Annotated in this window: 95 protein-coding genes and 2 pseudogenes (2 of these 97 running past the window's edge); 6 read left to right on the top strand and 91 right to left on the bottom strand. The window is 48.2% G+C overall.

Translation table 11 applies throughout. The features are described from left to right. The 7 genes from ACPV3A_RS01210 to uvrB all read right to left on the bottom strand — a co-directional run. Positions 1–1,428 carry the 5' portion of a GTP-binding protein gene (locus ACPV3A_RS01210; protein ID WP_426197933.1) on the bottom strand. 531 nt of this gene lie to the left of the window's left edge, so only the first 1,428 of its 1,959 coding nucleotides appear in the window; its start codon is at positions 1,426–1,428; its stop codon lies beyond the left edge, outside the window. 308 nt (positions 1,429–1,736) lie between these two features. Further along, on the bottom strand, positions 1,737–3,671 hold the full coding sequence (locus ACPV3A_RS01205) for a copper amine oxidase N-terminal domain-containing protein (protein ID WP_426197932.1): 1,935 nt from the start codon (positions 3,669–3,671) through the stop codon (positions 1,737–1,739). Then, positions 3,671–4,747, bottom strand: a complete 1,077-nt coding sequence (locus tag ACPV3A_RS01200) for a S1C family serine protease (RefSeq protein ID WP_220683723.1) — start codon at positions 4,745–4,747, stop codon at positions 3,671–3,673. Before ACPV3A_RS01200 ends, ACPV3A_RS01205 begins: the two co-directional genes overlap by 1 nt. A gap of 250 nt (positions 4,748–4,997) precedes the next feature. Then, positions 4,998–5,207: a hypothetical protein gene (locus ACPV3A_RS01195; protein WP_071219760.1), complete on the bottom strand. Its 210-nt coding sequence runs from the start codon at positions 5,205–5,207 to the stop codon at positions 4,998–5,000. Positions 5,208–5,462: 255 nt separating this feature from the next. After that, positions 5,463–6,965 (bottom strand): S-layer homology domain-containing protein, encoded by a 1,503-nt coding sequence (locus ACPV3A_RS01190; protein WP_426197931.1) that lies wholly within the window; start codon positions 6,963–6,965, stop codon positions 5,463–5,465. Positions 6,966–7,222: 257 nt separating this feature from the next. Continuing rightward, entirely contained in the window at positions 7,223–10,090 is a 2,868-nt protein-coding gene (gene uvrA, locus ACPV3A_RS01185) for an excinuclease ABC subunit UvrA (RefSeq protein WP_194539885.1), read from the bottom strand. 103 nt (positions 10,091–10,193) lie between these two features. Continuing rightward, positions 10,194–12,185: an excinuclease ABC subunit UvrB gene (gene uvrB, locus ACPV3A_RS01180; protein WP_220683721.1), complete on the bottom strand. Its 1,992-nt coding sequence runs from the start codon at positions 12,183–12,185 to the stop codon at positions 10,194–10,196. A 302-nt stretch (positions 12,186–12,487) separates the two neighbouring features. On the opposite strand from uvrB, the gene ACPV3A_RS01175 reads away from it, so the two are divergent. Both ACPV3A_RS01175 and ACPV3A_RS01170 read left to right on the top strand, forming a co-directional pair. Continuing rightward, the gene (locus ACPV3A_RS01175) at positions 12,488–13,282 is read left to right on the top strand and encodes a flagellar motor protein (RefSeq protein WP_426197930.1); all 795 of its coding nucleotides are present in this window, start codon (positions 12,488–12,490) and stop codon (positions 13,280–13,282) included. Beyond that, the gene (locus tag ACPV3A_RS01170) at positions 13,266–14,090 is read left to right on the top strand and encodes a flagellar motor protein MotB (protein ID WP_426197929.1); all 825 of its coding nucleotides are present in this window, start codon (positions 13,266–13,268) and stop codon (positions 14,088–14,090) included. The genes ACPV3A_RS01175 and ACPV3A_RS01170 overlap by 17 nt, the downstream gene beginning before the upstream one ends. A gap of 192 nt (positions 14,091–14,282) precedes the next feature. On the opposite strand, the gene ACPV3A_RS01165 is transcribed toward ACPV3A_RS01170, so the two are convergent. The 3 genes from ACPV3A_RS01165 to ACPV3A_RS01155 are packed head-to-tail and all read right to left on the bottom strand — an operon-like array spanning position 14,283 to position 17,614. Beyond that, on the bottom strand, positions 14,283–15,446 hold the full coding sequence (locus ACPV3A_RS01165) for an ABC transporter permease (protein ID WP_426197928.1): 1,164 nt from the start codon (positions 15,444–15,446) through the stop codon (positions 14,283–14,285). Next, complete coding sequence (locus ACPV3A_RS01160) at positions 15,439–16,620, bottom strand: ABC transporter permease (protein WP_426197927.1); 1,182 nt, start codon at positions 16,618–16,620, stop codon at positions 15,439–15,441. The genes ACPV3A_RS01165 and ACPV3A_RS01160 overlap by 8 nt, the downstream gene beginning before the upstream one ends. Positions 16,621–16,666: 46 nt before the next feature. Continuing rightward, positions 16,667–17,614: an ABC transporter ATP-binding protein gene (locus tag ACPV3A_RS01155; protein WP_426197973.1), complete on the bottom strand. Its 948-nt coding sequence runs from the start codon at positions 17,612–17,614 to the stop codon at positions 16,667–16,669. Between the two features lie 189 nt (positions 17,615–17,803). Between ACPV3A_RS01155 and ACPV3A_RS01150 the strand changes: the two genes are divergently transcribed. Next, the gene (locus ACPV3A_RS01150; RefSeq protein ID WP_426197926.1) at positions 17,804–18,964 is read left to right on the top strand and encodes a sensor histidine kinase; all 1,161 of its coding nucleotides are present in this window, start codon (positions 17,804–17,806) and stop codon (positions 18,962–18,964) included. A 48-nt stretch (positions 18,965–19,012) separates the two neighbouring features. Beyond that, positions 19,013–19,663 (top strand): response regulator, encoded by a 651-nt coding sequence (locus ACPV3A_RS01145; protein WP_426197925.1) that lies wholly within the window; start codon positions 19,013–19,015, stop codon positions 19,661–19,663. A 72-nt stretch (positions 19,664–19,735) separates the two neighbouring features. On the opposite strand, the gene ACPV3A_RS01140 is transcribed toward ACPV3A_RS01145, so the two are convergent. The 5 genes from ACPV3A_RS01140 to ftsE all read right to left on the bottom strand — a co-directional run bounded on the left by ACPV3A_RS01140 (position 19,736) and on the right by ftsE (position 25,654). Further along, positions 19,736–21,058 carry a PDZ domain-containing protein gene (locus ACPV3A_RS01140; protein ID WP_426197924.1) on the bottom strand — a complete coding sequence of 441 codons (1,323 nt, stop codon included), beginning with the start codon at positions 21,056–21,058 and terminating at the stop codon, positions 19,736–19,738. A 96-nt stretch (positions 21,059–21,154) separates the two neighbouring features. Continuing rightward, complete coding sequence (locus ACPV3A_RS01135; RefSeq protein ID WP_071219771.1) at positions 21,155–22,624, bottom strand: S41 family peptidase; 1,470 nt, start codon at positions 22,622–22,624, stop codon at positions 21,155–21,157. Between the two features lie 131 nt (positions 22,625–22,755). Further along, on the bottom strand, positions 22,756–24,042 hold the full coding sequence (locus tag ACPV3A_RS01130; RefSeq protein ID WP_220683716.1) for a murein hydrolase activator EnvC family protein: 1,287 nt from the start codon (positions 24,040–24,042) through the stop codon (positions 22,756–22,758). A 27-nt stretch (positions 24,043–24,069) separates the two neighbouring features. After that, positions 24,070–24,978: a permease-like cell division protein FtsX gene (gene ftsX, locus ACPV3A_RS01125; RefSeq protein WP_194539893.1), complete on the bottom strand. Its 909-nt coding sequence runs from the start codon at positions 24,976–24,978 to the stop codon at positions 24,070–24,072. Beyond that, on the bottom strand, positions 24,968–25,654 hold the full coding sequence (gene ftsE / locus ACPV3A_RS01120; RefSeq protein WP_113059704.1) for a cell division ATP-binding protein FtsE: 687 nt from the start codon (positions 25,652–25,654) through the stop codon (positions 24,968–24,970). The genes ftsX and ftsE overlap by 11 nt, the downstream gene beginning before the upstream one ends. 206 nt (positions 25,655–25,860) lie before the next feature. Between ftsE and ACPV3A_RS01115 the strand changes: the two genes are divergently transcribed. Beyond that, positions 25,861–27,297 (top strand): VanW family protein, encoded by a 1,437-nt coding sequence (locus tag ACPV3A_RS01115; protein WP_426197923.1) that lies wholly within the window; start codon positions 25,861–25,863, stop codon positions 27,295–27,297. 283 nt (positions 27,298–27,580) lie between these two features. On the opposite strand, the gene ACPV3A_RS01110 is transcribed toward ACPV3A_RS01115, so the two are convergent. Beyond that, the gene (locus ACPV3A_RS01110) at positions 27,581–28,309 is read right to left on the bottom strand and encodes a polymer-forming cytoskeletal protein (protein ID WP_339220272.1); all 729 of its coding nucleotides are present in this window, start codon (positions 28,307–28,309) and stop codon (positions 27,581–27,583) included. A 316-nt stretch (positions 28,310–28,625) separates the two neighbouring features. Here ACPV3A_RS01110 and ACPV3A_RS01105 point away from each other — a divergent pair, with 316 nt between their 5' ends. Continuing rightward, positions 28,626–29,399, top strand: a complete 774-nt coding sequence (locus ACPV3A_RS01105; protein ID WP_194539896.1) for an alpha/beta hydrolase — start codon at positions 28,626–28,628, stop codon at positions 29,397–29,399. Between the two features lie 187 nt (positions 29,400–29,586). Here the strand turns inward: ACPV3A_RS01105 and argH are convergent, their stop codons facing one another. The 75 genes and pseudogenes from argH to ACPV3A_RS00730 form a co-directional block, all read right to left on the bottom strand. After that, on the bottom strand, positions 29,587–31,002 hold the full coding sequence (gene argH, locus ACPV3A_RS01100) for an argininosuccinate lyase (protein ID WP_426197922.1): 1,416 nt from the start codon (positions 31,000–31,002) through the stop codon (positions 29,587–29,589). A 131-nt stretch (positions 31,003–31,133) separates the two neighbouring features. Beyond that, positions 31,134–32,366 carry an argininosuccinate synthase gene (locus tag ACPV3A_RS01095; RefSeq protein ID WP_194539897.1) on the bottom strand — a complete coding sequence of 411 codons (1,233 nt, stop codon included), beginning with the start codon at positions 32,364–32,366 and terminating at the stop codon, positions 31,134–31,136. Positions 32,367–32,472: 106 nt separating this feature from the next. Next, on the bottom strand, positions 32,473–33,429 hold the full coding sequence (argF, locus tag ACPV3A_RS01090) for an ornithine carbamoyltransferase (protein WP_426197921.1): 957 nt from the start codon (positions 33,427–33,429) through the stop codon (positions 32,473–32,475). A gap of 58 nt (positions 33,430–33,487) precedes the next feature. Further along, complete coding sequence (locus tag ACPV3A_RS01085; RefSeq protein ID WP_426197920.1) at positions 33,488–34,708, bottom strand: acetylornithine transaminase; 1,221 nt, start codon at positions 34,706–34,708, stop codon at positions 33,488–33,490. Between the two features lie 252 nt (positions 34,709–34,960). Further along, entirely contained in the window at positions 34,961–35,797 is an 837-nt protein-coding gene (gene argB / locus ACPV3A_RS01080) for an acetylglutamate kinase (protein ID WP_426197919.1), read from the bottom strand. Positions 35,798–35,828: 31 nt separating this feature from the next. Further along, positions 35,829–36,940 (bottom strand): annotated as a pseudogene (locus tag ACPV3A_RS01075) (bifunctional ornithine acetyltransferase/N-acetylglutamate synthase). 18 nt (positions 36,941–36,958) lie between these two features. Beyond that, a complete protein-coding gene (argC, locus tag ACPV3A_RS01070; RefSeq protein WP_426197918.1) occupies positions 36,959–38,014 on the bottom strand; it encodes an N-acetyl-gamma-glutamyl-phosphate reductase in 1,056 nt (351 codons plus the stop codon). A gap of 389 nt (positions 38,015–38,403) precedes the next feature. After that, a complete protein-coding gene (locus ACPV3A_RS01065; RefSeq protein ID WP_426197917.1) occupies positions 38,404–38,970 on the bottom strand; it encodes a GNAT family N-acetyltransferase in 567 nt (188 codons plus the stop codon). A 297-nt stretch (positions 38,971–39,267) separates the two neighbouring features. Continuing rightward, positions 39,268–40,173, bottom strand: coding sequence for a YitT family protein (locus ACPV3A_RS01060; protein ID WP_071219787.1), 906 nt, complete (start codon positions 40,171–40,173; stop codon positions 39,268–39,270). Between the two features lie 26 nt (positions 40,174–40,199). Beyond that, a protein-coding gene (gene prfB, locus ACPV3A_RS01055; RefSeq protein ID WP_113059739.1) for a peptide chain release factor 2 occupies positions 40,200–41,313 on the bottom strand; the annotation gives its coding sequence in 2 pieces (ribosomal slippage) (positions 40,200–41,240 and positions 41,242–41,313; 1,113 coding nt in all). Between the two features lie 394 nt (positions 41,314–41,707). After that, a complete protein-coding gene (secA, locus tag ACPV3A_RS01050; protein WP_071219788.1) occupies positions 41,708–44,221 on the bottom strand; it encodes a preprotein translocase subunit SecA in 2,514 nt (837 codons plus the stop codon). 723 nt (positions 44,222–44,944) lie between these two features. Continuing rightward, on the bottom strand, positions 44,945–45,511 hold the full coding sequence (hpf, locus tag ACPV3A_RS01045) for a ribosome hibernation-promoting factor, HPF/YfiA family (RefSeq protein ID WP_113059715.1): 567 nt from the start codon (positions 45,509–45,511) through the stop codon (positions 44,945–44,947). A gap of 198 nt (positions 45,512–45,709) precedes the next feature. Continuing rightward, complete coding sequence (locus tag ACPV3A_RS01040) at positions 45,710–45,907, bottom strand: cold shock domain-containing protein (RefSeq protein ID WP_009594275.1); 198 nt, start codon at positions 45,905–45,907, stop codon at positions 45,710–45,712. Between the two features lie 234 nt (positions 45,908–46,141). After that, positions 46,142–47,140 carry a TylF/MycF/NovP-related O-methyltransferase gene (locus ACPV3A_RS01035; protein ID WP_426197916.1) on the bottom strand — a complete coding sequence of 333 codons (999 nt, stop codon included), beginning with the start codon at positions 47,138–47,140 and terminating at the stop codon, positions 46,142–46,144. Positions 47,141–47,168: 28 nt separating this feature from the next. Further along, complete coding sequence (locus tag ACPV3A_RS01030) at positions 47,169–48,008, bottom strand: class I SAM-dependent methyltransferase (protein ID WP_426197915.1); 840 nt, start codon at positions 48,006–48,008, stop codon at positions 47,169–47,171. Beyond that, positions 48,009–49,148, bottom strand: a complete 1,140-nt coding sequence (locus ACPV3A_RS01025) for an ATP-grasp domain-containing protein (RefSeq protein ID WP_426197914.1) — start codon at positions 49,146–49,148, stop codon at positions 48,009–48,011. Continuing rightward, entirely contained in the window at positions 49,138–50,247 is a 1,110-nt protein-coding gene (locus ACPV3A_RS01020) for a DegT/DnrJ/EryC1/StrS family aminotransferase (RefSeq protein WP_426197913.1), read from the bottom strand. The genes ACPV3A_RS01025 and ACPV3A_RS01020 overlap by 11 nt, the downstream gene beginning before the upstream one ends. After that, positions 50,244–51,578, bottom strand: coding sequence for a glycosyltransferase (locus tag ACPV3A_RS01015; protein ID WP_426197912.1), 1,335 nt, complete (start codon positions 51,576–51,578; stop codon positions 50,244–50,246). The genes ACPV3A_RS01020 and ACPV3A_RS01015 overlap by 4 nt, the downstream gene beginning before the upstream one ends. Before the next feature lie 614 nt (positions 51,579–52,192). Beyond that, positions 52,193–53,287, bottom strand: coding sequence for a glycosyltransferase (locus ACPV3A_RS01010; protein WP_426197911.1), 1,095 nt, complete (start codon positions 53,285–53,287; stop codon positions 52,193–52,195). Between the two features lie 122 nt (positions 53,288–53,409). Beyond that, positions 53,410–54,666 carry a flagellin lysine-N-methylase gene (gene fliB / locus ACPV3A_RS01005; RefSeq protein WP_426197910.1) on the bottom strand — a complete coding sequence of 419 codons (1,257 nt, stop codon included), beginning with the start codon at positions 54,664–54,666 and terminating at the stop codon, positions 53,410–53,412. A gap of 198 nt (positions 54,667–54,864) precedes the next feature. Then, positions 54,865–57,759 (bottom strand): IPT/TIG domain-containing protein, encoded by a 2,895-nt coding sequence (locus ACPV3A_RS01000; RefSeq protein ID WP_426197909.1) that lies wholly within the window; start codon positions 57,757–57,759, stop codon positions 54,865–54,867. 36 nt (positions 57,760–57,795) lie between these two features. Next, positions 57,796–58,125 carry a hypothetical protein gene (locus ACPV3A_RS00995; protein ID WP_426197908.1) on the bottom strand — a complete coding sequence of 110 codons (330 nt, stop codon included), beginning with the start codon at positions 58,123–58,125 and terminating at the stop codon, positions 57,796–57,798. After that, a complete protein-coding gene (gene fliS / locus ACPV3A_RS00990; protein WP_426197907.1) occupies positions 58,122–58,508 on the bottom strand; it encodes a flagellar export chaperone FliS in 387 nt (128 codons plus the stop codon). The genes ACPV3A_RS00995 and fliS overlap by 4 nt, the downstream gene beginning before the upstream one ends. A gap of 38 nt (positions 58,509–58,546) precedes the next feature. Beyond that, positions 58,547–60,031 carry a flagellar filament capping protein FliD gene (gene fliD / locus ACPV3A_RS00985; protein WP_426197906.1) on the bottom strand — a complete coding sequence of 495 codons (1,485 nt, stop codon included), beginning with the start codon at positions 60,029–60,031 and terminating at the stop codon, positions 58,547–58,549. An 11-nt stretch (positions 60,032–60,042) separates the two neighbouring features. After that, positions 60,043–60,387 carry a flagellar protein FlaG gene (locus ACPV3A_RS00980; protein ID WP_426197905.1) on the bottom strand — a complete coding sequence of 115 codons (345 nt, stop codon included), beginning with the start codon at positions 60,385–60,387 and terminating at the stop codon, positions 60,043–60,045. A 69-nt stretch (positions 60,388–60,456) separates the two neighbouring features. Continuing rightward, positions 60,457–61,281, bottom strand: a complete 825-nt coding sequence (locus ACPV3A_RS00975) for a flagellin (protein ID WP_426197904.1) — start codon at positions 61,279–61,281, stop codon at positions 60,457–60,459. Positions 61,282–61,445: 164 nt separating this feature from the next. Next, entirely contained in the window at positions 61,446–61,682 is a 237-nt protein-coding gene (gene csrA / locus ACPV3A_RS00970; RefSeq protein ID WP_426197903.1) for a carbon storage regulator CsrA, read from the bottom strand. Further along, a complete protein-coding gene (gene fliW, locus ACPV3A_RS00965) occupies positions 61,660–62,124 on the bottom strand; it encodes a flagellar assembly protein FliW (RefSeq protein ID WP_426197902.1) in 465 nt (154 codons plus the stop codon). Before fliW ends, csrA begins: the two co-directional genes overlap by 23 nt. Before the next feature lie 73 nt (positions 62,125–62,197). Further along, complete coding sequence (locus ACPV3A_RS00960; RefSeq protein ID WP_426197901.1) at positions 62,198–62,773, bottom strand: DUF6470 family protein; 576 nt, start codon at positions 62,771–62,773, stop codon at positions 62,198–62,200. Between the two features lie 12 nt (positions 62,774–62,785). Next, positions 62,786–63,679, bottom strand: coding sequence for a flagellar hook-associated protein FlgL (gene flgL, locus ACPV3A_RS00955; RefSeq protein ID WP_426197900.1), 894 nt, complete (start codon positions 63,677–63,679; stop codon positions 62,786–62,788). 12 nt (positions 63,680–63,691) lie between these two features. Continuing rightward, a complete protein-coding gene (gene flgK / locus ACPV3A_RS00950) occupies positions 63,692–65,266 on the bottom strand; it encodes a flagellar hook-associated protein FlgK (protein WP_426197899.1) in 1,575 nt (524 codons plus the stop codon). Between the two features lie 18 nt (positions 65,267–65,284). Then, positions 65,285–65,785 carry a flagellar protein FlgN gene (locus ACPV3A_RS00945; protein ID WP_260069447.1) on the bottom strand — a complete coding sequence of 167 codons (501 nt, stop codon included), beginning with the start codon at positions 65,783–65,785 and terminating at the stop codon, positions 65,285–65,287. Further along, positions 65,782–66,078, bottom strand: coding sequence for a flagellar biosynthesis anti-sigma factor FlgM (gene flgM, locus ACPV3A_RS00940; RefSeq protein WP_326120435.1), 297 nt, complete (start codon positions 66,076–66,078; stop codon positions 65,782–65,784). Before flgM ends, ACPV3A_RS00945 begins: the two co-directional genes overlap by 4 nt. Before the next feature lie 87 nt (positions 66,079–66,165). After that, positions 66,166–66,576, bottom strand: coding sequence for a TIGR03826 family flagellar region protein (locus tag ACPV3A_RS00935; protein WP_339220319.1), 411 nt, complete (start codon positions 66,574–66,576; stop codon positions 66,166–66,168). A 113-nt stretch (positions 66,577–66,689) separates the two neighbouring features. After that, positions 66,690–67,133 (bottom strand): ComF family protein, encoded by a 444-nt coding sequence (locus ACPV3A_RS00930; protein ID WP_339220320.1) that lies wholly within the window; start codon positions 67,131–67,133, stop codon positions 66,690–66,692. A gap of 628 nt (positions 67,134–67,761) precedes the next feature. After that, complete coding sequence (locus ACPV3A_RS00925; protein WP_426197898.1) at positions 67,762–69,663, bottom strand: helicase-related protein; 1,902 nt, start codon at positions 69,661–69,663, stop codon at positions 67,762–67,764. Positions 69,664–70,020: 357 nt separating this feature from the next. Next, positions 70,021–70,443: a hypothetical protein gene (locus tag ACPV3A_RS00920; protein WP_339295034.1), complete on the bottom strand. Its 423-nt coding sequence runs from the start codon at positions 70,441–70,443 to the stop codon at positions 70,021–70,023. A 403-nt stretch (positions 70,444–70,846) separates the two neighbouring features. Then, positions 70,847–71,569 carry a response regulator gene (locus tag ACPV3A_RS00915; RefSeq protein WP_071219809.1) on the bottom strand — a complete coding sequence of 241 codons (723 nt, stop codon included), beginning with the start codon at positions 71,567–71,569 and terminating at the stop codon, positions 70,847–70,849. 4 nt (positions 71,570–71,573) lie between these two features. After that, positions 71,574–72,728, bottom strand: coding sequence for a sensor histidine kinase (locus tag ACPV3A_RS00910; protein ID WP_113061599.1), 1,155 nt, complete (start codon positions 72,726–72,728; stop codon positions 71,574–71,576). A gap of 45 nt (positions 72,729–72,773) precedes the next feature. Next, complete coding sequence (locus ACPV3A_RS00905) at positions 72,774–75,476, bottom strand: phosphodiester glycosidase family protein (RefSeq protein WP_426197897.1); 2,703 nt, start codon at positions 75,474–75,476, stop codon at positions 72,774–72,776. A 452-nt stretch (positions 75,477–75,928) separates the two neighbouring features. Next, the gene (gene metK, locus ACPV3A_RS00900; protein WP_100540938.1) at positions 75,929–77,134 is read right to left on the bottom strand and encodes a methionine adenosyltransferase; all 1,206 of its coding nucleotides are present in this window, start codon (positions 77,132–77,134) and stop codon (positions 75,929–75,931) included. A gap of 222 nt (positions 77,135–77,356) precedes the next feature. Then, positions 77,357–77,644, bottom strand: a complete 288-nt coding sequence (locus ACPV3A_RS00895; RefSeq protein WP_426197896.1) for a small, acid-soluble spore protein, alpha/beta type — start codon at positions 77,642–77,644, stop codon at positions 77,357–77,359. 183 nt (positions 77,645–77,827) lie between these two features. Next, on the bottom strand, positions 77,828–78,337 hold the full coding sequence (locus ACPV3A_RS00890; RefSeq protein WP_426197895.1) for a hypothetical protein: 510 nt from the start codon (positions 78,335–78,337) through the stop codon (positions 77,828–77,830). 183 nt (positions 78,338–78,520) lie between these two features. Next, a complete protein-coding gene (locus ACPV3A_RS00885) occupies positions 78,521–81,757 on the bottom strand; it encodes an S-layer protein (protein WP_426197894.1) in 3,237 nt (1,078 codons plus the stop codon). A 368-nt stretch (positions 81,758–82,125) separates the two neighbouring features. Next, positions 82,126–82,470: a hypothetical protein gene (locus tag ACPV3A_RS00880; protein ID WP_071219815.1), complete on the bottom strand. Its 345-nt coding sequence runs from the start codon at positions 82,468–82,470 to the stop codon at positions 82,126–82,128. 250 nt (positions 82,471–82,720) lie between these two features. Beyond that, positions 82,721–86,359 carry an S-layer homology domain-containing protein gene (locus tag ACPV3A_RS00875; protein ID WP_426197893.1) on the bottom strand — a complete coding sequence of 1,213 codons (3,639 nt, stop codon included), beginning with the start codon at positions 86,357–86,359 and terminating at the stop codon, positions 82,721–82,723. A gap of 217 nt (positions 86,360–86,576) precedes the next feature. Next, entirely contained in the window at positions 86,577–87,701 is a 1,125-nt protein-coding gene (locus ACPV3A_RS00870) for a glycosyltransferase family 4 protein (RefSeq protein WP_426197892.1), read from the bottom strand. A 114-nt stretch (positions 87,702–87,815) separates the two neighbouring features. Then, the gene (locus ACPV3A_RS00865) at positions 87,816–88,574 is read right to left on the bottom strand and encodes a WecB/TagA/CpsF family glycosyltransferase (protein WP_071219818.1); all 759 of its coding nucleotides are present in this window, start codon (positions 88,572–88,574) and stop codon (positions 87,816–87,818) included. 5 nt (positions 88,575–88,579) lie between these two features. Then, complete coding sequence (csaB, locus tag ACPV3A_RS00860) at positions 88,580–89,824, bottom strand: polysaccharide pyruvyl transferase CsaB (protein ID WP_426197891.1); 1,245 nt, start codon at positions 89,822–89,824, stop codon at positions 88,580–88,582. Continuing rightward, a pseudogene (locus tag ACPV3A_RS00855) lies at positions 89,800–91,766 on the bottom strand (DUF5693 family protein). The gene csaB and the pseudogene ACPV3A_RS00855 overlap by 25 nt, the downstream one beginning before the upstream one ends. Before the next feature lie 119 nt (positions 91,767–91,885). After that, positions 91,886–93,604, bottom strand: coding sequence for a phospho-sugar mutase (locus ACPV3A_RS00850; protein ID WP_426197890.1), 1,719 nt, complete (start codon positions 93,602–93,604; stop codon positions 91,886–91,888). A 45-nt stretch (positions 93,605–93,649) separates the two neighbouring features. Continuing rightward, positions 93,650–94,081, bottom strand: coding sequence for a 3-hydroxyacyl-ACP dehydratase FabZ (gene fabZ / locus ACPV3A_RS00845; protein ID WP_007133270.1), 432 nt, complete (start codon positions 94,079–94,081; stop codon positions 93,650–93,652). A gap of 504 nt (positions 94,082–94,585) precedes the next feature. Next, positions 94,586–94,786, bottom strand: coding sequence for a DNA-directed RNA polymerase subunit beta (locus ACPV3A_RS00840; protein ID WP_119846156.1), 201 nt, complete (start codon positions 94,784–94,786; stop codon positions 94,586–94,588). A gap of 9 nt (positions 94,787–94,795) precedes the next feature. Further along, positions 94,796–95,620 carry a flagellar hook-basal body protein gene (locus tag ACPV3A_RS00835; protein WP_194539934.1) on the bottom strand — a complete coding sequence of 275 codons (825 nt, stop codon included), beginning with the start codon at positions 95,618–95,620 and terminating at the stop codon, positions 94,796–94,798. A gap of 67 nt (positions 95,621–95,687) precedes the next feature. Then, positions 95,688–96,569, bottom strand: coding sequence for a flagellar hook-basal body protein (locus ACPV3A_RS00830; protein WP_194539935.1), 882 nt, complete (start codon positions 96,567–96,569; stop codon positions 95,688–95,690). 174 nt (positions 96,570–96,743) lie between these two features. After that, on the bottom strand, positions 96,744–97,742 hold the full coding sequence (locus ACPV3A_RS00825; protein WP_063479709.1) for a rod shape-determining protein: 999 nt from the start codon (positions 97,740–97,742) through the stop codon (positions 96,744–96,746). A 195-nt stretch (positions 97,743–97,937) separates the two neighbouring features. Continuing rightward, positions 97,938–98,222, bottom strand: a complete 285-nt coding sequence (gene spoIIID / locus ACPV3A_RS00820; protein WP_009594246.1) for a sporulation transcriptional regulator SpoIIID — start codon at positions 98,220–98,222, stop codon at positions 97,938–97,940. 263 nt (positions 98,223–98,485) lie between these two features. Next, positions 98,486–99,226 carry a peptidoglycan DD-metalloendopeptidase family protein gene (locus ACPV3A_RS00815; RefSeq protein WP_426197889.1) on the bottom strand — a complete coding sequence of 247 codons (741 nt, stop codon included), beginning with the start codon at positions 99,224–99,226 and terminating at the stop codon, positions 98,486–98,488. 204 nt (positions 99,227–99,430) lie between these two features. Next, positions 99,431–101,041, bottom strand: a complete 1,611-nt coding sequence (gene spoIID / locus ACPV3A_RS00810; RefSeq protein ID WP_426197888.1) for a stage II sporulation protein D — start codon at positions 101,039–101,041, stop codon at positions 99,431–99,433. Positions 101,042–101,362: 321 nt separating this feature from the next. After that, positions 101,363–102,709, bottom strand: coding sequence for a UDP-N-acetylglucosamine 1-carboxyvinyltransferase (gene murA / locus ACPV3A_RS00805; RefSeq protein ID WP_181469847.1), 1,347 nt, complete (start codon positions 102,707–102,709; stop codon positions 101,363–101,365). 499 nt (positions 102,710–103,208) lie between these two features. Continuing rightward, complete coding sequence (locus ACPV3A_RS00800; protein WP_194539936.1) at positions 103,209–103,463, bottom strand: DUF1146 family protein; 255 nt, start codon at positions 103,461–103,463, stop codon at positions 103,209–103,211. Between the two features lie 643 nt (positions 103,464–104,106). Beyond that, positions 104,107–104,511: a F0F1 ATP synthase subunit epsilon gene (locus ACPV3A_RS00795; RefSeq protein WP_100540954.1), complete on the bottom strand. Its 405-nt coding sequence runs from the start codon at positions 104,509–104,511 to the stop codon at positions 104,107–104,109. Positions 104,512–104,610: 99 nt separating this feature from the next. Next, positions 104,611–106,011 (bottom strand): F0F1 ATP synthase subunit beta, encoded by a 1,401-nt coding sequence (atpD, locus tag ACPV3A_RS00790; protein WP_076323983.1) that lies wholly within the window; start codon positions 106,009–106,011, stop codon positions 104,611–104,613. A 118-nt stretch (positions 106,012–106,129) separates the two neighbouring features. Further along, positions 106,130–106,990, bottom strand: a complete 861-nt coding sequence (gene atpG / locus ACPV3A_RS00785) for an ATP synthase F1 subunit gamma (RefSeq protein ID WP_194539938.1) — start codon at positions 106,988–106,990, stop codon at positions 106,130–106,132. Between the two features lie 227 nt (positions 106,991–107,217). Further along, positions 107,218–108,732, bottom strand: coding sequence for a F0F1 ATP synthase subunit alpha (gene atpA / locus ACPV3A_RS00780; RefSeq protein ID WP_071218871.1), 1,515 nt, complete (start codon positions 108,730–108,732; stop codon positions 107,218–107,220). 18 nt (positions 108,733–108,750) lie between these two features. Then, positions 108,751–109,296, bottom strand: coding sequence for a F0F1 ATP synthase subunit delta (locus ACPV3A_RS00775; protein WP_071218870.1), 546 nt, complete (start codon positions 109,294–109,296; stop codon positions 108,751–108,753). Continuing rightward, complete coding sequence (gene atpF, locus ACPV3A_RS00770) at positions 109,293–109,781, bottom strand: F0F1 ATP synthase subunit B (protein WP_220687297.1); 489 nt, start codon at positions 109,779–109,781, stop codon at positions 109,293–109,295. Before atpF ends, ACPV3A_RS00775 begins: the two co-directional genes overlap by 4 nt. A gap of 100 nt (positions 109,782–109,881) precedes the next feature. Continuing rightward, positions 109,882–110,094, bottom strand: coding sequence for a F0F1 ATP synthase subunit C (atpE, locus tag ACPV3A_RS00765; RefSeq protein ID WP_006213098.1), 213 nt, complete (start codon positions 110,092–110,094; stop codon positions 109,882–109,884). A gap of 108 nt (positions 110,095–110,202) precedes the next feature. Then, positions 110,203–110,970, bottom strand: a complete 768-nt coding sequence (atpB, locus tag ACPV3A_RS00760; RefSeq protein WP_220687296.1) for a F0F1 ATP synthase subunit A — start codon at positions 110,968–110,970, stop codon at positions 110,203–110,205. A gap of 34 nt (positions 110,971–111,004) precedes the next feature. Next, positions 111,005–111,385: an ATP synthase subunit I gene (locus ACPV3A_RS00755; protein WP_220687295.1), complete on the bottom strand. Its 381-nt coding sequence runs from the start codon at positions 111,383–111,385 to the stop codon at positions 111,005–111,007. Continuing rightward, positions 111,378–111,611: an AtpZ/AtpI family protein gene (locus ACPV3A_RS00750; protein ID WP_220687294.1), complete on the bottom strand. Its 234-nt coding sequence runs from the start codon at positions 111,609–111,611 to the stop codon at positions 111,378–111,380. Before ACPV3A_RS00750 ends, ACPV3A_RS00755 begins: the two co-directional genes overlap by 8 nt. A gap of 175 nt (positions 111,612–111,786) precedes the next feature. After that, entirely contained in the window at positions 111,787–112,944 is a 1,158-nt protein-coding gene (gene wecB / locus ACPV3A_RS00745) for a non-hydrolyzing UDP-N-acetylglucosamine 2-epimerase (RefSeq protein ID WP_113059552.1), read from the bottom strand. Between the two features lie 65 nt (positions 112,945–113,009). Beyond that, on the bottom strand, positions 113,010–113,639 hold the full coding sequence (gene upp / locus ACPV3A_RS00740; protein ID WP_006213103.1) for a uracil phosphoribosyltransferase: 630 nt from the start codon (positions 113,637–113,639) through the stop codon (positions 113,010–113,012). Between the two features lie 343 nt (positions 113,640–113,982). Next, a complete protein-coding gene (gene glyA / locus ACPV3A_RS00735; protein WP_426197887.1) occupies positions 113,983–115,233 on the bottom strand; it encodes a serine hydroxymethyltransferase in 1,251 nt (416 codons plus the stop codon). Positions 115,234–115,323: 90 nt separating this feature from the next. Then, positions 115,324–115,343, bottom strand: partial view of a TIGR01440 family protein gene (locus ACPV3A_RS00730; protein ID WP_339220347.1) — the final stretch only. It continues 565 nt past the right edge of the window; only the last 20 of its 585 coding nucleotides appear in the window; its start codon lies off the right edge, out of view; it ends in the stop codon at positions 115,324–115,326.

Here is a 115,343-nt window from a genome sequence, read left to right as displayed (position 1 = left end):
CCTCTCGCCGACATGCTGGGCGACCAGATGCTGATAATTGACCGGGAGCACATCGGGATGACAAGCATTGGCGAACACGATGCCGCTGTTCCGCTCCCCAGGCTCCAGCCGGAGATGCACCTCCGCATAATGCTTCAACGGTTCAAAATGACCACAGCCTACGACGGCTTCCATTATGGTCTCTTTATATAGAATCTCCGGTTCACCGAAGGTGATCCGGTAACCGAACCGCTCGGACACGATGCGTTCCAGCACTTCAAGCTGAATGATCCCCATCACATGGATATGGATCGCCTGAGCATGCTCATCCCACTGCACAGACAGGGAAGGATCCTCCGCATCCAGCAGACGGAATTCGCGCAGCATATCCTTGGGATGAATCGAGGAGTCGAATTGCACCTTCGACTTCAGTGTCGGTACAAGCTCATATACCGTCCGGCCACCACCCAGAGTCCCAAGCCCATCCCCTGCCACAGCTGAAGAAATACCCGTAACGACAAACAGATCACCCGCATGCACCTGATCCACATTCGTCACGCGCCCCCCATTGATCAAACGGATATGCGTCACCTTCTCCGTGATCATCTCCGTTCCGGAGAAATAAGTCATTTCGTCGCGCACCCGCAGCGTTCCGCCCGTGGCCTTGATATAGGTTAACCTTGCGCCCTGTTCGTCATGGCGAATCTTATATACCCTTCCGGCAAAATCAGCCCCGGGATCATAGTCCGTAACCGTCAGCAGATCCAGCTGCTGCAAGAAATGGGACACGCCCACGTTTTGCAGAGCTGATCCGCCGAAGCAGGGGAATAGCTGCCTTTTCCTAATCATCGCGGTCATCGTATCCAGCCACCGTGAAACCTCATATCCCTGTTCCATATATTGCTCCAGCAGCTTCTCGTCCCGCTCCGCGATAGCCTCAATGACCGAGGACTGCATCACGCCTTCGTGCAGCACATCCTCCTCTGTGATCATACAGACGTCTTCGGTAAGCTCACTCCGAATCTCTGCAAACACACGCGCCACATCCGCGCCTTCCCGATCGATTTTATTAATAAACAAGAACGTAGGGACGCCATGTTTGCGCAATAACTGCCATACCGTCTCCGTATGCCCTTCGACACCTTCCACGGCACTTATAACGACGACGGCAGCGTCCATGACTTGAATCGCCCGCTCCATCTCCGGCGAGAAGTCGACGTGACCCGGCGTATCGATTAAATAATAAGTGGATCCGTTAAAATACATGGTGGCCTGATCGGCAAATACCGTGATGCCCCGTTCCCTTTCAACGTCATGTCGATCAAGAAAAGCACTCTGATGATCCACGCGGCCGCGCTCCTGAATCGTATCGGTCATATATAACAATTGCTCCGCCAACGTGGTTTTTCCTGCATCCACATGGGCGAACATGCCTATCGTTTTTTTCATCCGCTTATTCCCTCTTCTGTAAGCCGGTTTAATTACATATCCATTGCTCTCACAGATTTAATTTTACCATATCAGATCGCATGAACGGCACATATGTTCTATCATTTCGGATGAGAATCGCTCCTTTTCTCTATTTGTGCGTGTTCAAAAAGGTCGATTTTCAGTACCGAGAAGGTTTTGAACAACCTCTATAAACCAAAATAGCTGCCTGCGGCACCCCTATGGATGCAGCAGGACAGCTATCCGCGTTATCAAAAATATGATTGCCCACTAAAATGTGATATGCGTTTTATATTCCATCCTTCGGACTACTTCACCAGCTCAAACGAGGACAGCGCACGCTCCAAAGCGGCTTGCTGCATGTCCGTCGCATTGGCATCATTCAACGTCGTCGTAATCGTGTACGCGATATTTCCGCTTTCAAAGACGATCTCCTGGGTGGTAAAGCCAACGCCGTTCTTCACCTGATGCACCTTGAACGACACGGCAGGCACACCGGCAAACGTGATGTTATCCACGCCAAGTAATTTCACCGTCGTCCCTGAAGCCGTGCTGGCTTCATTATAATAACGCTTCAGGTTGCTGACGATGAAGTCTGCGGATGTATCCTTCTGTGCATTAATTTCAAACCCGCCTCCGGCAAATCCATATTCGACCATTCCCTGCTCGAACTGATCATTCAGCGGTTCCCAGTATTTTGGAATGTCGATATGATAGCGGTACGTTTCGGAGTTTTTGCTCCGCATCTTGGTTTTATCGGTCAGGTAGCCCTCTTCGCCAATGCGGCCGAAGTTCTCCGGTACCACATCATAATCGATCTCGATCGATTCCAGCACCTTCTTCCAGTTGGCAGCCGTCTTCTCTTGGCCATCCGGTACCGCATATTCCAGATAATAGCGGTAGCCGTTCTTCTGGATCATCACTTCATATTCCGTCACCCATTTATCTCCGAAGTTGTACCGAACCTCTTGAATCTGCCCTTTGACGCCCGAGATCTCCACCGGCGTAAGTCCCACGTATTCGTATGAATCCTGGACGAAGGATTCCGACAGCCAGTCTTTAAGACGCTGCCCCCAAGCTGCGAGCGTGCCATCAACCCCTGTCGGTACGGATGTCACCGAGACGGACAGATAACCTTCTCCTTCGCTGCCGTATAACATATCCTTGTTGTTGATCTCCCAGCCTGCAGGAATGCCAAACCATATGCCGTATTCTTCATTTCCTGCTTCGCGGAGCCCACCTACGATGGAAGAGACGTCTTTTAATGATTTGTCTCCCGCCTGATAGGTCGTTCTGAAAGAACCCAGCAAGCTCGCGTGCTTGTCCATATCTTTATAGTGAACCGCTTCCGCATCGGCAAAATACAGCTCATAGACGCGGTCATTGGCATAATACTGCCGGCCTTCCCATAGGACGCCGTCGATATCGCGGGAAATGACTCTGGCATACGGCACAGCTCCGCTTGCGACCGTCTCTTGGTGAAGCACAACATCTCCGGAATCGCTCAGTTCTTTCAGGAGCCGTTCTAACAGATCGTCAGGACTCAGCTTTACTTTCTGGGAGGAGGCATGAACCTCAAGATAATAGCGGCCCGTAGCATCGTTGAAAGCAGCACCGCTCTCGTCGTCCGTTCCTCTCCCAACGATCATCCAGGAAGGATAATTCATACTCCATTCATAATAGCTATTTCCGATTCGAGTCTTCCCGGTCGTATTGTTGATCTCGCCCTCGTCATGCTTCTCTTCCTTATCCGTGACCATGAGGCTGATGGATAGCTTGCCTTGGGAGGAGCTTACCTTGGCTCCAATCCCCGCGGCAACCGGACGCAGCGGTACCATCAGCGTTCCGGACACCATCGTCGGTTCTGCCGGCAGCTGGACCTTTTTCCCGTCAATCCAGGCAGTCTTGTTGTCGATAACGAGCACAACCGTATGCGGTCCTTGCAGCAGTCGAACCCGGTTCTCGCCCTCCAGCTTGATCTCGCTGCCAAACGCTTTTTTAAACACGCCCAGCGGCACCATCAATACGCCCTGCTTCAGCTGAGGCTTGGCTATCGTATAGGAGGTGCCATTGACCGAAGCTGAGCTGCTGCCGCTTTGCACGGTCAGGATACGCTTCTCCGGCACAACGTCATCTCCCCATACGGGAAGGGATAATGACGTGAATAGCATCAAAGCCGATAAGGTTCCAGCTGTCATCTGCCGCAAACGCCGGCTTGACTTCGTTCTTTCTCTCTTCACCATCACTCGGCCTCCCCAGCGCTTGACGAAGCAGCTCGATTATCATCCTGGCTGAGCGTCAGTTTAACATTTACAATATCTCCATCCCGCTGCATCAGCAGCTGGACCTGCTGGCCTGGAATGAAGGGCTTTAACCGTTCGTTGATATCAACGACGGAATAGATGCGCTTTCCGTTAATTGCATATAACACGTCATCTTCTTGGATTCCAGCTTTTCGGGCTTGCTCGGACAGCACCTTCGTAACGGTCAATGGATCGTCTGAAGGCAGACCCACAATGGCGGACCAGCTTTCTTCCAGTTCCAACCCTAGGCCGGCTCTTCGAACCTCTCCATATTCCAATAAGTGATCCACAATATAATGGACCGTTTCCGCAGGAATGGAAAAGCCCATATTCTCGATGCCAACAGCGGCAAACTTCTTGCTGTTGATGCCAATGACCTCGCCTTTCAGATTGACGAGCGGCCCTCCGCTGTTACCCGGGTTAATGGCGGTATCGGTTTGAATCAGGCGATAAGAGCCGTCGACGCTCCGGTTCAGGCCGCTAACCACACCCACGGATGCCGAGTTTCGTAACGAGAAAGAGATTGGCGTACCAATGGCGACCACCGTTTCTCCAACCAGCGCATTTTGCGCGGATGCGGCAAATTTAGCCGGCTTCAGAGACTTGGCGTTTATTTTGACTAATGCAATATCACTCATAGGATCGCTGTATACGCCCTTGGCTTTATAGGATTTGCCGTCTGACGTCACGACCGTGATTCCGGTAAGCCCGTCCACTACATGAGCGTTGGTGACAATCCAGCCGTCTGACTTCCAGATCACCCCCGTACCGTGCGCCAGGTTGTATCTGTCATCCACTTCGCTGCTTCCTTGTGCGGCCTTTCCGATAATGCCAACAACCGATGGCGACATCCGGCTGATAACCTGAGGCACCGCATGTTGTTCATATGTATTCTTGGGTTTAGCGCTTGCTGCAGCCGCAATGTCTGTATGCATAACCGCATCGCCGCTTCCCGCCATAATGATGGCCCCCAGCAGTACAGCCGCCGATCGTTTTTGCCATTGTATATTCTTCAATTCGTTTGTTCCTCCCCCGGTTCCATCCTCTACCCAGCCAACCTGTACTCCTCAATTTATCATGTTTTTCCATTTGTAGCCATTGCTTCTAGACCTATTTCTTTTACGTTTTTCCTGCGGACCGTGTAACTTTTCCCCGAAGAAACAAAAAGACGCCTCCACACTGCGAACAGCGGACGGGCGTCTTGTTTGTATGTAACTCATTACATTCGTCATATGAAGCCGCTTTACATAAGGTGCCTAGGCCAACCTAATTGTTAAACCATCCTGTAATCATGGCATAGTCAGAGTACAAGAACACAAATAAGCTGACGAGACCGAAAGCGATTGCGAATTTATTTTTTTGGCGGGCCATCAACAAGCGAACCACACCAACAAAGATCAGAATCGTAAACAGGATCATGAAAATATCAAATGTCTTAAATGTCGCGCTCGCATCCGATGCTGCTGCAAGGATCATGAAACGTACCTCCTCGTGGGTTTCTTCTCGGGCAAATTTACATATCTTCTTCTATGTTATCCATGTGCCCGTCCAGATGCAAGCCCTCCGCCCCTAAAAATCAAAAAAAGTCATAGAATTTTCTCATTTTTAACCAAATTTTCAGATATTAGCATGACTTTCATCACGGCAGAGGTTAAATCAAGCTTGCGTTATGGATTCAGGCATAGGCTGCTTCGTATATCCAAGTGACTGCGGTCAGGATCGAGAAAACGTTCACTCCTGTGACTCATACTCCTCAGGAGTCGATTCCTGCTCTACTGCCTCTTCCTCCTCCAAGTCTTCACTTGGCAATGCCACGGAAGGATCTGTGATCGTAATCCGATCCTCTGGGTCCTTCTTGACCTCCAGCGCAACCTCATTGGACGGTTCACTGCTTACATTCAATTCGTTCACAGCAACGACATGGATCGCATACCGGCCGGACGGACCTACTAACATATTGCGGTTCGGAATAAGATATGCACGGCTCACTAACGGTTCCTCATTCAAACGATACAGTACTCCGTCAGGTCCTATGTAGTATACATGATAGATTACGCCTTCCTGCACATCTGTCCAGGTTAAACCAATGGATTCATCTTCCTCATTTAGGATGGCCTGAAGACCGGATATTTTATTCGGACGGCTCGAAACTTCGTTAGAATAACCACTCTTGCCGAAACTGTTCACTGCCTCGACTACATAGTAGGCCGTCTCCTGAAAACGCACGTCGGATGTTGCGTAACTGCCTGACTTCACATTCGCTCCGTCTGACAATAATGTATAACCCGTCCCGGACTTCTCGCTGTAATAGATATTGTAGGTTTCCCCTTGTTTCGCTGTCCAGGTTAATTGAATCTGCCCCTTCTCATATCGGAACTTCAGATCCGTCGGAGCAGTTGGTGCCGTTGTCGGCAAATCCGGCTGAGATGCCAAGTTCTCTGTCCCCGCATGGGACTGTGCTGTTCCAGGAACGGAAGGAGTTGTGGATGTTGATCCCGATGATGAGGTTACGATACCATGGATGACCGGGTGAGCACTTTCTGGTGGTGTCTCTATCTCATCCTCCGCAGCATCCGAGCTTATATACTCCACGGATTTCAACCACTTCGCTGTAAGCAAAGCCGCTTCTTCCTGAGTAACGATACCCTTGGGATTCCAAGCCTCGGCTGCCGATTCCTGAAAGAGGCCTAACTCCATGGCCAGTTCGATAGCTTCCTTAGCATAAGGGCTGAAAGAGCCCTCATATAACTCCAGCTGCTTGGCTTCCGCGTCCGAGTTTTCGTTATCAGTAATCCCTTGCAGAGCTCTTTGATACAGCACAGCCATATCCTGACGTGTCAGCGATTGTCCAAGTCCAAACCTACCGTTCCCTACCCCTTTCACCAGCCCTGCATGAACCGCACCTTCGATGGCGGAGAAAGCATAGTGATCGTTGGGTACATCCTTGAAGGTAGCGACTTCCGGACGTTCAGCCGTGCTAAGGTTTAGAGCTTTGACAATCATTATGACAAAATCCTGCCGGGTGATGGCCGCGTTCGAATGGATATCCCCACTACCGTCACCGGGATGGAGTCCTTCCTCGGTTAACCGGAGAGTGGCTTCCTGTGCATCGAAGCGCCCCCTATCTGAGACGGGTACGGGTACAACATCATCTGCCTGAACGCTATCGGATGAGTTTATGTATAAAGCACTTGCTGCCAGAGTAATCAGAACGGAACAGGTGATCCTCTTCATACAATCCCTCCAATTTGTCGCAATCATCAAGATCATACCATATCCTGGAATGCGAAGATATTGGAGGATGATATGAAAATAAAAAAAGAGCCCCCGTTAATAAAACCAGGGACTCTGTTATTACGCTAACCTTGTTCATCTGCTGAAATATGAAATGCAATAAGCTGTGTACCCACAGTTCACTCCAGCATGGAGCAGATTCGTTTAAGATACTGCCAATTCATCCGGTCTCCCTAGCAGAAGCGAGGGAGCAGCTGTTAACGTGCTGCTTCCACCTTGTTCAATTCCTTAGTTCGCTTCGTATCGCGTTCCAGGATTGGCTTCAGGTACTTCCCTGTATAAGACTCGGGCACCTTCACCAAATCCTCAGGCGTTCCGGTAGCGATGATAGTACCACCGCCGCTGCCGCCCTCTGGACCCAGGTCGATCAGATAGTCTGCTGTCTTGATGACATCGAGATTGTGCTCAATGACAAGGACGGATTCCCCGGATTCCACCAGACGATGAAGGACAACGAGCAGACGGTCGATATCGTCCACATGCAGGCCGGTGGTCGGTTCATCCAGAATATACATCGTTTTGCCCGTGCTGCGGCGGTACAGCTCGGAAGCCAGCTTCACGCGCTGGGCTTCACCACCGGACAACGTGGTGGCAGGCTGACCCAAAGTAATATAACCCAGACCGACATCCATCAGCGTCTGCATCTTCCGGTGTATCTTCGGAATGTTCTGGAAGAAATCCGTTGCATTCTCAACGGTCATCTCCAGTACCTCAGCGATGTTCTTGCCTTTATATTTAACTTCCAGCGTTTCGCGGTTGTAGCGTTTGCCCTTACATACTTCGCAAGGCACGTAGATATCCGGCAGGAAGTGCATCTCAATCTTGATGATACCGTCCCCGCGGCAAGCCTCGCAGCGTCCACCCTTCACATTGAAGCTGAAGCGGCCCTTCTTGTATCCGCGAATCTTCGCTTCATTCGTCTGGGAATAGATATCCCGGATATCGTCGAAGACGCCCGTGTAAGTCGCTGGGTTAGAGCGAGGCGTACGGCCAATCGGTGACTGGTCGATGTCAATAACCTTCTCGATATGCTCCAGACCCTTCATCTCGCGGTATTGCCCCGGACGGACTTTGGCTCTGTTCAAGTCACGAGCGAGCGTCTTGTACAGGATCTCGTTGACCAATGTAGACTTGCCTGAACCGGACACGCCGGTTACCGCCGTGAAGACGCCAATCGGAATTTTCACGTTGATATTCTTCAGATTGTTCTCTTTCGCGCCTTTAATCTCGAGCCAGCGTCCATCGGTCTTGCGGCGCTTGCTGCTGACCGGAATGAACTTGCGGCCGCTCAGGTACTGGCCCGTCAGAGAGTTAGGGTCGTTCATAATCTCCTTCGGCGTTCCCTCCGCGATGACCTGGCCGCCATGAATGCCTGCGCCCGGGCCGATGTCGATGATATAATCTGCGGCCATCATCGTGTCCTCGTCATGCTCGACCACAATGAGCGTATTGCCCAGATTCCGCATATGCTCCAGCGTGGAAATCAGGCGGTCATTATCCCGTTGATGCAGCCCGATGCTGGGCTCGTCCAGAATGTACAGCACGCCCATCAGGCTGGAGCCGATCTGCGTAGCTAACCGGATCCGCTGCGCTTCCCCGCCCGACAGCGTTCCCGCCGAACGGCTGAGTGTCAGGTAATCCAAGCCCACATTGACAAGGAAGCCCAAACGGCTGTGAATCTCCTTCAGAATGAGATTGGCAATCTGTTTTTCTTTCTCGCTAAGCTCCAGGTGATCGAAGAATTTCAGGGATTCACCGATCGACAGGCTGGTGACATAGGCCATGTTGCGGTCATTGATCGTTACCGCCAGGCTTTCCTTACGGAGACGATGACCTTTACAAACATCGCACGGCTTGCTGCTCATATAACCTTCGATGTATTCGCGAATACCCTCGGAATTGGTATCGCGGTAGCGACGTTCCAGGTTCGGAATGATGCCTTCGAAGGTCACATGCGCTTCCTTGCGCTGACCGAAGTCATTCTCATAACGGAAGTGAACCTTCTCATTGCCTGTACCGTACAACAGTTTATTCATCTGTTCCTGGCTAAAGGTACTGACCGGCTTATCCAGCGGAATGCCGAAATGTGCGCAGACCGATTTCAGAAACTGCGGATAATAAGTCGACGTGCCCCCGCTCCATGCAGCGAAGGCGCCTTCCTCCACGCTTTTGCTCGTATCCGGTACAAGCAGCTCCGGATCCACGATCATCTCGACGCCAAGTCCGTCACAATCCGGACAAGCTCCGAATGGAGTATTGAAGGAGAACATCCTCGGCGTCAGTTCTTCCATGCTGAAGCCGCAGATCGGGCAGGCAAAGTTGGAGCTGAACCGCAGCTCCTCCTGACCCATGATATCAACCAGGAGCTGACCGCCTGACAGGTTCAGTGCCGTCTCAATCGAATCGGCCAGACGTGCCTCTATATCTTCCTTAACTACGATCCGGTCCACAACCACCTCGATCGTATGCTTTTTGTTCTTCTCCAGCTCGATACTTTCCGACAGATCGCGCAGCTCTCCATCGACGCGCACCCGAACGAAGCCCTGTTTCGCAATATCGGCAAACAGATTCTTATGCTCGCCCTTGCGCCCGGAAATGACCGGCGCGAGAATTTGCAATCTCGTCTTTTCGGGATACTGCATAATGCGGTCTACCATTTGCTCGACCGTCTGGGAGGTAATCTCCACGCCATGCTCCGGACAGTGCGGATGTCCCACCCGGGCAAACAGCAGACGCAGATAATCATAGATTTCCGTTACGGTACCTACCGTAGAGCGCGGGTTGCGGCTCGTCGTTTTCTGGTCAATCGATATCGCCGGCGATAGGCCTTCAATGGAATCGACATCCGGTTTCTCCATCTGTCCGAGGAACTGGCGTGCATAAGCGGACAAGGATTCCACGTAACGTCGCTGACCCTCGGCATAAATCGTATCGAATGCGAGAGAGGATTTGCCCGAGCCGCTAAGCCCCGTAAGAACGACGAACTTGTCACGCGGTATCGTGACGTCGATATTTTTCAGATTGTGTGCACGTGCGCCTTTGATCACAATATTTTCACTTGCCAAACGATATCATCTCCTACTCCATATGGCATGCATGTTGGTGCTTATATTTTCACAAAGAGAACGACCGCATAGGCCGTCCCCCCTGTCATTCATCTCTCCAAATTTATTCGGCTTGCAACTCCAGCAGCGCATCACGAAGCTCGGCCGCACGCTCGAATTGCAAATTCTTCGCTGCTTCCTTCATTTCGGCCTCGAGACGCTGGATCAGTTTCTGACGATCCTTCTTCGACATCTTCTGTCCTTCGCCCACCAGATAATCCGCCTTGCCCTCCGCAACCTTCGTTGCTTCGATGACATCGCGGATCTTCTTGCGGATCGTTTGCGGCGTTATGCCGTGCTTCTCGTTGTAGGCAACCTGGATGCTGCGGCGGCGCTCGGTTTCCTTGATCGCCCGATCCATCGAGTCGGTGATCTTATCGCCGTACATGATAACTTTACCTTCCGAGTTCCGGGCTGCCCGGCCGATCGTCTGAATGAGCGAGCGATCCGAACGGAGGAAGCCTTCCTTGTCGGCATCGAGAATCGCTACCAAGGAAACCTCCGGAAGGTCAAGCCCCTCCCGTAGAAGGTTAATACCCACCAGCACGTGGAATGTACCAAGCCGCAGATCCCGTAGAATCTGCATCCGTTCCAGCGTCTTGATATCGGAGTGCATGTAACGAACCTTGATGCCGATTTCCTTCAGGTAATCGGTCAGATCCTCGGCCATTTTCTTCGTGAGGGTCGTCACGAGCACACGCTCGTCACGATCCACGCGGTCATGGATCTCGCTAATCAGGTCATCGATCTGCCCTTCAGTCGGACGCACATCGATGATCGGATCGAGCAGGCCTGTCGGCCGGATGATCTGTTCAACCATCGTATCGCAGTGCTCCATCTCATACGGTCCCGGCGTGGCCGACACATAGATGATCTGGTTCACTTTCTCCTCGAATTCCTCGAACTTCAGCGGCCGGTTATCCAGCGCGGACGGCAGGCGGAAGCCGTGATCGACCAGCACGGTTTTCCGTGCCCGGTCACCGTTGTACATCGCTCGGATTTGCGGGAGCGTAACATGCGATTCATCAATGACAAACAGCATATCGTCCGGGAAGTAGTCAAGGAGCGTATATGGCGTAGCCCCAGGCTCCCTGAAGGTCAGAGGGCCGGAATAGTTCTCGATGCCGGAGCAGAATCCGACCTCCTTCATCATCTCGATGTCATAACGGGTACGCTGCTCCAGTCGCTGCGCTTCCAGCAGCTTGCCTTCCGAGCGCAGCAGCTCAAGGCGTTCTTCCAATTCGCGTTCGATGTTCACGAGCGCCACCCGCATCGTCTCTTCACGGGTAACGAAGTGAGACGCCGGGAAGATAGCGATATGCTCGCGTTCTCCAACCAGCTCGCCCGTCAAGACGTCGATCTCCGTGATCCGCTCAATCTCGTCGCCGAACAGCTCGACGCGAACGGCATGCTCCCCCTTCGAGGCAGGGAAAATCTCGATAACATCCCCACGAACGCGGAAGGTACCGCGAACGAAGTTGATATCGTTGCGCTGATACTGGATATCAACCAGCCGCGACAGAATCTCATTCCGCGGCTTCTCCATCCCTACACGGAGCGACAGCAGCATTTCGCCGTATTCATGCGGCGAACCCAAGCCATATATGCAGGATACGCTCGCCACAATGATGACATCGCGCCGTTCAAACAACGAACTCGTTGCAGAGTGGCGGAGCTTATCAATCTCTTCATTAATGCTGGAGTCCTTCTCGATATACGTATCGGAGGAAGGGATATAAGCTTCCGGCTGATAGTAATCGTAATAACTCACGAAATAATCCACGGAGTTGTTCGGGAAGAATTCCTTAAACTCGCTGGCCAGCTGTGCAGCCAGCGTCTTGTTATGTGCAATGACGAGTGTGGGACGGTTTACTTTGGCGATTGTCTGCGCGATCGTAAACGTCTTCCCCGTTCCTGTTGCACCTAGCAGCGTCTGATGTTTTTTCCCTTGGCGGAGTCCTTCGACCAACGCATCAATAGCCGTGGGCTGATCGCCCTGCGGCTGGAATTCAGACTGGATCTCAAAGGATTTGGTACTGACAACTAAATCGCTCATTGCCCTTCATCACCCTCATACTCTAAAATGAAATTCATGCTAAAAGATATGTCGAAACTTCCCGATGATATACTATGGGAAATTAGTGGTGTCTACATAAGGAATAAGAATATTTGTTCCCGTCTCATTATACCCTTTACGTTTTTTTGATGCAAACAGTTTAATTAAATTTTAATAAGTTCCAGCACGAATGTTCCAAGCCTCAGCTTCCTTCCTTCCGGCTGCTCCGGAATCCATGTTGGACAAGCTTGAGGCGAACCGATGATTGTTAATTAACTTCCTTAAGGAGATGATACAGCGTTATGGATATTACGATTATTCTTGGCATTCTCGCCGGCTTGGCCGCGTTGATCGGAGGGTTTTTATGGGAAGGCGGGCATCTGAGCGGCCTGCTGCAAGGTGCGGCGGCGCTAATCGTATTCGGCGGCACCATCGCCGCCGTCATCGTCAGTTTCCCTGCTACCCGGCTCCGCACCATCCCGGCTGCGCTCAAGCTGGCCTTCGGCCGCAGCAACCGTTCGTCGGACGATCTGATTGACGCCATTGTCGATATGTCGGTTACAGCCAGAAGAGACGGGGTGCTGGCGCTGGAGCGCATCTCGGCCGAGCACGAGGACCCGTTCCTGCGGGAAGGCATGCAGATGGTCGTGGACGGCAACGACCCGGAAATGGTTCGTCAAATCCTGGAGCTCGATATCAATGCCGCCGAGCAGAAGCACGAAGGATATGCCAAAATTTTTGAGTCCGCCGGGGGATATGCTCCTACCATGGGGATCATCGGTACCGTCATGGGATTGATCCACGTGCTGGGCAGTCTGCAAGACCCAACCGGTCTCGGACCTTCGATCGCGGTCGYTTTTACCGCCACTTTATACGGCGTCGCGAGTGCCAATATTATCTTTTTGCCCATTGCGTCGAAGATTAAAGCACGTTCCGAAGAAGAAATTGCAAATATGGAGCTGCTGCTCGAAGGAATTATGGCTGTTCAGAACGGAGAGCACCCGCTATTGGTTCGTAAAAAGCTAGCCTCCTTCGCTTCCGCAGGCACCACGGACATTCCGTCCTCAAGGGGGATCGCGCATGAGACAGCCGAATAGACGGCGCCGTCATCGCAAGCAGGCGGAAGGCGACCAGCGCGAACGCTGGATGATCACCTATGCCGACCTGATTACGCTGCTCCTGATCTTTTTTGTGGTGATGTATGCCATGAGCCGGCTCGATACGGAAAAATACAAACTCGTCACCCAATCCCTGCAGGCCACCTTCCAGAGCGGTGACAGCATCCTGGAGATGGGCTCCGGCATTACCGGCACAGCCGATACGGAGAACCATAAGAATCCTCCGCCGAAGCCTGCTGCCGAAGAGGAGGGTGGCGAGGAGAAGGATGCAGATACGACGGCGGAACCGCTAACCGAGCGGGAGCTCGCTTTCCGTGCCCAGGAGGAAGAGCTGGCGAACTTTATGGGGCTCATTCAGCAATACGTGAAGGACAACCAGCTCGAAGAAGATATCTTCATCGCGGACGAGCCGCAAGGGATTGCCATTACGCTAAGCGACCGCTTCCTGTTCGATGTCGGCAAAGCCGAGCTTAAACCCGGAGCCGCTCCGGTTCTGGGCAAATTGGCCAGCCTGTTCGGCGATTTAAACACCACGGTGAGCATCGAGGGGCATACGGACAATGTGCCGATCGGCCGCTACTCCAGCTACAAGGACAACTGGGAGCTCTCCGGTGCCCGGGCGATGTCGGTGCTGCGGTTCTTCCTCGATAACAGCAAGCTGGACCCGGAAGGCTTCCAGTACGCAGGCTATGCCGATACAAGACCAGCCGCGGATAATGCGACTGCCGAAGGCAAGCAGAAGAATCGGCGGGTTGAAATTACCGTTCTACGACAGCTTAAGGAGTAGGAAGAGGCGTCATGCGGCTAAACCCGCTCCCCTGCCTTGCCTTACTAGAAAACTCTTAACCCATCGTCACCTATAGTAAATAAGCGCCCGGCAGACTGAATGGACATGCATTCAGATCTGGCCGGGCGCTTTGGTTTTTTTCAAAATCACTGACAACGTTCCTAAGAGCCACGAGATATCCAGCATACTCGTTTATGCGCCGTGCCCAACTCCGCTCTCGCTTGGCCGCAGGATAGCAGAGCCGACGGCAAGCAGAATGACCGCCATCAAGCCGAGAACGGCCAGCGGCAGTGCGATATCGGATAACGTACCACCGGTGGCCGCTATCTCAACCGCCTCAATGGCCCATTTTTGCGGGATGAAGTTGGCGATTTTCTGCATGAACTCCGGCATGATGGCAAGCGGCCAGAAGCACCCGCCCAGCATACAGGTCGGCGTGACGATCATGGAATTGATCATGGCCGCATTCTGCCCGTTCCGGATCAACCCGGCGACCGTGCTTGCCACGCCTAACGATACCAGCATGAAGGCCATCAGAATAAGGAAATGCAGTAATAACGGAACTCCGTAATTGTAACGCAGCACATACCGGCTCAGCACAAGCACGATGATCACCTGCAGCGAGCCGACCACCAAGCTGCCCAGAAAATTGCCTAAAGCAATCTGATAGGCACGCACGGGTGCCGTGTACATGCGGGACAGCGTTCGCTGCCTGCGGTCATCGATCATCATCGAGACCACGCTGGAGATGAGGGTCATCATGAACATCAGGGTAAAACCCGTTACGTTCGAGAGTCCTGGCTTGGCGTACAGATTCAAATCCGTGACCTCCGTATCCACCCGATTCATTGCGGATTGCTTGAGCACATCCTGCAGCATCAGCATTCGGTCAACATCCGGCTCTGAGGTTTCCCGGATCAAAGCAGCTGTGCCGCTCAGACGCGTGACCGCAGAGTCTGCCGTCATTCGTATCATCACCGAAGCCTCCGAGGTTGAGACCTCGTATATCTGAACCGTCGGCCGCTGTCCTTCAATCAATCCATCGCTGAAGCCCTCCGGTATATAAACGCCTACGGTGCTTTTATTCTCCACCAAGTCTTCTCTCAGCGTATTCTCGGATTCGGACTCCTTGAGTACGTATTGGCCGCTGCGCTCCAGCTCATTCATCAGATACTGACCTGCCGGGCCTTCGTCTTCATTCACATATGAGACCAGGATGCTTGCAGCCGAGGTCTGCCCCAAGAGAAACACCGTCAAGGTAACGACCACGCAAGGAACCAGCAGGTAGACAATCCAGCCTCTTTTTCGCCCCAGCGTGCGTCGCACCATATGCCAGGCAATGGTTAGGCTATGCATGGTATCCCACCTTTCTGTACGTAATCATGGCTGCAGCCGACAAAGCCGCGGTAATGGCCGCTAGCATGCCGAGGCAGGTGACGATCAAATGCACGTCGCTGTTCAGCATCATCCGCAGCATGCTCTGCATAGCCCAATGATTGACGGTGAAGGAAGCGATTCTTTGGAAAAATTTCACGGGAAGCGGCATGAATCCCCCGCTCACAAATGTCATGGCGATAATGATCGCCTGCATCAGCCCCCTGGCTCCTGCCGCCGTTGAGGATACCAGGGTGATGAACGTGGCAATGGTCATGGACGATAATGTGATTAATACGCAGACCACGATAAGCAGCAGGGGGTGGGGCCCCCATTTCACGCCGTACAGCCACATGGAACCAAGCACAATGGCTGCTGCCTGTACAAGCGTGATCAGACTGCAGCCGATAATTTTACCGGCAAATACGGTTCCCGGGGTGACGGGTGCGCTTTGCAGGCGATACAAGGTCCGGCTTTCCCGTTCTCCCAGCAGACTGCTGCTTGCCATCAGACCCGAATACAACAGAAACATAATCAGCATGGAGGCAGCGTAGTATTGGGCTGCTGAATACGTGGCTCCTTTCTCGCCCAGTTTCCCGATCGTTACGTTCGGTCCAGACGAGGTTTCCACAGGTGCTGCCGCTTGAGCCGCAAGAACTTTATCTCCGCCCATAACGATAACCTCAGCCTGTTTGTGATTGACATCTGCGATAAAGGTCTTAAAGATCGTGTCTGCCACCAGGTTGAGATTACGGTCTCTTCCGGGCAGCAATTCAAGCTTCACGTCCGCTCCCTGACCCATCCGTTCATCAAAGGAAGCGGGGATCACCACCGCGTAATCGACCTCGCCCCAGCGCAGCTTTCCTTCAACCTCTTCACGGCTGGCTGCCATCTCATGAACGAGAATCTCCTGGATCTCCGGCGAGCCGGTTAGAGCCTGAATACTCCCCGGCAGCTGGCCTCCATCCGCAGCATCCAACACAAATCCCACTCTGACCGATGGCTGTTTAAATTCCTGATCATTGCCGAACCAGCCCGAGAGCGCGTTTCCCAATATAAAAATAAGGATGAGCGGCAGCAAAAACTGGTTGATCAGCACCGTTCTGCTGGTAGCCATCCGCTTCAGCTCAAACCAGGCGATAATCATCATATTCATCTTCGGTATTCCTCCTTATGGATTCCTCTGCACGTGTCCCTTATGATCAATCGCGAAGCGTGCGCCCGGTCAGGCTGAGAAACAGCGTTTCAAGCCCCGGCTCCTCGCACTGCAGGGAGCGAAGCGTCGTATGATGTTTACTGCAGATGAACAAAATATCCTGCAGCTCATCCTGAGCTGACGGTACATAAACTTCGATCTCGTTATCATTCTGCGTGACGCGCCGAACGCGCGGGTGAATGGTAAGCTCCTCCACCAGTTCCGGTGTGATCCCATCGGCAGTAAGAATGATTTTTTCCTCATGCGCAACGCGTGCCCGAAGCTCCTGCTGCGTCCCGCAGGCGATAACATGGCCTTGATCCATAATGGCCACCCGATCACTGATCGCAGCAACTTCCTCCATGTAATGACTTGTATAAATAACGGTAGAGCCCATGCGGTTCAGCGTCTTCACGGATTCCAGGATATGATTCCGGGACTGCGGATCAATTCCCACCGTAGGCTCATCCATAATGATCAGCTTTGGACGGTGCGTGATCGAGCATGCAATATTCAGTCTTCGTTTCATCCCCCCGGAGAAGGTGGACGGCTTTTCCTTCGCCCGATCCTGCAGGCCGACAAACTCCAGCGCCTCTTCCACCCGTTCCTTCAGCAGAGGGCCGCGGAGCCCGTATAATTTTGCAAAAAAAGCAACATTGTCCCAAGCCGACATCTCTTCGTACAGAGCCAGATCCTGCGGCACCAACCCGATTCTCCGCTTCACTTCCAGCAGCTGCTCTTCAATCGAGATGCCGTCCACCTTGATGCTGCCCTGATCCTTGGGAAGAAGTCCGCAGATCATATTGATGGACGTGCTTTTGCCCGCCCCGTTCGGTCCCAGAAGCCCAAAGATTTCCCCTTCGTTCACTTCCAGGTTCATATGATCCACCGACAGCTTGTTTCCATATCGTTTCACGACATCCTTCATCTGCAGAAAGACCGCCATCTTCACCATCTCCATTTCTCCAATCTCTCGTATCCATTTGTTGATTTTATTCTATCTGGAATCGCCGGATTTTTAAGGTAGAGGAAGTCACTTTATAGGGTGACGAAAGTCATCTCCTTACCGAAAACATCCTTGTGATATAATGAAGCCAATCGTTTGAACGGTTTGATTTCACTAAGGAAAAGGGTTTGATCGCACGTGACATCCCCACTCACCTATCTAAGGTATGGCTTCATTCTCCTTCCGGCCGCCGCAGACATCTTTTTGCAGCAGCTCGATGATTACGGGGCATACATGGTGTACATATTGCTGTTTCTGGCGATTACGGTGCTAAGCCGCTTTTTGCCATCGCCTGCTTATCTGAAGGCAGCCGCTCTGCTGGAAATTCCACTATCTCTGTGGCTATGCCATCAATACGGCTTCATGATGGTGTTCCTGTCGATCTCCACCCTATGCGTCTATTTGCCCTTGTTCGAGCGGCCAGGCAGGCTATGGGCGGCATTCGGTCACCTCCTGCTGCTCAACTTGGCTATTATCGATTACGATGCGCTGCTGCTGACGACCGCCAATCTGTTGTTTTTGTTCATGGGGGTAACGTTCAACCACATCCACGAAATGAAGCAGAAGGAAGCGGATCATATTCAGTTATACGACGAGCTGAAAAGACTGCATTTCCAGCAGGACGAGGCTGGCAGACAATTGCTGCAATTCGCCCATCAGGTAGAGAGTGCGGCGCAGGCCGAGGAGCGTAACCGCATCTCCCGCCAGCTGCATGACGACATCGGCCACCGGCTGATTCGCGTTAAAATGATGATGGAAGCAGCCCTCCTCACCGTTCCGCATGATTCCGCGCGCGGCATGGATATGCTCCGTCAAATCCGTGACCAGCTGGGAGAGAGCATGGAGCAGATGCGAACGGCCGTGAAACAGATGAATCCGGCCCGGCGGATCACAGACGACTATTCCCTCGATCGGCTCCTGGAGGAGACAGGCAGACAGACCGGGATCGAGACCGAGCTTATATTGCAGGGCATTCCCTATCCGCTCTATCCCAGTCAACAGGTAGTGTTATACAAAAATGCCCGTGAAGCTATCACGAACGCCATCCGCCATGGCGAGGCTAAACGGGTCCAGATCATCCTGCATTACGGGGAGCTGGACGTCCGGATGGAGGTTTCCAACGACGGTGCAGTCCAGGAGCCGACAGGCGACCAAGCTGACCCGAGCCGTCAAGGTATCGGGATGAGCGGCATGCTCGAACGAACCCAAGTCGTGGGTGGAACGCTGGAGGTACGGAGAACCGTGCCTTTTACCGTCATCACCCGGCTGCCTGTCTACCGGAAGCGTGAGATTATGTAATTCAACAAGACGCAGTATCTTATTTTATCGAAAAGGTCGTGGACATCCATGATATCTGTTTTAATTGTAGATGATGATCCGTTCATTCGGGAAAGCTTGAAATTGCTGGTGGGGATGGACCCGGATATCAAAGTAACGGCTGTCGCAGAGCACGGAGAGGATGCCCTGGCTGTGTTGGAGGAGGGACTTCCTGTCGATGTCGTGCTCATGGACATTCGCATGCCGGTATGCGACGGCGTGGAGGGAACGCGGCGGATTCGTGAACGTCACTCGGATGTACGAGTGCTTATGCTGACCACCTTCGATGATGATGAATATATTGTCGAAGCTCTGCGGAACGGGGCCAGCGGTTATCTGCTGAAGAACATTCCGCCGGACCGGATCATCCAGGGGATTAAAACAGTGCATGACGGAAACATGCTGATTCATCCCGATATCGCGCGCAAGCTGACCGGCATGCTTCGTCCAACGACGCAGCCCGCCCCTAAATCCGCTGAGCTGGAACAATTCGGGCTGACCCCGACCGAGAAGAAAGTCGTCGTCCTTATTGCAGAAGGCCTGTCCAATAAGGAAATTGCCGGACAGCTTTATTTAAGTGAAGGTACCGTCAAAAACTATGTCACCGAAATCTTGGGAAAGCTCAATCTTCGGGACCGAACGCAAATCGCCATTTTTTATTTAAAAAAAGTGCAGGGCTAACTCCATATACAGCATTTTGCAACAAAAAAAGCGGGTCTTTGTCCGATATAGGACAAAGGCCCGCTTCCAGTATCATGAGGAATGGAAACCTGTTTCTTCGGAACCGCCGGTCGTCGTGCTGTCGGAAGAACCCCGCTTGCTGCGAATATGAAGTTTGTTCGCCAGCAGCGTGATCAAGCTTACCGGCTTCAATCTCACCGCTATGCCATCCCTCGGGTCAGGCGCCACGATTGCTCCCAGCTGATGATGATCCCCCGCGTAAATCGCACGCTGCAGGAATTTGCTCTCCCCTTGATGATTCTGAACCTCCAGCTTACAGAAGGCCGAATTCTGACGAAGGGCGCTATGCAGCTGTTCCTTGCTGTGAATCAGTTTACCGTTCACCTTCAGAATCGTCTCTCCAGCCAGAATGCCCAGTTCGCTTGCCGGACTATTCGGAAGCACCGCGAGGACGCGTAGTCCACGAATCGGATGCACAAAGATCGGACTTCGCTGCTGCTCTTCATAACGGCTGTACCACACCAAGCCCTCATGCAGCAGTAATGCCGCTAGTGCAGCCACGATAGTAAGCGGTGTCCACCACTCGGCAAGCAGGCTCAATGCCAGCACAATCGCTCCGTAGAATATGAGCCGCTTCGATGTGATTCCTGCCTTCTCCTGCGGGAGCATGCTCTGCGTCATTTCCCCGAAGCCGATCACGACCGGGAGCGCCATCATGGTAAAGCCTGTGCTCCAGGCATCACCGCCGAAGAATGGCGTCCAGGGCAGCACGCTGCCTCCGCTTACCGCCGGAACAAGGAGGAACAAGGGCAACGGCCAGAAACTCTGCATATGATAGCCGCCAACGAGCTTGCCACGCTTCCCTTCAAGGAACAACGGTGTAGCAAAACCTGAACCCTGTATCCTGACAAGCAAGGCTTCGGCAAAATGCAGGACGGCGGATAAAGCCAGCAGCGCGGGAATGTCCAATCCAACAATCGTTGTGATTACATGACTGATCCAGCCTTCCGGCTGCCAATTGGGAAACCAGCTTAATCCAAACTGAATGATCCCAAGAAGGCCGATGGAATAGGCAAAGCATAAGTACCGGATATGAAACAGCATCAGGATCAGGGAAGTCACCCATATGCATATAATGGCTTCCAGGCTTAAGGATATCCCCAGGAAGGCCACAACGATGGACACGCCGATTCCTGCCAGCAGCCCGCCCAGAAACGTTCGCCATGTCTGCAACCCCCAGGAATGCAGCTTCACATGGAACAGCTTACGCTCCACCAGCACCTGCCTTCGGTAAAACAGCATCACAAACAAAATCGAAATATAATAAAAGGGCTGCGTCAGCAGTTGTATGCCTGCATCTATCCCATACATAAGCAGTTGTTTCAATGTCTCCAACAGCTTGCCACGCTCCTTTCAGCTTCAAGACGCTTCAAAGCTTATACTTTCTAATATCATCTTAAAAGAAAAAAAGAAGGCTAACGTTCAGCCTTCTTACTTGTTCGACGCCTGAGCGGCGATTTCCTTCCGAACCTCGGCAATTCCGCGATTCATTTGATTATCCTCTTTCGGATCCTGAATCTTCTCGATCAATGCGGCTTCCAACGCCTCGGCGGTGGCGCCGTTAAGGATACCGTCCGCTTTCAGCTTGTGCTTGCTCTGGAAGCTCTTGATCGCCTTCTCCGTGTTCCGGTCGAAATAGCCATCGGTACGCCCTGTCTTATAACCAACGGCTTCAAGCATGATCTGCGCGTTCTTCACATCCGTGCTATTGGTGTCGTACGTATAGGTTTTCTTCTTATCGATCGGTGCAACGGTAAAGTATTCCGGCTGTGACACCTGAATATCCGGCTCAATTCCCTTCTCATGGATCCAGGTACCGTTTGGCGTCAACCATTTGGCAATCGTTACCTTGAGCAGGCTTCCATCGCCAAACTGCTTATCAAAGCTCGTTTGCACGGTTCCTTTACCGAAGGAATGCTCMCCCATCAAGGTAGCTCCCGCCGATTGCTGCAGTGCGCCCGCCAAAATTTCGGAAGCGCTGGCGCTGCCCTTGTTCATCAGCACCGTAATCGGATAAGATTTCGCCTCACCGTTCGAAGGATGCTTCTCCCGCTTCTTATTCTTATCCTCTACCTGAACGATCAACTCGCCTTTAGGTACGAACTGTTCTGCAATGTCAATGACAACAGACAGCACGCCGCCTGGATTGTTCCGGACGTCGATCAGCAGTCCCTTCATGCCCTGGCTTTCCAGCTTCTCGAGTTCTTCCTTAAAGCGTTCGCCTGTGTTCAGCGAGAATTGGGAGATCTCAATAACGCCGATTCCGCCCTTCTCCATCCGTGCCGATACGGTTTCCAGATCGACGTCATCACGAACGATAACATACTCGATCGGCTGCTCGGAGCCAGCACGCTTGATCTGAAGGACGGCCTTGGAGCCTTTCGGACCGCGAATCTTGTTGACGGCCGCGTTCAGCTCAAGGCCCTGCAAGGATTCGCCATTGACTGAAAGAATGGTGTCCTTCGCCCGAATGCCGGCTTTATCCGCAGGAGATCCCTTGATCGGAGACACAACGACCACACTGCCATCTACAGAGGACACCTCCGCGCCAATCCCCGAGAAGGAGCCCTCGATGCTCTCTTCAAACTGGGCTGCCGTTTCTTTTCCCATATAGTTGGAATATGGATCTTCCAGCGCTTCCATCATCCCGTTGATGGCGCCGTCGATCAGTTTCGACCGATCGATATCCTTGTAATAATTGCTTTCGATGAGGTCAATTGCTGTCCCCAGTTTTTTCGCTTCAGACTGCTCCAGCCCATTCCTGTTCGCTATACTGGCCAGCAGCCCCTCACCGTCTCCAGTCTGGCTGGGAGCGGGCAGCTGGGTCAAAGCCATCGTTAACAGCACGCCGCATAGCATGGCAGCTATGACCAGAAAGACAGCCGTTCGTTTTTTCAGCAAGTACTTCACCGCCTTTGTACGTTTCAACTGCTACACACACGGGGAATCCCGTCCACCTAGTATATGATTGGCTTGCCGGGAATATTTATACAGCGGTCTGAAGGTTATATGGTATAAGTCCTGAAATTCTGTTACAGATAAGGCGAAGGATTCACCGGCGATCCATTGACACGAACCTCAAAATGAAGATGCGGTCCTGTGCTCTGACCCGTGGAGCCTACTTCGGCAATCTTCTGCCCTCTGGACACCTTATCGCCTTCGCTGACTTTAATGCCGCCGTTGCGGATATGTCCATACAATGTCCATACGCCGCCCCCATGATCAACAATAACACAGTTTCCGTAACCGCTCCACCATTCGGCCAAGATCACCGTGCCGCTCTCGGCTGCACGGATCTCCGTCCCTTGCGGAGCCGCAAAATCCTGGCCCGTATGCATCTTGCCAACCTCACCCGTTACCGGATGGACTCGCGGCCCATAACCGGAAGACAGTCTGGCCCCGGAGACCGGAAGGGCGAATGGTCCGCCGTTACCTGTATATCCGTCGCCGCCGCTACTACCGCCGAGGGTGGTCGCCTTGGCTCTTTTCGCCGCAGCCGCTCTTTTTGCCGCAGCCGCTTTGGCAGCCGCCGCTTTACGGGCAGCTTCCTCGGCCGCAAGCTTATTCTTTTCCTTCTGCAGATCCGAACGTTTGCTTGCCAGGGCAACCAGCATTCTATCCTGCTCTTCGGTCAAGATTTCCGCATCCTCAATTTCCTGATCATACTGGGCCAGTAGTACGCGCTTCTCCTGTTCCTTCTCGTTCAAGATGCTCTTACGGTCCTCCATTTGGCCATACAGGTCCTTGGCGGTTGCATACTGTCCTTCAAGTTCCTTCTTCTTGTCAATGACCAGCAGCTTGTCCTGCTTATGCTCCACCAGCAAATCCTGGTCCTGGTTAACGATCGTCTTCAAGGAATCCGCACGCTCAATAAAATCGCTGAAGCTGGTCGAGGAGAGCAGCACATCCAGATACGATACTTGCCCATCCATATAGATGAGGCGAATTCGGGATTCCAACAGCTTCTCACGGGAGGCGATACGCTCCTCCGCCGCTTCAAGTTCCTTGGTCGTTTTTCTTAGCAGATCCTCTGTCTCCTCGATCTTCATGGAGATTTTGGTCAATTCATTGCTGACGATGCTGATCTGCTCCATCACATATTTCAGATTCTTCGTTGTTTTCTTCTTGTAATGCTGAGCTTCTTGTTTATTTTCCGCTGCTTTGTTCTTCTGCGCCCGAGCTTTCTTGACCTGCTCCTGAAGCACTCTCAGCTCTCGATCTACATCGGCTGAAGTCTTCTTCTCGGCTTGTCCGACGGTCGGTTGGATCATAACAGTGGCCAGTAATAAGGCTGCTACTCCTGCGGCGATCTTCTTCAAGTTTCGCTCCCCATCCTTTACCTTGTTTTATACTTTCAAAAATTTACGTATCGACATGGTGCTTCCCCAGATGCCAATGACAATGCCCAGCCCAACAACAATGGTGCCGATCGGCAGCCACAAATCGCCTAGAGGGATTAAACTTTGGGCTAACGTCAAATCCGTTTGCGATGCGGCGTACAGGCGGTTGTAGCCTACAAACAACAGCGTGACCGTCACAATGGAGCCCATCAGGCCGATCATGGCGCCCTCCACGAAGAACGGCCAGCGAATGAAGTTGTTGGTCGCGCCGACAAGCTTCATAATGCCGATCTCGCGGCGACGGGCCAAAATCGTAACCCGAATGGTGTTCGAGATCAAGAACATGGACATCAAGCCGAGTCCCGCTACGAAAATAAAGCCGATATTCCGTACCGTCTTCGTAATCTTGAACAGGGTTTCTACCGTGCCTTCCCCATACTTGACACGCAGGATCGGCTCCTCCGTATACTTCTTGTTCAGGGCCGTAATCTTGTCGGCAACAAAACCGACCGTGGTCGGTTCAATAACGGAAACTTCGAATGCATCCGGTAGGGGATTCTGGTCCGCCTCGCTGAAGCCTTCCACCCATTCGGAGCCCAGGCTTTCCTCAAGCTCCTTCATGCCCTCTTCCTTGGACACGAACTTGATGGCGCTGACCTCCGGCATGGCCTCGAGTTCACCCTTAATGGTCTCGCGCAGCTTCTCATCCACGTTGAGATTTAAGTACGTATTGATTTGCACATTGCTATCTGCTTTATCGGCTAAAGCGTTCACATTCATGACTAACAGCATGAAAACGCCGAGTATAAACAAAGACACCACGATGGAAGTGACGGATGCGACCGACATCCATCCGTTCCGGAAAACGCTCTTCGCCCCTTCCCGCAAGTGCCGCAAGAAGGTTCTAAAATTCATACCCGTAATCTCCTCTCTGCTGGTCACGAACGATCTGTCCGTGCTCAATCGCAAGAACGCGTTTGCGCATGGTGTTCACGATATCCCTGTTGTGGGTAGCCATTACGATGGTGGTTCCCCTGAAGTTGATCTCATCCAGCAGCTGCATGATGCCCCACGAGGTTTCCGGATCCAGATTACCTGTAGGCTCGTCCGCAATAATGACGGCGGGGTTGTTCACAATTGCTCTGGCGATTGCGATCCGCTGCTGCTCCCCGCCGGAGAGCTGGGAAGGTTCGCGGTTCGCCTTGGCTTTCAGACCCACAAGCTCCAGCACCTCCATGACCCGTCTCTTGATGAGACGCGGCGGCGCTTCAATAACCTCCATGGCAAAAGCTACATTTTCGTAAGCAGTCAGCTTGGGCAGCAGACGATAGTCTTGAAAAATAACCCCGATATTTCGGCGAACATAGGGGATTTTGCGCTGTTGCAGCTTCCCGATATTAAATCCGTTAACGGAAATTTGACCCTTGGTAGGAACTTCTTCTCTATAGATAAGTTTCATAAACGTCGATTTGCCCGCACCTGATGGTCCGACAACATAGACGAATTCATTTCGATTGATTTTGACGGAAACTCCCTGAAGCGCATGAGCGCCGTTCGGATAGGTCTTCCATACGTCCTGCATTTCGATCACTTCATCACTTCCCAATCCTTAATTAGCCATTATACTTTCGACAGTTTCCATCGAATTCCTTTAAAATCCATTAAAAATCCTCACGACATCGTCTATTGTAACAAATTTGTTACCTTTTGAGTACCCGAAAGTTTAAGCCCACCGTGACATATACATGAACAAGTGCATGAACTGCGGCCAATACGAAGTTAAGAAGGTGGTTTCGAATGAAAAAAATTCATCTTGGTCTCATCATTGTCATCAGTTTCGGTCTTCTCCTCTCCGTCGGCTTCGGTCTATTGACGATGTACGTGAACCAGAAGGAACTCCCGAAGGGGGTTGTTCTCTCCGGTTGGCAGGTAGGCGGTAAACCATCAGACGAGGTGCTGTCAGAGCTGGATCAACGGCTGCAGGCGATGACAGCGCTGAAGGTGGAGCTGCAATCGGACGCGCTTAAGGGACACACGGAAAGCTTCACTCTCCGAGAGGCCGGGGTTCAATTCAACGCAGCCGATTTTCAGGAGGCTATCGCCAGGTTGTCCGAAGGATCACTATGGGATCAAGTTCTATACCGGCGTAACTTTCAGTTGGAATGGCATATATCCACGGACTGGGATCGCGATGTGTTAAAAGAGAGGCTGAGCGAAGAGTGGCAAAAGGAACGCTTCGGGGAACCCGTCAATGCGGTACGGAGCATATCCGAAGATGATGTTGTCCGGTACACTCCGGAGAAAACGGCATACCGTATTGATTGGCCCGCATTCTATGAAGGGTTCAACGCTGTGCTTCCGAATGAGTCTCACTTCACCGAGCCGAATCCCGATGAGATCATTACGGTTTCGCTGCCTCTCATCCGTCAAAAGCCCCCCGTTACCGTAAAATCGCTGCAGGATGAAGGGATTGAGCGCAAAATCGTTGAATTCTCCACCAGTCTCGGATCCAGCGGGCCTGGACGCGTTCATAACGTGACCGCTGCTGCCAAATCCGTAGACGGCATGATTCTGAAGCCCGGCGATGAATTCAATTATGCTCATATTATTGATACCGCGAAAAAGGAATACGGCTTTGAAGAAGCTCCTGTCATCGTGAACGGCAAGCTGGTCCCCGGCATCGGCGGCGGAATCTGCCAGGTATCCAGCACGGTGTATCATGCCGCCCTACTGATCGGACTGGAGATCACCGAAAGGCGGAATCATTCCCTTCCGGTCAGCTACCTGCCCAAGGGGCAGGATGCCACCTTCGCGGAAGGGGCGATCAATTTCCGTTTCCGAAACAACACAGGCAAGCATCTGCTTATTTTATCGGAAGTATCGCACGGTAATTTAACGTTGAAGATGTTTGGCACCTTCCCGGAAAACACGGAATATGAGCTTGTGTCCACCACCGTTGAAACCTTGCCGTCACCAGAGAAGGTCATTCACAATAACTCGCTGCCGCCAGGACTCAAGCAGGTGGTTCAGAACGGGAAGCCAGGCTATGTGGTTGAAACCTACCGAACCAAGAAAGTAAACGGCAAGGTTGTAGAGAAGGTTAAAATATCCAAGGATACCTATCGCCCCCAGAACAGCATCGTTGCCATCAATCCGACAAGCGAGGTCCAACTGCCGGAAGCGAATGACACACCGAAAGAGGAAGTGGTTGAGGACGGTATCAGCGCACCCTAAACCTGGAGATAGCATTAAAAACATCGACGTCTACTCTATCGGTTCCGTTCTGCGGCGAAAGCCCTTGAGGATTTCCCATTGGTCATACCGAACATAGTAGAAACATGGAACAGCCCGGATTCGCGAATAGAACCGCGAATCCGGGCTGTTTGCCTTGCCGCTATTTAGTGTAAGACATCGATTTTATAAAAGGTCCCGACTTCTGCCATGGCATCTGCGCTGAAGGCCTCGGTATATTCCACCTGTTCGGCCTAAGGCCTGAACGCGGGGATGGTTTCCACCCTTAAAACCGCCTGGACGCTCTGACCTCGGCTTCCGGATGCTGTGACAGTTCATCTCTGTACTCCACTTGCCGAATCTCGCAGCCTTTGCCTAGGATCACCCGATTACCGCGGACGATATCAGCTTCGACATACTCGAGATCAAGGACGTCGCCTTCAATAATACGAGCCTCCAGGCGCGTTCCCCTTAAAGACAAGGACAGCATTTCCCAGAGCCGCTTCCCTTTTTTGCGAATCGTGATCCGGTCTCCAACGATTTCCTGTGCAAGGCAGCGACCCAATACTCGGATATCCGCTGTTCCAACATGCAGGCGGCCATCGATCTTAAAGCCTCCCTGGAACGTGGCGGATTCACTCCGCACATCACCATGGCTTCTCAAGTTTCCGGTAACCTCAAGCTTCTTCGATTCGGAATCTCCGTGAACGCTGCAATGCCCCCCGATGTAGATGGATCTGCTGCGCAATCCTTCTTTCAAGCTCAGGCTGCCGGCAACATTCAGCTCCTCAGACTCCACGGCCCCCTTAATGGTTCCCGAACCGTTCACGCGAATCGTACGCGCAGCGACGGCGCCATTGACGCTCATCGTTCCATTGCCTATCAATTCCCGGCACTCCAGATCTCCATTTATTTGCCCGGCACCGTCAATGCGTACCTTGTCGTATTGGCCGCCGCTTGAACTTCCGGTGCCCGTAATCTTCAGATCGGATAGCTTGTCGTCACGTGGTATCATGAGTATCCTCCATATCACAAAGTAATCACTATCTATATCTAAACTGCTTCATCACAACAATTACCTTAAATAAAAGTCCATCCTCCACCAGGGTGGAGCCATAATCTCCCTCTAAGATACCACAACCCCGCTAATCATAGAACAGCCCGATGGCTGAACTTCGCCTCGGTCTCGAGACCGAGATGAAGTATGCAGCTTATCCTATCCATTTCGATTCCGGCCCGAGCCGCCTTTATATCCCCGAGGATTGTGATATGATTTAAATAGACTCGTCTTTTCGATCTCACATTTACAAAAGTGAAAGGGGATACATAACATGGCTCTTATGCAATGTCACTTCTACTCGGAGGTACTCGGTCTCAGCACGTCCATGACCGTTATTCTCCCTCAGCAAACCTCTTCGCAGATTGGTATGACCAATCATGCCAAAAAAGGGCTGCATCCGACGCTCTTCCTGCTGCACGGCCTGTCCGACGACGATTCCATCTGGCTGCGCAGAACCTCCATCGAACGCTATGTGGCCGAGATGGGCATTGCCGTCGTTATGCCGCAGGTGCACCGCAGCTTCTATACGGACATGGAATACGGCGGCAAATACTGGACCTTCATCAGCCAGGAGCTGCCGGCCATTGCCCGTTCCTTCTTCCCGTTATCCCACGCGAGAGAAGATAACTTCGTCGCCGGCTTGTCCATGGGCGGGTACGGGGCATTCAAGCTGGCCCTTCGCTGTCCCGAAGCCTTTGCCGCAGCTGCCAGTTTGTCGGGCGCGCTCGATATGGCGGGTCATGTCCGGAGGAATGAGGCCTTGTTTGAACATCAATTAGTCTACGGAGATCAAGATATTACCGGCACCGACAACGACCTGCTGTGGCTGCTTCAGGAAGTCGATCGATCAGAGGGGCCTAAGCCGCTGCTGTATCAATGCTGCGGAACCGAAGACTTCCTCTATGAAGACAATCAAGCGTTCCGCAAGGCCTGCGAAGAAACCTCCCTCGATCTCACCTATCTGGAAGGCCCAGGCGGCCATGATTGGGGATATTGGGATACTCACATTCAGGATGTGCTGAAGTGGCTTCCGTTGAAAGCCTGATGAATCCAGATATGCATGCCCATCCTACGGGCAGCAGTTGTCCCGCTGTTCGGTTTATCCGCATGCAATGGAGGACACCGCCCCTGCGATTCGTTCATACTTTTTTGATATCTTAAAAAAGGTGGATCGGCAAATGTAGCGTTTGCCGGTCCACCTCTATTTTTTCACGCTTGCGATTTCTGTATCGTTACTCTACATTCCCTTGACGGAGACCCAGCCATTCTTCCGTAACCTGAAGCGTCCGCACGCTGCGGTCAATGGCCGCCTTCACCTGCTCGGTTGCCGTGCCGCCGTAAACGTTACGCGCATTGACTACCGTCTCGGGTTGAAGCACACCATAAATGGAGTCGTCGAACAGCTCCGAGAACTGCTTGAACTCATCCAGCGTCAGGTCCAGCAGATACTTGTTGTTCTGGATGCAGTACAATACGGTCTTGCCGATCACTTCATGCGCTTGACGGAAAGGAAGCCCTTTGCCAACCAGGAAGTCCGCGATGTCGGTTGCGTTGGAGAAGTCGGTATTCACCGCTTCGCGCATGCGGCCTTTGTTGACCTTCATCGTGGCAATCATCGGAGCAAACAGCTGCAATGCGCCTTCCAGCGTAGCCACCGTATCGAACATGCCCTCTTTATCTTCCTGCATGTCCTTGTTATAAGCAAGCGGCAGCGACTTCAGCACGGTGAGCAGACCCATCAGGTTGCCGTATACCCGTCCGGTTTTGCCGCGGACCAGCTCAGGTACATCCGGATTCTTCTTCTGAGGCATAATACTGCTGCCCGTACAGAACGCATCATCCAGCTCGATGAAGTTGAACTCCGTGCTGCTCCAGAGCACCAGCTCCTCGCTCAAACGGGACAAGTGCATCATGATGATGGAAGCATCCGAGAGGAATTCCAGAATGAAGTCGCGGTCGCTGACCGCATCCAGACTGTTCTCGTAAACGCCGTCAAACCCAAGCTGCTCCGCCACGAAATGGCGGTCGATCGGGAACGTTGTCCCCGCAAGCGCGCCTGCCCCGAGCGGCAACACATTAATGCGCTTATAGCTGTCGATCAGACGGTCGATATCCCGCTGGAACATGGACACGTAAGCCATCAGATGATGCGCAAACAGAATCGGCTGAGCACGCTGCAGATGCGTATACCCCGGAATAATTGAATCCAGATTATCCTTGGCTTGCCCGATTAATGCGGTTTGCAGCTCATGCAGCATGCCGGTCAGCGCCACCACGCGGTTACGCAAATACAGATGCATATCCGTAGCCACTTGATCGTTACGGCTGCGCCCTGTGTGGAGCTTGCCGCCGACAGGTCCGATTTCCTCGATCAGATTCTTCTCGATGTTCATATGGATATCCTCATCCGAAACGGAGAACTCGATGCTGCCCTCACGGATGCGCTCCAGCACCTTGTTCAAGCCAGCCTTGATCGTCTCCACGTCTTCTGCCGGCACGATGCCGCATTTGCCCAGCATGGACACATGCGCAAGGCTTCCCTGGATATCCTCCTCAGCCAGCTGCTTATCAAAACCGATGGATGCCGTATATTCCTCTACCAATGCGTTGGTCTGCTTCGTAAAGCGTCCGCCCCATAACTTGCTCACAACACTTGCCCCTCTCTGTTTAAGGCAGAGGGCCGCTTCCCGCTTAAGAAGTCCCATTGATCCCGGTTACGCGAGAATCAACGGAGCTCCCTTGCATGAAAACGGCCTTCAGCCTGTTCATTATTGTAAACTTATTGATTCTGGTTCACGCCGGTTGCCACTTTCAAACGCAGTGCGTTCAAGCGGATAAAGCCGGTCGCATCGCCCTGATCATAAGCTTGCGTTGGATCGGCTTCCATCGTAGCAATATCCGGGTTGTACAGACTAACCGGACTCTTTACGCCTGCGCCGATAATGTTGCCTTTATACAGCTTCACGCGCACCGTACCGGATACGTTCTTCTGGCTCTCGGTTACCAGGGCCTGCAGTGCCAGACGTTCCGGCGCAAACCAGAAACCGTTATAAACCAAGGTGCTGTAACGGGTAATCAGGCTGTCGCGCAGGTTCATCACTTCGCGGTCCATCGTGATGGATTCCATTTTGCGATGAGCGGTGAACAGGATCGTTCCACCCGGCGTCTCGTAGACACCGCGGCTCTTCATGCCTACGAAACGGTTCTCCACCATATCCACGCGACCGATGCCGTGCTTGCCGCCCAGCTCGTTCAGCTTCTCCATTACTTGCAGCGGGCTCATCGTTTCGCCGTTCAGCGCAACAACATTCCCTTGCTCAAACGTAAGCTCGAGGTATTCCGCCTCGTCCGGCGCATCCTCAGGCGATACGCTGAGCAGGTACATATCCTTGCTGTCCTCTGCGCTAGCATCGAACCAAGGATCCTCCAGCACGCCGCTCTCATAACTGATATGGAGCAGGTTGCGGTCCATGGAGTAGGATTTCGCCGCGGATGCCGTTACCGGAATGCCATGGGCTTCCGCGTAAGCGATCATCTCTGCGCGACCCGGGAAGGAGTTACGGAACTCCTCGATGCGCCAAGGCGCGATTACTTCAATGTCCGGTGCCAAGCCGGCTACGCCCAGCTCAAAACGAACCTGGTCGTTCCCTTTGCCCGTAGCGCCGTGCGCAATCGCCGTCGCGCCTTCGGCACGAGCGATATCCACCATGCGCTTGGCAATCAACGGACGCGCGATGCTGGTCCCGAGCAGGTACTGCCCTTCGTACATAGCACCCGCCTGGAACATCGGATAGATGAAATCCGTTGCAAATTCGTCGCGCAGATCATCGATGTATACTTTGGAGGCGCCGGTCGCCAGCGCTTTTTCCTCAAGTCCGTCCAGCTCTTCCTTCTGGCCGATATCGGCCGTGAAAGCAATGATCTCCGCATCGTAAGTTTCTTTCAGCCATTTCAGAATAACGGACGTATCCAGGCCACCGGAATACGCCAGCACGATTTTTTGTTTTGCCATCGTTAAACTCCCTCTCTTTGTTACTATCAACCCTGTCGTTCATTATACTAAAGATAACGTCCATTGACGCATTTTCATAGAGAATGTTCGCTTGCCATCAACGGCATTATGCCATCAAAGCAACCATCAAAGCCTTCTGGGCATGGAGACGGTTCTCGGCCTGATCAAAAATGACGGAATTGGCACCGTCGATCACGCCTTCACTGACCTCTTCGCCCCGATGGGCCGGGAGGCAATGCAGGAACAAGTAATCCGGCTTCGCCGCCTTCACAAGTTCCTCATTCACCTGGTAGTCCGCAAACGCAGCCTCCCGCTGTGCCTGCTCCTCTTCAAAGCCCATGCTTGCCCATACATCCGTATAGATCACGTCCGCATCCTTCGCGGCTTCGATCGGGTCTTGCGTAATCGTAATTTTGCCACCCGTTTGCGCCGCGATTTCCTCGCTCAGCTTCACGATGCTGGCATCCGCCTCATAGCCCTTCGGACTGGCTACGGCCACATGCATGCCCATCTTAGCGCCGCCAATTAGGAGCGAATGCGCCATATTGTTGCCATCGCCGATAAAGGCCATTTTGAGACCTTTCAGCTTACCCTTGTGCTCCAGCACGGTCTGCAAATCGGCCAGCACCTGACATGGATGCGCCATGTCGCTCAGGCCGTTGATAACCGGAATGGAGGCATATTTTGCCAGGTTGACCACGTTGTCGTGCCCGAAGGTACGGATCATTAAGCCGTCCAAATAACGGGACATCACCTGCGCCGTATCGCTGATCGGCTCGCCGCGTCCGAGCTGAATATCGTTTTTACTTAAAAAGAGTGCATGTCCGCCCAGCTGGAACATCCCAGCCTCGAATGAAACCCGCGTCCGCGTGGACGACTTCTCAAAAATCAATCCGATCGTCTTGCCTTTCAGCGGCTGATAGACTTCGCCGTTCTTCTGCTTGCGTTTGATCTCAATTGCCGAATCAAGCAAGAACTGAATCTCTTCCGTCGAGTATTCGTCCAGCTCGACCATATCCCGCCCTTTCAGGCTTAATTCCTTCACTTGTCCGCTAGTGGCCATATTCTCCAGTCCTCCTTAACCATGCTGTTATTGTCCAAAATGTCACTGCACGATTCTTCTATGCTTGGCTAACCGCCGTATGCTCATGTATAAGTTCCGTAACAATCGATACCGCCTGGTCAATCTCTTCTTTAGTGACGTACAGATTCGGAAGCAGCCGGATCACATTCGGTCCTGCCGTTACGAACAGCAGCCCGCGGCTCTGCCCTTTCAGCACCAGCTCGCCAACCGGCTCAACGCATTCGATGCCGATCAGCAGACCTTTACCCCGGATCGCCTTCACAAAGGGATGACTGCCGAGGCTCTCATTCAGCTTCGTCATCAAATATTCTCCGGCTTCGGCCGCACGCTGCGGCACATTGTCCTCCAGCATCGTTTCAATAGTGGCCTGGATAACGGCGCTCGCAATCGGTGTGCCGCCAAACGTTGTCGCATGGCTTCCTGCCGTGAAGGCTTCGCGCAAGTAAGCTTTACCCAGCATCGCGCCGACCGGGAACCCGGAGCCGAGCCCTTTGGCCACAGTAAAGATATCCGGCTCAATGCCGTAATGCTCATGCGCAAACAGCTTCCCGGTCCGGCCCATGCCCGTCTGCACCTCGTCCACGATCAGCAGCAGTCCATGCTTCTTGCACAGCCCGGTGACGGCTTGAAGGAACTCCGGCTCCACCGGATGCACGCCGCCCTCCGCCTGAACCATTTCGATCATGATCGCAGCGGTGTTGTCGTTAACAGCCGCTTCCAGTGCCGGAAGGTCATGCAGCGGAACGCTCTTGAAGCCTGCCGGAAGCGGAAGGAAACCTTCCTTTACCTTATCCTGGCCGGTGGCCGTCAGCGTAGCCAGCGTCCGTCCATGGAAGGACTGCGTAAACGTAATGACCTCGTAGCGTCCCGTTCCCTTTACCTTCTGATGGTAGCGGCGCGCCAGCTTAATGGCCGCTTCGTTCGCTTCCGCCCCGCTGTTGCAGAAGAAAACCGCATCCGCGCAGGTGTTCGCCGTCAGCAGCTCGGCTGCTTTTTCCTGACCGGGAATGTGGAACAGGTTCGAGACATGCCACAATTCATCCAGCTGGGACTTCAGCTTCTCTTTCACTTTTACCGGGGCATGGCCGAGATTCGTTACCGCCAGGCCTGCCATAAAATCAAGATATTTGTTGCCTTGAGCGTCCCATAACCAGCTTCCTTCCCCTTTGACCAGGGCGATTGGATATCTGGCGTACGTCTGAAACAACGAGCTTTCATTCGCTGCTTTAACACCGCCTGCTGCTGTTTCTTTTCCCATAACCTTCACACACTCCTTTGCATTTGGCATAGCTTCGTGTTTCACGTTTGAACCGTCGTACGATATGAACATCCATTAAGCTTAACCAGCACTGCGCATGTGGATTGTTCTTCCGATCGCTGTTGCCCCCAGATTGTTATTGAAATGATTGCAGCGGTTAAAATCCGGGGGCAAAGGCGACCGCGCTGCTTCTCCAGAACAATTCCACATTCTCTGTTGAAGCCGTTATATTCTACAATCTCGAATCTAAATCTACATCCGCACGATGCGCGTGCCCAGCACTTCTCCGCCAAGCACTCGGCTCAGTACATTCGGCTCGCTGCCGTCCACGATGACAACCTCGCTCACCTTGCCGTGAATGCAGCTGATGGCCGCTCTGACCTTTGGTATCATGCCGCCGTAGATTTCGCCTGTCCCGATCATATCCTCGATCTCCTGCACCGTCACGGTTGGAAGCACCCGCTTCTCGCCGCCTGATCCTTTCATGATCCCGGGCACGTCGGTGACAACGATCATCCGGCGAACCCCCAGGTGGGAGGCAACGGCACCCGCCGCCGTATCGGCATTGATGTTGTAGCGCTGACCGGATTGATCCACCCCGATCGGCGCAACCACCGGCATGTATCCCATCTCCAGCACGCCGTTCAGGACGGATGACTTCACAAACGTAACGTCGCCGACCCAGCCGACTTCCGCGTGGTTCGTCACCGGTTTGGCCTCGATCAGCCCGCCGTCCGAGCCGGATAAACCGATGGCAGAGCCGCCTACGCTTTGAATTCGTCGTACGATCTGTTTATTGATGGTGCCCGCAAGGACCATCTCCACAACGTCCAGCACATCCTCCGTCGTCTTGCGCAGCCCGTTCACGAACTCGGTCTCGATGCCAAGCTTCTCCAGGTTGCCGGAGATCGCGGGTCCGCCACCATGAACGATAACGGGGTTAACTCCCTTTTGCTGCAGATTCTTCAAATCCTCGAAGAAGCTGTCAGGAAGGGCCGCGAGCGTGCTGCCGCCGCATTTCATCACGAACGTATCCGCACCTGATGTTTGAACCGGCAGCGTAACCTTTTGATCGATCGTGCTCTTCATATCCGTCTCCTCCGTCCTACTGAATGTTTATCTACGTACGATAAGCCGCATTAATGCGGACATAGTCATAAGTTAAATCACAGCCCCAGGCCGTAGCCGAGCCATTTCCGATATGCAGCTTCACGTCAATATCCACGGTGTCTCCCTGAAGGTAAACCAGAGCCGCCTCCTCGTCAAAAGCAACCGGTCTTGACTGCTCCAGCACCGAAATCGGGCCTATGGCAATATCGACCGTCTCCGGATTAACCGGGCGGCCCGCACGGCCGACAGCCGCAATAATGCGTCCCCAGTTGGCATCTGCGCCGAATACGGCGGATTTGACCAGGCTGGAGCCAATGATCGTCTTGGCAATCGCTTGCGCGTCATCATCGCTTTCAGCACCGTCCACGCGAACCTCGATCAGGCGGGAAGCTCCCTCTCCGTCACGCGCGATATATCGTTGGTGCTTGTATCGCCATCCACCGTAATCATATTAAAGGTCAGATTGGTCGTTTGGCGCAGCAGCAGCTGCAGCGCTTCCTGACCAATGACCGCATCTGTCGTCATAAATCCGAGCATGGTCGCCATGTTCGGATGGATCATCCCCGACCCCTTTGCTGTTCCGGCGATAGTCACCTTCGTACCGTTAACTTGAACGGTCACGCAGGCTTCTTTTTTCACGAGATCGGTTGTCAAAATCGCTTGGCTGAAGCTCTCAGCCCCTTCGCTTCCGCCGCTGAGTCGTGCAGGCAGGCCGGCGATCCCCGAGGAAACGCGGTCCATCTTCAGCAGTTCCCCGATGACTCCCGTTGAGGCGACGGCCACATCGTTCTCGTCCAGGCCGAATTGCGCAGCCGTATTGGCACGCATCGTGTAAGCATCTTCTTCACCCTGCTTGCCCGTGCAGGCATTGGCATTCCCGCTGTTCACGACAATCGCGCGAAGCTTGCCATCCTGCAGGCTTTCACGCGTCACCTTCAGCGGTGCCGCTTGAAACAGGTTCGTTGTATATACAGCTGCCGCCACGGCAGGCACGTCACATACAATGACGCCCAGATCGTTACGGTCGGTCTTCTTAAGTCCACAGTGGAGCCCGGCAGCCTTGAAGCCTTGCGGCGTTACGATGCTGCCCCCATCAATAATCGCAAACATATTCTCTCCCATGTCTGTATCCCCAGCCGCTTACGGATAAATCGGCGTAAACGTAAGTCCGAGGCTCTCCTCCCATCCCATCATCAAATTCAGGTTCTGGATTGCCTGACCGGCCGCACCCTTCACCACGTTATCAATGACCGATATAATGGTCACTCTGTTCGTACGCGCATCTACCGCGAATCCGATGTCGCAGTAATTGGACCCGCTGACTTCTTTTGTCGCAGGCCATACGCCCAAGTCCCGGATTCTCACAAACTTGCGATCCTTGAAATACTGGCGATACAGTTCAATAAAATCCTCTTCCGAGTATGGACCATTCAGCGTGGCATACATGGTGGTCATGATTCCCCGCGTCATCGGCACCAAATGGGTGGTAAAGGTAACGGTAATCGGTTCGCCCGCCACCTGAGTCAATACCTGCTCAACCTCGGGAATATGCTGATGCTTATTCACCTTATAGGCTTTGAAGTTCTCATTGATCTCGGCATAATGCGTCATCAGACTCGTTCCCCGGCCTGCACCGGATACGCCGGATTTGGCATCGATAATAAGGGAAGAGGCATCGATCCATCCCGCGCTGATGGCCGGAATCAGCCCGAGCAGCGTCGCTGTCGGATAGCAGCCCGGATTGGAGATGAAATCGACATCGCGGACCTCTTCGCCAAACACTTCGCATAGACCGTATACGGCTTTCTCTAAAAGTTCCGCACTCGGAGCCGTATGCTTATACCACTGTTCATACGCTGCCCCGTCTTTTAAGCGAAAATCTCCCGACAGATCAATGACCTTCAGGCCTGCATCCAGCAGCTCCGGCACCAGCTTGGCACTGACGCCCGAAGGCGTGGCCGCGAACACCAGGTCTGCCACCTCAGCGATTTCCGCTGGGTTAACGCCATCCAGGTTCTGGGTCATGATATTTGTCAAATGCGGAAAACCGTCCGATATCGGTACGCCTGCAGTTGAAGACGAGATTACCGATGTAATCTCAACGCGCGGGTGTGCTTGCAGCAGCCGGATCAGTTCCACGCCACCGTAGCCGGTAGATCCTACAATAGCTACTTTTACTATGTTTGTGTCCGTCATTTCTCCTCATCCCTCTCCCCAAGGAACAGCTGAAGGACCTTATGCAAGGTCCCATTCATCCATCCTTCATCTCTACGTCATGCTCATCCGTTTCCTTCATCCGATCGATCACGCTGCCGCTGATGCTATCCTCATCATATGATGGGTTATCAAAAACCACGCGTGTCTACTGGTGCTTCTTGATATCATTTTTACTTCAAGAAGCAGTCAAGCTGGTGATGATCTTCTTCGGAGTTTTTTGTCTCCTGCGTTAGCACACGCTTTATTCTAGGTATTCATTGACTTTATCCGTCTCATAAATATGTATTATTATACGACTGTATTCATATAAATACAATGGATTATTCAAATTTGATCCCATTGCACATGATTCCAGTTGCCTTCAAATGCTAAAGAGATTCATATTCTTCTTTTAGAATGGAATATAATTTGAGGTCCCAATGTCGCCCTTTGGTCTTAATCCCCTTCCTCAACGTCCCCTCATAGGACATGCCGATCTTCTCCATCACACGCTGAGAACCGATATTCCCTTCTATGCAACGCGCTTGGATGCGCACAAGATCCATTTCACCAAATCCGAGTTTCAATAGAGCAGAAGCGGCTTCCGTCATGAGACCTTGTCCCCAACAATCCCGCGCAAGTACATATCCAATCTCGGCACTCTGCTGTTCGGGCTTCCACCATACGAAATCCACCGTCCCCACCAGACGTCCGCTTTCCTTCAGCTCGATCCCCCAAGGGGCAATATCATGCTTGGCATACTGAACAAGTATAAACTGGATGAATTTCTTACTGTCGTTGATCGAGCGGTGAGTTTCCCATGTTACGTACTTGGCAACCTCATCATCAGAGGCATAGGCATACATTTGATCCGCATCCTGCATCGATATTCTGCGAAGCCTCAGGCGCTCGGTTTCCAGCACCGGCAAATTAGCAAAGATCCGTTCGATTTCCATAATCTCCTACCCCCTGAACAATATTAGATACCATTATATGCTCTTTGCTAGAAAAATAAAGGAAAATTCAAGGCATATCGGCTTGGCTCCCACCGGACAGTAGATCCCATTCGGAAAAACGTCTATCGACGCACTTCACAGACGACAGACCGCGTGTAGAGGAAGCTTTGCTTGCAACTCAACGAACGGTTCAGCTTCGCTGAAAACTTATACATGCTATAGTCCACAAAAAAAAGAGACGGTGATATACACCGTCTCTCCGAGTGCCGAAAGCCTCTCGACACAGCTTCTATTGTTTTACGCCTTGATATTACGGAAGCCCTCACCCAATACCTCATGGGCATTGCTAATGATGACAAACGCATTCGGGTCCACCGATTGTACCACCGTTTTCAGACGGGGAATTTCACTCTGCCCGACGACGACCATCAGAACCGTCCGGTGTTCTCCCGTATAGCCTCCCTCTGCGGTCAGCTTGGTTAAACCACGGTCGAGATCCTCGAGAATGGCCTTGGTTATCGGCTCCGTATGATCGGATATAATGTAAGCCACCTTGGTGAAGCTAAAGCCCAGCTCAATCGCATCAATTACTTTGCCTGTCACGTACAGTCCAATGAGTGCGTACAACGCCTGCTCCAGCGACAGCACGAGGGCTGCCGAAGAGATCACAATCGCATCCAAGAGCACGACGCAAAGGGAGAAGCTGAGGCCGCTGTATTTTTGCAGGAGCTGAGCCACGATGGTCAATCCACCGGTTGAACCCCTGCCGCGATAGACCAGCCCCATGCCGATCCCGACGCCGATCCCGCCATAGATGGAAGCCAAGAGGGGATTGGAGGTTGGAATCGGCCAGTCCTTGGTCAAAAAAACGAACAATGGCAAAACCACGCTTCCCAGCAGGGAACGAATGCCGTAGTCACGTCCTAGCAGCCAGAAGCCGAGCACAAACAAGGGGATATTGAGTGCCCACTGCGTAAAGGCCGGTTCAATGCCGAGCCATGCTTGCGCAAGAACGGACAATCCGGATACACCGCCTGAGGCGATGTGGTTGGGCAAGAAAAACAGATTAAATGACAGCGCCATAATAAAGGAGCCGATGATGATAAAAACGGTGTCCACCGTCTGTCGAAGGGGACCGTTGATCGGAATCAGGGGTTCTCTTTTTCTTTTGTTAATCGATGGATTGCCAGCGGATTGCGCCATAGTTCTTCAAATCTCTCCTCAACGTCCTACTCGACTTCCTGCTTGATCTGGCTGCGCAAATATCCATCGATAAAAGCATCCAGATCCCCGTCCATGACGGCTCCTATATTACCGGTCTCCACCTGTGTACGATGGTCTTTCACCATGCTGTACGGATGGAAGACATACGAGCGGATCTGGCTGCCCCATGCGATATCGGACTGCTCGCCGCGGATTTCCGCCAATTCCTTCTGCTGCTCCTCGATCTTGCGCTCGTAGAGTTTGGAACGAAGCATGGTCATCGCACGCTCACGGTTCTTAATCTGGGACCGTTCATTCTGACAGGTTACGACCACACCTGTAGGCAAGTGAGTGATCCGTACGGCCGAGTCCGTCGTATTGATATGCTGACCACCGGCGCCGCTCGCACGGTAAGTATCAATCTTCAGGTCCTCCGTGCGGATGTCCAGTTCAATCTCATCGTTAATCTCCGGAACGACGTCACAGGACACAAATGAGGTATGGCGACGGCCGGAAGAATCGAACGGGGATATCCGAACCAGGCGATGCACGCCTTTTTCAGCCTTCAAATACCCGTAAGCATTGTAGCCCTTAATGAGCAGCGTCACGCTTTTGATTCCCGCTTCATCCCCAGGTAAATAATCCAGCGTCTCTACCTTGAAGCCGCGTTTCTCCGCCCAACGCGTATACATGCGATGCAGCATTTGGCCCCAGTCCTGCGACTCGGTACCCCCCGCGCCCGGATGCAGCTCAAGGATGGCATTCATTTTATCGTAAGGTTGGTTCAACAGCAGTTGGAGTTCAAACTCTTCCACACGCCCGACCAGGTCCTTGATCGTTTCTCCAATTTCCCCCGCAAGGGAGTCATCGCCTTCTTCATCCGCGAGCTCGATCATCACGACGGCATCGTCGTAATCCGCTTGCAGCTTCAGATATTGATCCACGGATGACTTCACGGCATTCATCTCGGCAATGAGCGCCTGAGCTTTCTCATTGTCGTCCCAGAAATCCGGGGCCGCCATCTTTTCTTCAAAGTTCTCAATCATCTCCTGCTTTAAATCTAAGTCAAAGAGACCCCCTAAGATTGGTTAGTTTCTTGCTAATTTCACGCAGGTCCTGCTTCACACTTGGATCGATCATGAGTCCTCGTCCCTTCTTATCTTCATGTAATAATTTCAGTATACCCTCTCCTGTATGAAAAACGTTCCATTTCAAGAGAAAATCCATGTCACATCGCTTCACAACATGTTTCGCTGTTTATTCAGATAAACTCCCTTAAGCGCAGCAGTGATTCCGGATCACGGTGGAATTGACCACAATCACCCGGTTCATCTGCCGCTCTTAAGGGAGTTGAAAAGTTCGCGCCCATATTCTGGACGGGCTTATAAGAATCACCGAATTCGTCGGTTTTAGCGAAACTGAACAAATTCGATCATCGCAAGAAAATGATCCTCTACACGCGATCCGACTGCTGTAAAAGCGCGTCGATGGATGCTTTTCTTATATTATATTCATCGCCAATGGGCCGTATCGCTTATGCGTTCTGTCCATGGCAGTGCTTATATTTCTTGCCGCTGCCGCAAGGGCATGCATCATTCCGGCCAATCTGTTCAGCCACTTGGACCGGACGCTTCTCGGCAGGTTCGCTGCTGCTGTTCGTGGAGACTTTGTTCTCGTCCACAACGGCTTGACGCTCCTGATTCGTCGCGATTTGGGCCTTCATGATGTACGTCGCCACTTCTTCCTGGATCGTCGCGATCATGGCATTAAACATTTCGAAGCCTTCGAATTGGTATTCGCGAAGCGGATCGGTACCGCCGTAAGCACGAAGGTGAATACCTTGACGCAATTGGTCCATTGCATCGATATGATCCATCCACTTACTGTCTACCGCACGCAGCACGATAACCTTCTCGAACTCGCGAACCATTTCTTCGCCGATGGCTTGCTCACGCTCTTCGTACTTCTTCATCACGCGATCGAAGATGTACTCGGTAAGCTCTTCTGCTTCTTTACCCCACAGATCTTCGCGGGTAACGGCACCCTCGTCCAGCAGCTTGCTGTTGACGTAGTCTGCCACTTCTTGCAGTTCCCAGTTCTCCGGAATGTCATCGCTGCAGTGAGCCTGAACGACACGATCAATGACCGGCTTAATCATCTCTACAACGATTTGCTTAATGTCTTGGGACTCCAAGATCTCGCGGCGCTGTTTGTAGATGATCTCACGCTGCTGGTTCATGACGTCATCATATTGGAGAACGACTTTACGCATGTCGAAGTTATTGCCTTCTACCCGCTTCTGCGCGGATTCAACCGCACGGGTAATCATTTTGCTCTCAATCGGCTGGTCTTCTTCAAAACCAAGACGCTCCATCATGTTCAGCACGTTGTCCGTACCAAAACGTTTCATCAGCTCATCGCCGAGGGACAGATAGAACTGAGTCGACCCCGGGTCACCCTGACGACCGGCACGACCACGCAGCTGGTTATCGATCCGGCGCGATTCGTGACGTTCTGTACCGATAATGTGAAGCCCGCCAATATCCTGCACGCCTTCACCAAGCAAAATATCCGTACCGCGTCCCGCCATATTCGTCGCGATCGTTACCGATCCCGGCTGACCGGCGCGGGAGATGATTTCCGCTTCCTCCGCATGGTACTTCGCATTCAGAACTTTATGCTGGACGCCTTTGCGCTTCAGCATTTCCGATAAACGCTCGGAGTTCTCGATGGAAACCGTACCCACCAGAATCGGCTGGTTCTTTTTGTGACGCTCCACGATCTCAGCTACAACCGCCTTAAACTTGCCCTCTTCGCTCTTGTAAACCACATCCGGCATGTCGATGCGCTGATTCGGTTTGTTCGTAGGAATTTGCAGCACTTCAAGACCATAAATCTTCTTGAATTCTTCTTCCTCGGTTTTCGCCGTACCGGTCATACCTGCCAGCTTGCGATACATCCGGAAGTAGTTCTGGAAGGTGATCGTTGCAAGGGTCATGCTCTCGTTCTGAACCTCGATGCCTTCCTTCGCTTCAATCGCCTGGTGGAGTCCGTCACTGTAGCGACGTCCAGCCATCAGACGTCCCGTGAATTCATCAACGATAACCACTTCATCATCGGTAACAACGTAATCCACATCGCGGCGCATGATCACGTTCGCTTTCAGCGCTTGTACAATGTGGTGGTTCAAGGTTACGTGGTTATGGTCATACAGGTTGTCGATACCGAAGGAACGCTCCGCAAGCGCCACACCTTTTTCAGTTAAGGCCACGGATTTGACTTTAATGTCTACCGTATAATCCTCTTCCGCAGTCAGACGCTTCACGAAACGGTCAGCGGCAAAATACAGCTCGGTCGATTTCTGAGCTTGACCCGAGATGATGAGCGGCGTACGCGCTTCGTCAACCAGGATGGAGTCCACTTCATCAATGATACAGAAATAGAGTGGGCGCTGAACCATCTGCTCTTTGTAGAGGACCATGTTATCCCGCAGATAGTCAAAGCCGAACTCATTGTTCGTTCCGTACGTAATATCGCAAGCATATGCCTGCTGTTTATCCGGGTGTTCCATGCCGCTCAGGTTAACCCCGACCGTCATTCCCAGGAAATTATATATTTGCGCCATCTCTTGGCTGTCACGCTGCGCCAGATAATCATTGACCGTTACAACGTGAACACCTTTGCCAAGCAGGGCATTTAAGTAAACCGGCAGCGTACCTACAAGGGTCTTACCTTCACCGGTCTTCATCTCTGCAATTCTGCCTTCGTGGAGGGCCATTCCTCCGATCAGCTGCACGTCATAGTGACGCTTGCCGAGTGTCCGTCTGGAAGCTTCACGAACTGTCGCAAACGCTTCAGGAAGCAATTCCTCCAGCGTCTCACCTTTCTCGATCCGCGCACGGAACTCTTCGGTTTTGGATTGCAGCTGCTCATCGGAGAGCTTCTCAAAATCCGGTTCCAGTTTGTTGATTACATCGACCGTCTTCATGAGACGTTTGACATCACGCTCGTTGGTGTCGCCGAATATCTTTTTGACAAGTCCTAGCATGGTTAACCCCTTTCGTGCAAAACAAGTGATAGAATCAACTTCATTAAATGCCAAAGGGTTAAATGATGAAATCGATTCATTGATTCCTTATGATGGTCCCACTTCATGCAGGCTAAAAAGCCCGTCCCATAAAATGAGGGTTTGCATAAATTGTAACAGTTTGTAAGGGATGCCGCAACAATATGTGCTATCACAAGAGATGTCTGTTACGTGAAGCCCTTACTCTATGAGACGCGGGAAGGCTCAAAAAAGTTGCGTGGAGCATTTACCCAGTCATAACCAATGGAAGTATATTCATTTCATAAATGAAACTCTACATCTAAGTGGGTGCCAAATATTCATCTCTCATTGTCCGAAAACAACAAAGACTCCGCCCTAGAACTATCGCTGAATCGTGGCTAACCGAACGTTAATCCTCTTATATAGGAAGTCCTTAAGACGTTGTACCTGAAGCTGTTAAAGAAACGGCCTCGTAGTCCCCTAAGAGCCACCTCATTGAAAAAATGATCGCACTATTCAGCACACTCCGATGGGCTTACCATCATATGCCAGCGTCTTTACGATGCCTATCGCATCGAAAACGTATATATCCAAATAAAGAGCCCCACCCGCTTACACGGATGAAGGCTCATCTTACATTTCAATTTCATTTCAACGTTTAAAATTTAAAATTCGATCAGGTCCAACTGCCTCTGCATTCCGTTTGGAATACCGTTTAAAAACTTAGTCCCGCTCGATCAATCCGTACTTGCCGTCATCACGCTTGTAAACGACATTTACTTCTTGTGTGTCAATGTTGGAAAATACGAAGAAATTATGGCCTACCATGTTCATCTGCAGGATCGCTTCTTCCACGTCCATCGGCTTCATGGTAAAACGTTTCGTACGGACAACTTCGTAATTGTCCTCGTCATACTCGACTTGCTCTGCATCCATCTGACTGGTTGCCGCTGCTCCGTTCGCCGCAATAAGCGTCTTCAGTCCGCCCTCTTGCTTGATCTTACGGTTCAGCTTGGTTTTGTGCTTGCGAATCTGACGTTCCAACTTGTCCACAACAGCGTCAATGGAAGCGTACATATCATCGCTTCGGTCTTCCGCACGCAGTACCACGCCTGTGAGCGGAATGGTCACTTCCACTGTGTGCAATCCTCGAATGACATTCAGGGTGACATATCCTTCGGAGGTGGGGGGTGCATCAAAATACTTATCTAGCCTGCTGAGTTTCTTGTCAACATAGTCTTTCAAAGCATCGGTCACTTCAATTTGTTGACCTCGGATAGTGAATTGCATTGGGCACTCCTCCTTTGCACCTTCATTATAGCATTTTGTTAAGGCTATGTAAAAAGTCAGAATTGTGAATTTTAGCACAATATTTTAAAGGGGTCGGCGCACAGAAAAAAGACTCCGGACGAACCGGAGTCTTGGGCTAGCGAATCTCGAACTGTTAATCATCTATACCGTTTATGTAGGTCGGCTGTGCCGGGATGATTATAATTTGATTACGTTAGCTGCTTGCGGGCCACGAGCGCCTTCAACGATCTCGAATTCTACGGATTGTCCTTCTTCCAGAGTCTTGAAGCCCTCGGATTGGATCGCGGAGAAATGTACGAATACGTCGCCGCCGTCCTCAGTCTCGATGAAGCCATAACCTTTCTCTGCGTTGAACCATTTCACTTTACCTTGCATGCACTAACATTCCCTTCATTGTCAAATAAAGTGTGACACTAATTGTCCACATTTCCGACTATAGCACCCGACTTATCCAGTGTCAATTACCAAGGAAAAGGTTTTCTTTTGCAAAAAAACCGGAAAAATGTCGACTTGGCTTCAGGCCTGAGTTGGCGGGCAAAAATAGTTTGCGGACAAAATAGGTTTATGGTTATTTACCCGGGGAGTGAGGGGGTGAAACAGGGTGCAAACCTATTTTGCAATAATTACAGTTCCTAGATTATCACTGACGGGCACATAAGGAATCGAATTCTCAGAACAGAAATTACGCACTGCTTCTTTCGCTCCCTTAAATATCGCATTATTATAATCATGAACAAAAATATATCCACCTTTTACTAACCGAGGATAAAAATACGTGAGTCCATCATATATCGGCTTATACAGATCAGTGTCAATACTTACAAAAGAGAACCGATCTTCAAGGCCTTCGGATGTTTCAGGAAAATAACCTTTTCTTATGTGTATATTTTCTGGGTGCTTCATTTTTTTCATGACAAGATCTATGGTTGTATCTGTGAATCGAGTGGTTTCACTAGAGTATTTTTTTTGTAAATCTATCAAGATATCTCTATTGTCAAATCCCTGAAACGTATCAAAAAGATACAGCTTCTTCGCTGGAAACAATCTATTAATATGCTTTGAAAAATCCCCTTTATATACGCCTAGCTCTGCAACATTACCTGGTATGTTACATGTATTGATCTCATTCGCGATGAGTTCTAATGTCGAAAGTCGAACATAATCAGTAAAACCATCAGTAAGTTCAAACTCTCTTTCCCTACCCAACATATTCATATTCACTAAAAAATAAGGCTCCATATTATTGCGGGATATTAGCTTAAAACTATTTTCATTTGTTTCTTCTAGTATTCTACGATTTGCCTGATCTTGAATTTCCTGAAACACCTTCGATCCGTTGATCTTAAATGTAATAATTTTTTCCTTCTCAAGATTTGCGTCCTTAAGTTGGTTAATTAACTCGTCATACTGACCACTCGCCAGTACGATATAGTCAAATTCATAATTCATTATTTGTTGTGGTGTAATTACAGGTTTATCTTCAAAAAACGTCCCATTCACTTTTGGATCACTATTAATAAATCCAATAATCTCTGCTTTGTTAGAATCGATATAGTTCTTTACAATACTCCATAAACCCCCGTTACCAAAGATCAATAGCTTATACATTTAATTTCATCTCCTGATAGTATAGACTTCAGTTAGCACTGTTTTCCAAAATTAATAGGGGTCTTTTATAAAATTCACTACTTGTTGAAATGTCCATAGATAAACACCAAGAATTAAATAAGTCTCTCGACTTGCTCTCATCATTATCTATGGTATCAAGTATGGATTGTGGCATCGTTTTATACTCCTGCTCCCTTTTAAAATAGTAAGCCACCTCTCGGATATTCCATCCGGAACGTTGGGCGCTATTATATAAATTAGAGAACATTTGATAACAGTCACTAGTAGGCACAATTGGCTTTGTTTTGTCGCCCCCCCAGTTATATCCCAACTGAAGAATTATCAAGGAAGAGACTTTTGAAAACTTATTCAGATAGTTCTCCATGTAATCCCAAACCTCATATGGTTCTTTCACTTTATCTTGATCGAAATCTACACCTGCGTGATGAAGCACGTTTAAAATCAATGCACAGTCGAATTCATTTTGCAGTGTGTCAAAGTTCTCTATTTGAAGTGGTTTATCTATTACTTTGATGTTAGTAAGATTAAAAATCTCGTTGATTTCTCGAATAAATTCTGCATGATTTTTATTAGGTTCAATTGCTGTGACACTTATATTGGGCAAATCCTTCATAAGACTATGGGAGAAGAAACCAGTATTAGCTCCAATATCAACAATACTATCTACCTTTAACTCCTGTAAAAAGCCCAAAATGAATTTATAACGAGCAGTATCCCCACGCCATTCTTCATTAATGTGCTCTTGATACCCGAGAGCCTCTTGTACAAAAGAAGGTATATTTTGATAAGTCGAATGCTTAGAAGAATCTTTGTACAGATTCTTAAGCTTTAATATTCTCTCGTTCATTTATTTGTCTCCCTTGATCTCATCGTAGAAGTAATTAAGGCTATCTTTCCTTAGATAAACATCGCTTAATAGATAATCAGGCAAATGTTGTATAACTTCAGGATTAACATGGTACATCACATCGTTATTTTTTATAGATTTCAATAAGCCTGACAGCCAAAGATATTCTCCATAGACATATGGGGGGGATGCTTTCGATTCTTCCTGAAGTTCACAACCGCACATCTGTAACCACAACTCTACTATTGGAACATTACAATCCATGGTTAATTGAAGGGGGCCCCAAAACCGGGGGTTTGCTTCTATCATGTAATCATTTTCCTTTGTTCTCTTTATCTCAACCATGACAACGCCATGGAAACCCAGTTCTAAAAAGAACCGTTTATACTTCTCACCGATGCTTTCATTGTGTATCTCTGCTGATACAGCTAGAACAATTGATTTTCCATTGCCTTGCTGAATGAAGTTTTTCTGAGAAAAGCTAACAACTGTTCCGGATTTATCAATGGAATATAACAAATAGTAAGATTCACCATTTACATATTCCTGAAAATAAAAATCATCCACATTATATAATCGTTGAAACTCTAACAATTCAAGTTGATGATTAATAATAACGGGACTAATAGTATTTGAAGTCGAATAATTTCTTGGCTTTGCCACTATCGGATAATTGGTTACAGCTTTTTCTGACAGCGTAATTTCAGTTGGAACTTTAATCCCTTTCATAGCACATAATTCACCAAAAGAGTATTTATTAGAAATCAACTCATATAAAGCTTTGTTCACTAAGGGAACTGATATATTTCTATCCTCCAAAAAACCTCTATGCTCTAAAATAAAGCGGTTAAGTGCTTCCGTACTTGGTACAATAGTGACCGTATCAACTTCATACCGTGTTCTTATATGTTCAATTGCATCTATAAATTCATCAAGATCTAGCTGTCTCTTTTTACGTATCCATTTAACGTGGGATGTATATGCTGTTAAATGAATTGGATCATTCTTATCTAAAGCAATGATAAAAAAGGTAATCTTATGTTTAGTAAAGATTCGGCATAAAGTTAACACCGCTCTGGTATTAAAACCCGAAAAAAGAATGAACGTGCGACTAGAATTAGAACCTTCTCTATTTAACACATTCATTCTCCTTCTCCATCGACGTTATTTGATTAATTATGATATGACATATCTCATCAATTATCGACTCTGATAATTCTCCGTACATCGGAAGGCACAGTATACGATTAGCCATCTCACCTGCAACTTCCATTGGAGGAGAATCGACAAAAGGAAGTCCGTCTAATGACGGATAAAAATATCTTCGAGGAAAAATCTCATGTTCTTCTAGTGCTTCTTTAACTCCTAATACGATTTCCTCATTTTTTAGTATGATTGGAAAATATGAATAATTTTTAGTTCCTAGTTGATTGAAAGAGACTACATCAATATCCGAGATAGAGGCTAATCGATCTTGGTAATACTTGTGGACTTGCTCTCTCTTTGAACGGATTATATCAATGTCATCTAGAACACATAAACCCATAGCTGCTTGAAATTCATTCATTTTTGCATTTATACCTAGGACTTCTGGAATCCCATTTGATCCAAATCCAAAGTTTATTAACTGCTTTGCTTTTTTATAAAGTTCATCATTCTGCATGATTATTGCTCCACCCTCAATAGTGTGGAATAGCTTGGTTGCATGAAAACTTACAATAGAAACATCACCAAAATTTAAAATACTCTTTCCTTGGTAATCAGTACCAAATGCATGCGCTGCATCATATATCACTTTTAAATTATGTCTATCAGCAATTTTTTGGATTTGATCAACTTCGCATGGATTTCCGAATACGTGCACCGGTAAAATACAAGAGGTATCCTTAGTAACCTTTTCTTCAATCTTTGTAACATCTATATTTAAAGTCTCGGGATTAATGTCCGAGAAAACTGGCTTTAACCCTCCCCAAATCAAGCTACTTGTTGTCGCCACGAAAGAGAAGGGAGTCGTAATAACGTCCCCCTTAAGCTCAAGCAATTTATAAGCTAATTGCAGAGCAAGCGTTCCATTAGAAACAAGAACCAGGTAGGGAACGCCTAGATAATCTTTTAACTTATTCTCGAGTTCTCGAACTAAGGTTCCATTATTCGTCAATTGGTTAGAGGCAAATATTTGTTGTACATATTCTTGGTATTTCCCGATATTTGGAAGGTATGTCTTGGTAACTGGGATCATTGCAATTCACTTTCCTCAGCATCTTTTTTCAATAGGATATAGGCATTACTATATTTCTGACTAAGAAAATTCATTATTTTATCGATTTGATCATAATTATTCTGAACTCGCAGCGTATTGAATCTCCATCTAAAATAGGCATATATACGAAACCCTAGCCACTTATCCATCAGCTCATCCGATGGAAAATAGTTTTTATTAGCAAACCTCCTTAAACTGTCTAACTCCTTAATTGTGGAATAATCGTACTGGGGAGGCATGTTATAGCTAATGCTTTGCTCATGTACTCGATATACTCCTACATTATCTTGTATAAATCCAACATTCCCTGCCAGCATAAGTTTCAAATATAAAAATAAATCTTTACTCATCGTTTCTTCTAAAAGGCATTCCATCTGAACAAGTAATTCCCTTCGAAATACGCTTGTCAGTAGACTCGTAATATGTGGGTAATCCCTCGTCTCATAAAACATAAAATAATGCAAGCCATTAACTTCTTCATTTAAATAAACTCCCGTTTGTTGCTCCTCCCCAGTAGATATATTTAGCTTCGTACAGTTTGCAAAGACAAATGATAATGTCTTGTTACTTTCTAATAAACACACAGCTTTCAAGACATAATTAGGATCTGTTAGATAATCATCGTGGTTAACGAAAAGTACGTATTCCCCGTCTCCATATTGATAAAATGCTTGACACCCATTAATTCCAGGTCCTAAATTCTGAGTGTTTCTCTTATAGTTAACTCTGCACTCTCCTGAAAATCGCTCCATCATAGATTCCGTACCATCGGTAGAACAATCATCCGCGACTATAATCTCTATATTAGGATATATTTGCGAAAGTAAACTCTCAATTGTTTGTTTGAGATAATTTTCTTGATTATATGCTGTAACTATGACACTTACTTTTGGAATGCTGCTCTTGTTTTCCAGGAGAATATTAGTAACAGGAACCTTTAGCAATGAAAGTAGAACACTGAGTTTTTGTGAGAGTTCTTCTTTCAACATTTCATCCTTCGTTACTAGTTGAGCGATATAAAAATGAAAGGCTGATTTGGAGTAATCTTCTACATTTTCATAAATAAAGCCTATATTATAATTTAAATCTTCATGCAATGGATATTTTTGGATTCCCTCTTCCAATATTGTCTGTGCTGTTTGTAAATCATTTAGTTTAAAATGAAACATGGATTGTAAAATAACAATATCTGGATCGCTTCCATATTTATCAGAATAGAGTTCCAGTAAATCCATAGCTTTCATAAAATCTTTTGATTGCATTAAATCGTAGATATCTGCTTTTAATTTTAAGCTGAGTTCAAAATCCATTTGATTTATCCTTTTCTTATAAGTTATCTTCTACTGTCCTATATCGTGTAATATCGGCATGTTTTTGCACAAACTTGATAGCATAGAATGAATATGACTCCAATCGGCAACTTAAAGATTATCGAAAATATAATAATGCATATCAATCGGGTGAAACGCAATAAACTTACCTATCGCTTCTCGACGTTATTGATTATTAATGGTTTACCGTTAAAGTATCTTAACTGATAATTCAAGGAGCTCCAGTGATGAATCTAGGCAATAAGAAAACACATAGATAAATCCATATTTTATATAAGAATACCTCGTTAAAACCAAAAGCAGACCCACGAAGGACGCACCTTTAGTAGTCTGCTTGCATTTAGATCTTTTAAAAATTGTATACCGGACAAAGAGTTGTTCCGGCAAAAGTAAATATGATGTGAATAAATCCATGATTTCATTTATAAATTTAGAAAATAGCATCTGGTATTTAGTAGATCCTCAATCTGCCTTTCAGAAAATCTAATACTAAACATGCAGTTGTCAAATGTCGCCTGGAATTCATTCTTCGCTGCTCCCGGTACCACTTCATGACTTTCCCCTCGTAATATTTTTATTGCTATGCCCTTCTCTTAATACGATTGCACTTTAACTAGTGCGGGTTTAAACTGATACTCAGCGCTTTTAGAATAACATCTATACGCCTCTTCTTTATTATTCATAACTTCGTAATAAATCCCCAGGTTATATAGAGCTCTATAAGAGCCAACTCCTTCAACCGATTCATACGAAGGATTCGCAACTTCTCCTAGGTGAAGACAATATTCAAATATTTCCTTGATATCTGCAAATTTTTGGACATCTTTTCTTTCGATTAATGAAACACCATATAAAAAATATAAATCTGTAAAATCCGGATAGAATTCAATGGCATCATTAATAAGATTGTCCAATATATCAAATTGAGCAGTCTTGAGTAAGCAATAGCCGTATGATAAAAATATTGTAGATATATAAGGTGGTAAGGAGTCCAACATCGAAACCATTTGAAGAGTCCCATCAAAAGTCTGGATAGCCTCTTCATAATTCCTATTTACGTATAGGGTCTGTCCAATTTGAAAATTTAAATAGCACGAGTTAGGTTCTAGTTGTTGTTGTTTTCTAAGCAGCTCTAAATTCCGGTCGATTTTGTTCTTTTTTTGTATTTCATTCTCTTGGTATCCAGCATGGTTTATAACAACTTTTGTATTCTGAACTATTTCAATAGGCATGCCTTTATAAGTTAATTGCTCATGAATCATCCCATGGTATTGATAATCTATGCAATTAGGAAATAAGCGGGTGAGCCTTGAATTCACTATTGTTTGATCATTTATAATGCTTCGGATAGTAACAGTAGCCGGTTCATTAGATGAACTTTTTATATATTGTTCCAGAGACTTTAATGTAGTATGATCCAATGTTTCGTCTGCATCCATGATTAATATATAAGGTTGAGTGGCAACACTAATTGCATAGTTTCTGGCTTCCGAAAAGTTATTATTCCATTGATAATGATATATCCTTGCTTCCTCTTCAACAGCTATTGCAATAGTGTGGTCGGAAGATCCAGTATCTATCACATTTATTTCGTTTACTACAGATTTCAACGAACGGATACACTTCCCAATGTAAGCTTCTTCGTCCTTAACAATCATACAGACGGATATTGGTAACTTAGTTATCATAATATTTAAATCCTCACTATCAATTTATATAGAGTTCTCTCAGCTCAATCAGATATATTAAAGAAGGTTGCCTATAGACAACCTTCTACGTTGGCGGATCATGATGCATTTTAATTATTCTTTTAATGAATTCTTTCGCTAGTCACATTTCTATCCTTTAATAAGGCAGCTATATGTGCTACTGTATCAAAATCATGGTTTGTAATTATTTCAACCAACCCTTTCAAATAGGAAGGATAATGATCAATAACTCGGGTGAAGGATTGGATTAGCTTAATTGCATGCTCCGTTGTAATACCTTTATCTTGACCTGAAATCCCAACAAAATGCATCTTTAACATAGCGTAAATCACCGACATTTTAATGTACTGTTCAAAAATTTGATTGGTATCCATTTTCGGAAACATACTTTCGAAGACATAATTAACTAAATAATTTTCGAAAATATATTCATGATCAGTAAAAAACGGTATGAAGTATTCATGATAGTTAAACAGATACTTTTCCTCAATATCTCTAATTTCGATTTCTTGACTACGATCAAGATTAAGTCCTTTAAGCATACTTTCAAAACATTCTAAATATCTTTGGTTACTAATCCCCAATTTTCTTCTCAGCATGATTAATTCAAGTAGAGTTTTAATTTGCATTGGGAGATTATCAGCAATGTTTTCCAAGCTCGAAATGTAATCCTTGTTTACTAACTTACTTCTATACTCATCAATTAATAGCTGGATACTTTCATATTGTTTCTTGTCTACTAGGACTTGAAGTCTGTTTATAAAAAGGCCTAAAAAAATCATTCTGTCGCTGACAGAGAGATTTCTACATTGGATTATATCAATTGAGAACTCACGTAAGTTCCATGATATATCACTTCCACCTATTGATTGAGCATCATTCACTGAATTGATTGCCCATGAAGGATTAAGTTCGTATTCAGATTGGTCAAACTCAATTCCTTTCGGATTCAAAAGAGCTAATCGTGTGACTTCGGGACAAGACAATTTAGCAGACAACTCAAATTCTGTACCTCTCCTATTTAGGATTCTTGGATAAGTCGTACATACAGGAGATAGCATTTCCTCACCTAAATTCAGTTGAATACCACATAAATTTTCCTCGTCTAACATAGGGCAACGTTTCTGTTGATCCATTACAAAATAGGCATATTTAGAGTCACGTGCTGAAGCGTCTTTTATTCGTTTTATTCCCTTGTTTAATTTGCTCGTTAGTTCTGCATGTTTAATATTTTTGTATTTTTTATATATCCTCTTATCTAATTCCACAGTCCAGCCTATACAACAGCTATCCTCACATACACTTCCAATACAAGAAAATGCCTTCATATATGATGGCAAAAGTACTCTTTCCTTCATTTGTTTACCATTCCAGTCCATTTTATAATTTTGAAAAACAAACCTATAGCTCTCATATCATTTTATTTATCGACATACTTCGGGATAAGATGAATACCTTGGAAAATGATATTACATAAAAATACTTATAATTAGTTCTCATGAAAATGAAAAAACAGGGTGTCTTTTTAAAACACCCTGTTTTTCCTGCATTATTTATTATCGATACTCGTAAGTAACAATGTTACTTTCTTGACCATCAGCATTAATTACTTTAAGGTCAACTGTACCTATCGCATTCCCAGCAGGAACTACGAATCTTAATCTATTTGCTGAGTAAAGCCTGTTAACTACCACTTCACTAGTACCAAGCATAATTTTAGAAGTAGCTGTAAAACCAGCACCATCGAGATAGACTATTGTTCCGCCATTAAGCGGGCCATATGCTGGACTAATAGCTGTAATGACCGGAGGTGCTGCAACTGGAGGCGCATTATAGGTATAAGTAGTAGAAGCACGTGTACCTGATTGAAGCGTAACTTCAATAGGAACTACTCCTGGTGTACTTCTTGATGGTACGACAAATCTAAAGCGAGTGTTACTGTAGAATTGATTTATAGCGACTTCAGTACCATCAACTGTAAGTGTCATCGTCGGATCAAAATTTGTTCCTGTTACATAAATAATTTCCCCACCAGCTAATGCTCCATTATTAGGTGTGATTCCCGTTATTGTAGGTGTCAGTTCCAAGTACGTGTATCCATCAGTAAAAGTAGCCTCTTGACCATCTGGATTTGTAATACTTACATTTACTGACCCAATAAATCCATTAGATGAAGGTGCTACTACTCGAATCTTGGAAGCACTATAATAATTGGTAATCGCAACTGAAGTATCTCCAATATGAACTATTGCTCCATTGTCAATACCAGTTCCTTCAATATATACCAATGTACCTCCGGTGAATGGACCACTATTAGGAGTAATAGCTGTAATTGTTGGCGGCGCCTTTGGTGGAGGTGCTAAATAAGTATAACCTCCAGTTGCAATTGCTTCTTTTCCATCTGGATTCACCACTTTAATATCAACCGATCCAGCTACAGTTGAGGAAGGCACAACTACCCGGAATCGACTGCTGCTGTATATTTTATTTACAGGAACCTCGACATCTCCAATGTAAACTTGCATTCCATCCTGAAAACCTGTTCCATCGATATAAATTATTTCTCCGCCTTTAAGCTGTCCACTATTAGGTGCTATAGCGGTAATTGTCGGGTCTGGGAGAACAGGTGGAGCCTCATATGAATATCCCCCAGTAACTGTAGCTGTCTCGCCACTGTTATTAATAATTGTTATATCGACAGGCCCTGGAGTAGTAGAAGAAGGGGCCACAACTCTAATTTTCTTATCTGAATAAAAGGTATTGATAGGAACTTCGGTATCTCCAAATAACACCTTTGAGGTAGTTTCTAGCAGTGTTCCTTCGATATAGACAACTTCTCCTCCTGATAATTTCCCACTATTAGGGGATATTGAAGTGATGCTCAACTTCTCAACAATTGGTTCATCGTATGTGTATCCTGCTGGAATAACCAGACTAGTACCATCTGGATTTTCTAGAGCCATATCTACCGGACCGGACACTGTAGCAGCTGGCGCAACCACTACTACATATCCTTTATTATAGTACTTGGAACTAGTGGCATAATTATCACCAAATTTGACCTTCATACCATTCATGAAATAATCGCCATATAAAAATACTGACGTTCCACCTACATAAGGCCCGGAATTAGGTGTATAGCTTGAAACTACAGGGTCAGCAAGATATGTGTAATCTCCCGTAGCAAACTGTCCATCAGTATTAGTAACCCTTACCGTAGCAGGGCCTTGATTACCTGCAACTGTCTTGATAACAAGCTGGTTCTCATTAATGTATTGTACGTCGGCTACTGTTTTATTTCCCATCATAACGGTTGGAATTGACTGGAAGTTAGTACCGTTGATAGTGACTGTTTCTCCACCGAGCGGATGGCCGGTGCTTTCCTCAATTGAAGTTATAGACGGTGGAAGAAGCTTTACATTTAGCTTTGCCCCTGGTATTGCTTTAGTTCTTGCGGCACCTGCGTAGTCATTGTAGGTAATTGCTGAAGCAGATGTGGAAACAGATAAACTACCATATTTTTTCTTATCTACCGGGCGAATCTTGTATTTAAACACTAAATCATTGTTTTTCAACTCTAAAAAGTTCCAAGTTAAAGTATTGCCGTTTTGTACAGGTTGCGGAATATTATTATCATAGCTTCCTGGTACAATCTCAAAGTCCTCCGAGACTATATCTGATACAACAACGTTATATGCACTTGCTACCCCGATCTCAGCAACAATGGCAGCATATATTTCAGCTAAACCAGTGGAACCTAATACAAAGTGATGATGCGAATTTGTCGTGGCCATCTGCTTAAGCAACTCATTCGGTGCACTTGTGTCAGGATTATCGTTAGGTCCCAATAAAGCAATCGTATAAAAAACAATACCTGCATCCTTTGCAGCTTGCGCTCTTTCCAAAGCCGCTTGAGATGAATTAGCTTCACCATCTGTCATAATCACGATGACAGGCTGTGCCTCAGGTCTATGGCTACTTAATAATGTAATCGCTTGGTCAATAGCATAACCCGTTTCAGTTCCACCTGAGGCTACAATTGGATCAATAAATTGTTTAGCAGCAGTTATATCAGTTGTTAATGGAAGGCTGCTAGTCGCTGCTACAGAACTATATCCAACGATCCCCACCTGATGCTTAGACATATCCATCAAGTCTATGAACCCTTTGGCTGCATTCTTTGCCGCATTAATTCGGTTATCTGTTTGCATACTTCCAGATTTATCAATAATCAATATAACATCGTTCGGCATGATTACATTAGAAGGGGGCGTTCCCTTGATATTTAATGATACTTCTGCTTCTTCCTCAACCGTAATCGTTGTTGGATTAACAACCTTTGTCACGGATACATAATCTGCAACTGCAGCTTCTGACGTGGTGAGAAATCCAAACATGCCTGTAAACACCAATAAAAATGATAGAACTAGTAGTTTAAAGTTTTTCCGCATACTCATACCTTCTTTCTTATTTAAATTCCTTCAGTATCAAGCCTTTTGATCAAAAAAAATAGACCCATGTGAAGAAGGTTGTTGAACTACTATTTTTTCTTGTCCTTCTAATTTGTCTTTTTCTAGTTCTACAAACTCTGAAATGCGTAAGTTCATACTTTGCAGTTCCCTTAATATCTGATTACGTTCTGAATAAGATGGTGCATTCCTTTCTAACGCGTAAACAGATGAAAATAGCTGATCTACTTCCACCTCCATAGAAAGAAAATAATCCACGTCCCTTTTCGCCAAAATATCCCGGTAAATATTATGAATCCTTTGAAGATATTCTAATTCCTTAGAATCGATCGGACTGAGACTGATCATAAGGAGTCCCCCGGTTTCAATGATTGTATTGCCAATTTCCACGTGTCAACCATCGATTGGCCGAATTCCAGAACTTCATCTAATACTGCTACATCTTTTGAAATCAAAAAATTAGCTAATCTATTATTATAGTACCAGTACAATTCATAAAGATTTTTAGATATATCATAATCCATATTGAGAGTAATAATGAGTTCATTTAAAATATCTTTTGCTTTAAAGACTTGTATCCGCATTTCATCAACAAGTCCTTTGGATAGAAGATTCTTTGATATCATAAGTTTCTTACAAAACTCTTCATACAATATCAACGTAAGTTCTCCCGGACTTGCCGTTTCAACTCGGACTTTAAGATAGTTTAACTGATAGTCTTGTATGGACATGTATATCCCCTCTAACCTTGTAATGTCTAACTAATAAATTAAAGTGAACTTAATTGTGAACTAATCCACGAGCTTTGATTATTTAAGTTCTGCATTGCCTTTTCCATTGCCGCAAACTGTTTTTCGTATCTGGTTTGAACTCTACTTAGTCGCTCATTCATCGTGTAAATGCTCGAATTTAAGTATTTCAAGTTCTGTCCAATGGTACTAGAGTCAACTGTATCCGATAGTGAACTTGCCCCTATCTTGGATCCCATTTTAGCAATCGCTTGATCTAGATCAATTTTAATACGCTCTGCAAAACCCATCTCAGATTTAAGCTTAGGATCGCTAGTCGAGGTCGCCGTAAATAAAGCTTTAACTCCTTCCGGATCGTTTTGGAGAACCTCTTCTAGTTTAGTCACATCAATATGAAGCTTACCGTTCTCTTTATACGCATCCTTGCCACTGGCTGTAGTTAGTCCAATGTAACTAAGTGTGTTTTTACCCTGAGGTAAACCCTCAATTGCATTCATGAAGGAGTGTCTCAAGGTTGTCAAGGTGGCTTTCAGCATATCATCATTACTCAACAAACCAGATTTAGCCTTCTTCTCCCATGCCGTAATTTCGCTCTCTTTCATTGCTTCTTTTTGTTCATCCGTTAAAGGCTTATAGTCCCGGCTTTTTTTCTCAACTAATTTTGAATTAACAGTGTCGATAATTTCGTTATACTTATTAACAAAATCCGTTATTTTACTAACAATAGTGCTCTTGTCCTGTGCCACGTCTACAGAAACGGCCGTATTTGAAACTCCTTTGAGAGAGAATGTGACGCCATTAAAGGTAAACGAATTACTAGCCATTGACATCGTTGTTCCATTAATCTCAACTGAAGCATCTTTGCCATACGTAGCAGCGGTCGTTCCCACTCCTAAACTACTCTTCAAAGCATTTGAATCATCTGTAATAGTAATAGCTGAGGATTTCCCTACTTGCTTAGTAGAGAGCATGAGTCTCTTATTTGCCTCATCATAGCTTGCAATAATTCCAGTGCCCGATTTATTGATATCATCCAGAATTGATTGTCTTGTTGAAGTAGCAGTAACTGTAATCGGCTTAGTTCCATCCGGACCTGTGATAGTGAAACTACCTGGAGTAGATACTACATCTGTCAGGCTCGCATTCGCTGATAGCGGTTCACCTACAACAATTGCCGAAGATGCAAGACTATTAACTTTGACAGAATAGCTGCCGTCTATAGCCCCATTATTGGCCTGCGCTGTAACAACACTTGAATTATTTGAAGTAGCAGCTTTCTTATTAAATGAAGATTCAAATCTTAATCCGTCAGTCAAATTTCTTAATGATGAGTATAATGTATTAATTTCCTTATACTGTTCTCTTTTCCACATAAGCAGCTGTTTAGATTGCTGTAATTTCGTAAGTGGCAGCTGCTCTACTCTCATTAAATCTTTAATAATTGAATCAGTGTCTAAGCCTGATGCCATTCCAGTGAATTTTATTGTGTTGGTATTAATAGCCATATAACCCCTCCTTATCCGAGTTTTGTGTCAATAAACAAACCCATTTGTTCACATAAGTTATATACTAGATCCAACCACTTTTCGGGTGGAATTTCCTTAACAACTTCATTGGTCTGCGTGTCAACAAGTTTAACCATCATTTGATTTGTTAACTCGTGAAATGAGACCTCTAAACGCGTTTCAGTTTTTTCAAGCACTTGATTCCCACGTTCAATGAGCGCGCCTAATTTCTCTTCATTAACCTGCTGTAGAATCCCATTGTATGTATTCTGCCCATCACTAGACACAACACTCTGTTTGTTTCGTCCAAGTTCAGGGAAGTTAGAAGGCATTTGAGAAAGACTCTCAATCCTCATCACAATCTACTCCCATACAATTTTATATAAAAAAAACCGACCGGGTATCCGGCCGGTTCTCTAAACCAATTAACGAAGTAATTGAAGCACACCTTGAGGTTGTTGATTCGCTTGAGCCAACATAGCAGTTGCTGCTTGCTGAAGAATTCCTGTCTTCGTGAATTCGCTCATTTCCTTAGCCATGTCTACATCACGAATACGGGATTCAGCAGCTTGCAAGTTCTCTGAAGTTGTCCCCAGGTTGTTAATCGTGTGCTCCAAACGATTTTGAACAGCACCCAAGTTCGATCTCAATTCAGAAACAGTATTGATTGCCTCAGTAACTTTTGTCATATTCGCTTTAGCTATAGCGTTCGTTCCATCAAGTGCTGTCAAACTTGTAGCATCCACTTTAAGAGTAAGAGCATCAGCAGCTTCAAATGTTACAGTAATTGTTTCGTCAGCGTTGGCACCGACTTGGAATACAACATCAGTAGTATCTCCGTTAAGCAATTTCTTTGTATTGAATTGAGTTTGCTCAGAGATCGAATCAATTTGTGCAGACAATTGAGTGATTTCCGTATCGATTTTAGCACTATCAGCACTAGTCAATGTTTCGTTAGCTGCTTGTGTATAAAGTTCACCCATACGTTGAAGCATTGCATGAGTTTCATTCAAAGCACCTTCAGCTGTTTGGATCATAGAAATACCGTCCAAAGCATTTTTAGAAGCTTGCTCAAGACCGCGGATTTGGTTACGCATTTTCTCCGAGATTGCAAGTCCAGCAGCATCATCAGCTGCACGGTTAATGCGATATCCAGAAGATAATTTTTCTAAAGATTTGCTTTGTTGTGTGTTGTTTGTAGCCAATTGACGTTGTGTGTTGTAAGAAGCAATATTGTGATTAATACGCATGATATAATTCCTCCTTGGAATGTGTTGGTGATCAGCATCCTTGCTTCACCCTATCGTGATCGGGACATGACGTTCGGCCGTCACAGCCATGTCTTTCGACCCATATTATATTTATCGGAAAATTTGCTCTATTGTTTATAGCTGATTAATAATTTCTAAAAAATTTAATTCTTTTTTTTTGGAATGATAGTTTGCAATATATTTGAAATGTTTTCATTGAATTCAACCGCATTTTGATTCTGTTGCTTGATAGCTTCATAAATTTCTTCACGATATATAGTTACATTCGCTGGGGCCTCAATGCCAATTCTGACCTGATCACCGTTTACTTCGATAACGGAAAGAACAATGTTATCATTAATCATGATCTTTTGCCCTTTATTTCTTGATAGAATCAGCATCAAAACCTGCCCCTTTCTTTTCTCTTAGCAATGGTTGTTGTGTCTTATAATCTACCTGATCTAAAACAATCTGTGCTGCTCTATTGTTAGCCTTATTGATGACAATAGGCGCTTTTAAGTTGCAGGATATATCTTCTGCAGATCTGACCGTAACAATAATCAACACGATTATATCGAATTCATCAGAAACGGCTAATGTCTCTATCCATTGTGGTTCAAGCTGAAATTCATATTCTGGGAAAAAAACAAACGGATCCGTAACAATAAAACTCAAATTCCCATTTTCTATGGACTGTAAAAATTCAAATGGCCCCTTCTTATCTTCGGATGGCAGTAAGACATATTTTTTCAAATCTCCGAATCCTAATATTGGGCTCTCAAATACGATCACTTGATTGCTTTCAATCTCGATTTGACCAAATTTTTTTGTGTTGATTATCATGGATTATTCCTCCTTCATTAAAAACAATAGCTATAATGAAACTAGTTTCATTATAGCTATTGTATATCTACAACTAGACAACTGCATCAAGCTGTTTTCCTGTCGTCGACATGAATATAAAGTTTTGATTGATTAAATATGGGTTTACCTTACCTGGGTAGTAGTCTATAACAGCTTTAAAGGTTTCCGGGTTAAAGCTAACCCCACCCGGAATATAGCTGGTTTGCACTTGACCAGGAGTATAAGTAATATCCACATTATCATACCCCGGGTCACCTGTTATCTCGACCCTTGGTCGTTCTTCGAACACATTATTCCTCGCAATTTCTGCAAATACGTTTCCCCCTTTATGAGTAGCCATCATTTGATCGCCATTCCGGGCTATATCAGCAATATTTTGCATTGAAATCTGCAGAGAAGATTGAGCTATTCTATCTGTAACCTCTTCAATGCGAGCTTTCCCTAGAGCTGACCACGCCTTGCGTGAATCAATCTCCAATGTACCCTTAGCTTGTTCCACCTCTAGGATAGCCTTCTTCTGGGTCATATTTATGGATGGTCTAGGCTGTTCTATTCTCTGTTGGCCCTTCGTTATTTCAAGACCAATCTGTGAGTATCCTTGCTGAATTTGTATTTGGGGGATATTCATGCGTATCCTCCTTTATCTTAGGAAATCCAACAAACTTGGACGAATGATTCTAGCCATGGTATCTAAGGAAGCCTGATAAACACTCTCAGATGTCTTTAGATCAATAATGACTTTGGAAATATCCGCATCTTCCACTTTCGATTGTAAATCCATGTAGTTAATGTTTAAATCGCCAAGTCTATTAAGGGTAAACTCCAGACGATTTTGTTTCCCCCCCATCTCCGCTTGAGAGGTAATTGTCGTCTCCAAATTCTTCTGCAGTGAAGGAATGGCACGTTGTATACCTGCTGTATCGTCCGCCAGTAATGCCTTTTTAAAATTATCTACTACAGAAAATATTCCCGAGGCGTCTCCGTAGGCTCCAAATACTTTTTCGCCCAACGTATTCACAGATACCGTGATTCCAGCACCAACTTGATACCTTACTTCGCCATTATCCAGGGCATATGCAGTTTGCGTTGGATCATCTGGGAATGGTCTCTCATCGGTTCTCTCACCATTAAAAATATACTTTCCTTTGAATTGCGAGTTACCAAGAGAAACAAGCTGCTGAAATAACTGGTCCACTTCTGCTGCTATGTTTTCCCGTGCATCCGCTGGAACTGTATCAGTACCACCTTGAACTGCTAATTCTGAAAGTTTTTGAATAATTTGTGTGACCTCGGTCATGACTGTATCTCCGTATTTCAACCACGAATCCGCATCCTCCGCATTTTGCTCAAACTGCGTTGTAGCCGTGATTTGACCACGGTATTGGAGAGCACTGGCTACACCCACCGGATCGTCGGAAGGACGATTAATCCGGCGCTGAGTCATCATTTGCTCCTGATATTTATCCAGTCTGCGATAGTTGCCTTGCAAGCCGCTCATCATGGAGCTAGTCATCATGGATTGGGTTATGCGCATGACTTATTCCTCCTATCTGCCGACGACGCCGGTACCGTTGATTAATTTATCCAGCATCTCATCAATGGTAGTCACCACACGTGATGACGCGCTGTATGCATGCTGGAAGCGGATCAGATCCGACATCTCTTCATCAAGTGATACACTGCTAATTGACAGACGGAGTGTATCTGCATGCTCCACCAACAATGTACCGTTCTCTACCATCTTGATGGCATTGCTGCTGTCCGTACCTAATTTGGAAATAACAGACTGCAAGTATCCTTCAAAGTTCGTAATATCGCTTACCGCACCGTTGCTATTGTTCGGATTAAAACTAAACGTACGTTCTGACAGTTGGGCAATCAGAAGCGCCATGCCGCCGTTCCCTTTCAGAACCACCTCAGAGGTCATACCGTTATCCGGATCAGTCTTCATCTCTGTCCGCAGGGAAGCGCCAATGTTCTTCAGATCAGCTTGGATCGTCTGGCTTAATCTCATATTTCCAGCGGTAATTGGCCCGCCGTTAGCAGATACAAAGAAGTCGCCACCGGTTGTGGCCGGCTCATTAAGGGTATAACCCAACTTATGTAATCCGTTGAGGCCATCAACCGTATGCTTCACATCCTGAGCAAGCTTGCGAGGATTATTTGCATCCATAACCGCATTCGGAATGTTAACGCCTGGCGGAAGAATCGTTCCAGCCGGCAGGGTCACTTCTACTTTACCTGTAGCCAGTGTGTTGGCCATAATGTTCAGCTGGGTGATATATCCTTGAACATGCACATCACGGGAGGTCACATAACCAGCGATCTCCCCGCCGGTCAATGTCCCGGCAATCGCGTTCGTAATCGGTGTGGACGTCATATCGTCAACCACGACCTGGTTGCCAAACGTCACTTGATAAACGTCACCTGTCTCCGTTACATTCACATTCCCGAGTAATGATAACTGATCAACGAGCAAATCCCGCTTATCCCGCAGATCGTTTGCGTTATCGCCAAGACCCTCGATCCGCTTAATACTCTGCGTCAATTCCGCCACTTGCTCAATATAGTTGTTAGCTTCCGCTACCTTGGTGTCGATGCGGGAAGTCAAGTTATTACTGAGGGTATCCAATTGGGAGTAAATATGATTAAATGTTTCCGTCAAAGCGATCGCTTTCTGCTGAACCGCCATACGAGCGGACAAGTCGGTGTCACTAGGATTCTTGCTCAGCGTCTGCCAAGCCGTCCAGAACTCGGCAATGCTCGCGCTCAAGCTGCTGTCCGAAGGCTCGTTAAAAATCCCCTCAATATTCGAAAGCGTCTCTTGCTGAACGCTCCATGTCGACAAATTCGTGTTCTGATTGCGGTATTCGATATCCAATAGAAAGTCCCGTACCCGCTGGATGCTCTCCGCCTCTACGCCCATTCCAAGCTGACCTGCAGCTTGGGATCGCTGCATTCCTGGAAATGCAATCGGATTCGATGCAACCAGGCGGGTAGTCTGACGAGAGTAACCTGGCGTATTGGCGTTCGTAACGTTATGACCAGCTGTGTTAATTGCAGCTTGCTGGGCAATCAAGCCCCTCTTTCCGATTTCGAGCAAATGAAATGTGGATCTCATCTACATTTTCCTTTCTGCTTATGCCCTGGTATCAAACATGCTTCGGCCCTTGCCGGCAGGATTCTGATGCTTCGGATGCTGATAGAGCAAATCATCCTCCGGACGACTAACTAATAAATTCAAACTGTAATCAATGAACGCTAGGGATTGCTCAATGAGCTCTCGGTTAATCGCATTCAGCTCTTTGAGTTCCATGAGCCTGTCCATTAATTGCTGCTGCACATCCTGCAGCTCAGTTTTTTCCTCCGGGTTAAATACAAGACGAGTCATTTCAGTAACCGTCAGCTGAAGCTGGGAGCGGATGCCCTTCTCACGCAAAAAATCATCTGCGGCACCTTGACGCAGCGCTTCCGTTTCCGCCACCTGCTTCAGCAGGCGGTTCTCCTTGGTCATGACCGCTGTAAGACGTTCCACATCATTATCCAGAATGGCTTGCCTTTTATCTTTCCCTGCCTCTATGAGCTGCTGATGCAGCTCATCCTGACGCTTCATATATTCGATTATGGACCTAGCACTCACTTGGACTCACCTGATTTATTGTAGGATTGAAAATACGGGAGCAATTTGTCTGCCAAACGATCAACTGGCACTTCATATGTGCCGTTGGTTACAGCTTCCTTCAAACGCTGAATTTTCTCCGCGCGTTCCGGATCCTGTACTTTACTCTGTGCACTCAGTTCCATCGCCTCCGGGGAGATTGATACTTCATCCTTACGGCGTTTCCTCTTATCGATATGCTGCATCTCCCGAGATTCAATATTCCGTTGATACGAATTGATGCCGTTCACACGTCCCGATTCGTTAATCTTCACGCCCTATTCACCTCACTTAAAATAAAAGACCGATAAGCTTTACTAAGTTTATCGGCCGGATATGAAACATTGTTAATAGTTCAAAAGTTAGTATTTGCGCAGTTTATCGACTGCACTGTAAGTCTCTCTGTCTTTGCGGGACCCAGGCTGATGTTCCTGGTCGCCAGCAGCCGCCTGTCTTAGCTCCCTCGTTAATCGCGTCCGGCAGGACTCGCACATATTGCTCTCGCGAATCAACGTTCCGCACACTTCGCAAGGATACGCCAGGTTCGGCGCGTTCGCAATCGAGATCCGGCCCTCCTTGATAAACTTCGTAATCTGCCGCACGGATACCTCCGTAGCCTCAGATACCTCATGGATGGTTGCGCCTTTTTGCTCACGCAGGAAGGTTGCGCATTTCTCGTATTCCTTCTCAATCACTTTCAAGCATTCAGGACACAATTCCCGAATATTCACCGTATATAACTTGCCGCACCGAGGGCAATTCCCCAGATTCATGCTCAACAACCTCCATGCCACATAGAACCTTTGATACCCCTAGATTACATTATCTTAGGCCATACGTCTATCATTCGGTAACAGAATCCACACATTTTTCCTATTTTAATCATTTACGAACGAGCCCAGGTTAAACTATAGATCTCGACGGGCATTTCCATAAGGGATTCGCATCTCCGCAAAACCTGCGCACAAGCATTAATCGTACTTCCGGTTGTATAGATATCATCAATCAAAAGTATACGGAATGGTCCTTTGAACAGAGATGCTCCCACTTGAGAACGAGTATGCTCTGCTGCCTGATTACTTATGGACAAAAGCATATCGGGTCCATCCTGCAATGCACCGAATACACCCTCCATATCCTTCAACCGATCCATCCGGTTTTTGAAGCTCTGTTTGTCCGTGTGACGTCTACGTTCCAACATCCGTACATAAGGCACCTTAATTCGAAGCGCAAGCCCCTGTGCAAGTACCTCCGCTTGATTGAAGCCCCTCTCCTGAAGCCTTTCCTCACTGACCGGAACCGAAGTGACAGCATGTACAGTCCATGGCATGTTACTAGATTTCCATGACCCCTTATTGCCCAAATGGATGTTTGCTTCCCGATGGAGCATTGCGTATGCTCGCAGCATCATCTCTATCAAAAGAGGAGCATAACGTTCATTCCCCCTATATTTGTACTGAGCCAACCACGCTCTCATCTGTGTATCGTAGGTTACCGCACTTCGGTTCAAAACAAAACTTCGATCGTTCATTCCTAAACGAGTACAGTCGGGGCAGCCGATTCCTCTCCCGCAACGCCAACATTTAGGTTTCATAATCCAGGGGATATTCCGATAACAGGCTCGGCATATGCCCGGAAGTTCCCGAGTGAATGAACCTGTTTTTCCACAAGCGAGACAGGTTTCGTCAATCGGTTTGAGCAAACGATGCATATGCCCGATTAGATGGCTAAAGACGTTTGAAATCAATTATGCTCCTTCCTTTCTAAGAGAGCTAGAATAAAAACAAAATCACTGAACGGACAAAAAACTACAAAACAACAATGCGAATATATTGTCAACACTATTGCGGGACCGCCGATATCAGCTCAGTAGATTTTTTTCACTATAGAGTTGGAAACTTAAAGGACTCCCGATTCAATATTCACATCCACTACAAACTCATGTTCGACTCAATCCCCTAGTCATTCACCAGTTCCTGAACAGATCGTAAATACCCTCCCTTACGGGCAATTCTGTTCATCGCTTTGATTTGTCGGACTGCCGAGCTCTGACTCCGAGTCCATTGAGGCGCACCAAATACTACTCGTCCCGCCGGGTCATTCTTCGATCGGCCCGCGCGGCCAGCCATTTGAATCAATGCAGCTTCGTCAAAAAGCTCACTGTCCGCATCCAAAATGAACACGTCACTCTTCGGAACGGTTACCCCGCGCTCGAGTATGGTCGTTGTCACGAGCAAGCGAATCTCCCTGTTACGAAAGGCCATTACTTTGCTTGCCCGTTCCGGATCGATGGATGAAGTCCCTTCAATCGGCATGTTGGCGATCGCCTTGCGAAGCAGCTCCAGAATCGGAGCAATATGCTTGATCCGGGAAACGAACAGGAACACTTGAGCACCACGGGAAAGAGATGCGCTCAGACTGCGAATCAGGAGTGGGGGAAGCTTTTTTTCTTGTAGACAACGGTTCACCGAAAACATTTTCAGCTTCTGAGGAACGGGTAACGGATGACCATGGAAGCGTGCGGGAACTTTCGCGTGTGGCAATCTGCCTGCAGCCGCCTCACGCTGTAATGGCGTTGGCGGAGTGGCTGATAGGTAGATATACTTCCCTCCTATTTTGCAAGCGCCTTTGGCAGCATAATCCAGCATTGGATCATTATGATACGGGAAGGCATCAATCTCGTCGATCACCACCAGGTCAAAAGCCCTCTTGAAGCGCAGCAGTTGATGCGTTGTTGCCAGCGTGATGCTCCCCCTCTTCCATCTGTCCGGACTTCCCCCATATAACGTGACTACCGTCTTCGCGGGAAAAGCCTTGGATAAACGTGGTGCCAGCTCCAGCACCACGTCCCGTCTTGGCGCGGCAACCAGCACGCACCCACCCGCATCCAGAATGGACTGCAGCAGCGGAAAGATCATCTCGGTCTTTCCAGCGCCGGTCACCGCCCAGATGAGAAACCTGGCGGCAGACCCCGCGGAGCCCCCTGCGGGCGGCTCCGCCAAAAACCGCAGCGCAGCGCCAGCGGCGGCGCTCTGCGCTGCGCTAAGCCCCCACCGGCCCAAGGCCGCGGTGGGGGAACCCCCGGCCGTGCCCCGCACGGCCGATCCTGCTGCGCCATGCAGCAGCAGGGCACAGGCGCGGCTGCGCCCCATCGCGAGGCAGGCCTCGCAATAGGCGCAAGCCGCCGAGCCGCACGCGGCGCATGCCGTGCGGCTTCGGGCCTCGCTGCCGCATCGCCGGCAGCGGGGGGCCGTGGCCCGGCGGCGCAGCCAGCCGGGCGCACCCTGCGGGGCGGGCTGTGCCAGCCCCGCTTCCAACCGCAGGCGGCCCAGCAGGACGCCGAGCTGGGCCGCGGAGCGCCAGTCTCCGGTGTCCCCGGAGACCTCCGCCAATAAGGCCTCAACCTCGCCGGCAAGCAAGGCTCGTCCCACCATACACTGAATCAGCAGCTCCGCCTGCTGCATCAACAATGTCCAATCCTCAACCACGTTCCTTTTTTTGATAGAGTAATTTACATACGATCCGTCCAACATTTGAATCTCCTTAAACAAAACACTCCATTGCGATCTGCTTCCTTCAGGCTCATGTAATAAGAACCAACTTAAGCTCTGGTACAAATATTTCTGCCAATCCGATTTCCCCCACTGATCCATGTCATGGTTGGATCGAAATCTCTCTTGAATATAAACGGCCCATCCTAGTGGAATTTGTATTGATAACAGTACTAATGAGCGTGGGCTGGCTTTCTCATCCGTCGATCTTTTCATTCCATACCACCATTGAAGATCCACCCGCATATCCAGCGAGAGATAACACTCCCATTTCTCTGATGTTCGAATGGCATATACGGCAATCCGCATGAAATCAACTCCAATATCGAGACATATAAATTACATTATGAAACAGATCCTTCTCACGGTGCCCTATGTTGAAATCTGTCACCTCCTTCTTTTAGCTGCCTTATCCCCAATTCTCCTAGTCGGGTACACGTACCGCTACGAGAGACAGTCAATTACAGGGAATAAAATCAGAGTTGAGTGTAGGGGGTTCAGCGAGGATCAGCCATAGACAAAGCAAGAACAAACACGCTTGGATATGGGAAAGCCACTCCTCTCCCCAGAAAAACAAAAAACACACCCCTCGCATACGCTAGGAGTGTGCTTCACGCCTTTAACAATATGAATACGAACCTGGTAACCAAAACAACTTCCAGATGTTTATCCCTGTACATATGGAATTCGAACAGCCTCCATCGGGTTTCTTAGATCGATCCGTATCACTTCTTCTTCATTCGGATCGGCATCTACTTCCCGTGATGCCGAATCATCGGACCTCCAAGTCCCATATACCAGCTCAATTCCGGACAAATGAGTCAATCTCTGAACAATCTTCAGTGTATCATCGTACGACTGATCATCAAGGACGGTGACACGCACGCGCGTCCCGCTCAGCAGGGCATACCATGAAAGGGCTCTCAAATACCATTCCACCTGCCGCTCATGGTTGGACGTGATCAGCACATAATGCCTGCGCCGCCCCGTGCCTTCACCGGCTCTTCTGAGTTGACGGGCATGCATAATATGAATTAGAGCAACAGCAATCCCGTACACCGCGAGTATCCACAGCAATTGGGCAACCATGAGACTCACCTCCTTCTCTTATCAACAATATATGCTGATCAGGAGGGGACGGTGACAGTTAAGAAACCAGGGCCCACACGGAACTTGATGGGAACGGCTCAACACCATAAGAGAACAACTATCGAGGCGTACCTTCACAGAAGACAGATTGCCTTTTGAAGTATGTCTAATTGCGATATCAAAAAGACCATTCTTCGAAATTTACACTTTCTGATATCTTAGGATGAATAACTATGTAATGACCTTCACGGAAAGCTGACCTCGCTGAATAAGTACTTTCTTATCTTTATCAAGGTTTGTTCAGCTTCAGCGGAAACTTATAAACTCCATATCATAACAAAAAGGAACCGCCCTTGGCAGTTCCCTCCCTATGTAAGACGCGTCCGTGCATTCGGATCGGCGATTACAACGTCACCCAGCCATATTTGATCGAGTTGATAACCGCTTGCGTACGGTCGTCCACTTCCATCTTCTGCAAAATGCTGCTGACGTGGTTTTTTACAGTTTTTTCACTAATGAACAGGTACTCCCCTATCATCTTGTTGCTCTTGCCTTCAGCCATTAGTCTAAGCACTTCCGCTTCGCGCCTTGTCAATGGGTTATTCTCGCCTGCCACGAACTTGACTCCAGCTTCACGCGAACCGCTCTCAGCCATAGCGCCTGCTTCGTTTACATAAGTCATCCGGCGGAGCTGTTGAATAAGCTTGCCCGTAACTTTCGGATGGATAAATGCATATCCCTCATGTACCGAACGAATCGCATTAATCAGTGACTCGGCTTCCATATCCTTCAGGAGGTAACCGTTTGCTCCCTTACGGAGCGTTTCAAACACATAACTCTCGTCGTCATGAATCGACAGAATGATAACTTTGATCTCAGGAAACATTTCACGTAGTTTCTCAGTTGCTTGAACGCCATTTTCGGTAGGCATGTTGATATCCATCAGCACGATATCCGGCTTCACTTCATTACAGAACTCAAGTACTTGAATTCCATCGCCGCATTCTCCGATTACGTCAATGTCGTCCTCCATATTCAGTATACGCTTCAGCCCCTCCCTAAATAGCTGGTGGTCATCCGCTAATAATACTTTTATAATCGTGTTCTCTTTTTCCAAATGTTCCATCCGATTACTCCTTTCTCTTTTCTACGTTCGTCGGGATATGAATCACGATCTTGGTTCCTTGATTCTCAGCTGAATCGATCTCCATTCTCCCTTCGAGCAGCTCAACCCTCTCCCGCATGCCAATTAACCCAAAGTGGTCCTTGCTTTTCTGCTCCAGCAAATCGACATTGAATCCCAGGCCATTGTCCTGTACAACGATTTTGACCAATTGCGCCTGGTACGTGATTTCAACAAGCACATAAGTCGGGTAAGCATGTTTTGCAGCATTCGAAAGTGCTTCCTGCACCAACCGGTAGATGGCAGCCTCCATCGCAGAAGAGAGACGATGCTCTTTTCCCCGTGTCTCGAAGATCGTGCGGATTTTCGATTTCTCTTCATAATCATGCACGTATTTACGCAGTGTGGGGATTAATCCTAGATCATCGAGTGCCATTGGACGCAGATTAAAAATGACTTTTCGCATTTCCTCCAAGCTCGATCGAACCTGGCCCTTCAAATCTACTATTTCGTCCTGCACCATCTTAAATTCCTGCTTTGCGAGCATTCTTTCTACAATTTCCGTCCTAAGAACCAGATTCGCCAGCAATTGTGCAGGTCCATCATGAATCTCTCTGGAGATGCGTTTCCGTTCCTCTTCCTGCGCCAAAATAATTTTGAGACCTATGACCTGTCTGTTTTTTGCAGATTCGATGATTCGGGATACCTGCCCCAGCTCCCCGGACAAGTATTCCAATACCACGCCCATCTGAGATCCGATCGATTCCGCACGCTCCACGGAGCTCTCGACATTACGAACCCGCTTCTGCAGCTCATCTCGTCTTGCCTTCAGATACATTTCCTTCTCCCGGTAGATCATGAGGTCAAGCTGAAGCTGCGTCGCTTTCTCATACGCCTGCTTGATGTCCTCTTCCTTGTACCGGACAAAATCCCGGCTGACCTCGGTCAGCCGGATCCGGGAACGGCGGTAGTTCAGCTCCAGCTGATCTACCTTCTCTAAGGTTTCCGTCGTTTCTTTTAATGTTCGCTGCAGTTCATGATTGAGAGACGCGAGCTCCTGCCGCGACGCCTCCAATATTTCGAACATTTGGTATTTGCTGTCCTCCATCACTTTGATGGCATTTTTTATGACACGGTCGATGGCATCGGCTTGATAATCCACGCACTCTACTCCATTTCTAACGTTTCATATACATATCATACCATATCACGATTCGATCGTAACGGTCTTCGTGTTCTTGTCCCATTTTACTTTAAGGCCTAATTGCTCGGAAACGAGACGAAGAGGGACCAAAGTCCTACCACCTTGAACCATAGGTGCTACAGCCGCCGAACTGCGCTTACCGTTTAGAATGAATTCCTTCTTGCCGACCGTCAGTTCCATGAGCATGCCGCCCCTCAGGACACCCACCCGCTGAGCGGATTGGTTCCAGGTTGCTTGCCCGCCGAACGCGTCGAGCACATGCTTAATCGGAACGTAAGTCGTTCCATTCTTCAAGATTGGTGCCGAATCAATTGCCACTTTCGAACCATTCAGCATAAGCGATTTTTGCCCAATGGTCATGACCGCTTTGCCTGTTGGAAGACCTTCATTCCCGGATAGGGACGGCATCGTAAAGCGGATATCGTCAAAAGATACAGCTCCTGTCAATGCACGCTCATCCTGGCCTTCTTCCACGTTCACCACATACAACCGCTTCATCTGTGCCGGGAATGCAATGTTATGTCCGCTGAGATCGATGCTCAGTGTTTTCCAGCCGCTCCAATCAATTGCTTTTGCCAAGTCGACGTACACGGTTTTCCCATTATTGTCCTTGAGCTCGGCGCGCAGCCAGTTCAGGCTGTTATCTCCCTCCACATCGATGGTCATGGCCGTTGCCTGTGCAGGGATCACTTTGCCAGTTGCGCCATTCAACTCGGCGTAAGCGTACATTTTTTGCCCTAATCCGCCTGTCATATCATAGGTCAAGTTCAAGACTTTAGATGATGCTTTTGCTCCGCTGCCATTTTTGATCGCTGCAGCCCCGGTAACTGCCGGTACATTGGTCGTGAACTTCACCGGGTAATTCACATTCTCGAAGTTCTCCCATGTACTCTCGCCCGCTGCCGATAAAATAACGACCGTGCTAAAGCCGTCATAGCGTGCGATGGCATAACCGACTTTCGTATTGCTGTTCACGGAGGATACGGTCAGGCGGCCGTCTTTTACGCTGCCTTTAAATCCGATAAACTCCCATTTCAGCGCACTGCTTGGAACTTCCAAGCTTTGACCATTGCCTGTTACGGCCGTCACCGGCACGGAAACGCTCGTTCCAGCCTGCAGCGGTGCGCTTGATACGCCGGTAGTCAATGCAACAAGATCATCCGCGCCCAGCACTTTGACTTGCATCGTAGCTTTCGTGCTGCCGCTTACTGCCGTCAGTGTTGAGGTACCCGGCTTTGTCGCTTTTATACTTTGTCCGTTGACCGCTAAATTGCCGTTGCTGGACTTCCAAGTCGGTTTAATCGAACCTGCCTCAATTGGATTATAGTAAGTATCATAGCCCTTCAGTTCATACGTGCCGATCTGGCCGATCAGGAGCGTGTTGCTTCCGCTTACTTTTAAGCCCTTCAAGCTGCCCTGAGGTGCCGTTGAGAACACGCCAAGTGCGTTAACGATGCTGCGCTGCGTGGTGCCGTATTCCGTATTGAAGGTCAGCTGCGTGTTCATCTCGGCAAGTGGACGGTTTACCATCGTTGTCGATCCTCCGCCGTCCAGGTTCATTCCCTTCCATACTCCAACCTTCGTCATAAAATCCTGAAGCTGCTGCAGCGTCATGCCTTTGCTGTTATCGTTGCTCTCCGTAGCAATTAGGTAAGCGTAACGCCCGTCTTTGGAGTAACCTACGGCTGTTCGTGCCCTGCTTCCTCCAATCGAATTCACGTTTCGCGAGAATGAAGTGGCCTTGCCGTTATCCACCAGAATCGTATGGCCGCCAATCATCATTTGGAGTGTAGATGGGTCCAGTTCTTTACCTGATTTTTTGGAAACTAAAGCATAATCGGCTTTCAGTCTCTGTCCAACTGCCAGATTTTGTTTCACGAACTCTGCCGCAGCCCCATGGGTTCGCAAAATGTAGCTTCCCTCCGGTATCGCTGTTGGCAATCCTGCCATTACTGAAATATCGGTGATGACCCCATCCGTTACCATAACCTCCGTTGGCGTTGTCGAGCTGTTCTTAGGACGCTCAATAGCCTTCCATGCGCTGGTGTAGATATAAGCTGAATTCGCATGGCTATACGTTGATCCGGTGCCCTCAGGAGCATAAGAGGTTTTGTTCATCCCCGCGAGTGGGAATGAGGCGCCATTTTCAGCTGTAATACTCCCCGAGAATGCAAACTCATCCAGAATTGGCGTTCCATCGTTCGTTACTCCAAAAGCATACATACCTTTCAGGTCCGATGGGGTTGACATCAACTGACCGTTCGATACTTGAGCACCCATCGGAGCCCCTTCGCTGCCGGTATTAAAAAAGTCACCGTTTATAGCAGCAACCGCCCCGTTCTCCTTAGCCATTCCGCCCGTGCTTTGTCTCGTTGTAAATTGATTCCCTTGGCCTGTCATGACATCCAGTTTCACGTACTTGTTGTTCAAATCCACCCGAATAACATTGGCCAGCGATTTTGCGCCAGAACTGTTGATATACTGATATTTCATTAAAACCGCACCGGAAGTAATGATTTCCTCACCAAGCTTCTTAGCCGATGTTGATGCCGCATAAGCTACCGAGGATGTTGATAGATTCCCTATCACTGGTATTCCGCTGCCCAACACAGGACCCACCCAGATGGCTCCTGCCAATGTAATAATCAACCATTTCTTGCCTACACCAGATGTTGTAGACTTCAGTGTTTTCCCCTGACTAACCATGTAATCGTAACTCTCCCATCTCTTGTTCAACACGGATGCCGAACATATAAAGTCTCTAATTAATAGACTTCATTTTTGCGGAAAAGTTACGAATTTGTTATAAAAAAACACTTTCGCGTATCGTACACCAAGTCTTGCTAGATTTGTACCGGAATTTTTTAGGAGTCCATGTAAATCAATCCTATGTTACTATATTATTATGTATAAGTAACTAGTTTGTCATAAATTATATTCCTATTTTTCCATTTATTTAATGAAAATGCTGATAACCACGATAGTTCATTCGCTCTTTTAATTATTTCATTTTTGTCATATTATCTGGTTCAGCTGCGTTGAATCTCTACTCATAATTAGAAAAAGAAGCAAAAAAGACATGCACCGATTTTTTTCAGAAGAAAAATTAAATCAGCACATGCCTAAATTTTATATCTGTTACATATCCTAAAATTACCTTAGTTTACGCCAGCTTGTTCTTTCAAGGCTTCCGCTTTGTCTACGCGTTCCCAAGGGAGATCCAGATCCGTACGTCCAAAATGTCCGTAAGCAGCGGTTTGTTTGTAGATCGGACGACGAAGATCCAGCATGCGAATGATTCCAGCCGGACGCAGGTCGAAGTTGTTACGCACAAGCTCAACCAGTTTCTCTTCGCTCACTTTACCTGTTCCGTAAGTATCTACACTAATCGACACTGGGTTAGCGACACCAATAGCGTAAGCCAATTGAATTTCGCACTTGTCCGCAAGTCCTGCAGCAACCAGGTTTTTAGCCACGTAGCGAGCCGCGTAAGCAGCGGAACGGTCAACCTTTGTAGGATCCTTACCGGAAAATGCACCGCCGCCATGACGAGCGTAGCCGCCATAGGTGTCCACGATGATTTTGCGGCCTGTCAGACCAGCGTCCCCTTGTGGTCCACCGATTACGAAACGGCCGGTTGGGTTAATGAAATATTTAGTTTCTGCGTCCAGCAATTCAGCCGGTACGACAGGAAGAATAACTTGTTCTTTAATATCCTTCTGGATTTGCTCCAGCGTTGCTTCTTCGGCATGTTGAGTCGATACTACGATCGTATCCACGCGAACTGGCGTATTGCCGTCATACTCAACCGTTACCTGGGTTTTACCGTCCGGACGCAGGTATTCCAGCGTACCGTCTTTACGAACCTCGGACAACCGACGAGCGATACGGTGAGACAATGCAATCGGAAGAGGCATCAGTTCAGGCGTCTCGTTCGTTGCAAAACCAAACATCAGACCTTGGTCGCCAGCACCAATGTTCTCAGTTTCCTTGTCCACTTGGGAAGGATCACGATTCTCCAGTGCAGCGTTTACCCCCTGCGCAATATCGGCAGATTGCTCATTCAGCGATGTCAACACCGCACATGTATTGGAATCAAAACCGTATTTTGCACGGGTATACCCGATTTCCTTCACGGTATTGCGTACGATGGATGGAATATCCACGTATTCAGATTTAGTGCTAATTTCACCAATGACCAAAACAAGACCGGTCGCAACGGAAACTTCACAAGCTACGCGTGCGTTCGGATCGTTAGCCAAAAAAGCATCGAGTACCGCATCGGAAATCTGGTCACAGATTTTATCCGGATGTCCTTCAGTTACGGACTCAGATGTAAATAAACGTCGCCCTGTTAAAGACATGAGATCAACCTCCCATATGAATAGTATGTGATATATCAAGAGGTCCTACACAAAAAATGAACCTTTTCCTGTCGGAAAAGGTTTGAAATGTACAATCCTCAACATGCATATTAACTTATTTGTTACCAGGTGTCAATCCAGTAAGTAAGCTGTTTTTCAAGGATTTTCTTTGCTTTTTCAATTGTGTATTCAAGAATTAGTCCCACTTGTAAATGAAAACGACTACAGTCCGCCGAAGAGACTTTGTTCAGCGTTTCGAACTAAACGTTTGGTGATCTCCCCACCAACCGATCCGTTCTCACGGGATGTCAGATGTCCCCATCCGGGACGACGGCTGGAAGATCCACCACCGATGACTCCTAACTCAGAGCCGAATTCCGTATCGGCTCCATTGGAACCGCTACCATATCCCACGGGTAATCCAAACTCTGCTGCAATTTCGTATTTCATTTGCTTCAGCATTTCACGACTCTCCGGTACCACTTGACGGTTACGACTGCTTCGTGCCATGAAAATACACCTCCTGTATTGGTTTTTACAGAAGTATTATTTGTTGATTTCAAAGCACTCACACGTATAAAACGTTGTCACTACTGGCAATAATTATAAGAGGATTATGCCGGACAGAGGTTATCTGCCATGCCTCTCGGCAGGATGGAGCAACATTTTGCAGGTGTCTAACGCAAACTGATTCTATTTAATGGTGTAACCGCCACGTACCATGACAATCAGATTGCTTGTCTGCCCTTCTTTCACCTGGATACCGCGACCTTCACGCGGGAAGGAAAGCAGATGGTTCTTAGGCGCCGTTTCACCATTTAACAGGTCTTTGCCGTCCGTAAGGTCGGCAACGCCGCTAGCGACTTCTGTGTAGATCACAGCATTTCCTGAACGAACAATGAACTCCGTTCCAGCATCGGCAATTAGAATCTTACCAGGCTTCAGCGCAACGTTCTTAACTTCATCTGTACCTTGGGAAGGCTGAGTTGGATTTGTAGGAGTTGTTGGGTTCGTAGGCCCTTCACCGCCACCATTCAGCGCTTGCTGAATTTGTTGGTCTACGTAGCTTTTGGTGACGACCGGGTCGTCAGTGGTACCTGGGGTGGTCCCTGCGCCGGTTGCGGTGTTGTTGTAGGTTGCACCGATCCATATGCCAGCTCCAATCGTCAGCGCCGCCAAGCCAACCTTCAAATAAGGTTTCATGTAAACTGTTCCTCCTAAAATTATCTTTACTATTTAACTATAAAGAAAACACTCAAACTGAACAACCCTACTATAAGTAAACTAAGGATTGTTTTCTTAGGATAATTAAAAAACACACCGGAGAACATTAAGTTCTCCGGTGTGTCAAAGCTTAGAAGGTAAGCTTTATTTTTAGTTGGTCGATTAGTACTTAATAGTACCTTTCAAATCAACTGTTGTATCATTTGCCAGAACAACGCTAGCAGTCAGCGTTCCACCATTAATAGTATCTTCTTTACCAACTACTACTTTAAAGGAATTTCCGTTAGCAGCCAATTCGGCATCATAAAGAGTTGTTCCTTTATTAGTAGCAATCGATACTTTACCGTTAACGATGCTTTTTAGAGTCTTATCTACATTAACAGTCAGAGTAGAAGTCGCTGTATCGTAAGTTGTTGTTGTAACGTTTACTGGCTCAACAGCTGGTGCAGTAGGAGCCGCGACAGTAAATACATCGGATTCAACGGCTTTAACATCTGTACCTCTTGCTACCATATACTGAGCATCCTTACGAACTTGTACAGAGATCGGAGGATTTGCTTTAAGCAGCTCAGCGTTTGTCAGTGTCACTACAACATTACCCTTTCCATCAGCACTGAAGGAAGTAGTATAGTCAGTTGCAGGGATAACTGGAGTATTATTCTTGGAAAGATCTTTAAGAATGAAGTCATTTCTCAGATCAGCAACGTTACCGTTTTGGGAATCTACATAAGTAGAGAAAGTAACAGTAAACGACGCGCCTTCTCTCTTAGTAACACCAGTAGCTTTAGGCGCTACAGTGTTTTGAATGTTCATCACAGCATTACCGTTAAGGTTAAGTCTGTTGTTGGAATAAGTTTCGATGGAGTTGTTAGCAAACAAAGTGATTGTTCCACCATTTAAATGCTCATTGCTTGTTTTCAATGTTACTTTAGCTCCATCAATTTTCACTTCTGATGGGTAAGTACCATTAACAGTGAAATCACTAGCGCTAGCATAAGCAATTACTTGATTGAACTCAAGCTCAAAAGTTTTAGCATCCTTTTGAACAGCTTTTGTCCATTCGAGTTTGCTTTGTTTTGCCTCTCCTAAGCCCGCGCTAGTCCAGGAAACCGATTGACCTGTTTTGGATTTAAGACCAATTGCATGGACTCCTTTAACGGATCCGTTCGTTCCAAACGAAACTTTAGTTCCGTTAATGAACTCTGGGAACTGAAGCACTACGGATTTAGCACCATTTACTACATCCACTCTAACCTCAGCCGGGATAGCAATTCTTTGTGTGCTAGCACCGTTCTTTTGGAAATCGATATAGTAGCTGCCTTTGTTTTGAAGAGTCGAAACATCCATTTCTCTTCCGAAATGCAATGCTAATTTACGAGTTGAATCGTTGTAATCCACATTAGAAACGTCTGGGTTAGTAACATCAGCCGCTACAAATGTACCATCGTACTCAACCATAGTGTTTTGCAATGCTGTTCTGTCTTTTACATCTTTAACCTTCAGATCGTAAGTACCTTCAAGAGTACTGAAGAAGCTAACGTAGAAGATTTTGTTCGATGCATCAGCAGCTACTACATTGTTCACAGGAATAACGTCGCTACCTTTTTTAACAGTGAAGTACTTTTTGTCAGCAGCATCTACTGCTTTGTCAAAACGAACTGTCAATGTATTTGCTCTGTCATTACCGAATGTAGTTTCAAGTACACGAGGTTGAACCAAGTCAATACTTGCTGTTACTTTATGTTCTTTCACAGGGTTCGCGTTGCCGGAGTAGTCTTTAACCTCAACGAACAGGTTAGTTTCGTATCCTGGCAAACGGTTAGCAGTGAAATCAACTTCATAAACGTTTGCTGCGATTTGAGTTGCTTTACCTTTTTTCTTGCTGTCGCCAGACTTCCAGTAGAAGCTATCTTCTGTTACAGAAGCCGGATCGATTTCTTCATCGAATGTTACTGTTACTTTTTCCAGAGTAGCGGAAATTTCAGTAACCTTCGGACCTTCAGTATCAACTGCAACTGTGAATTCTTTAGTGTCAGCCAAAGATTTCAAACCTGCATAGTCTTCAACCAGGGAAGTTGTCAATTTGTGAGCACCGACGGAAATCCCACCTGTGTAGTCTCTCAAGATAACTTCTCTTTGGTTTGCACCTTGCGTTACGGAACCAGTAAACGCTTTGTCATCCAATTGGAAGTTGCTGCTGGATGGAGCGATAACAGGCTCGGAGAAAGTTACCTTAATAACTTTAGTTCCAAGAGCTTTTACTTCAGAAACTGTTGGCAGTGTGTTGTCGGACGATGAGAAGGACACTTCACCTTGTGGGATTGTAGCGCCTTGATCGCCTTTAACATTCTTCACAACAATTTTGTATGTTGTTCCTTGTACGAATTTGCTGGATTCGTTCAACAGGATGCGTGCAGTTTTGCCATCTTCCAATACAGTAATGGATTTGATTCCTTTAGCGTTAGAATCGATGACATAGTTGTTTTTGTCTGTAGCAGACGCTTTGTCAACTTTACCGTCGAATACAACGTCAACTTCTTTCAAGTTAGTGGAAGTTGCGGATTCAACTTTAGTAGCAGATGTTACTACCCAAGTTACACTTTCAGTGTACTCGTAGTTGTTATGTGTGAATTTCACTTCAGTTGCAGTGTTAGCTTTCAGAGGAGTTTCCAGTTCAACTTTCACGCTTTCGTTGTTAGCAAGTTTGAAAGTTACAACTTTACCGCTCTCAGTTACATCATAAGAAACCACTTTTGGTTTTTGTTGAGACAAGTAGATTGTGTAAGCAACTTCAACCAATTGGGAACGGGAAGCGTTAGCTTTAGGGTTTGTTTTAGCATCTACCAAACCTGCGTTGATTGCTGCTTGAACATAACCTTTAGCCCAGTCAGAAGCGTTGTTGTTCGTTTCTGTTGGAACTTCCAGCTTTTGAGCAGTAACGAGAACCTTCGCCATTTCTTGAACGGTGATTTTACCGTTGAAGTCGAAGATCATTTTCGTTGTGTTTTTACCTTCCATGATGCCTGCAGCGTATACTGCTTCTACATAAGGAGCTGGCCATTTGTCAGCTTTGTAGTTTTTGTCTTTGAAAGACGCTTTGCCTTGGATTGGCTCAAGACCCATGATGCCTACCAAAACTTTCGCGAACTCAGCGCGAGTCATTTCTTTGTCAAGACCAGCAGTTCCATCTGGATAGCCAGTGAAGATACCTTTTTCTTTCAGTACATCAAATTTCTGTTGTGTGTTAAGCGCATCGTCACCGAATGCAACAGAAGCAAACATGGAGAATGCCATTGCTGTAGACAGTGCTACGGATAAAATTTTCTTCATAACCTTTTTTTCTCCTCCTTGAATCATCACTTGATTGTTTTCTTTAATTTGGTAGCTCTTATCACTCATTGTCCTGCACCTCCTTTCCCGAGTTGAGCATAAATCATAAATGATGTCTGTGACGATATCACAGAATCTTGTTAACGAGAGAACACTACAAACTAGAATAGATTCCTAATCCTACCTAGGTATTATACAACGAGTCCCATACTCCGTAAAGAACATTTTTCTAATTAATAGACAAGTTTCTTGTTTCGGATAATCTTGGGTTGCTCATTGGGTTCTACATTATAAACGTTTGATTTCTCGAAAAGTTGCGGTTGTTGCAAAGTTTTTTTAAAAATATTTTCGAAATCATTTTAGATTCGCATAACATTGGGTTCATTACATATTGCGACAACAAAAAAAGACGCCCTATGGGCGCCCTTTGTAGAATCCTAGCGAATCTTCATAGCAAGCTGGATAATGCGTGCACGCATCTCCGGATTGCTATGCAGTGTTTCGTACATCAGATCAATTTCCGCTTTATTCGTACGATATGTTTTGTCATGTTTTATTGTTGTATGAGACCACTGGATCAACGCATTCTCTGCCGCTGTCATTTCGTTAAATGAATCATGAAAGCCTGTCTCAACAACGAGTCCCTCCATGACTTCCTGAGTTATCTCATCATGAGCGGCACGAGCCAGCTCAATCTTCTTCTCCATCACTTTGGCCTTTTCCTCGAACTTGGTCTTCGCCTTCATGTAGTCGAGCTGCGCTTTTGATAATATCGGCTTCATAAATTCATCTTCACCCTCTAAAAATAGTATGTGCTTCCGCTATTGTAGCGTATTCTACATGAAATTACAAAACAATAGATATTGGTAAACGGTTTCCTGGCCTCTGATAACACCCATAAGATCTTGCTAATTATGCCATAAATAACCTTATCCATTAAAAACCGCGCATGAAAAAACGAGAGCACTGCCAATAGAAATTGGGCATCTGCTCTCGTTCCTTTTCCCTACAGTTTCTTCTTATTTATATGGCCTACAGCATTTTGAGTTTGCCCATCATGCGTTTCACGATCGTCGCCGTATCTGCACGATTCAGCACGGCATCCGGATTGAAGTTATACGTTGGTTTCTTCTCGCCTTCTTTCAAGCTATTCGCAACACCAGTGATGATACCGGCCTTACTTACAGCAAGAATGGCTGGGTAAGAATAATTCGATTTGATTTTGCCTACATCTTCGAACTGCTTCTGAAGTGCTGCTTTATCTTTTTCGATTTCACCCATCTTCAGGTTCAATGCGCGTGCAATCATGTTGGCCGCTTCTTCGCGAGTCAGTTCCATATTAGGAGCAAAGCTTCGAGGCGCTATGCCGCGAATGATCCCTTTTCTGGCCGCTGTCTCAATGTAACGGTAATCCCACTGCATGCTGTTGACTACACTTTCTTGATAGATGTCATCAAACGTCAGCTTGTTCTTATCGGTATCATAATCCAACGGAATATCGAGCAGCTTCACTATAATAGTAGCTAATTCACCGCGAGTCATTGGATCATACACGCCGAATGCATCCGTCTTGGATGCCTTCATGTATCCTCTTGCCAGCATCAATTCAATATCGTTACGGGCAGTCTTATGCGAAATCGCATCGGAGTAGCTATAACGCAAGGATTTAACTGCGTAATACCCAAATCCCTTAAATGGTGCCGTAACAGTTTTCTTCTTGGCGTCTACTTTCCCGCCGATGTTGATCCACGTTCCTTGGGAAGGGTTATACCACCAAATGCCCAGGTTGCTGGAAGCTGAGTTCACCAGTGCGGAATCATATTTCAAGGTTATCGTACCTTTTTGGGACAATTCCATCCAGTTCTGCGGAATCAAGCGTTGATGAAATTCGTTTCCTTTTGCGTAAGGATGAGCTGCTGCCTTTACGTTAAAGTCCTCAATGTTACTGCTGTATGCATTAAGCGAACCCGCATCCAGCCAGTAAAGAGGTGATGAATAGCCGTAATGGGCTGCCGGAGTGAAACGGAACGCATTGTTGTTATCCCCTGGAATGAGGGACAAACGTCCATCCATTTCTACACCGTTCTCGATTTCACCAATTCGATTGTAAGCCTTAACGGTCCGCCCATCGATCTGGTTGGCAATACCAAACAGGATGTCATGCTCACCAAGCAGATTGATCGTAGGCACTTCTGCATTCGGACTTGATTTAGCCTGTTGAAGCACCGTGCCTTTCGGCAAGGACAGGGACAAATCACCCTTGAATACTTTAACCTTACCTGACTTCGAAATATTCGTTTTAAACTGAGAGCCTTCGGTTGCATCATCCGTGTACGTTACAACGAATTGCCCGCTTGTCTTTTTGGTGCCTTGTTCGATCGTAAACTTGATGGTGTTTTTGCCATTTTTCAGGTTCTTGACTTCAAGACGGAATATGTCGCTGATCTCGGATTTTACCATTGGCGTTTTGCCAATCAGAATGGAGTCCGCGCCTTCAGCCTTGATGCTTACCTCTACAAAGTTCTGTTTCAGAACACCTTCGTTAGGAAGCCTAGGAGAAAGGACTTCGTAAGGCGCACGCTCACGCGTAATCTCAATGGTATCCGTTGTGGTAACCGACTGATAACGCGAACCGATGCTGATTGCCTGCAATCCTACCTCAGGAAGTGCTAGCTCTTTAAACACAACGCGGGCAGAGCTGGAGTTGGCTCCATTGACAATCGAATAGTACAGGCTGTGATCCGCTTGATTAATGGCATCCAATTGCGTCTTCAGTGCACCGCCAGAGAGCGTCCAAGTTCCTGTGTTGTCTTTGGTAAAGACTGCAAAGATGGATGGCGTAGGATGACTAAGGTTCACCGTAATCTCATCTGTGTATTCCACCTCAAAGCGAAGACCCAGAGCCTTTTCATATGTGTTATAGGCGTTCTCGGCCGTTTCTCTGAACAATCCATCTGGATCGGATTCTGTTGCGGAACCAACCGGGAATGGAATCATGTTTTTGATTACCGAACGCGTATCGCTAAAATAGAGCAGAGTTAGCTTCGTCGAGATTTTCCCGCTCTTGTCAGCGACCACCAACGTATTCGGACCTGGAATCAGCTGCAGAAATGCAGCATCAGAAAAGCTGAACTCGCCGTTTCCGTTCACTGTCAAATCGCGAGTATTACCATTCAGGGAAATCGTAAGTCCTGATGTTCCCGTGTAGTTCACAATCCGACCGGTTACTTGATTGAAATCTGTACTATTCTTAAACACCTGATTGTTATACAAATGATAAATATCAATATAAGTGGAGGACAGGAACGTTACCGGGATCACCTTCGTATCGGAGACACCTGATGCATTGCTGACCTTGATGATCAGATTTTGTTGTCCTGAAGGCAAATTCGTGATTTTGAAAACCGTGTTACCATTATAGGTAAGTTTCTGGGCAATCGTGCCGCCGCCCTTGCTCGATTCAATCTCAACATCACCTGCGTTCACTTGTTCCACCATTAAGTAGATCGGCAATTCGTTCAGAACCGTATCGTTACCGCTTGGAAAAATGGACTGGGAGGTAGCCGATACCGTTCCCCCGCTCTCTGTTACACCGTATAGTTGATACACCTGCTTGATTGTAGGCGCATTGACATCACGATAAGTAAAAGGATTTTTCACGTCGAAACCAGTGGTAGTGTCCTTAGTGTAAACAAAATACTCCCCGCTCTGTGTGATGCTAACTGAGCCAGTAGTTGTAAAAGGATACATCAAGCTGTTACCCAGGATGCTTGCTGCACCTACGGTTGCCTGCGAGCTCATGATTGGCACCGTAGATCCTGTCGAAAATACGGATACTTCAAGAGTTGGCGGCACCGCTGGCGTACCAGCCGGAGGAGCATCCATGATAACATAACCGGAGATGACGCCGTTCACATTACCGGTTACAACGGTCTGCCCATCGATCTTGGTGTTACCGATCTGCAGTTGATTGACCGTCAAGGAGCCTGTCGGATGATAGACAACCTGTCTATTGATGGTCTGGGTTTTCGATTCCGAGTTAACCACGATCACCAGATCGTTGACACCCTTCTGCAATTGGATCCCTGCGGAGTAAAACGTATCGCCACCGCCCGGATACATGGCCATGCCGTTAACCGTCACGCCTTTTGAGCCATTGGTTGCTTTTACCGAGATACTAACGGTCTGCGTGGTAACAACAACCGGCTTGGAAGCATTCTCTTCCAGCACACGTCCATCGCTGAGCGCTACTTCATAAACAGCCGGTACATCGGAGAACTTGACATAAGCTGTGGCACTCATCTGCTGACCTTGCGTGCTCATACCCGACACGATGATTTTGTTAACGCCCTGATTCAATTGGACATTCAGGAACTGGAATGTGTTTGCTGCTTCGTCCAGAATCGGCTTGACACCTGTTCCGCCCGTGGTCGTGTCATCGAAGCGTTTAATCTCATACGAGATGGTATTCGGATTAATGCCGTTGTAGGTACCTGAAACCGTAATGGAATTCCGGTTCTCCGGTGTTGGGGAGTTCGGATCCGTACTTAGATTGGAAAAGTGAAAATACAAGGCTCCATTTGCAGCAGAAGCCGGTAATGCCGGAATTAGGGAAAAGAACATAGCAATGGCCAATAACAGGCTTGCTATTGTACGGAAATTTTTCTTCAACGGTTGTGCCTCCTTGATCATTCGGACGTTGGCGTCCGTTTTGGGTGTTACGTCGTTCACTGGGTCCCCTCGCTTTCACTGACAGATTGATTCTAGCGCATAGTTCATATATCGGAAGCGAGTGTCCTATTATTTAGAAAAAACCACAAAAAAGCCTCACCCTTTTTGGGTGAGGCTGGCATGTCCGATCCGGACACATCATGAAAAAAAATAAGTTCTACTTCGTGCGGCTTTCGGGATTTGCCTTCATTCGCATCCGATTGATCAGACCCAGAATCGGCCGTTTGGTCTTGCCGACCAGTCCGATAACTTCCGCACCGATCTGCATGAAACACATCATGACGCAGATCACGACGAAGGTGACCCAGTTGGCTTCATACATGGCAGCCGAAGATTGAATGACGGCCAGTACGCCGAAAAAGGCGGCAATCACGTAAATAATCAACACCGTCTGACGGTGACTGAATCCAAGCTCGCGCAGACAATGATGCAGATGTCCCTTGTCCGGAGCGAAGATCGGTTTCTTCTGGATTTTACGACGGATGATAGCGAAAAACGTATCAGACAACGGAACACCGATAATAATCAGCGGCGTAATGAAGGATACAATCGCAATCTGTTTAAATCCAAGCAAGGACAGCATGGCCAAACAAAATCCAAGGAATAACGAGCCCGTATCCCCCATGAAAATCTTGGCCGGATGGAAGTTGAAGAACAGGAACCCGATAATGCTGCCGAGCAGCAGCAGGCATAGCAAGGCAACGGTGGTGTTGCCCATCAAGACGGCCATGACCAGAATCGTGCCGATCGCAATGCCGGAAACACCGGCTGCAAGTCCATCCAGTCCGTCAATGAGATTAATCGCGTTGGTTACGCCGACAATCCAGAAGATGGTCAGTGGAATCGATACCCAGCTCTCCAGCATGGAGTACCGATCCTGGAACGGTATATTTACAAAGTCCACGGTAATATTAAATCCGAATACAACTACGCAAGCAGCTGCAATTTGAGCCAGAAACTTCACTTTGGCCGAAAGTTCAAATCGATCATCCAAGGCTCCGATCAATACGATCATGGAACCGCCGATCAGAAATGCCTTCATAAAGTTGGCATCCCGAGGCGACAGGCTATCCGGAAGAAAAGGAAGAACTGCAATCAGTCCAAGAATAAAAGCCAGATAAATGCCGAGTCCCCCGAGTCGGGGCATGATCCGGGTATGAACCTTGCGGGCATTAGGAACGTCAACGGCACCAATCTTAACCGCAAACTTCTTCACAAGCGGCGTTAAGAGCAGGGCGAGCGTCAGCGATACGATAAACCCGATGATGTATATCATTAACATGTAATCATTCGACCCCCAATAAAAGTCTACCGGTTGAATTATACTCCCTTCGGGTCCAAAAACCAATACCAATTTCCGGTGAAATCCCGGATTTCCCCCACTGAAATGAGCCATTTAGCTCGATTTCGTTACGTTTTCTTTCTCGCGCAGCACTTTCACTACGAATTTCGGCAGCGCAAGCATTCTTTTGTAACGGGTGGGCTCCTTCAGAAGGCGATAAAACCATTCGAGACGAAGCTTTTGGAATACTTTCGGCGCCCGCTTCAGTTTGCCGGAGATAATATCGAAAGATCCCCCGACTCCCATAACAACCGGAACTTGAAGCGCTTGTTTATGCTGCGCAATCCAAGGCTCTTGGTTGTCCGCACCACGGGCGACAAACAAAATATCCGGTGAAGCTGCCCGAATCTGCTCAATGACGGCAGCATCTTCATCAGGTCCAAAAAAACCGTCCCGGTAGCCGCATATAATCGCAGCCGGATATTGCATTTGTAACCTTTCGGCAGCTTCCTGAATCACTTCGGCAGTGGTTCCCAGCAGAAAGAACTTCCATCTATAGGTTTCCCCGACCTTCAACAATTCATGTAACAGCTCAAAGCCGGTGACGCGCCCCTCCAGCGGTTCGCCGCCCACACTGGCGGCCCAGACGATCCCCGTCCCATCCGGAACGATAATTTCGGCACTTTGCATCATCTGTTTATATTCCGGTTGGTTGACGGCCGTCATCACCATGATCGGATTCGCCGTTATGACATGGTGGGGCTGCCTTGACTGAACAGCCTCGGTCAGGAATTTCACCGTATCTTTCATACTAAGCTTGGAAAAAGGAATCTCGAACACCGATACGGTAGGAAATGGATAGGTCTGTTTCATGTTTATCATCCTCTATGGCGTAAATATTGGGCAATGTGGCGTGCAGGCAGCGCAGCCTCTTGTTTCAATACGGATATCTGCTCGCCGTGCTCCGCCTTCCATGCCGCTGCATCGTCTAACAGCTTCAGCATCTGATCCTTTAACGCATCTGCGTCAAGTGATTCACTGCTTCCCGCAGGTTCGCTGCCCAGCCGCTTCAAAAAGTGATTGATTTTCGGATCATAGGAAATTCCGAGCAACGGCACACGCTGATTCGCGGCATAGATCAGGCTATGCAGACGCATGCCCAATATCATATCACAACGACTAACCTCTCGCAGCATGTCCTGCGGCTGCTTCTCATCACGATAGAAACTGATAATCGAACCATTCTTGGAAATATCGCCAATGCCGCTAGCAATAAACTGCGAAGCCTCAAGATCATCCGGCTGATGAAAAGGGAGGAAGCGAAGATGTACCGGACGATGTGCGGCTAATACCTTTAAACCTTCCGCAACAGCCTTCAGCTCTTTGCGTTCCGGATGCCAATATCGAACCGAAATACCGATAATCGGCAGAGATCCTTCCCCTTCCGTTTCGCGATTGGATAATGAGGACTGCACTAAAGGTTCTTCGAATGATTCACGATGTTCTTCTATAGAAGAAACTGATGCGGCATCGTTCTCTTCTAACCCCGATCCCGGGTTGAAATCAAGCTGAACATCCTCCCCCTCTGGCAGCGGCAAGCCCATCACCGGATCGGGTACGACGTGAATGGCTTCCCCTGATATTCCCATCGACTGAAGCAGTTCACCTGACTGAATGTCACGCACCGAGATGTAGGTGCATTTTCGGAAGATCGAGCGAATCATCGGATAAAACAGCTTACGGTTGACCGGACCAACGCCCTGCGCATAAATGAACGTCGGTTTACCAAGCCACTGCGCGATCTTGAGGACGCCCAGATAATACGGGATTGTCTTTGGGCTGGTGGCATCCTGCAGCAAGCTTCCTCMACCGCTGATCAAACCGTCGCTGTCCTTGATTGCCTGTCGAACTTCTCCCAGTTTCATTCGGTGTACGGACTTCACCCCATAGGCAGCCGAAGTCCAATCCGGGTCAATGGAAAGTACCACGGGGTTGATATCAACTCCCGCAGCCTTTCCTTCCTGTTCCAGGGCGGTCAGGATGGATTTCAGGACCGCTTCGTCACCGCTATTGCTAAATCCGTAGTATCCGGAGATGACTATTGTCTTAGAAGTGGAGACCATCGTTTCCAGATCCTTTCTGCCACTTGCCATACCAATATCGCGATCAATCCGATAATCAAGCCGAGTCCAAGACCCAGTACAACGCGAATGGCCGAGATATAGAGTGGCGTGTGAATATGCGTGAATGTTCCGACCATCGACAGCTGCCCCATTACACCGATAATGAGCAGATAAACGGCATGACGGTATTTAAATGACAGGAACACGCCGAGTACCATCATTGGATGGGCAAGCAAGAACTCCTTATTACGCGGACGTACGCCAAACGTATTTTCCAGGAATGTACGGAATGCCATTTCGATCGACGACACAGAGCCTGCATTACCTGTACGAGTGAGATAGTACCAACCGACAATAGCCACAATACCGGCTGCGATAACCCATGTCAGCGAGATCGGTGCTTTAAGCAGTTTCAGAATAGAGCTATAAGTAGATCCCCCTCGGTACAGAACCACGTAGATGGCAATGAGTCCTATCGGCGCTGCAGCCAGCAAGCTCACGCCGCGGAACTGATCCAGAACGAGCATATAGGTCACATTATTCAATAACGCAACAACGATCGGTACGGCTGCAAGCGACAAGATCGTGGTCTTTATCAATAGTACGATCGAATGGGTGACTCTTCTGCCAGAACTCATGTCCGGTATGCTCTGCTGCGTTTCATTGACTTTGCGAATCGCCAGAATGACGGCAACCGTTGGAGCACTGATCGCCGCAAGTAAAGCCAAGGCCTGTTCAAGCAAGGTCGGCTTCAGAACATACAATCCGGCACTGCCCAAAAGCCCGATCAGGAAAGCGGCAATCGTAAGGAACGGAATGTAATAGGAAATCATGAGCGAAATCAGAGCTACGGCTCCGACGACAGCCCCAAGCTTGAAGTAACGCTGCAAGGAAGAGTCGGTCACCTTAAACGGCTCTGCAGGACCCATGGTGAAGCCATTGTCCTCGATCTGCTTAATGGCCTGACCTGTACCTGTCAAACTGTCAATCAAATTATCCAGCGGGTGAGTAACGGATGCCTTGGTCATATCTCGGCTCGGCTCCGCGTTTAAATAGAACATTCGAATGTTACGATCTTTGGAAGCCAGAGCAAAACGGTCTCCAATAACCTCAGGCTCCAGATTAGCATCCCGCTCGCTTAAGGAATAAATACGGGTTACGTTGTAATCTGTTAAATAAGCAAGTTTCGTAAATCCTTTTTGAGGACGCTTGATATTCTCAATCGCCACGAGGCCGATGCCATGTTGGTTCAAAAGCTCGCCAAAGGAATCCAAGCTTTTCATGTCTGCATCATCATTGAAGCCTCTTGCGGAATCACCTTCAAACAAAATTCGTTTTACGGAAGACTGTCCGACAGACGCGGCACAATATTAAAGCCCTTCTCTCGCAGCATGCTTATGGTAATAGGGTCTGGAGACAGCGGCTTAATCACCGCGTTGGAACGCGGAGTTTCCAGCACCAACCCATCCACTCCACGATCGAACTGCCAGGATCTTACCGGAATACCCAATCTCGTGTAGGTTTCTTCGATAATGGGTTTAATTAAAGTCGCGCTTTCCTCGTTCAGGAATGAAACATACGTAAAATTCTCGTTCGGGGAGATCGTCGTACCTGTCAGATCAGCGACCTGCTGCCCGTCATATACCGATATTCGCCGCGATTTCACCAGCTCGTCCAGCGTGCTTTCATAAAGCGCCATACTGATTACGCCGGCTTCTTTCAGACGATCCAACTGCTCAGATACAAAATCCTGCGGCTTGGATTGATACGCCGCGACATCCAACAAATCCCGATAATCAAACACCAGCTCTACATTCTTTGATGTTGATTCTGTTTGCAGTCGGTCATAACCTACCGGCAGGGCCGCTGCAACGCCAAGAACAACCAGAATCCACAGCCACTTGCGGGCTGCTGTGTTCCAGCGTTTCCAATTCTGAACCACGAAAGTACCTCCTCATTGAACCTATGGAAATTTACGATGGAGGGCAACAGCTCTTAGGGGCCTTGCAGCAACCATCGTAAATTCCCTTCGTTCTCTTCTCTCATTCAATGTATTTATGTTTAAGCGTCTACCCGGGCCATGACTTGAGCCGAGAGCGATAGAATTTTGCGATTCGCATCGGCGAGGGATTCGCCGCGCACGGCAAAATACACTTTGATCTTCGGTTCGGTACCGGAAGGTCTCAGGCAGAACCAAGATCCGTCATCAAGCAGATACTTTAACACATTTTCCTTCGGCAACCCGTCCAGGCCTTCGGCATAATCAAGCACCTGCTTAACCGGCACGCCTCCGACTTCCCCTGGCGGATTATCGCGCCAATCGGACATCTTCGCTTGAATCTGGGCGACGCCATCCTTACCCTTGAGCGTCCGGGATTCCAGTGTCTCGAGGAAATAACCGAACTGCTCATACAGCTCCTGCAGGACATCGTACAGTGTCTTGCCTTGTCCTTTATAATAAGCGGCTGCTTCGCATATGAGCATCGAGGCCAATACGGCATCCTTGTCGCGGGCATAATTGCCAGCCAAATAGCCGTAACTCTCCTCATAACCAAACAGATACGTATGGCTGCCGGACTCCTCGAACTGGGTCATTTTCTCACCAATGTATTTGAAGCCTGTCAATGTATTAAAGACGGTGGCACCATAATGCTCGGCAATCGCCGCCCCCATCTCACTCGTTACGATCGTCTTGATAACCGCACCATGATCAGGCAGCTTACCCGCTTCCTTCAATTGACCCAGCAAATAGTGGATCATAATCGCGCCGGATTGATTGCCTGTCAGTACCACGTACTCGCCCTGGCTATTCTTCACGACAGCCCCCATACGATCCGCATCGGGATCCGTCCCGATCAAAATGTCAGCTCCCACTTTCTCGCCCAGCTTCATCGCGAGGGTAAAAGCTTCCCGCTCCTCCGGATTCGGGGATTTGACGGTGGAGAAGTTAGCATCCGGCTCGGCTTGCTCCGGAACAACATGAATATGCTTAAAGCCAATGCTCTTAAGCACGCGCTCTACGGGTGCTTGCCCTGTTCCATGGAGAGGCGTGAATACGATATGGATATCTTCGCCCAGCTTGGATTTGATAAGATCCCGGTTCACGCTGACACTCGCCACCGTATCCGCAAAAGCCTGGTCCTCCGCTTCGCCCAGCCAAACCAGCAGGCCTTGAGCCTCTGCATCCGCTTGAGACAGCCTCTTAACCGCAGAGAAGGAATCCACCTCCTGTATCCGGGCAATCACGTTCTCTGCTTCGTCCGGTACCAGCTGGCCGCCTTCACGGTTGTACACCTTATAACCGTTGTATTCCGGCGGATTATGGCTTGCCGTGATGACAATCCCTCCGATAGCACCCAAGTGACGCACGCTGAATGACAATTGCGGCGTTGATCGCAAAGATGGATACAGCTTCGCTACAATCCCGTTTCCGGCCAAAACCAAAGCAGCCTCTAACGCAAATTCCGGCGAGAAATGCCGGGAGTCATGGGCAATGACAACTGAAGGCTTACCCTCAGCGGTGCCGTGAGCCTCCAAGATATACTGTGCAAAGCCTTGCGTTGCGCGGCCTACCGTATATTTATTAATCCGGTTGCTGCCTGCACCGATAACACCGCGCAGACCGCCCGTGCCAAATTCCAGATCACGATAAAACCGTTCCTCCAGCTCTTTGGTGTCGTGCTCGAGTGAACGCAGTTCCTGTTTCGTCTCCTCATCTACATAAGGATCATTCAACCAACGTTGTACCGTATCGATTGTTCTCTGACTCATCTCTGACATGAAAAAAAGTCTCCCTTCCTCATCCAAACAAGAATAGTCTGAAAATTACTCCTTATCCGCGAGAGCAAACATAATTTCTCCCTCGGCAACTACACGTCCATCCACTGTAGCGGTTGCTTTCCCTTTACCGATCATGCCCTTCAAACGAATGATCTCGACTTCCAGCCGCAGCGTATCACCCGGTACCACTTGCCCGCGGAAACGGAAACCGTCAATGCCCGCCAAAAAGCCCAGCTTTCCCCGGTTGCTCTCTACATTAAGAATCGCAACAGCACCGACCTGCGCCAAAGCTTCCACAATCAGGACTCCCGGCATAACAGCATATTCAGGGAAATGGCCGACAAAAAAAGGCTCATTGATCGTTACGTTCTTGATGCCGACTGCTCGTTTGCCGTCCTCAATCTCCACAATTTTATCGACCAGCAAAAACGGGGGGCGATGGGGAATAATTTCTTGAATCTGTTTGATGTTCAACATAGTATTAAAATCCTCCTTATGTACGTACCCGCCAAGCATAGCGTTTGAAAAGGGTTGTTCGTTCCATTTGCTGCCGCTGTGCCGCTTTCTCAAGCCGCGGGAGGTATTATTTACGGGCTGTATCATGCTTTCTCTTGAGGTTTTCTTAACGAATTTCAGATCATGTGCATAAAAAGAAGGATCTGCGGAAAAAATGATGGATATCCTTCACCGCTGCAGAAGTGAAGGTTTTAGATAAGGGGCTTTCTCCCATCGGACACTTGTGTACGAGGAGAGGGCCCTTTTACAAGTTTTTTGGGGTCCCCGCAAAGTATTTGGAATAAGCATCGCAGCATAGGCTCCACTTTGTGGGGTTATTTTGTATACATCCGTCCATTGTCATGAAATGACAAAGTTAATACGCAAGTCCCATCCCATTATACCGTTTAACCCCAAAAAAAGAAAACTCCCTTAAAGGGAGTTTGGCATCTTATCTCAAGACATTGTGGTCACCTTGACCTCTCGTCACGGTGCAAAAATCAAATCAAAAACATGCTTCCATGTGCCCCATTCAAACACTTCACCGAGCTCCTGATCGCCGAGGACAACATATCCGAAGACCATGCCTCCGAATAATGCCAATACGAGCAATACAGGAATCATGATACGGACAGCGATTTTCCATCCGGATGTCTTGGATCGTTTTTTGGCGTTTGATTCACTCATGATGCCCACCTACCCTCGCATTGTGTTGGCAAGGTTCATCATGGTATCGCTTGAACTAAGCGCACGTGCCGTCAGCTGGTAGGCCCGCTGAACTTCCATCATTTTGGTCATTTCATCGGTCAAATTGACATTCGATTGTTCAATAAATCCGGAAAGCACCTTCGATTTCGGAGGCTCGCCCGGAGCCGACGGTGTTAAATCGAACACATCGCCTTCCGTCAATCCGCTTCCTACGACGAACAGGTTATCGCCAACAGCGACCAAGCCCTCCGGACGCTCAAGCTCAACCAGCTTCAAGGTTGCATAAGGAGCCGTTCGACCCGTTGGGGTCTCCACGATAATCTGCCCTTTCTGGTTAATGGCAACTTTCCCCTTGGCCGGAAGCGAGATTGGATTATTGTTCACGTCAAGTACAGGATAGCCTTGTGAATTGACCAGCAGCAGGTTGTTTGGGTTCCGGGCATCCGGAGATACATGAAATCCGCCTTCGCGGGTATATCCAATCGCGCCATCTCCCTGAACGGCAAACATGGCTTGTCCATCAATCATCAGATCGAGCGGATTACCGGTTTCCTTCATGGCCCCCTGCTCCATGTTCTGCACGACGGAAGATAGTCTCATGCCATACCCGAGTGTATAGCCAAGCGGTGTCGCGCGGCCCGTCCGGTCGAAATCCTTGTGATGCCGCTGAACCTGCGTCAGCACATCTTCAAAGGATCCCTCCTTTTTCTTATAACCAGCCGTATTGACGTTTGCTATATTGTCCGCAATGACATCCAATCGCTGCTGGAGGGCATTCATCGACACCATGGCGCTAATCATCGAGTTGTTCATCACTTACCTCCCGTGGGCTCACATTTTCATACAGCAGTTGTGCTGCCTGCCTACTTACAAACACAGCTTAGACTCGGCCGATCTCATTGACCGCCTTCTCCAGCGTTCTGTCGTAATACTGAACGATTTTTTGGTTTGTTTCATACGCGCGCAGCGCAGCTGTCAATTCAACCATCGATTGCGTCGGATCCACGTTGGACCCCTCGATGAATCCCTGGCGGATGACTCCGTTATCACCGGGTGCCATAAAACGCACTTCCCCGTCCGGATCGGCCATACGGAACACGCCATGACCTTCACGAATCAGTCCATGAGGCTCGCTCACGATGCTGACTCCGAGAATGATGCCTGTCCCATTGCCTTCTGCGTCCATGATTTCTCCTTGCTCATTCACTGTAAAGTTACTCGCCGAGCCTGTCAATACAATCGGTCTGTTATTGTTATCCAATACCTGATAGCCGCTCTCGCTCAAGAGGCTGCCATTCGGGCTAACCCGGAAGCTGCCGTTACGGGTATAACGGGTATCCCCATTCTCATTCTGAACCGTAAAAAATCCTTCCGGCCGGTAGATCACCTCGCCGTTCTCATCCACGTATCTGCCGGAAGCATCAAATGGATAAGGTTGGCCCGTTGCCGGATTCTGTACTGTAAATGAGGATACCAACGCAAAGTCTGTTGACTTGCCCGTTTCACGGAGCGCGCCTTCCGTATAAAGCGATATGCTCTCCTCAGCGTAAACACCCGTGTTGAACTTACCCAGCTTCCGCCCCGCATTCGTCGAATCATTGCCGCCGATCATGGAGACAAGAACTTCAGGGAACGAACGCTGTACGCTGTTGGTTGCCTTGTAGCCTGTCGTGTTGACGTTAGCGATGTTCTGCGTCACCGTATTATGTCGCTGCTCCTGAGTCATCATCCCTGAAGCGGCTGTATATAGACCTCTTAACAATGAAGGCACTTCCCTTCCAAAATAGATGCGTGAATGGCCGCTGCGCTGACCGATTGTATCTCCAATCGCTGCTGTTCAGCATGACCATTGTATAAATTGCAGACCTATGTAGCTGCATCGTATGGATACAGATTGATAATCCAATATCACGTTTCTATTATCTATATCGGAAGGTTAGAACTTTTTCTTTACGACCTTGTCCAAATTATCCAGCATAATTCCCGTTCCCTTAACCACACAATGCATCGGATCCTCCGCAACAAGCACCGGCACCCGCAGCTCGTCCGTTAACAGCTCGTCCAAACCATGAAGCAATGCGCCACCGCCGGTCAATATGACGCCGCGATCGATAATGTCCGCTGACAGCTCCGGCGGGGTCCGCTCCAAAACGGATTTGGCTGCGAGTACGATCGATGACACCGGATCCCACAGAGCTTCCTGCACCTCTGCCGAAGACACCGTTACGGTAAACGGCAGTCCCGATACCATATCGCGTCCGCGAATATCCATCTCAGCTTGTCTACCGCCTGGACGAACCGTTCCGATCGCTACCTTCAAATCTTCTGCCGTCCGTTCCCCGATCAGCAATTTATATTTATGCTTCACATACTTCGTGATCGCCTCGTCGAACTTGTCCCCCGCCATTTTAATCGAAGAAGCGGTGACGACATCGCCCATGGACAGGACGGCCACATCCGTGGTGCCGCCCCCGATGTCCACAACCATGTTACCGCTCGGCTGGAAAATATCCATCCCTGCGCCAATTGCCGCTGCCTTCGGTTCTTCTTCAAGGAACACATCCCTTGCGCCGCTGCGCTCAGCCGCTTCCCGGATCGCCTTCTGCTCTACCGAAGTAATGTTGGTCGGTGCACAGATGAGGATTCGGGGCCGGCTGTGCCAACTGCGCGCGCCCACGCGATCAATAAAGTACTTCAGCATCGCTTCCGTAATTTCGAAGTCGGCGATGACCCCGTCCCTCAGCGGGCGGATCGCCGTAATGTTGCCGGGAGTGCGCCCGACCATGCGCCGTGCTTCCTCACCGACGGCAAGGACTCGTTTGGTGTCGGTCTCAATAGTGACAACGGAAGGTTCGTCTAACACTACCCCCTTCCCCTTTACGTGAATGAGCACGTTCGCCGTTCCGAGATCGATTCCAATATCCTTGCTCAACATCATGAAAAGCCCCCAAAGTGTTATTTTATGGTAAAAGAGTCTGTTCGCTGTACCGAACCATCCTTCGACATAATCTAGCAATCGATGATGATCTTCGGCAAAACAGGTCCCATATTTCGATCCTATACCAGCTTTTAACATATCATACTTTAGGGGAGGGATTCAACGTCAATCTAGTGACCTAAGCCCTAACAATCAGGATTTCGCCGTGGCCACCGGTTCACGGTTGCTGCCGGTTTTTTTGTACTTGATCTTGGTAGCTTCTCCGCCTCTCAGATGGCGGATGGATTTGTGGTATTCGAGAATGTGCTTCACCTGATCCGCCAGGTCCGGGTTGATCTCCGGCAGACGTTCGGTTAAGTCCTTATGCACCGTGCTCTTCGACACGCCAAATTCTTTGGCTATAGTTCGAACCGTATGCCTCGTTTCCACGATACAGCGTCCGATCTTAATGGTCCGCTCTTTGATGTAATCGTGCACGCTCCCGCCTCCCTATTGTGTGGATAGTTTGGTACATTATATGAGGGGCATGACGGGATATTCTCGGTTTCAAGGGGTGACAAGCTTACTTGGACCCATTTATTTTCTGGACATGCCCGTGACGGACAAGTCTAAAATGTCCAAAAAACAAGGCCCGGCAAGGGTTGGACTTGCCGTCCAAAACCGCAACAAAAAAAAGACAGGATCACAAGATCCTGCCCTCTTCAAGTGCGCGGTGGGCGCATGGCTACAAAGAAATGAAATTATTTTTGCGGAAGCACGCTCACAGGGTTGACCAGTTTCCCGCCCTCGTACACTTCGAAGTGCACATGGTTGCCGAGATCCTTCTCAAGCTCACTGCGCCCGGCAGTCGCGATGGAATCGCCCTGCTTCACTTCAGCGCCTTCCTTCACTTTCACTTCGTTCAAGCTTTGGTACACGGTTTTCGTGTCACCTGACGTAATTTCCACAACGTTGCCGTTAACCGGATGATTCTCGACCCGGGTCACCTTACCTGTCAGTGCGGCACGAACTTCAAACATCGTGTCATCCGCAGCAGCCAAGTCGATTCCCATATTCGGCGTAAAGGTGTCATTATACTGCACCATCGCCTCTTGATGCGAATCCGGGTTCGTCTCGTCAAAGTAAGGCTTGACGATACTTACCGCCACGTCGTCGGCTACAGGCCAGATCATCGATTGCGCGTTGGCCGTCACTTCTACAGCTTCTCCGTCGTTGCCTTCGGTTGCAGCAGGCTTCTCCGAGCCTTGAACTGAATCCGATACGGTTGTTGCTTCCTCTTGTGGGTTCAGCGTCTTTTGGCTGGCGTCCTGGTAGACCCACACGAGGGTTAGTATAATTGCCGCTGCTGCTAAGTATGCTGCCGGGAACACCCACCGTTTGGATAATGCTTTCTTCCACGAAGATGACGGTACCGCCGAATCTCCTTGCACAATTTTAGGAGTTTCTTCGTGGGGTTTACTATTTTTGTTCTGTTCATTCATTTGCAATCACCTCAGTAACCATTGTTACCGGGGGCAACTCTTTTATACGTTATCTAACTATTATTTTTTTGAGAGGTTGTTCAAAAAGTCGTCTTTTGATCACGAAGTGAATCAAGAAGTAGTTCGGCATCGAATCTTGAATTCAGCTGGGCCTTCCAGTGCTCACGTCCCCAAAAAGTACGCTCCGCTCCTCAGGCCCTAGCTTCATTCACCCTTCTCGGTGCTGAAAATCCGACCTTTTGAATTTCCACTTAAAGAGAGAAGATTTGAAGTTTTGTCAAAAGAAATATTCGTATAATAGTGCGCCAGAATCTCTTTCGCTTCATATCCTTCACGGGCCATGCCCTCTGCCCCGTATTGGCTCATGCCCACGCCGTGACCGTTGCCGTAGGTCGTTATCTCAATCTCGCCGTCTTTCATATGAAGGGTGAATTGGCTCGAACGAAGCCCCAGCTTCTCTCTCACCTCGCGACCGGTGAACTTCTTGCCGCCGACCCGTACGCTCTCAATTCGATGACCTTGCGTATACGAGAGTACTTTCAAAAAAGAAGCTCCCCCATCCCCGCCTGCCGATACCGGTACGGCTCCATCCACCAGACCAAGCTTTCTTATGAATTCCGAGCGGGGCATCGTGATCGTTGTCTTGTACTTCGGTGAAATCTGCTTATCCCATGGACTCTCCACGCTGCGCAGGTAGGGAATCTCGTTCTTCCAATAATCCTCTGAATTTTCGGTATAACCGTTACTGGTGGAGAAAAAAGAAGCGGTAATCGGCTGACCCTCATACGTCATCACCACTCCTGCCGTTTCCTTTACCGCTCGCTGGAGCTTCGCCAGCTCGGCTTCCTTCCCGAGCCGCTGCCATTCCTTTGTCAATTCGTCTTGGGCGATGTAAGCCTGGTGGCTGACCGTATCGGTCACCACGGCCTTGCCGTCCGGCACGCCGCTGCGGTCGCCGGAGGCCAGCCGCTGCACGATATAAGTCCGTGCCGCGATGGCCTGGGCCTTGAGTGCCTCCAGCTGGAACTCGGCCGGCATCTCGGCGGCCAGAACGCCGACGAGATATTGTTCCAGCGGCAGTTCCTCCACGGTATCCGTCTTGGTTACATAGACGGATACCGTGGGCTCTTCCGCCGCCTGCGGCTCGGCGGAAGGCAGCGGGGCAGGCCCCGGCGGAAGCGGCTCTGGTGCGTTGTTGCCAGGGGCAACCACCAGCAGAGGCAGCGCCAGCGCCAAGGCCAGCAGCACCGCCACCGCCCAGACGGCAGGGTGCACCCGCACCCGCCGCCTTCCGGCGGCCGGGCGCCGCGAGGCAAAGCCGCGGCGCCCCCAGCGCGCAGGCCGCACACGGAACGTGCGGCCGCCGCGCGGCACGCGGCCCGCTGCCGCTGGCGCGAAGCGCTGCGGCTCGGCCGCGGAATGCGGGCCCTGCGGCATCGCCGCTGGCCCGCCGGGGGCTGGCGCGGCGCCGTGCGCAGGCGCGCCAGCGGGGCTTCCGGGCGGCGGCGTATGGGCCGCCCGCGTGCTGTGGCCGGACTGGCCGAAGGCGTCCGGCGCTCTCCCCGGGCCGCGCTGCCCGCGCGGCCCTTCCTGTATATCCTTTTTATCCGGATTGGAATCATGGCTATGTGCTTCAGTCGATCCGGTTTTCTTCTCAAGTTCTCCTGGAAAGTCCCACTTCAATACGGGAGCAGCCGATCCCTCGGATGGTACCCGGTATGATTGAGAATTTCCTTCCTTCAAATCGTCTCTTGAATCAATCGCTCTTTTTTTTCCTGCAGAATTCACATTCACCCGAACCTTTGAATCTTTCATTGCACTTCCCTCCTGTGCCTTTTCCCCTGGTATATACTCTTGTACATGTTCCTGCACGCTCTACTTATACTTATGAGACACGGGCATTTGATAGAACTATTCTAAGAGAAAGGACAAAGTCACATGGATGAAGAACCCAGTCACTGACTGCAAGCAAGCTGGCAAAGAGTCTCCCAGTCAACCGGAATTTCAACATAAGAGAATGAATGATAGCCTATGGTGATGCATTACAAAAAAGAAGGAGCTTCGCCCTTATCGGCAAAGCTCCTTCTCCTATACTCTATTGTGGTCTATCCTGAGTCTCCAGATCCATCCTGTTGTTTACACCCAGGTAGGTTGAACTTTGAAAACTTTTGCGTCTTCTGTTTCGCCTGCCACTTTTTTCGAAACCTTCTCCGAGCTCTGGTCCTCCGTTGAAATACGCCAGATATCCGCGCCAAGTCCAGACAGCTTTTCCGCTAAATGAACATAACCGCGATCAATATGCTGTACGCCGCCAACTTCGGTAGTCCCTTCCGAGACGAGCCCGGCTAATATCAAGGCAGCCCCTGCACGCAGATCCGTTGCGGTTACTTTGGCTCCTTTAAGCTTAGCTCCGCCCGTAACGATCGCAGAACGTCCCTCAACCTTGATCTCCGCATTCATCAGCTGGAATTCATCCACATGCATAAAGCGGTTCTCAAATACCGTTTCCGTAACAACACTTGTACCCTCGGAAACCAGCAAAAGCGCCATCATCTGGGACTGCATATCCGTTGGGAAGCCAGGATAAGGCAAGGTTTTCACATCAACCGACTTTAATGGTTTGTCAGCGATAACACGAATTCCATTCTCGTCCGGTTCAATGGTAATCCCCATCTCTTCCATCTTGGAAATAACCGGTCCAAGGTGGTCCGCAATGGCTCCTTCCACATATACATCCCCGCCCGTGATCGCAGCTGCAGCCATGAAGGTGCCTGCTTCAATCCGGTCAGGAATCACGTTATGCTTGACGCCATGCATCTGCTCAACGCCCTCGATCCGAATCACACCCGTGCCCGCACCGCGAACTTTGGCACCCATCGCATTCAGGTAATTCGCTAAATCGACAATTTCCGGCTCTTTCGCCGCATTTTCGATTACCGTGATTCCTTCAGCCAATGTAGCAGCCATCATAATATTTTCAGTAGCACCTACGCTGGCAACGTCCAAATAGACCTTCGCCCCACGCAATCTGCCATTGCTTTTAGCTTCAATATATCCTTGTCCGAGGCTGATCTCTGCCCCGAGAGCTTCAAATCCCTTTAGGTGTTGGTCAATGGGTCTTGTGCCGATAGCACAACCCCCGGGAAGCGAAATCCGGGTTCGTCCACAACGTGCCAATAAAGGCCCCATGACCAGAAAAGACGCCCGCATCTTCCGCACCCATTCATAAGGCGCTTCACATGTCGTTATGTGCTCTGCATTCACACGTATCACTTCATCCTGATATGTAATGCCCGCACCAAGCGACTCCAATACTTTACTGATTGTAATTACATCGTCAAGAGGAGGCGCGTCAATAATAACACTTTCCCCAACTTCCCCTAGTAGAGAGGCAGCGATGATCGGAAGAACTGAATTTTTTGCTCCGCTGACTTTGACGCTTCCGGTCAGTCTTTTGCCACCGCGGACGATAAATTTGCTCATCATGGTTTCCCTCCGCGTCCATAATTTTCCTGATTGCGTGTGTTAGTGATTAGTTGTTGCTAATTCCCTAACTTTCATCTTAACATTAGAGATTTCCGCTAAACAAGCGATTTTCGAACTATTTATGACATCTGATTCGGTGTCCACATCAGGTTTCAGAAATCCATGATGCCACCTTATGAAGCATCTGTTATCCGCAGTATGGACCTACGAAAGGTACCATGACCGACCAGCACTTGTCAATGCATAACAATTACCGGGTGAACATTATAGTCCGGAAGTCATACCGTCCGCCCGATCAATTTCTTATTTTAAGTGTTAACATAATAAAATGCGTTTATTCGACATCTTCTCCCCAAGCAACCTAACAGAGATATAACCATTCATGCCGCAATTAAAACAGACGAGTAAAATATCGCCAAACACATAACCATCATGCAACAAATGTTTGATTACTAGCTGCAGCACCTCGTGTTATGTATGACGCTCATTCTCTGCGTTAAAACATATATCGGATCATTTGACTCCATGTAATATAGTCAATTAGGAATTCAGCCACGAATCGTCCAAGCACCACCGCCAGCAGCAAATGCAGCAGCTTTCCCTGCGGCCCTTTTGGATGACGGACAATCAAATCCAGCTTCAGTTGTTGTAATGCCCACCAAGCCAGTGCGATACAGATCAGCGAAATGACAATAGACAACAACCCGTTAACACCTACAGCACTGATTGAATTAGATAAATCCTGGTTCATACTCCCTCCTCCTTCATAAATTATCCTGCCCTTTCAGGACCGACTCTTCTATAATACTTGGCTGGAGGCTAAGAATCCAGCACTTTCTATACGACATTTCCTCGGAAATAATAAAGTTTATCGACAACTTCCCAAAACGATCATGTATGCGCTATTAGATGAAGTCTAAATTTCCATTTATTACACTTGAAAAATACATCCAGTAGCCAGAATCATAGTATAGTTTTATATCTCGAACTTCTATTTATACCGATGATATAACAAAAAAATGCCTAGTCTTTGAAAATAATAATGTTCACAGACCAGGTATAGCTGAATAGGGGCACGAAAGATGAATATTTATGCATCAAATAAATCTATGCCTCTGGTCCTTTCTATGAGTAATCGATGCCTGTGGACCCAGTAATGCCACCAATCAAAGTTGTATATCATCAGCCCCATTGTCCCAATAGAATATCCACCCTATATGTGATTTAGGATGTGAGATAGACATATAAGATCCCCTCCTTCTCCTTTTAATGCCGGGTAATACACCTTAAATCGAGCACTTTCATAACAAATATGGGCTTTCAACTCCTAGAATAGAGCACAAAAAAAGACAGCTTGGCTGTATCATTACAGCAAGCTGTCTTCGTTCACCTTATTAGTTCCGCGTCACTTTAATCCGGTTCATCGCTCTTTGCAGAGCCATTTCGGCGCGACGATGGTCGACTTCATCTTGTCTTCCCTTCGCATTCAGGCGGGTCTCAGCTCTTTCCTTCGCGGCTTCCGCACGCTCCAAATCGATTTCTTCCGCTTTCTCTGCGCTTTCCGCCAGGATGACAATCTTATCTTTACGGACTTCGACGAAACCGCCTTGTACCGCAAACGGGGTTCTCTGGTTGCCAATCTTCACATAAACTGGCGCTATCTGAAGCGGCGTAACGAAGGAAATATGACCTGGCAAAATACCCAGCTCTCCCTCGACCCCACGCACCGTAACACTGTTCACCTGCTCAGAGTAGACCAGGCGGTCCGGCGTTACGATTTCCAACAAAATGGTGCTCACTTCCATCCCTCCTCACCGTTTTCCGCAGAAAACTCGCGCAGCAGACCTCACAGTCTCACTAGAAGCACTGTTCCGGTCTGCCGATCACGGAGCGTCAGCTTACAATGTTTTTGCTTTTTCAACTGCCTCTTCAATCGTACCTACGAACAGGAAAGCCGCTTCCGGAAGGTGGTCATGCTTGCCTTCCAAGATCTCTTTAAAGCTGCGTACAGTTTCTTTAACCGGTACATATTTACCCGGGATGCCGTTAAACTGCTCGGCAACGTGGAAAGCTTGGGAAAGGAAACGTTGAACACGACGAGCACGTCCAACAATCGCTTTATCTTCCTCGCTCAGCTCATCCATACCGAGAATCGCGATGATATCTTGAAGCTCGTTATAGCGAGCCAAAATTTTCTTAACGCCTTGAGCAACATTATAGTGCTCTTCGCCCACGATTTCCGGAGCCAAGATACGGGAACTGGATGCAAGCGGATCTACCGCAGGATAGATACCCATCTCGGAAATTTTACGCTCCAGATTTGTCGTTGCGTCCAAGTGAGCAAACGTTGTAGCCGGAGCCGGATCCGTATAGTCATCCGCCGGTACATAGATAGCCTGGATGGATGTAACGGAACCTTTTTTGGTAGAGGTAATCCGCTCCTGCAAGCGTCCCATTTCGGATGCCAGCGTTGGTTGGTAACCTACCGCGGAAGGCATACGACCCAGAAGGGCGGATACTTCGGAACCCGCTTGAGTAAAGCGGAAGATGTTATCGATAAAGAGAAGTACGTCTTTACCTTCTTGATCACGGAAATATTCCGCCATCGTCAAACCAGTCAATGCTACGCGAAGACGGGCACCCGGAGGCTCGTTCATTTGACCGAATACCATCGCGGTTTTGTTGATAACACCGGAATCACTCATCTCGTGGTAAAGGTCATTACCTTCACGAGTACGCTCACCTACGCCGGCAAATACGGAAATACCGCCGTGTTCTTGGGCGATGTTGTTGATCAATTCCTGGATCGCAACGGTTTTACCTACGCCGGCACCACCAAAGAGACCGATCTTACCGCCTTTTTGGTATGGAGCAAGCAAGTCGATGACTTTAATACCCGTTTCAAGCATTTCTGCTTGCGTAGAAAGCTCATCATAAGCAGGAGCTTCACGGTGGATCGGGTTATTAATTTCGGATACTACGGCACCTGCATTATCGATCGGCTCACCCAATACGTTAAATACACGGCCAAGTGTAGCGGAACCTACAGGGACCGTAATCGGTCTGCCCAAATCCACGGCTTCGATACCGCGAACGAGACCATCCGTGGATGACATCGCGATACAACGAACCAGATTATCACCCAAATGATTGGATACTTCCAAAGTCAAATCAACCGAGCGGCCGCCTTCCAGCGTAGCTTCAATCTTGACAGCATTAAAAATCTCGGGAAGATGACCGCGCTCAAATTCAATGTCAACTACAGCACCTGTAATGCTGACAACGCGTCCTTTTTTCATTGATTCGTTTTCCCTCCTACCCGCTCACCTCTAGCGGTGAACGATGATCGTAAAAGCGGCTTATTCATGACATGGCCGCATATCCGTTAAATACTAAGTTAAGAATTCGGACCGTGCATTATTGCTGAGCGTTTGCTCCGCCCACAATCTCGGAAATTTCCTGGGTAATGGCAGCCTGACGAGCACGGTTGTAAGTAAGGTTCAACTCGTTGATCATCTTGCTTGCATTCTTCGTTGCGGCTCCCATAGCAGTCATCTTCGCACCCAGCTCACTTGCCTTCGCATTCAGCATCGCACTGAAAATCAATGTTTCCGCATATTTCGGAAGCAGTACCTCAAGCACGCCTTCAGGGGACGGTTCATACTCATAACCCGTCAGGTTCTCAGCGCTGCCGATGTTCTCCATGGGCAGAAGCTTGGAGATCTCCTGGAGCTGAGTCAAAGCATTCACGAATTGGTTGTAACACACGTATAACTCATCAATCTGACCCAGCTCGTATTGATGAACCGCCGCGTTAGCGATGGTCTTAATGTCTGCATAGGTCGGACTATCGGATAAATCGGTGAGTTCCTCCACAACCGGAAGTTCACGACGGCGGAAGTAATCCCGTCCTTTACGTCCGATTACAAACAGGCAATACTCATCCTTGGACTGATGGCGTTCTGCGATGAAGTTCGATACTTTTCGCAAAATGTTGGAGTTTGATGCACCAGCAAGACCGCGGTCGGAAGTGATCACCAGATAACCGGTTTTTTTCACTTCACGCTTTTCCAGCATCGGATGGCTGATTCCCTTGGTTCCAGCAGCAATGCTGCCAACCACTTCTTTCAGCTTCTCGGAGTATGGAAGTGCGGAGGTTGCCTTCTCCTGAGCTCTTCTCAGCTTGGCGGCAGCAACCATTTCCATCGCCTTGGTGATCTGCCTTGTGTTTTGAACACTCTTGATCTGCCGCTTAATATCACGTAATCCTCTTGCCATGTTTTCACCACCTTAAAGCTTTGGCGAAGCCAAAGCTAACTTCGTAAGCAAACACCTAGCTTTGGCGAAGCCAAAGCTAACTTCGTAAGCGTAGACTAAGCTTTGGCTAGGACCAAAGCCGTACCTTTTGTAAAAATCACTTTGGTCACAGCCAAAGCTACATTCCATATGATGAAAGAGGATGCCGGGCTTACCCCGGCTCCCCTCCTATTACTTACCTGAGGAGCTTAAACCGAAGCGGCAAAGCCCTTCTTAAATTGATCGATTGCCGCTTTCAATGCGTTTTCGTTATCGGACGTCAGATCCTTCGTATCCGTAATGGATTGAAGAATTTCCGGTTTATTGCTTCCAATAAACGCAAGGAATTCGCTCTCGAAACGACGAACATCAGCAACCTCGATATCATCGATATATCCTTTAACGGCTGCGTACAAGCTAACCACCTGTTGTTCAACGGACAACGGCTGGTTTACACCCTGTTTCAGGATTTCCATCAATCTTGCACCACGGTTCAAACGAGCCAAGGTTGATTTATCCAGATCCGATCCGAACTGGGAGAACGCCTGGAGCTCACGATATTGCGCAAGATCCAGCTTCATGCCGCCTGCAACCTTTTTCATCGCTTTGATCTGCGCGGAACCACCGACACGGGATACCGAAATACCGACGTTAATCGCTGGACGCTGACCGGAGTAGAACAACTCAGACTCCAGGAAGATCTGTCCATCCGTAATTGAAATTACGTTGGTTGGAATGTATGCAGATACGTCAGAAGCCTGTGTTTCAATAAATGGCAGCGCGGTTAATGAACCACCACCAAGTTCATCGTTGAGTTTCGCTGCACGTTCCAGCAAACGGGAGTGCAGGTAGAAAACGTCACCCGGATAAGCTTCCCGACCCGGAGGACGACGGAGGAGCAAGGACAACTCACGATATGCTGCTGCTTGTTTCGACAAGTCATCATAGATGATAAGTGCATGCTCGCCCTTGTACATGAAGTACTCACCCATTGCGCAGCCTGCGTATGGAGCGATGTACTGCAGTGGAGCCGGCTCAGAAGCCGAAGCCGTAACAACAATCGTGTACTCCAGTGCGCCATGACGGCGAAGCGTTTCAACAACCTGTGCTACAGTGGATTGTTTTTGCCCAATGGCTACATAGATACATTTAACGCCGCTACCTTTTTGGTTCAGGATCGTATCGATCGCAACGGTGGTTTTACCCGTTTGGCGGTCACCGATGATCAGCTCGCGCTGTCCGCGGCCGATAGGTACCATCGCGTCGATCGCTTTAATACCTGTCTGCATAGGCTCATGTACGGATTTACGGTCGATAACGCCTGGTGCGCTGCTCTCAACTGGACGGTAGGCAGCCGCTTCGATCGGGCCTTTGCCGTCAAGCGGTTGACCCAGCGGATTGACAACGCGTCCTAGCAGAGCTTCACCTACAGGAACCTCCATAATACGTCCTGTGCGCTTAACCTGATCGCCTTCCTTGATTTCAGAGTAAGGTCCCAGGATAACGACACCGACATTGCTCTCTTCAAGGTTCAGCGCCAGACCGAACACGCCGTTCTGGAACTCCAAAAGTTCCCCGGACATCGCGTTCTCCAGGCCGTACACGCGAGCAATACCGTCACTTACTTGAATTACCGTACCTACTTCAGAGACAGTGATATCGGATTTATATTCTTCAATTTGACTTTTGATTAAAGTACTGATTTCTTCAGGTCTGATACTCAACGTTTTCACCCCTATCTACTATGCTCGTCTATTAAAAGACTTTTCAAGACGTTCCAGCTTCCCGGCAAGGCTTCCGTCATAAAGCTTGTCGCCAATGACAACTTTCAGGCCGCCGAGCAAACTCTCGTCCACAACATTGGTCACCCGGATATTCTGATGGGCTAACTGTCCGAATTCCGAAGCTACCTGTTCTTTTTCCTGATCGCTAAGCGGGTAGGTGGAGTACACAGTGGCGTCCGCCAATCCTAAGCTCGCACCTTGTATCTTCACATAACTGTTCAGCAGTTCAGCGAACATTTCTGTACGCCCTCTGTCGAGAAGCAATTCGATCGTGTTCAATACAGGCTGCGATACCTTCCCTGCCAACGCCTGGCTGATTACGTTCATCTTCACGGACTGGGGAATATTCGGCGTGGAGATGAATTTCTGAATGTCGGCATCGCCTTCAATGGCATGCACAACAGCGCGCAATTCCTCTTCCACTTCCAGACCCTTCTGCTGCTGAGCCGCCACTTCGAACAGCGCCCGCGCATACCGCTTGGCTGCTACTGTATTTTGGCTCATGGTCTGCCTCCTACCTCTTTAAGGTATTGATCCACCAGTTCTTCTTGCATATTGTCATTCTTAACTTCTTTTTCAAGAAGCTTGGAAGCAATTTTCACGGAAACGCTGCCCAGCTCGTTGCGAAGCTCAGCAACCGCTTTGGTTTTCTCGTTTTCAATGTCGCGTACTGCGTCAACCTTAATGCGTTCCGCTTCCTCCTTAGCGAGCCCAACGATTTGCTCGGCTTGCTTGCTGCTAGTCTGTCTGGAACGCTCGATAATATCGTGAGCCTCTTGACGTGCCTGATTCAGTGCTTGTTTTTGCTCTTCAACATACTGATGCGCCTGCTCACGTGTTTTCGAAGCCTCGTCCATTTGGCTCAAAACCAATTCCCGGCGTTGCTCCATAATCGCAAACAATTTACCGAATGCGAACTTATGAAGCAGTACATACAGAATAGCAAATGCCAGAATTGAAATTAAAATAGTCTCCCAAAGTACTGCCATGGTTTAAAAGTCACTCCTTTCCGTTAATGCGAAGTGCAGTTCTTAACAAAACGAAGGCGCGGATGGCATCGGCCCTCCCCGCCAAACCGTTGTATTCTTATTAAGAAAACATGATCAAGAAAGCAATAACGGTAGCAGCGAGTGGAACTACCTCGACGATACCAACACCGATAAACATTGTCGTTTGCAACGGACCACGAGCTTCAGGCTGACGAGCGATAGATTCTACTGTTCTACTTACGATCATACCGTTACCAAGACCTGCGCCAAGAGCGCCCAAACCTACTGCAATAGCTGCTGCCAAAAATTCCATTGTTAAATATCCTCCTTAAAATTGGTTCAAAATTTTGAAATATTGTTTTGATATAATGATCTCTTTCGAATCCTCCATGACGTTTGCGGCATGATTCGTCCGAGCTTATTAATGAGCTTCTTCTTCATGAATCGTAGTTTGCGCGATGTACACCATCGTCAGAATTGTAAAGATAAACGCTTGCAATGCACCAACGAAGATACTAAAACCTTGCCATACCGCCAGGAATGGAATCCCGAGGAAACCCATTTTTAGAATAACGGTAATGAGTACTTCCCCTGCAAAAATGTTTGCAAACAAACGGATAGCAAGCGCAATCGGCTTCGCCAAGTTCTCGATAATATTCAGAGGGAGAAAGATTGGGAACGGCTCAATGTAGTGCTTCAGATAGTGCTTACGATTCAGCTTCAAGCCCAGATAGTTCATGAGAATGAACACGACAATCGCCAGCCCCGCGGTGACCGATACGTCAGCCGTCGGCGACTTCCACCACAAGACGTGCGCCAAATGCCCATCATGAAGGTCTTTCGTCGCTTCGATCGTAAAACCGAAGACCTTGAAATTCGCAGGCAAATCGGTAATAACTGCGAACGGAAGTCCGAGCAGGTTGGCCACGAAGATGAACAGAATCAAGGTCAAGCCGAGCGAGATGTATGCTTTTCCTTTTTTCAAATCCATAGCGCTAGCTACGATGCCTTGCACAAATTCTACGACCCACTCCATGAAGTTCTGCATTTTGGAAGGGTTTTCGACAGATAGATTCCGAACCGACAACCGAGCAAGAACAAAGACAATAATCCCCGTTACAAGCAGCATGATGACAGCTGATAGGTCAAGTCGAAATCCACCTAAATCAATAATCGGTGATTCATGCATGAAATTGTTTTCACCCCTTTCCAATAAGCGTTGATCAATTCTTGGTTCTCAAGCTAACAATGATGCTGACTGGAATGGTCAACAATTGGGGAATGAACAAACCCACAATCGTCGCGGCGAGCGACACGGGTTCAAGCCTCGCAGCAATCATCACAATCAAAAACGCGATACAAAGTCTTGTGACAAATCCAAAACTGAAACGTCTGCGCTCCCGGCTCACCGCCAAATCCGCAAGCTGCCTCACTTTAATGGAAAGAAAGCGTACGTTGAACAAGCCGCCAACCATACCCAATATCAAGCCTGATATTTCAGGTCGATATTCCGGATACATTGCCCATCCCAAAAACAAAGCAGATAATAAGAGTATTGTTACTCTAGTTACACCGTTCACAATGGATGTAGTCAAATCATTCACTTTGCGCCCCCAAATACTTCTTAATGAGAAGAGCAATATTCAAAATCCCTATACAGAGCCCTATAACGGTTCCAATCGCCAACCAGTATCTGGGCCCGTCCAGCCATTCAGCCAGCCATCTTCCCGCAAAAAAACCGATGAGAATGTAAGCGGCAAGCAAACCGCCCGCCCCGCTAATGTATAGCGCTATCAACCAAGGGTTATCTTGACTTTTCGGATTTTTCATATGAACCTCTAATCCCAACTCATTTTACTGAATATAACAAGAGTTTGTCAATGAATCGATTTGATGGATTTACCGTGTAAAATCGGCGTTTTGAGCAGTCTAAATAACGCAAAACGCCGCGGTAACCGTACAGTTCAACTGTATGCTGTCCCCTTGCCCATCAGAATACGGTAAACTATACCTTTGTGAACATTCTGTGAAATTCTTCTGGACGCTCTTTTCGGATGCCAAAATGGTGCAAAATCGCATTGACAATTCGCTGTGAAGCTTGTCCATCGCCATACGGATTAGCAGCCTTGCTCATCTTTTCGTAGAGCTCCTGATCGGTCAGAAGAACCTTAATGCGTTCATACACATTTTCCTCCTGGGTGCCTACCAGCTCCAGGGTACCGGCCTCAATGCCCTCCGGACGTTCGGTCGTATCCCGAAGCACCAGCGTCGGCACGCCGAATGACGGAGCTTCCTCCTGCATGCCGCCGGAATCCGTAATGATGAAATGCGTATGGGTGTAAATATTGTTCATATCCACGACATCCAGCGGATCAATTAGCTTGATGCGCGGGTGATCTCCCAGAATGCGATGAGCCGGCTCTTTAACAGCTGGGCTTGGATGTACAGGATATACGATGGCAATATCCTCAAATTCATCGGCAATGCGCTTTACGGCTTCAAATATTTGACGATGCGGCTCCCCTTGGGATTCGCGGCGGTGTGCCGTCATCAGGATCAAGCGTTTGCCCTTCGCCCAGTCCAGAACCGGATGGGTATAACCTTCGCGCACCGTGTACTGGAATACATCCGTAGCCGTGTTACCCGTTACATAAATGCGGGAATCCGGCTTGTTCTCCTTGCGGAGATTCTCGGCGGACCAGTCCGTCGGCGCAAAGTGAAGATCAGCAAGCACGCCGGTCAGCTGACGGTTCATCTCTTCCGGATAAGGATTCAGCTTGTTCCATGTGCGCAGACCCGCTTCCACATGGCCGACTTGAATCTGCTGCAGAAAGGCTGCATAGCTGGCCAGGAACGTTGTCAGCGTATCGCCGTGCACCAATACAATATCGGGCTTGGCTTCACGCAGAACAGGTTCAAGACCCTCCAGGACGCGCACGGTGATCTCGTTGAGCGTCTGACGGTCCTTCATGACATCCAAATCATAATCCGGAACAATCTTGAACACATCCAGCACCTGATCCAGCATTTGCCGATGCTGCGCAGTAACACAAACGACCGATTCGATATGCTCAGGGTGACGTTGAAGCTCTAGAATTAGCGGCGCCATCTTGATGGCTTCGGGGCGGACCCCAAATATCGTCATCACTTTCACTTTTGACATGTTTGAAAATACCCCTCTTTGCTTGTTTTCAAATATTCAAGACGTACGAGTGACTGGCTTGGCTCTTATTTCGTGCCGTACAGCCGATCCCCTGCATCACCAAGGCCCGGTACGATGTAACCATGGTCGTTAAGACCCTCATCGAGAGCAGCAACATAAATGTCCACGTCCGGGTGGGCATCATGGACAGCCTTCACACCTTCCGGTGCAGCCACGAGGTTCATCATCTTGATCTGGGTACAGCCGCGTTTCTTCAGCACGTCGATCGCAGCGATAGCGGATCCGCCCGTCGCGAGCATCGGATCAATGACGATCAATTCCCGTTCCGTCACATCGGTTGGAAGCTTCGTATAATATTCTACAGGCTGAAGCGTTTCGGGGTCACGGAACAATCCGACATGCCCTACCTTTGCCGCTGGAAGCAGCTTCACAACGCCGTCCAGCATGCCCAGACCGGCGCGCAGGATCGGAACCAAGCCGAGCATGCGGCCGGAAATGACTTTCCCTTGGGTTTCAGCTACCGGCGTCTGCACGGATATCGATTCAAGAGGAACCTCCCGCGTAATTTCATAAGCCATCAAAGTCGCGACTTCGTCTACCAATTCGCGAAAGTCTTTTGTGTTAGTCCGCATATCGCGGATAAATGTAAGTTTGTGTTGAATCAACGGGTGATCACAAATCACCAATTTTCCCATGTCTGGTCCCTCCGGTTTGAGTACAAATGTTATTTCAATATGGGCGTAAATATTTGTGAGCTCCATAAATCCTGTCTATTATATCATTCCCTCTAGTCAATTGACACCTGCACGAGTCATGTTTTATTCCATGAGTTTTTGACCTTATAACGGAATCGGATCTTCTTCTGCCCTGAACCTAGGTTTTCCATTCTCGCCTATATTGATGCTAACCGCGAAAGGACCTGACTGGGAAAATGAGAGCATAGCAATCTGGCCAGAATGTTCATAGCTCCTAAAAGGACCCCACCTGCATCAGGCGGGGTCCTTATATCATAGGCTTCTTACGCGAAGGAAACTGTGATTAATATTTCATTTCAGCATAGAGAGGATATTGATCGGTAAGCTCAGCCACCAAACGGCCTGCTTTTTCGAGCGTTGCCTCGTCTTTCGGCTGCTTCAATGTCATGGCGATAATTTTCGCGATGTTCACCATCGCTTGCTCATCCATACCGCGGGAAGTAACCGCAGGGGTACCAATACGGATACCGCTCGTTACGAACGGGCTGGTCGGATCAAACGGGATGGCATTCTTGTTCACGGTAATCCCGATCGAGTCCAGAACCTTCTCCGCGTCTTTGCCGGTGATGTCCAGATTACGGGTATCCACCAGCATCAGGTGGTTATCGGTTCCGCCGGAAACGATGTTCAGGCCTTCCTCGATCAGGGTATCGGCCAGCACTTTCGCGTTCTTCACGACATTCTCTGCATACGTCTTGAAAGACGGATCCAAGGCTTCGCCAAGCGCAACGGCTTTGGAAGCAATCACATGCATGAGCGGGCCGCCTTGGGAGCCGGGGAATACCGCTTTATCGATCGCTTGCGCCCAAGCCTTTTTGCACAGAATCATACCGCCGCGAGGTCCGCGAAGCGTCTTATGCGTCGTTGTCGTTACAAAATGGGCATGCGGAACCGGATTCGGATGAAGACCTGCCGCAACGAGTCCTGCAATATGAGCAATGTCGACCATGAACAACGCGCCTACGTCATTGGCGATGGCAGCCAGCTTTTCAAAATCAATAATGCGAGGATAGGCACTTGCACCCGCCACGATCAGACGAGGGCGATGCTTGAATGCCGCTTTGCGGACTTCGTCGTAATCGATAAGGAACGTGTCTTCTTGCACGCCGTAGGCAACGAAATTGTACAGAAGGCCGGAAGCGTTAACCGGGCTTCCGTGAGTCAAATGGCCGCCATGGGCCAGGTTCATGCCGAGCACGGTATCTCCAGGCTTCAAGGCCGCCAAATATACCGCCATGTTCGCTTGGGCACCGGAGTGCGGCTGAACGTTGGCATGCTCGGCTCCGAACAATTCTTTGGCGCGGTCACGGGCGATATCTTCCACGATATCCACACGCTCACAGCCACCGTAATAGCGTTTGCCAGGGTAGCCTTCCGCATATTTATTCGTCAGCACCGTCCCCATTGCTTCCATAACCGCTTCGCTGACAATATTCTCAGAGGCAATCAGCTCAATGTTGCTGCGTTGACGCTTCAGCTCCAAATCCATCGCTTCCAATACAGCCGGGTCACTCTTCCGCAAATGTTCCATCATGTTCATATCCTCCCATAATCCATCGTTATTTTTTCTTGCAAACTTAAAACTACAAGTTGTCATCATTGAAAAAGCGAGTTCTCATTCGAATCAATCGCACAGCGTGGAAT

It is taken from the genome of Paenibacillus sp. Dod16 (genome assembly GCF_049893405.1).
Classification (GTDB): domain Bacteria; phylum Bacillota; class Bacilli; order Paenibacillales; family Paenibacillaceae; genus Paenibacillus_AQ.
The sequence above is the reverse complement of the archived record's forward strand: the minus strand, read 5'-3'. Positions and strand labels throughout refer to the sequence as shown.

Excerpts from the sequence above, each read along its gene's own strand:
- argF (WP_426197921.1), bottom strand. The coding sequence starts at position 33,429 with ATGGCCACTAGCGGACAAGTGAAGGAATTAAGCCTGAAAGGGCGGGAT.
- ACPV3A_RS00825 (WP_063479709.1), bottom strand. The coding sequence starts at position 97,742 with ATGTTGAGCAAGGATATTGGAATCGATCTCGGAACGGCGAACGTGCTC.
- ACPV3A_RS00775 (WP_071218870.1), bottom strand. The coding sequence starts at position 109,296 with ATGAGCCAAAATACAGTAGCAGCCAAGCGGTATGCGCGGGCGCTGTTC.
- ACPV3A_RS01000 (WP_426197909.1), bottom strand. The coding sequence starts at position 57,759 with ATGCGGAAAAACTTTAAACTACTAGTTCTATCATTTTTATTGGTGTTT.
- ACPV3A_RS01165 (WP_426197928.1), bottom strand. The coding sequence starts at position 15,446 with ATGCATAGCCTAACCATTGCCTGGCATATGGTGCGACGCACGCTGGGG.
- atpB (WP_220687296.1), bottom strand. The coding sequence starts at position 110,970 with ATGCATGAATCACCGATTATTGATTTAGGTGGATTTCGACTTGACCTA.
- metK (WP_100540938.1), bottom strand. The coding sequence starts at position 77,134 with ATGTCTTTAACAGGGCGACGTTTATTTACATCTGAGTCCGTAACTGAA.
- hpf (WP_113059715.1), bottom strand. The coding sequence starts at position 45,511 with ATGCAATTCACTATCCGAGGTCAACAAATTGAAGTGACCGATGCTTTG.
- fliD (WP_426197906.1), bottom strand. The coding sequence starts at position 60,031 with ATGGCTATTAATACCAACACAATAAAATTCACTGGAATGGCATCAGGC.
- ftsX (WP_194539893.1), bottom strand. The coding sequence starts at position 24,978 with ATGAATTTTAGAACCTTCTTGCGGCACTTGCGGGAAGGGGCGAAGAGC.
- atpD (WP_076323983.1), bottom strand. The coding sequence starts at position 106,011 with ATGAAAAAAGGACGCGTTGTCAGCATTACAGGTGCTGTAGTTGACATT.
- ACPV3A_RS00865 (WP_071219818.1), bottom strand. The coding sequence starts at position 88,574 with ATGAAACAGACCTATCCATTTCCTACCGTATCGGTGTTCGAGATTCCT.
- ACPV3A_RS00960 (WP_426197901.1), bottom strand. The coding sequence starts at position 62,773 with ATGAATATCCCCCAAATACAAATTCAGCAAGGATACTCACAGATTGGT.
- ACPV3A_RS01190 (WP_426197931.1), bottom strand. The coding sequence starts at position 6,965 with ATGAAGAGGATCACCTGTTCCGTTCTGATTACTCTGGCAGCAAGTGCT.
- secA (WP_071219788.1), bottom strand. The coding sequence starts at position 44,221 with ATGCTAGGACTTGTCAAAAAGATATTCGGCGACACCAACGAGCGTGAT.
- ACPV3A_RS00835 (WP_194539934.1), bottom strand. The coding sequence starts at position 95,620 with ATGAACAACTCGATGATTAGCGCCATGGTGTCGATGAATGCCCTCCAG.
- ACPV3A_RS00975 (WP_426197904.1), bottom strand. The coding sequence starts at position 61,281 with ATGCGTATTAATCACAATATTGCTTCTTACAACACACAACGTCAATTG.
- ACPV3A_RS00850 (WP_426197890.1), bottom strand. The coding sequence starts at position 93,604 with ATGTCAGAGATGAGTCAGAGAACAATCGATACGGTACAACGTTGGTTG.
- ACPV3A_RS01145 (WP_426197925.1), top strand. The coding sequence starts at position 19,013 with ATGATATCTGTTTTAATTGTAGATGATGATCCGTTCATTCGGGAAAGC.
- ACPV3A_RS00880 (WP_071219815.1), bottom strand. The coding sequence starts at position 82,470 with ATGAAGCCGATATTATCAAAAGCGCAGCTCGACTACATGAAGGCGAAG.
- ACPV3A_RS00890 (WP_426197895.1), bottom strand. The coding sequence starts at position 78,337 with ATGAAACCTTATTTGAAGGTTGGCTTGGCGGCGCTGACGATTGGAGCT.
- ACPV3A_RS01065 (WP_426197917.1), bottom strand. The coding sequence starts at position 38,970 with ATGGAAATCGAACGGATCTTTGCTAATTTGCCGGTGCTGGAAACCGAG.
- ACPV3A_RS00840 (WP_119846156.1), bottom strand. The coding sequence starts at position 94,786 with ATGAGTGAATCAAACGCCAAAAAACGATCCAAGACATCCGGATGGAAA.
- ACPV3A_RS00905 (WP_426197897.1), bottom strand. The coding sequence starts at position 75,476 with ATGGTTAGTCAGGGGAAAACACTGAAGTCTACAACATCTGGTGTAGGC.
- fliS (WP_426197907.1), bottom strand. The coding sequence starts at position 58,508 with ATGTCCATACAAGACTATCAGTTAAACTATCTTAAAGTCCGAGTTGAA.
- ACPV3A_RS01205 (WP_426197932.1), bottom strand. The coding sequence starts at position 3,671 with ATGGTGAAGAGAGAAAGAACGAAGTCAAGCCGGCGTTTGCGGCAGATG.
- ACPV3A_RS00800 (WP_194539936.1), bottom strand. The coding sequence starts at position 103,463 with ATGAACCAGGATTTATCTAATTCAATCAGTGCTGTAGGTGTTAACGGG.
- ACPV3A_RS01035 (WP_426197916.1), bottom strand. The coding sequence starts at position 47,140 with ATGTATAAGCTATTGATCTTTGGTAACGGGGGTTTATGGAGTATTGTA.
- argC (WP_426197918.1), bottom strand. The coding sequence starts at position 38,014 with ATGACGGACACAAACATAGTAAAAGTAGCTATTGTAGGATCTACCGGC.
- ACPV3A_RS00980 (WP_426197905.1), bottom strand. The coding sequence starts at position 60,387 with ATGAGGATTGAGAGTCTTTCTCAAATGCCTTCTAACTTCCCTGAACTT.
- ACPV3A_RS01110 (WP_339220272.1), bottom strand. The coding sequence starts at position 28,309 with ATGATACCACGTGACGACAAGCTATCCGATCTGAAGATTACGGGCACC.
- ACPV3A_RS01195 (WP_071219760.1), bottom strand. The coding sequence starts at position 5,207 with ATGATCCTTGCAGCAGCATCGGATGCGAGCGCGACATTTAAGACATTT.
- ACPV3A_RS01040 (WP_009594275.1), bottom strand. The coding sequence starts at position 45,907 with ATGCAAGGTAAAGTGAAATGGTTCAACGCAGAGAAAGGTTATGGCTTC.
- glyA (WP_426197887.1), bottom strand. The coding sequence starts at position 115,233 with ATGATGGAACATTTGCGGAAGAGTGACCCGGCTGTATTGGAAGCGATG.
- ACPV3A_RS01095 (WP_194539897.1), bottom strand. The coding sequence starts at position 32,366 with ATGGCAAAACAAAAAATCGTGCTGGCGTATTCCGGTGGCCTGGATACG.
- fliB (WP_426197910.1), bottom strand. The coding sequence starts at position 54,666 with ATGAAGGAAAGAGTACTTTTGCCATCATATATGAAGGCATTTTCTTGT.
- uvrB (WP_220683721.1), bottom strand. The coding sequence starts at position 12,185 with ATGAGCGATTTAGTTGTCAGTACCAAATCCTTTGAGATCCAGTCTGAA.
- ACPV3A_RS01015 (WP_426197912.1), bottom strand. The coding sequence starts at position 51,578 with ATGGATTTTGAACTCAGCTTAAAATTAAAAGCAGATATCTACGATTTA.
- wecB (WP_113059552.1), bottom strand. The coding sequence starts at position 112,944 with ATGTCAAAAGTGAAAGTGATGACGATATTTGGGGTCCGCCCCGAAGCC.
- ACPV3A_RS01085 (WP_426197920.1), bottom strand. The coding sequence starts at position 34,708 with ATGGGAAAAGAAACAGCAGCAGGCGGTGTTAAAGCAGCGAATGAAAGC.
- ACPV3A_RS01060 (WP_071219787.1), bottom strand. The coding sequence starts at position 40,173 with ATGGCGCAATCCGCTGGCAATCCATCGATTAACAAAAGAAAAAGAGAA.
- ACPV3A_RS01010 (WP_426197911.1), bottom strand. The coding sequence starts at position 53,287 with ATGATAACTAAGTTACCAATATCCGTCTGTATGATTGTTAAGGACGAA.
- ACPV3A_RS00815 (WP_426197889.1), bottom strand. The coding sequence starts at position 99,226 with ATGAATGAACAGAACAAAAATAGTAAACCCCACGAAGAAACTCCTAAA.
- atpG (WP_194539938.1), bottom strand. The coding sequence starts at position 106,990 with ATGGCAAGAGGATTACGTGATATTAAGCGGCAGATCAAGAGTGTTCAA.
- atpE (WP_006213098.1), bottom strand. The coding sequence starts at position 110,094 with ATGGAATTTTTGGCAGCAGCTATTGCAGTAGGTTTGGGCGCTCTTGGC.
- ACPV3A_RS00870 (WP_426197892.1), bottom strand. The coding sequence starts at position 87,701 with ATGTTAATGATATACATCATCGGGTTTATCGTATCGCTGACGCTCGCC.
- ACPV3A_RS00895 (WP_426197896.1), bottom strand. The coding sequence starts at position 77,644 with ATGGCACGAAGCAGTCGTAACCGTCAAGTGGTACCGGAGAGTCGTGAA.
- ACPV3A_RS01155 (WP_426197973.1), bottom strand. The coding sequence starts at position 17,614 with ATGGTGAAGATGGCGGTCTTTCTGCAGATGAAGGATGTCGTGAAACGA.
- ACPV3A_RS01105 (WP_194539896.1), top strand. The coding sequence starts at position 28,626 with ATGGCTCTTATGCAATGTCACTTCTACTCGGAGGTACTCGGTCTCAGC.
- ACPV3A_RS01160 (WP_426197927.1), bottom strand. The coding sequence starts at position 16,620 with ATGAATATGATGATTATCGCCTGGTTTGAGCTGAAGCGGATGGCTACC.
- atpF (WP_220687297.1), bottom strand. The coding sequence starts at position 109,781 with ATGGCAGTACTTTGGGAGACTATTTTAATTTCAATTCTGGCATTTGCT.
- ACPV3A_RS00750 (WP_220687294.1), bottom strand. The coding sequence starts at position 111,611 with ATGAAAAATCCGAAAAGTCAAGATAACCCTTGGTTGATAGCGCTATAC.
- ACPV3A_RS00915 (WP_071219809.1), bottom strand. The coding sequence starts at position 71,569 with ATGGAACATTTGGAAAAAGAGAACACGATTATAAAAGTATTATTAGCG.
- ACPV3A_RS00930 (WP_339220320.1), bottom strand. The coding sequence starts at position 67,133 with ATGCCATGGACTGTACATGCTGTCACTTCGGTTCCGGTCAGTGAGGAA.
- ACPV3A_RS00925 (WP_426197898.1), bottom strand. The coding sequence starts at position 69,663 with ATGCGGATTGCCGTATATGCCATTCGAACATCAGAGAAATGGGAGTGT.
- ACPV3A_RS01030 (WP_426197915.1), bottom strand. The coding sequence starts at position 48,008 with ATGAACGAGAGAATATTAAAGCTTAAGAATCTGTACAAAGATTCTTCT.
- ACPV3A_RS01020 (WP_426197913.1), bottom strand. The coding sequence starts at position 50,247 with ATGATCCCAGTTACCAAGACATACCTTCCAAATATCGGGAAATACCAA.
- fabZ (WP_007133270.1), bottom strand. The coding sequence starts at position 94,081 with ATGTTGAACATCAAACAGATTCAAGAAATTATTCCCCATCGCCCCCCG.
- csrA (WP_426197903.1), bottom strand. The coding sequence starts at position 61,682 with ATGCTGATTCTATCAAGAAATAAAGGGCAAAAGATCATGATTAATGAT.
- fliW (WP_426197902.1), bottom strand. The coding sequence starts at position 62,124 with ATGATAATCAACACAAAAAAATTTGGTCAAATCGAGATTGAAAGCAAT.
- spoIID (WP_426197888.1), bottom strand. The coding sequence starts at position 101,041 with ATGAAAGATTCAAAGGTTCGGGTGAATGTGAATTCTGCAGGAAAAAAA.
- ACPV3A_RS00935 (WP_339220319.1), bottom strand. The coding sequence starts at position 66,576 with ATGAATCTGGGGAATTGCCCTCGGTGCGGCAAGTTATATACGGTGAAT.
- ACPV3A_RS01115 (WP_426197923.1), top strand. The coding sequence starts at position 25,861 with ATGAAAAAAATTCATCTTGGTCTCATCATTGTCATCAGTTTCGGTCTT.
- upp (WP_006213103.1), bottom strand. The coding sequence starts at position 113,639 with ATGGGAAAATTGGTGATTTGTGATCACCCGTTGATTCAACACAAACTT.
- ACPV3A_RS00995 (WP_426197908.1), bottom strand. The coding sequence starts at position 58,125 with ATGATCAGTCTCAGTCCGATCGATTCTAAGGAATTAGAATATCTTCAA.
- murA (WP_181469847.1), bottom strand. The coding sequence starts at position 102,709 with ATGAGCAAATTTATCGTCCGCGGTGGCAAAAGACTGACCGGAAGCGTC.
- ACPV3A_RS00885 (WP_426197894.1), bottom strand. The coding sequence starts at position 81,757 with ATGAGTGATAAGAGCTACCAAATTAAAGAAAACAATCAAGTGATGATT.
- argB (WP_426197919.1), bottom strand. The coding sequence starts at position 35,797 with ATGAAGAGCACGATCGATCAAAAGGTTACGCTGCCGGTTCAAACATCA.
- ACPV3A_RS00920 (WP_339295034.1), bottom strand. The coding sequence starts at position 70,443 with ATGGTTGCCCAATTGCTGTGGATACTCGCGGTGTACGGGATTGCTGTT.
- flgL (WP_426197900.1), bottom strand. The coding sequence starts at position 63,679 with ATGCGCATAACCCAATCCATGATGACTAGCTCCATGATGAGCGGCTTG.
- ACPV3A_RS01170 (WP_426197929.1), top strand. The coding sequence starts at position 13,266 with ATGAGACAGCCGAATAGACGGCGCCGTCATCGCAAGCAGGCGGAAGGC.
- flgK (WP_426197899.1), bottom strand. The coding sequence starts at position 65,266 with ATGAGATCCACATTTCATTTGCTCGAAATCGGAAAGAGGGGCTTGATT.